Source organism: Amycolatopsis pretoriensis, from assembly GCF_900107925.1.
Classification (GTDB): Bacteria; Actinomycetota; Actinomycetes; order Mycobacteriales; family Pseudonocardiaceae; genus Amycolatopsis; species Amycolatopsis pretoriensis.
In genome coordinates this window covers 680,697-796,039 of sequence record NZ_FNUJ01000002.1, presented here as the reverse complement: position 1 = coordinate 796,039, position 115,343 = coordinate 680,697, and the positions used below count along the sequence as shown (strand labels likewise).

Below are 115,343 nucleotides of genomic sequence, written 5' to 3'. Positions count from 1 at the left end.
GGGACGAGGGCAACGGCCGCAAGTCGGCGCCGGCCTGGCTGCTGTCGGCGCACTTGTCCTGACCGCGCGGCGGCTGTCCACCCGGATCGCGCGACCGCGGCCGTCTTCAGCCGCGGGCGAGCCGGCGGCGCTCGGCGAGGTAGCCGAGCAGCACCAGTCCGAGGCTGGGCAGGGTGTACTTGAGCTGCGGCCAGTTGTCCTGCCCCGGCGGGTCGACGCTGGCGGTTCCCGGGTAGAGGCCCGCCGACAGCTGGGTCAGCCCGTACAGGCCGGCGATGATCGCGGCGCTGTCCAGGGAGGCGCGCGATCGGCCCGGTTTCCACAGGTGGTACAGGCCGGCCAAGCCGAGCCCGGCGCCCATGCTCATGGTCTGGGCGTTGTGGAACTTGGCGTGGGGCGGCCAGGCCGGGTTGTGGATGTGGGTTTCGTTCCAGTCGGCGGCGAACGCGCCGATCAGAGTTCCCGCCGCGGACAAGGAGATGAGCACCCTGCCGAGTGGCAATCGCCTGCGGACAGTCATGTGTCTTCCGATCGGTGAGAGGGGTTCAGGACCGGGTGGCCGGGTAGATGTCGGCGTCGAAGAAGCGGGCGAAGGGCAGGGTGGCCAGCGTTGCCGCGGCTTGCTCCTCGTCGGCGGCGAAGACCTCGACGAACGTGGCCCGCCGGGCCGTGGAGACGTAGTGGGCGCCGATCCGTCCGGCTGTGCGCAGCGCCTCCAGCTGGTGGTGCTCGTCTTCGCGCAGTGTGGCGAATTCCGCGGGATCGGTGTCGTCGCGCAGTGTCGCGAACACCATGAACAGGGAATCGGGTGACATGGTTCAGCCCTTCGAAGACGGGGTCGTGATGACGAGCTTGCCGCCCTTGGGAGTGCGGTCGAGCTCCAGCGTGGTGAGGGCCGGGATCGCCTTCGCGAGCGGCACGGCGCGCGCGATCGGCAACCGCAGGGTTCCTTCTCCGGCGGCCCGCGCGACCGCTTCGAGGTCCGCGGGGACCGGCCTGCCCACCAGCACCCGGAAGGGGCCTGGCAGCGCGGTGCGCAAGAACTTCGCCGGGGTGGGGTTGATGTCGATGATGCGGCCGCCGGGCTTGAGCAAGGACTTCGCCGTGCTGCCCGGCAGGGTGCCGGCGGTGTCGAAGACCAGGTCGAAGCGCCCGGCGAGGGGCGCCGGGTCGAAGTCGAAGCCGGCGATCGGGGTGATCCCGAGCTCGCGTGCCTCCGGCGCGGCGGTGTCGCGGCAGCTGCCGCTCACCGAGGCGCCGCGTGCCGAGGCGAGCTGGACCGCGCACCGGCCGACGCCGCCGAGGCAGCCGTGGACGAACACGGCCTGCCCGGCCCGCAGCTTGCCCACGCGGATCACGGCCTGGAAGGCGGTGAGGCCGACGACGGGCAGGGCGGCGGCTTCTTCCCACGACAGGTTCGCCGGTTTCGCCGTGATCGACTTCTCCTCGGCGACGGCCATCTCGGCGAACGCTCCCGCTGCTTTGAGGCTCGTTCCGCCGAGGACTTCGTCGCCGACGCCGAACCGGGTGACGCCGTCGCCGACCGCCGCGACTACACCGGCGAAGTCGTGCCCCAGGCCGCGCGGGAACCTGCGGCCGGTCAGGATTTTCATTTCACCGCCGCGGATTTTCCAGTCCATCGGGTTCGCGGCCGCCGCTCGCACGTGGACCAGGACTTCCCCGGGGCCGGGAGCCGGCGGCGAGCAGTCCTCGAGCCGCAGTACGTCGGGACCGCCGTACTGGTGGTACTGGATGCGCTTCATCGTCCTGAGCCCCTGTCTCGTGATGTCAGCTGATGACATCACCGTAGCACGCGATGTCATCAGCTGACATCACTGTTCGCTCGCGACGGCACTAAACTGCCGCCATGGGACGTTGGGAGCCGGGGGCCGGTGGGCGGCTGCGCGAGGCGGCGCTGAGTTTGTTCGTCGAGCGGGGCTTCGAGCAGACCATGGTGAACGACATCGCCGAGCGGGCGGGCGTGACCGCCCGGACCTTCTTCCGCTACTTCGCGGACAAGCGCGAGGTTCTGTTCGACGCCTCGGCCGAGGTGGAGGAGAAGGCACTGGCCGCGCTGGAGGCGGCGCCCGCGACGGCGTCGGCGCTGGAGCTCGTCGCGGCCGCCCTCGACGCCGCGGCGGACGTCATCGGGCAGGACCGTGGGCTCGCCCGGAAGCGGCACACGGTGATCATGGCCAACGCCGATCTCCGCGAACGTGAGCTGAGCAAGCTCGCCAAGATCTCGGCCGAACTCGCCGACGCGCTCCGGCGGCGGGGTGTCGGTGACGCGGAGGCCGCGATCGCCGCCGAAGCGGGCGCCGCGGTGTACCGGGTCGCGTTCCAGCGCTGGGTCGACGCGGAGGGCGGCGACCTCGATCTGAGGGGAGCCCTTCAGGCGGGGTTCGCGCAGCTGCGAACCCTGGCCGCCCCCCGCGCCGGGTGACTACCGTGTGCGGGATGGCGCGTTCGGCCGCGTTCGAGCGGTTCCTGGCCGGGGTCACCGCACCCGTCACGCGGGACTCCCTCGACGAGATCCCGGACATCGGCGCGCTCTTCGACCTCGTCGGCCAAGAGCGGCTCGAGGCCGAGGACATCCTGGTCGCGAAGCTCGCCACCGGCGACGGCCGCGCTGCCGCGGCGCTCGCCGACGCCGGCTGCTTCCGTGCCGTTCCGGCCCTCGTCGAAGCGACCTTGGAAGCCGTGCCGGCGGCGACGCGGGTGGCCGCCGCGCGGGCCCTGCTCGAGCTCGGCGATCTCTCCGGCGAGCCCGCCCTCGTCCGGTTGCTGCGCACGCACGCGGGCAGCGGCTACGACCGCGGGGCCGCCGTCCGGCTGCTGGCCGAGTTCCCCGACCCGGACCGGGAAGTCCTGTACGAGGTGCTGTCGGCCGATCCGGATCCCACCGCGCGGTCCGAGGCGGTGGACGTGCTGCTCACCCTCGTCGGGCTGGGCGACGACGAAGTGCTCTGGGGTGACGTGCTCAAGAGCGTCGGCGGACGGCTGCTGTCCCCGCTGACGACCGTGCAGACCGAGGCGCTCGCCGAGCTGCGCGCGATCGTCGCCCGGTGGGAAGCGGGGGAGCCGATCGAGGACCTGACCTGGCGCTGCGACAGCGAAGCCGTGCACCGGCTCGTCGACGAACTGGACAGTGCCGAGCCCAACCTCGGCACACGCGGGCTGGCGACGCTGACCGGCCGTGACCGCACCCTCGCCGAGAACCTCGTGCTGCTGCGCCTGCACGCCGACCGCCGCGCGGTCCGGGCCGCCGGCGCGCTCGGGGTGCGCCGGGCGGTCGAGCCGCTGCGGGAGCTGCTCGGCACGGCCGAAGGTCCCGCGCGGGCGGAGATCGAGTCCGTCCTGGCCACCCTGGCGGGGTGAACGCCGTGGTGACGCCGCGGTGACGTCCGCGCCGCGCGCCCTCTGCCATCCTCGGGCCCGATGCCCGTCCCCGTGAAGGTCCGCGGTCCGCGGCCGCCCGCCGTGTCGACGGCCGTGACGTCCGTCGCGTCGCCGCGCCGGCCGGAGACCCGCGGCGCCCGGCACCCCGGGCCCGCGGACGTCGTCCGGGCGCAGTCGGTGATGGGCAACGCGGCCGTGTCGGCGGTGCTGGGCGGGCGGCCGCCGGGCAGCGACCCGAAACCGGGCTCGTGGGCCAGGCCGCTCGGGCAGCAGCTGGTCGGGAACCAGGCCGTCGCGAGCCAAGCGCCCCCCGTCGTGAAGCCGCCGGCCCCCGTCGCGCAGCAGGCGAAGCCCGCCGCCGCGGACCGGAAGCCGGAGCCGGAACAGTCCACAGTGGAGCGCCCGGAGAAGCAGCCGCCGAAGGAGAAGGCGGCCGGTCCCCGCACCCCCGGCGCGGACCCGAAGTTCCAGGCGCTGAAGAAGGACGTCGCCGCCAAGAAGAAGACCGTCGGCGCGAGCCACCCGCCGGCGGCGGCGGAAGCGGGCTCGGCGCAGGCGGCCGCCGCCGCGCCGGCCGACGACCAGGAAGCCCGCGGCAAGGCGGCGCACGCCGAGGACATGGACGCCGCGCAGCCCAAGGAGTTCGACAAGAAGGCGTTCGTCGACGCCGTGAAGAAGGCGGTCGCCGACAAAGCGCCCAAGAACCTCGACGAGGCCGACAAGTTCGGCAAGTCCGGCAAAGCCGGCGAGATCAAGAACGAAGTGCAGGACAAGGTCGGCGAAGGCAAGGACGCGTCGGCCAAGGAGATCGCCGACACCACCGCCGCCCCGCCGGAACCCGCGCCGGACGCCAAGCGGGTCGTCCCGATGACGCCGGACAAGGTGCCCGCCAAGCCCGGCACGCCGGACCCGGCCCAGGCCGCTCCCGACACCCTGCCGCCGTCCGCGACCGACCTGTCCGCCGGTCCCGAGCGGGTCGACAAGCAGCTGGCCGACGCGAACGTCACCGAACAGCAGCTGAAGTTCCCGAACTCGCACGAGCCGGGCTTCGACAAGGCGGTCCAGGACAAGAAGGCCATGGACGCGCACTCGGAGGCGGCGCCGAAGAAGCTGCGGGCCGGCGAGCACCGCGAGATCGGCGAGGTGAAGGCCGGCGCGGCCGCCCGCGGTTCCGCCGCCATGGCCGGCATCCACGCGACCCGCGTGACCACCGGCAAGCGGGTCGGCACCGGGAAGGCCGGCACCAAGAAGACCGACGAGGACAAGCGGAAGGAGGTCACCGACCTCCTGCAGAAGGTCTTCGACCGGACGAAGGGTGACGTCGAGCAGATCCTCACGGACCTGGACAAGAAGGTCGACGACGAGTTCACCACGAAGGAGCAGCGCGCCCGGGACCGGTTCACGCAGGAGCACGAAGACGGGATGCGCCGCTACAAGGACGAGCGGTACGGCGGCTGGGACGGCTGGATCAAGTGGGGCCGCGACCTGTTCGCGGGCCTGCCGGAGGAAGCCGATCGCATCTATGAAAGCGCGAAGGACCACTACCTGACGGCGATGGGCCTCCTCATCTCCGACATCGCCGACCTGGTCGAACGGGAGCTGCGCCGCGCCAAGGACCGCATCGCGACCGGCCGCGGGGAACTCCAGGCCGCCGTGGAAAAACTGCCGGCCGACCTCAAGGCGATCGGCCGGGAGGCCGCCGCCGACTTCGACGGCCAGTTCGACCAGCTCAAGGAAACCGTCGACGACAAGGGGACCGAGCTCGTCGACACGCTCGCCACGAAGTACACCGACGCGGTCAAGGCCGTCGACGCCGAGATCGCCGCCGAGAAGGAGAAGAACAAGGGGCTGGTCGCGAAGGCCGCGGACGCGATCGGCGGCGCGATCAAGGCGATCGTCGAGCTCGGCCGGATGCTGCTGGGCGTGCTGGCCAAGGCGGTCAGCGCGATCGGCGCGATCCTGAAGGACCCGATCGGGTTCCTCGGCAACCTGGTCACCGGCGTCGGCGGCGGGCTGAAGCTGTTCATCCGCAACGCGGGCAAGCACCTGCAGCAGGGCGTGCTGGCGTGGCTGCTGGGCACCGCCGCCACGGCCGGGCTCCAGCTGCCGACGACGTTCGACATCGCCGGCATCCTGGTGCTGATCGCGACGCTGCTCGGCATCTCGTGGCCGAACATCCGGTCGCGGCTGGTCCGCAAGGTGCCGGAGAAGGCCGTCGTCGCCGCCGAGGTCTCCGTGCCGGTGCTCATCCAGGTCAAGCGGCGGGGCATCCTCGGCATGGTCGACGACGTCAAGTCCCGCGTCGGCGACCTGAAGAAGACCCTGATCGACGACCTCGTGTCCTACCTGCTGCCGACGATCATCATCGCGGGCATCACGTGGATCCTGTCGCTGTTCAACCCGGCGTCGGCGTTCATCCGCGCCTGCAAGATGATCATCGACATCATCCGGTTCGTCGTGCTGAACGCCCGGCAGATCATCGACTTCGTCAACGCCGTGCTCGACGCGGTCCTCGCGATCGCCCGCGGCGGCACCGGCGGCGTGCCCGCCCTGGTCGAACGCGCCCTCGCCCGCGCCGTCCCGGTCCTGATCGGCGCCCTCGCCGCGCTGCTCGGCATCGGGGGCATCGCGGGCAAGGTCCGCCAGATCTTCCAGAAGCTGTCGCGGCCGGTGAACCGCGCGATCGACTGGGTCATCGACAAGATCGCCGGGCTGGTGAAGAAGCTCTGGGCCAAGCTCAAGCCGAAGCTGCCGAAGCCGCGCCATCCCGTCGGCCGGCCGGACGCCCGGGTGCCGGCCCGGCCGCGCCGCCCTCGTCCCGCCGATCGCCGCAAACCACCCCGCCGGCTGCCGCGGGAGGACCCGGCGCTGCGCCGGAGGCTGATGGCCGCGCTGCACGAGGCGGGCCGGCTGGCCGATCGCGTGTCCGGCGACCCGGACGCCGTGCGACGCGGGCTGCCCGCGATCAAGTCCCGGTACCGGCTCACCGTGCTGACCGCGACCACCCGGCCGGGCGCCGGCGAAGCGGTGCTGTTCGTCTTCGACGGCGCGATCAACCCGCGCGCGAAGTTCGAGCACCTGGCGAACGACCGCTACCTGTCCGAAGCGCGACGCGCCTACAAGAGACCGGATCCCAAGGACAGCCTCGACTTCGCCATCGACGACCGGCTGGACCGGACGGGCGCCATCGTGCCCGGGCTGACGAAGGTCCTCGGACTCGGCGCGACGCAAGCGCGCAAGTACGCCGAGAAATGGGTCCGCGCGGGCAAGCTCAGCAAGACGACCATGGACGGTCGCGCCGTCTACAGCTTCGTCCACCTGACCGAAGACGACCTCAAGGACCCCGCCAAACACCCGGAGCGCGCCCGGTGGATGGCAGGCGCGGCGAAGATCCACCTCTCGTCCGCGACGGCCGCCCACCTCTGGGACCTGGTCATCACGGGCCTGCGCGACCGCCGGCCGGGCAACTTCGAGATCGTCGCGGACGAGCTGATGCGCGGCATGCGGATCGCCCCGGGCAAGGGGGCGCTCTGGTCGAAGGGCGAAGACATCAGCGAGTACGCGGCCGGCCTCGGGTTCGCCGCGCTGGAGACGCAGGAGTTCTACGAAGTCACGAAGGGCCTGACCCTGCTCGACAACTGGCCCCTCGTCCGCCCGCTGTGGATGACGTTCTCCCGGCGGTACGCGGGCATCCTGCGCAAGGAGATCCACATCTTCGTGCGGCAGTTCCTGGCCTCGTCGGTGCTCCTCGAGACCGAGCTGCCCACGGTGCGCCGGATCATGCGCTCGACCGGCATCACCATCGCCCTGAAGTTCCACGGCATGGAGTGGGGCGACGACCCCACGAAGATCCTCGAGAACCCGGTACCGAGGTACTGGCGGGAACTGCTGGCCGACGGCACTCCGCTGCCGGAAGGGCGGCAGCACGAGCTCGACGAGCCGGGCGCGCGGACCGCGACCGCCCGGGCACGGCTGCGGTTCACCACCAGCCAGGCGAACAAGCGGGCGGCGGGGACCCGGACGCCGACCGGGGACGTCGACCCGGACGCGCTGGAACGGCTGATGTCGGCGCTGCCGGTGGTGCCGACCGCGCCCAGCTCGTTGCGGCGGTTCGCCCGCGCCGCCGTCCGGGCCGCCGGCGAGGTGGAACTGGTGCCGGTCGGCGGCGGGTACTCGGGCGCGCCGGTGCAGCGGATCCTCGACGCGGGCGGCACACTGCTCGGCGTGCTGAAGATCTTCCCCAGCCGCGAGCAGTTCGCGATGGAGCTGTCGGCGCTCGCGCGGCTGGGCCGGGTGCGGATCGTCGACGGTCGCGCGGTCGCCGCGCTGGGTGTCGCCCGGGCGTCGCGGCGGCCGACCACGGCGGGCCTGGTCGTGACGAGCCCGGCGCGCGGCGGCGACGTCGAAGGGATGATGAAGGAGACCGGCGATACGCCGAGCGGACCGGAGCGCGCGAAGTCGTTCGCGAAGCTGAGCACGGCCGTCGCGGGGATCGGGCGCACGCTCGCCCGGCTGCACACCACGCCGAAGGGGTCGGGCGGCGCGGTCTCCGACACGTTCCTGCGGCGGCACATCGACGACGTGCTGGACCGCCGCGGCAAGCTGCCCGGCTTCCGCGCCCAGCTGATCCACGCCGGGATCGACTTCGGCGCGCTGCAGTCGCGGATCGACGCGCTGGTCGCCGGGTTCCGCGCGCACCCCGGCGGTTCGGCGCTGGTGCACGGCGACGCGCATCCCGGCAACTACTTCTTCGACGCGGCGGACGGCGTCACCATCATCGACGTCACGACCCTGCACCTGTCCATCGACGCCCGCGGCAACCCGATCGGCGCGCCGTCCCGCGACGTCGGCGTCTTCGCGCAGCAGCTGGCGCACTACAGCGTCACCCTGAAGCTGAACCGCGGCGAGGTGGCTACCCTGCAAGGCGTGTTCCGCAGCGCGTACACGGGTGCCGGCGGCACCAGCACGACCCCGCAGGCGGACGCGTTCTTCCGGGCCCGGGCGTCGCTCGGCTGGCTGATGCGGGTGCTGACCGACCTGCGGGACGGAACCGTGCGTGGCGTGGTCCCGTCCATCGACCGGGTGCAGCAGCAGCACATCGACCTCGCCGTCGAAGCGTTCGGGCTCTGATGACGCCGTCGCCGTTTTCGTTGTCGGGCACCGGGCAGGTGCGGTGGCGCGTCCCGTTGCCGGGCCGGCACGTCGTCGCGGTCTCGGCGGCGGCGGACGGAATGTGCTTCGTGACGACGGAGGCCGGCGTGGCCGCCCTGGACGGCCCCGAGGTCCGCTGGAGCGCCGACGGGGGCTGCGTGCCGCTCGGCGGCGGTCGGCTCGTCACGTTCGGCGCCGACGGGTACGAAGTGCGTGACCAGCGGACCGGCGCCGTCACCAGCGCGGTCCGGATGACGCTGAAGTCCGCGCCGATGCCGCTGGCGGACGGATCGCTGGTGTTCCCGGCGGCCGGGTCGTTGCTCCGCGCGGTCACGCTGACCGGCGAGCCGCGGTGGGAGGCCGAGGTCCCCGCGCCGGCGTGGCCGTTCGTCTGGCACGACACCGTGTTCGTCGCCGAGCGCGCCGCGGTCCGGGCGTTCGACCGGGACGGCGCCGCGCTGTGGCGCGCCGAGCCCGCGGGGGACATCGCCGGGAACCTCGCCGGCCTGCCGGACGGCGGCGTCCTCGTGCCCGTGCACGGCGAGGAGCACACCGGCTACGTCGTGCTCGGCCCGGGCGGCGAACTCCGTCCGGTGCCCGCGCACCTGCCGCCCGGCGACCTGGTGGTGCCGCTGCCCACCGGCCGGCTCGTGCTGCCCGGCTGGCCGGAGCGGGACGACGTGGGGGAGTGGCGCCCGACGGTGTCCATAGTGGACGGTGACAGCGGAGCCGTGGTCCAGCACCACCGCGTGCCCGCCGACGTACGCGGCATCGCCGCCGGCGCCGACGGGCTGATCGCCGTCGCGTGCAGCCCGACGTGGGACCGCTGGACGAAGTACCACGGCTGGCCCGGCTTCGACCTGACCGAAGACTGTTGCGTGCTGTTCCTCGGCGAGGACGGCCCGCGGGGCACGTGGACGGCCGGCCGGCCGATCACCGGCCCGCTCGCCATCGCCGCGAACGGGGACCTGCTGATCCCGGTCTCGGGGGAGCTCATCAGCCTCGGCTGACGATGGCGGCGGACGCGGTCTCGGCGAGAAATGCTTCGACCAGCGACAGCCACTGTTCCGGCGCTTCGAGGACGACGGCGTGCCCGCTGTCCAGCTCGGTCCATCGCGCACCCGGGATTCCGTCGGCGTAGGTCCGCATCGAGGCCGGTGCGATGAGCTGGTCGTGCTTCGTGCCGATCACGAGGGTCGGTGCCGTGATGTTCGGCAGGTCGCCTTCGACGTCGATGCGCCGGACCAGGTCGATCTGCTCGGTGGTGCCCTCGGGTGTGGTGAACACGATCAGGTCCAGGAGGATCTCCAAACGCTGGTCGGTCAGCGTGCCGAGGAAGCTCTCGCTGAACATCACCGAGATGATGAAGCGGCCCATGGCGGTGGGGTCGCGGTCGGCCAGGCGCTGCCACTCGTCCATCCGGGCGCGCGTGTCGGCGTCGATCCGCGGGGTGCCGGCGGTCAGGATGAGGGCGGTCACCCGATGGGGGTGCCGGATCGCGGCGCGGACCGCGACGGCACATCCCATCGAGTAACCGAGGATCGCGAAGGTCTCCGCGTCACCGGCGGCGGCCACGAGCTGGTCGGCGAGGTCGTCCAGCCGCAACGGACCGCTCGCGCGCGGTGTCCCGCCCGATCCGGGGAAGTCCGGACCGAAGGCCGGCACCGTGCGGGAAAGGGCCGGGATCAACGGCCCGAAGTTCGCGCGCACGGTGCCCGCCGCTCCGTGGGCGAGCAGGAGCGCGGCCGGTGCCGGCCGGGCTGCGGGCACCGTGGCGCCGTGGGTGGTCATCGACTGCGGAACCTCACCGTGTCGGTAATCGGTACGTGCTTGTACCCGCGTTGCTCAGTGCGCCGCGTCCAGCAACGCGCGCTGGTCCGCGGTCAGTTCCAGGTCCACCGCTTCCAGGCTCTCGTTCAGCTGCGCCACCGAGGACGCGCCGACGAGCGGGATGACCGGCAGGTCGCCGCCGATCATCCAGGACAGCACGACCTGGTTGGCGGTGGCGCCGGTTTCCCGCACCACCTCGTGCAACGCCTTGAGGCGGGCCTGCGTGCCCGCGTGGTCGTGCAGCTCGTCCAGCGGCCGGTCCTCGCGCACGTAACCGCCGGACAGCAGCGGCGTGTACGCCACCAGCGTCAGCTCGGGCCGGTCCTTCAGGTAGGTCATCAGCTCCGCGCCGAACAACCCCTCGTTGCCCTCCTTCCAGCGTCGGCTCGGCACGTCGGTGCGCGCCCGCAGGTAGGTGTGGTGGTACTGGACGACCTCGTAGCCGGGCAGGCCGGCGGAGTCGGCGAGCGAGCGCCACTTCTCCAGGCGCCACGACCAGTGGTTGCTGGCCCCGATCATGGCGACCGACCCGTCCCGCACGAGGGACGCGAAGGTCTCGACGATGTCCTTCTGCGGCGTGTCCATGAAGTCCGCGTGCGCGTAGAGCAGGTCCAGCCGGTCCACGCCCAGGTCCTCGCGGCTGCGGGCCGCCGACGCGCGGATCACGTCCGGCGCCAGGCCTTCGGGGTTGAACGCGAAGCCCGGCGTCTTCGGCCGGCCGCCGAGCTTGGTGGCGATGACCACCTCGTCGGTGATGCCCCGGCTGCGCCGCCACCGGCCGAGCAGCCGCTCGCTCTCGCCGCCCTGGGTGCCGTTGACCCAGAACGCGTAGTTGTTGGCCGTGTCGAGGAACGTGCCGCCGGCCTCGACGAACCGGTCGAGGATGGCGAACGCCCGCTCCTCCTCGACGGTCGTGCCGAAAATCATCGCGCCCAGTGCGAGCGCGCTCACCTCACGACGGCTGGTGCCGATCTTGCGGTACTTCATCCGAGTGTCGTCTCCCCTGTGGTGGATGCGGGCACCCCATGGTGCACGGTCGCCTCGGTCACGACCGCGCCGCCTGGTCGATGAGCTTGTTCAGGCCCGCCGGAGTCGGCGTGATGAGGAAGTCCCGCAGCTTCACCGACACCCCGAGCTCGTCGCGGATCAGCCGCAGCAGCCGCACCGCGCCCATGGAGTTGCCGCCGACGGTGAAGAAGTCGGTGTCCGCCGTCAGCTCGACCTCCTTTTCCAGGACGCGGGCGATCAGGTCGGGTGCCGTGCCGAGCTGGTCCGGTTCGGCCGCCGCGACCTGCTGCCCGGCCGGTGCCGCCACGGCTTCGAGCGCTCGACGGTCCACCTTCCCGTTGCCGGTCACCGGCATCCGGTCCACGACGGCCCACAGGCTCGGCACCATGTAGACCGGCAGCTTTTCGGCCACCAGATCGCGCAGGTCGGCGGTGCCGACCGCCGCCGCCGGGACGATCGCCGCGAGCAGCCGCTTGTCCGAGCTGTCCCCGTCGGTGACCACGACGGCCGCGTCGCGCACCCGCGGGTCGGCGGCCAGCACGTCGGCGATGGCGGAGAGTTCGATGCGGAACCCGCGCAGCTTCACCTGGTCGTCGCGGCGGCCGAGGAAGCGCAGCCGCCCGGCCCGGTCCACGCGGACCAGGTCACCGGTGCGGTAGAGCCGCTCGGGGACATCGGGGGAGAAGGTGCCGAACGCCCTGGCCGTCTCGCCCTCGTCGGCCACGTAGCCGTGCGCCAGGCCTTCGCCCGCCGCGTACAGCTCGCCGACCGCGCCCGGCGGCACGATCCGGTGCCGCCGGTCCAGGACGTGCACGCGAGTACCCGGCAACGGGGTGCCGATCGGCAGCGGCCCGGACGCCTCGGCGGGAGAGGTGACCGAGTGGGTCGTCGTGAAGGTGGTGTTCTCGGTGGGCCCGTAGCCGTTGGTGACGATGATCCCGGGGTGGCGCTCCAGGACGCGCGCCACCTGGGCGTGCGGCACGACGTCGCCGCCGGTGATCAGCTGCCGCAGGCCGCCGAGCCCGGCCGGCGCGAACTCCTCGACCAGGCGGAACAGTCCCGCGGTCAGCCAGGCGACGGTGACCTCGCGGTCGAGCAGGAACCTGCCGAGCTCACTGGGCGAAGGCAGGCCCGCGGGGTACACCTCCAGCGCCGCGCCGCTCGCGAGCGGGCTCCACAGCTCCAAGGTGGACGCGTCGAACGCCAGTGGCGACAGGCGCAGCATCCGGTCTTCCGGCCCGAGGTGGACGAGGTCGGGCTCGTGCACGAGTCGCACGATCGCCCGGTGCGGTACCGCGACGCCCTTGGGCAGACCCGTCGAGCCGGAGGTGAAAGCGATGTAGGCCAGGTCGTCGGGGCCGGTGGCCGCGGGTTCGGCGGCCGAAGGCTCCGAAGACTCCCAAGCCGGTTCCCACGTCGCACAGGCGGGCACGCCGAGGTGGGCGACGGCCTCCGGGGAGGCGGCCAGCGCGGCCTTCGGCGCGGCCTTGGCCAGGATGTGCCGGACCTGGGTTTCGGGCTGGCTCAGGTCCACCCCCACGTAGGCGGCACCCGCCCACGCGATGCCCAGCACCGCGACGGCTTCGGCGATGGACCGGTCCAGCGCCACCAGGACCCGGTCACCGCGGCCGACGCCGAGTTCGCGGAGCCGGCGCGCCTGCTCGGCCGCCGCGCCCGCGAGCTGCGCGTAGGTCAGCTCCAGGTCGTCCTCGCGCACCGCGACCGCGTCCGGCGTGCGCCGCGCCGCCTGGCGGAACAGCTCGTCGGCGGTGACCGCGGGGAAGTCGCGGCGCGTGCGGTTGACGGCGTCGAGCACCTCCCGGCGCTCGTCGGACAGGCAGCGCAGGTCCTCCACCTTGCCCTCGGCCGTGGCCAGTTCCCGCGCCGCGGTGGTGAAGTCGTCGAGGAACGCCCGTGCGTCGGCCTCGTCCCAGAGCGCCGTCGCGAACTCGAGCTGTGCTTCCAGCGTCGGGCGGGACCGGCCGAACAGCAGCGACAGGTCGAACTGGGCGCCGCCGCCGTGGCCCTCCTCGACGCGCAGCCGCACGTCGCCGGCCTCGATGCGTTGCGGCACAAGCTGATCGTGCATGCCGAAGGAGACCTGCACCAGCGGGTGCGCGCTCAGCCCGCGCTCGATGCCGAGCCGGGTGACCAGTTCGTCGAACGGCAGCGCGCCCGCCTCGATGCCGCGGGCGAGCGAGTCCTGCACCGCGCGCAGGTAGTCCACGACCCGGGCGTCGTCGTCGACCTCCACCAGGATCGGCGCCAGGTTGCCGCCGACGGCGATCAGCTCGGCCAGTTCGGCGGTGTCCCGGCCGTAGAGGGCGACGCCGACCAGCAGCCGGTCGACGCCGGTCCAGCGGCTGAGCGCCAGGCCGTAGGAGCCGAGCAGCAGCGCGAACGGGGTGATGCCCAGCTCCCGCGCGCGGTCCTCGACCAGGGTGCTCAGGTCGGTCCCGAGGTCGAGGGGGATGCGCCGGCCCGCCGGGTCCTGGACCGCCGGGCGGGGCTCGTCGGTGGGCAGTTCGAGCACGGTGGGCACGCCGTCGAGGTACTTCAGCCAGAACTCGGCCAGGCGGTCCCACTCGCCGCTGGTGCGGTCCCGCTCGTGGCGGCGCAGCAGGGCTTCCGTGGTGGGCGCGGGTTCGGTGCGCGGCAGCGGAAGGCCGGCCGCGAGGGCCTGGTAGGAGCCGAACAGCTCGTCGAGCAGCAGGCCGACGGCCCACCCGTCGAGGAGCACGTGGTGCGCGATCAGCACGACCGCCTGCCGCCCCGGGCCGGCGACGAACAGGTAGCGCAGCGGGGGAGCGGTGGTGAGGTCGAAGGGGACGCGGCTGTGCTCGGCGGCCGCGGCGCGGACGGACTCCTCGAAGTCCTGGCCGTCGGAGGTGATGTCCACGATCTCGGGGACGACCTCGTCCAGCACCAGGGGGACGATCTCGTCGTCCTCTTCGCGGAGCACGGTCCGCAGCGAGGCGTGCCGGGCGGTCGTGGCGGCGGCCGCGTGCCCGAAGACCTCCCGGTCGAGCGTTCCACTGTCCACATAGGACGTGAAGACCAGGTTGTACGTGGATCCGCCGAGGGTGCTCTCGAGCAGCCACATGCCCCGCTGCATCGGGGTCAGCGCGGGCGCCGACGGCTCGGGTGCCGCGGTGGTCGCGGACGCCGTGCCGACGGCGTTCGAGAGCACCGTGCCCAGCGGGGTCGACGAGAGCAGCTCCGCCACCGACAGCTTCAACCCGAGCTGCTCCTGGGCCATGGCGGTCAGCCGCATCGCCCGCAGCGAGTCACCGCCGAGGGAGATGAAGCTGTGGCCGGCGAACCCGGCCTTGTCCGTCGCCGGTCCGAGGACCGACAGCGCGAATTCGTCCAATGACATGCCGACCTCCGGGTCAGTGAAGGGGAGTGGTGCTGACCAGGACGTCAGCGGAGCTTCGCGGTGATCGGCACGTGCTTGTAGCCGGACACGAAGTTGGAAATCAGCCGTTCGGGGGTACCGGCGGCCTCGAAGTCCTTGTAGCGCGCCAAAAGCTCCTCGAACAGGGTGCGCAGGGTGATCCGCGCCACGCTGTGCCCGATGCAGTAGTGCGGGCCGATGCCGAACGCGAGGTGCTTGTTCGGCTTGCGCCGGATGTCGAAGGTCCAGGCGTCCGGGAACTCGGTCTCGTCCCGGTTGGCCGCGCCGATCCACGTGACCACGGCGTCGCCCGCCGCGATCCGGGTGTCCCGCACGACCACGTCCTCGGTGGCGTAGCGCAGCATGTGGTTCACCGGGGACGCCCAGCGCAGCGCCTCTTCGACCGCGGTGGTGCCGACCTCCGGCTCGGCGGCCCACTGCGGCAGCACGTCGGAGCCGATGAACTCGGCCATCACGAAGTTCGGCGCGTGCGGGGTGGTCACGTTCGCGCCGAGCAGCAGGCTGTAGCAGTTGGACACGATCTCGCCGGGCGACATGTGCCTGCCCTCGAACCGGGTCTTGATCAGCGAGCTGATCAGGTCGTCGCCGACCTGGTCGCGGCGGAAGCGCACCAGGTCCTGGAAGTAGGCGAACAGCTCGCGGTGCGCCATCTCCAGCGTCTTGTCCCGGGTGCCCTCGTCCTGGTACTCGGGGTCGTCGGCGGCGATGCAGATGGTGGTCAGCCGGCTCAGCCACGGCCAGTCCGCCGGCGGCAGCCCCATCATCGTCCCGGTGACCGACATCGGCATCACCAGCATGGCCTGGCCCCAGTCGAACACCCCGCCGTCGCCGATCGGCGCGATCAGCTCGGTGATCAGCTCACGGATCATCTCGCGCTGCCGGTCCACCGCCTTGACGGCCAGCGCCTTCTTCAGCCGCGCCTGCATGATCGTGTGCCGCGGCGGGTCGGTGACCGCGAGCTGCTGCCCGCCCGCGGGGTCGTCCATGCCGAGCAGTTCCAGCATGGTGCCGCGCTCGGAGGTGAACAGGTGGGTGTTGCGGAGCACGTAGTCGGTTTCCTTGAAATGCACCACCGACCAGAACCCGCGGTGCTCGTCGACCTGGCGCCAGCTCAGCCCGTCCTGCGCCTGCAGGTCCCGCCACAGCTCGTACGCCTTGCCGCTGCTGTAGAAGCGGGGGTCTACCAGGTCGGTGTCGACTGCGTGCACCGGGCAGCCGGAAAGGGTTGCGTTGTGGACGGGCATGACCGGTGTCCTCATCGGTTCGGGGAGCGAGCCATCCGGCAAACTCCTGGTCGGCGGGCGGGTGCGGATTAATCCGGTTCACGGATTAATCCGCAGGGCTACCGGACGAGTTGCGCGTATGGGCAGGTCATTCCGTTTGCGCTCACCAGTCGGTCGCCATTCGGGCATCACATTCCGGCGGAAGTCAACCGACGACCGTATGGCGGAATGCGCGGCGTCGTTGCCGCGAGCGAAAAACAAATGGGCGGTATTACCGCTGAGCAGGACGAACAACCGTCCCCCGATCGGCCGCATTGCTGCGTTCGGCCCAGCCGTGGTTGGTCCACGTGGGGCGTCGCGGCCCTCAAGGGCAGGTGTCGGTCATGATCGAATCCCCAGAAAATCCCCTGTCTGATCCCCAGTAGTGCTGTTCCCAGCCCGGTGCACGGCCAGCACGCGACCAGTTAAACACCAGGTTCGCGAAAGCGTCAACCAGGGGCCGGCCGGCCGGGATCAATTGTCCAAGATGGACATTCATATTCGCAAGTGGACGCCGCTTGACGGACCTCGGCCGGCTGCTATAGTGCGATTTGACGACGGTGGAAAGAACCGGGCGTCATGAACTGGGGTTCTCACGGGGTAACACTGGGGTTTGCTCCCGTGCAAGTCAGGATCTTCTGGGGGTTTTGTCATGCGATCGCTGTCGAATGCGCACGCCCTGGCGTCGCCCCCTCGTCGGGTTGGCGAGGTCCGAGCGCGTCGATGACTAGTTTCCCTACCGCACAAGGCATCTGGTACCCGGCGACACCGACCCAGCAGGGTCTCTGGATCCTCGACCGCATCGAGCGGCTGCGTCCCAGCTACCTGTTGCCGAGCGTCCTGGAACTGACCGGACCTCTCGACCATCAATTGCTGACTTCGGCCGTGGAACGCGCGCTGGGACGGCACCCCGCCCTGCGCTCGCGGTTCCGGCTGGACCCCGCGGCGCTGCGGGTCGAGTACCGCACCGACGCGTCCCCGCCCGAGGTCGGCTTCACCGACGCGGTCGCCGACGGCTGGGCCGCCGACGAGATCGAGCGCCTCGTCGAAGCGCTGTGCTACACGCCCTTCGAGCTGAGCGAGGAGGCGCCGGCGCGGGCCGAGGTGATCCGCCTCGCACCCGACCGGACGCTGCTCGTGCTGACCGTGCACCACATCGTCTTCGACGGCGTGTCCCGGCAGCTCCTGGTGGCGGAGATCGGAACGACCTACCGGGCGCTCGCCCGGGGCATGGAGCCGGAGCTGTCCACCCCGCCGCACCCGGCCGAAGTGCAGGGTGGCCTCGAGGACGACGGGCACGCCGAGCGGGTCGCCGACGTGGTGGAACGGCTGCGGGGCGCACCGACCACGGTCGCACTGCCCTACGACGGCGACCCGGACGACCCCGAGCTGTCGCTGATCGGTGCCAGCGCGGACCTCGTGCTGGACGCCGACGTCTCGGAGGCCGTGCTGGCCGTCGCCGGGCAGGAGGGCTGCACCCTCTTCATGACCGGCGTGGCCCTGCTGGCCGGCACCTTCGCGCGGACCACCGGGCAGACCGACTTCCTGTTCGCGGTCGTCTGGCCCGGCCGGGACGACCCGGCGGCCGCGGACGTGATCGGCATGTTCATGACCACGCTCGTGCTGCGTGTCCGGCTCGACGCCGGCACGTCGTGGCGGGAGCTGCTGCGGACCGCGCGCGTCGGGGGCATGGAGACGTTCATCGACTCGGACGTGCCGCTGGACGCGATCGCCGCCGCGCTCGACCCCGGCCGCGACATGGCCCGGCCCCCGATGACCCCGGTGCTGGTCAACCTGGCCGAGACGGCGGATCCGCTGGTGCTCGCCCCCGACGTCGTGGGCCGCTACCAGCCGCTGCACCCGGAGTACAGCAAGTGGGACCTGGCGCTGTTCGTCGGCCTGGACCAGACCACCGGGCGGGACCGGCTCGAGTTCCTCCTGAACCACCCGGCGGAGCTGTTCACCGGGGCCACGACCACCGAGTTCCTGGAGGCGCTGCGCCGCAGCGCCGCCGCCATCGCAGACGATCCGGAGGAAAACGTGCTGAACCAGGCTCCCGTCAACCAGGCCGAGCTGGACGACCCCGCCGTGCGGCTGGGCCTGGTCCGGTCCATCTGGCAAGAGGTGCTCAAGACCGACGACGTCGGCGACGACGTCAGCTTCTTCGACGCGGGTGGCGATTCGCTGCGGCTGGTGGTGCTCGTGGAGCGGCTGAGCCAGGCGTCCGGCCGGATGCTGCGCACCGTCGACCTCTTCCGCGCCGGGACCGTGCGCGGGCAGGCGGACCTGCTGGCCGCCCCCGCCGAGACCGCGACCGCGGGCCGTGGCAGCAGCCGCGACCGGATGCTCGGCGCGGTGCGCGAACGCCGCGCCGGCGACCAGCGCAACTGACCGACTCAGCGGCACACCTTGAACGAGGAAGGAACGCGGTGACCACCACGGAGAACGCGGTCGCTGTCGTCGGGATGGCGTGCCGCTTGCCCGGCGCCGGGAACGTCGAGGAGTTCTGGGAACTGCTTCGCGACGGTGTCGAGGGCATCACCCGGTTCGACGTCGAAGACCTGGTGCGGAACAAGGGTGCCGACCCGGACGACGTGCGGCAGCCGAACTTCGTGCCCGCCAAGGGCGTCATGACGGACTCGGCGAACTTCGACTGGTCGTTCTTCGGCTACAGCCGGGCCGAGGCCGCGCGAATCGATCCCCAGCAACGGGTCTTCCTGGAGGCGGCGATGTCCGCTTTGGACGACGCCGGTCTGGACCCCACCCGGTTCGACGGCTGGATCAGCGTGTACGCGGGCGCCGACCGCACCCAGACCGGTGCCGGGATGGACCTGAACCCGCTGGACCACATGCTCGGCATGGAAAAGGACCACGTCGCCACCCGCGTCGCCTACAAGCTGGGCTTGCGCGGCCCGGCGTTGACCGTGCAGACGTCGTGCTCCACCTCGCTGGTCGCGATCCACATGGCGGTGCAGAGCCTGCTGAACCGGGAGTGCGACGCGGCGCTGGCGGGCGGCGTCGCCGTCGCGCCGAAGGGCGAGTGGGGCTACTGGCACGAGCCGGGTGGCCCGCTGTCCGCGGACGGGCACTGCCGTCCGTTCGACGCCTCCGCCACCGGAACCGTGCCCAGCGAGGGTGTCGGCGTGGTGGTCCTCAAGCGGCTCGAGGACGCGCTGGCCGACGGCGACCGGATCGCGGCGGTGGTGCTCGGCTCGGCGCTGAACAACGACGGTGCCGAGAAGATGGGCTACACCACGCCGTCCATCCCGGGCCAGCGGGACGTCATCCGCTACGCGCAGAAGCTCGCGGGCGTCGACGCGGCCGACATCGACTACGTCGAGGCGCACGGCACGGCCACGCCGATCGGCGACCCCGTCGAGGTGCAGGCGCTGACCGAAGCGTTCCGGATGTCCACCCCCGACGTCGGCTACTGCCTGCTGGGCGGGGTGAAGGGCAACCTCGGTCACACCAGCGCGTCGGCGGGCGTGGCCTCGTTCATCAAGACCGTGCTGATGCTCGAACACGGCGAAGTCGTCCCCAGCCTGCACTTCGACCAGCCGAACCCCCTGCTGGACCTCGAGGACACGCCGTTCCGGGTGTCCACCGAGCACCGGCCCTGGCCCGACCGCGGCACCCGGCTGGCGGCCGTGAGCTCGTTCGGCGTCGGCGGCACCAACGCACACGTCGTCCTGCGGGAACCGCCGGCGCGTGCGGCCGCCGCACCGCGACCGGGCGGGACACTGCTCCCGCTTTCCGCGGCCACGCCCGAGGCGCTGGCGAAGCTGCGGGAAGAACTTTCCGTTGCGGTGCAACAGGAAACAGACATGCACGCGGTGGCACGCACCTTCGCCGAGCGTCGCGTCCACAAGCACAAGCAAGCGCTCGCCGTGTCCGGTCCGGAGCACGCCGCGCAGGTGCTGGCCGGCGCGGGCGACCCCGTGTCGCCACGCCCGCTGGGCAAGGTGGCGTTCCTGTTCCCGGGCCACGGCACCCTGCGGTACAACGCGGGCGCCCCCGCCTACCGGCTGCTTCCCGGTTTCCGCCGGCTGTTCGACGAGGTCCGCGTCGTCGTGCTCGAGACGTGCGGCGTCGACCTGACGCCGGTGGTGGCCGAGGGCGGCAGCCGGCCCGAATGGTTCGACAACGGCATCCACCAGCAGCTCGGCCTGTGGGCGCTGGGCTACGCGCTGGGCCGCCAGCTCATGGACTGGGGCATCACCCCGGTCGGCATGTTCGGCAACAGCATCGGCGAAATCGCACCGGCCACCCTCGCCGGGGTGTGGTCGCTCGCCGACGCGGCCGCCGTGGTGCACGAGCGGGCGCGCGTCGCGTGGGCCGAGGCGCCCCCCGGGCGCATGCTCGCGGTGAACGGCACCTCCGGCGAGATCCTGCGCAGGATCGGCGCGGACCACCCGGTCAAGGTGTCGGTGATCAGCCGCGGCGGGGTGGTGCTGTCCGGTCTCGAGTCCGATGTGGACGACCTGCTGGCCGGGGACGCGCTGGCCGGACTGGACGTGCGGGCCCTCGCCGTGGACCGGCCCGGGCACTGCGAGTTGCTGGTTCCGGCGGCGGAGTTCCTGCGGAAGGTCATCGCGGAGACGGAAATCTCGGCGCCGGTGCTGCCGCTGGTGTCCGACAGCACGGGCACGTGGGCCGACCCGGCCGCGGTCGCCGAAGCGGACTACTGGACCGCGCAGTTCACCCGTCCGGTGCTGCTGGACGCGGGTATGCAGACGTTGCTGGACGCGGGCGTCGACACGTTCCTGGAGCTGGGCCCCGGCGGTTCGATGCTGGGCACGGTGCGCTGGAACGAAGGCTGGGACGACACCAAGACCGGGCTGCCGCTGCTGGGCCGGGCCGAGGACGGCGACCTCGGCCTGCTGCGGGCACTGGGCGCGCTGTGGGAACGCGGTGTGGACGTGCTGGGCGAAACCGTGCTCGCGGGCACCGGATCGCTGGTCCGCCGATCCCTGCCGCCGCACCCCTTCCTCGGCACGGACCCGGCCGGCGACCAGCCGGTGCGGGCCGCCGCCCGGACGAAGGCGCGGCCGGTGCGGCTCGGCGACTCGGTGCGGCCGGCCCTGGAGCGGGTGTGGGCCACGGCGCTGGGACAGCCGCCCGCCTCGGACGCGGACCACTTCTACGGCCTCGGCGGCGAGTCGCTGATGGCGTTGCACATGATGAGCAGGCTGCGGGAGCAGGCCGGGCTCGTGGTGTCGCTGGCCGAGTTCTCCCAGGAGCCCACGTTCGGGCGGCTGGTCGAGCTGGCGGAGCGGGACCGGCCGAAGGTGCCGGCCGAGCGCGCGCCGGTGAACGCCGTGCTGCTGCGGGAAGGCTCGGGCCGCCCGCTGTTCCTGGCCGCCGACGCCGCGGGCACCGCGCTCAGCTACCAGCCGCTGGCCGACCGGCTCGACGCGGGCCGCCCGGTGTACGGGCTGGAGCCCGACCCGGCGGACGGGGAGCACAAGTCCGTGCCGCAGGTGGCGGCGCACCACGTGGACGCGGTGCGCCGCATCCAGCCCGAGGGTCCGTACACGCTGGGCGGCTGGTCGTTCGGCGCGGTGCTGGCGCACGAGATGGCCCGCCTGCTCGTCGAGCGCGGCGAGGTCGTCGACGTGCTGCTGTGCCTCGACGCGTTCGTACCGGGCCGGCGCGGCGTCCCGATCGGGCTCGACGCGGAGTTCCTGTACAGCCACGCCTACTTCCAGGTGGCCGGCGTGCTGGGCCTCGGCGAGGTCGGCCGGCAGATGCGGCGCAACCCCGCGCTGCACAAGCTGTTCCTGCACAAGGCGCGCGCGATGGCGCCCTACCGGCCGCGCGCGGTGGACTGCCCGGCCGTGGTGTTCAAGGTCGGCCTGGACGCGCGCGGGGCGGAGAAGCTCACCACCCGGCTGGCCCCGCTGTACGGCGGCGGCGTCCGCGTGGTCCCCGTACCGGGGAACCACTGGTCGGTGCTGACCGAGCCCCACGTGCACCAGCTCGCCGAAGACCTGCTCACCACGTTGCCCGGCGACGCGCCGGAAAGGAATTGAGGTCCTGGATGTCCACTGAACCGCGTGAGCGCGGCACGAGCACACAAGAGCTCGACGCGGACCCGTCCGAGGCCGTGCCCGAACCGGGTGCGGAGGCGACAGCGGCACCGGAGACCCCGGAAAAGCCGTTGATCAAGAACTGGGACTTCCAGGCGCTCTGGACCAGTGAGGCGTTCGCCGCGATCGCCAAGGAAACCGCGGAGATCGCCTACCCGCTGCTGATCCTGGCCACCACGGGGTCGACGGTGTACGCGGGCGCCGTCGGCTCGATGCAGCTGATCACGGCGAGCCTGATGTCCATCCCCGGCGGCACGCTCGCCGACCGGCTGGACCGCAAGCTGCTGCTGATGGGCTGCAACCTGATCCGGGTCGCGCTGCTGGGGTTGTTCAGCGTGCTGATCTTCACCGGCGGCGCGAGCATGCCGGTGATCTTCGGGATCGCGCTGTGCTCGTCCATCTGCTTCGGCATCGGGCAACCCGCCGGGGTGGCCGCGATCAAGGCGCTGGTACCGCCGTCCCAGCTGACCGACGCCACCGCGCAGAACCAGGTCCGGTACTTCGGCGCCACCCTGGTCGGACCGCCGATCGGCGGTGCGCTCTTCGGTGTGGCGCGGGCGTTCCCGTACCTCGCGGCGGCGGTGTCGTTCCTCATCTCGTCGGTGCTCCTGCTGTTCGTGCGCAAGCCGATGCAGAACGAGGAAAGCCGTGCGGCCAAGGAGAAGGGCGGCACGGCCGAGGGCTTCAAGTTCCTGTTCAAGCAGCCGATCCTGCGTCCGCTGATCATCTGGATCATGGGCTCGAACATGGCGTTCACCCACTCCGGGGTGTTCCTCGCGCTGATCGCCACCGCGCAGGGGCGGGGCGCCTCGTCCTCGTTCATCGGCGTCACCCTCGCCGTCGCAGGGGTCGGCGGGCTGGTCGGTTCGATGGCCGCCGGGTGGGTCTTCAAGAAGTTCAAGCCGTCGACGATCGTGCTGTGCGGCGCGTGGATCGGCCCGGTGGTGGCGATCCTGCTCGCGGTCACGCCGGGCGTGATCCCGCTGGGCATCATCGTGACGCTGGTGTTCATCCGCGGCCCGATCATCAGCACCGTGTTCCTGTCGTACCTCGCCGCCGTCGCCCCGGACAAGGTGCAGGGCCGCGTGCTCGGCGCGGTGTTCTTCATGTCCATGAGCGCGGCGCCGATCGGTGTCTTCCTGGTCGGCCTGGTCTTCGACCTGGCCGGCTCGACGTGGGTGTTCATCACGATGTGCGTGATCTCGGGGGTGGCGGCGCTGCCGACCCTGACCAAGCGCATCCGGAACCTGCCGGCCCCGGAGGCCGTCGCCGTATGACCGTCATCGTCAGGAGAAGGAAAAGGAATGAGCACTGAAGCGCAGCCGGCCGTCGGGCACGAACAGCTCCCCCCGGAGTACTTCACCGAGCCGGCGTACCCCAACAAGCACGCCGACAACGCCGAGCTCCGCTCGAAGTGTCCCGTGCACCAGGTCAACCACCCGATCGGTGCCGAGGCGTACGTCGTCATGGACTACGAGACGGTCAGCGGCCTGTTCAACGACCCCCGGATCTCCAAGAGCGTGGACAACGCGCCGGCGTGGTGGCAGGACCTGCTGAAGGATTCCAGCCCGACGCTGATCCGCAACATGCTCACCGCGGACGCGCCGCGGCACACCCGGCTGCGCAAGCTCGTGGCGCAGGCCTTCACCCCGCGCAAGATGCAGCGGCTGCGGCCGAACATCCAGGCGACCACCGACGACCTGATCGACGGCTTCGGACCCGAGGTCGACCTGTTCGAAGAGTTCGCGATGACCCTGCCGCTCAAGGTGATCTGCGAGTTCCTCGGGGTTCCGTTCGAGGACCGCGAGAAGCTGCACGAGTGGGGCCTGCTGCTCAGCGGCGCGCCGTACGCGACCGAGGAGGAGAACGCCCGGCTCAAGTGGGCGAGCGACAGCATCGAGCAGTACCTGAAGGAGCTGCTGGAAGCGCGTCGCGCCGACCTCGGCGAGGACCTCGTCAGCACCCTGATCCGTGCCGCCGACGAGGACGGCCGGATCACGAACGACGAAATCGTGTCCACGATGATCCTGCTGATCAACGCCGGGCACAAGACGACGGCGTTCACGATCAGCAACGGCATGGAAGCGCTGTTCGCCAACCCGGACCAGCTGGAGCTGCTGCGCAACGACCCGAGCCTCGCGCCCAGCGCGATCGAGGAGTTCCTGCGCTACCAGCCGCCGGTCTACCGCGGCACGCTGCGCCTGGCGGCCGAGGACATGGAACTGGGCGGGGTGCACATCGGCAAGGAGTCGTTCGTGCACCTGATGATCAGCTCCGCGAACCGCGATCCGAAGGTGTTCGAGGACCCGGACCGCCTGGACATCACCCGCACCGGCAACCGGCACTTCTCCTTCGGCCACGGCGCACACTTCTGCCCGGGGTCCCCGCTTTCCCGCATCGAGGCCGAGATCGCGTTCAACACGCTGTTGCGCCGGCTCCCGGACATCGAGCTCGCGGTGCCGCTCAAGGATCTCACGTGGCTCTACGACAACTCGGTCGGCCGCGGTGTCTCGCACCTGCCGATCACCTACAAGACGAAGCTGCCCCGCTAGCTCTCGACGCACAAACCCCTTGGAGCACTACATGACCGACACTCCCGTAACGCTGATCACCGGCGGTGGCAGCGGTATCGGCGCCGCCGTCGCACGGCAGCTGCTCGACCAGGGGCAGCGGGTGAGCATCGTCGGACGCGGTCAGGAGCGGCTGGACCGGTTCGCCAAGGAGCTCGGCGAGCCGGACGAGCTGCTGACGATCCAGGGTGACGCGGGGGACTGGGACGTGGTCCGGTCCGCGGTGGACACCACGCTGGAGCGCTTCGGGCGGCTGGACGCGGCGGTCGCGAACGCCGGCTACGCCACGCACGACGACCTCGCCGAGGGCGACCCGGCGGGCTGGAAGGACATGGTCCTCGCCAACGTGCTGGGACCGGCCCTGCTGGTGCGGGCCACGCTGGCCGAGCTGAAGAAGACCAAGGGACGCCTCGTGTTCGTCGGCAGTGTCGCCGGGCACGCGTACGGCGCGGGCAACATCTACGGCATCACCAAGTGGGCGGTCACCGGGCTGGCGGAGAACACCCGCCGCCTGGTCACCACCGACGACGTCGGCGTGACGCTGGTGTCGCCGGGCCGCACCGACACGCCGTTCTGGGACGAGTGGGGCGGCGACAAGGGCGAGCTCGGCAAGCTGCTCACGGCCGACCAGATCGCCAACACGATCGTCTTCGCCCTGAGCCAGCCGTCCCCCGTGGACGTCAACACCATCATCGTCCGGCCGTTCGGCCAGCCTGCCTGAGGGGACGCGAAGTGAAGATCGCACTGGTATGCCTGCCGTTCGCCGGAGCGGGGGCCTCGTTCTTCCGCCCGTGGCAGGAACACGCGGGTGAGCGGCTGGACGTCGTGCCGTTGCAGCTGCCCGGCCGGGAGCGGCTGATCGACGCCGAGCCCTACCGGGACGCCGTGGTCGCGGCCGACGAACTGCTGCCGGACCTGGTGCGGCAGCTCGACGGCCGGACCGAGGTGGTCCTCTTCGGACACAGCCTGGGCGCGGTGCTGGCGTACGAGCTGGCGCACCGCGTGGCCGCGCACCCGGAGCTGGTGCTGCGGCACCTGTTCGTCAGCGGATCGCCGGAGCCGCACACCCAGCGGCCCCAGCGCGCGACCGGGCTGAGCGACGACGAGTTCCTGGCCCGGGTCTCGCAGTTCGCCGGGTTCACCCACGAAGCGCTCGAAGACCCGGAGATGCGCGAGCTGATCCTGCCGGCGCTGCGCGCCGACGTGGAGATGCACGAGAACTACCGGCCGAGCACCGAAGACCGGCTGCCCGCGCCCATCACGTCGCTGCGCGGGACGGACGACGCGCTGGTGACCGCGGCCGAGGGTGCCCGCTGGTCCGAGGTGGCCGGAGCCGGGTTCGAGTACTTGGAGCTGCCCGGCGGCCACATGTACCTGACGGAGTCGGCACCCGAGCTGCTCAAGCTCATCGACACGGCGGTTTGAGGGGATTCGCGTGCGGTTGAGGGGAAAGGTCGTCGTCATCACCGGGGCGGCCCGCGGGATCGGCCGCGCCACGGCGGTCGCCTGCGCCGCCGAAGGCGCGGACCTCCTGCTGCTGGACGTCTGCGCGGACCTGGCGGGGGTGCCGTACCCGCTGGGCTCGGCGGGTCAGCTGGAGCACACCGCGGCGTTGTGCCGGGACCGGGGGGTGTCCGTGCTCACCGCGAAGGCGGACGTGCGCGACGCGGTGTCGGTCCGGGACGCCGTGGAGCTGGCGATCGAGCGCTACGGCCGGATCGACAGCGTGGTCAACAACGCGGGCATCGCCGCGCCTTCGGGCAAGCGCGTGCACGAGATCACCGAAGACGAGTGGTCGCTGATGATCGACGTCGACCTGACCGGCGCGTGGCGGCTGATCCGCGAGGTCGGCAAGACCATGAGCGACGCGCGCTCGGGCAGCATCGTGAACATCGCGTCCACGGCCGGGCTGGTCGGCTACCGGCACTTCGCCGGGTACGTGGCCGCCAAGCACGGGCTGATCGGGCTGACCAAGGCCGCGGCGCTGGACTACGCGCCGATGCAGGTGCGGGTGAACGCGGTGTGCCCGGGCAACGTCCGGGACACCACCGAGGGTGAAGGCCTGATGCTGCGGGAGATCGCCCGCGCGCTGGACGTCCCCGCGGACGAGCACGTGGCCGCGTTCACCCAGTCGCAGCCGATGAACCGGCTGGTCGAGCCGGACGACGTGGCCGGGGCCGTGGTGTTCCTCGCGTCGGACGACTCGGCGCAGGTGACCGGCTCGGTGCTGACCGTCGACGGCGGCTTCTCCGCGCACTGACCGGCGCGCCCTGACTAGGAGGACACGTGTTATCAGCTGCCCGATGCCACGCGCTGCGGGTCCGGCTCGCCGAGGCGGTCCGGCCGGAGGTGCTGACCGCCCCCGGCTGGTCCCGGCTGTGGGTGGAGGACGTACCCGCGGGGTCCGCCGAGCCGGTCGCACACCGGTTGCGCGAAGCCGAGATGAACCGTGCCACGAACCGCCTGCGGTGCACCCTGCTGCGGTACCGGGACGGGCTCGCCGACCTGGTCCTGGTGGCGGACCGGGGATTCCTGGACGCCGCCGGGCTGCGAGCCGTCGCGGCGGCGCTGACCGGCTCGGCTCCGGTCGAACCCGCCGGCACCGACGTGGTGCCGGTCGCGGCGGCCGCGGTGCCCGACTGGGCTCGCGCCGCCGACGCCGTGGACGCGGGGGTGGCCGAGCTGGTCCTGCCGCTGTCCGAGGCCGGGACGGCGGAGAGCTGGCGCACCGCGCTCGCGGTCACCCTGATGCGCTACGACCCGGAAGGCTCGCCCGGCTGGGCGGTCATCGGCACCGGCTCGGGCGCGGTCCGGGTGAGCCCGGGAGCGGCCGCCGAACCGACCGGCGATCCCGCCGTGGCCGGGCTTCTGGTGTCCGATGTGGACTTCCGGACCGACGAGTACCGGCCCTGCCTCGCGCCGCCGCTGCCGCTGACGTTCTCGTTGTGGCGCAAGGGTGGCACGGTCCGGTTGCGCTGCGACCACCAGGCGGGCCGGATCTCGCGCGCGCAGGTCGGGCAGTTCACCCGGCACCTCGCGCACGTGCACCGCCAGGTGCTGGCGAACCCGGACGTGGCGCCCGAAGCGGTCGAGCTGCTCGACGCGGCCGAACGCGAGCGGGTGGCCGCACTGGGCCGGTCGGACCGGGAGCTGACGACCACGCCGGCCCGGATCGACGCGGCGTTCCGCGCGGTCGCGGCCCGCACCCCCGAGCGGGTGGCGCTGACCGACGGCGAAGTCTCGCTGACCTACCGCGAGCTCGACGATCGTTCGGACGCGGTGGCCGCCGGGCTGCGCGCGCTGGGCGTGTCGGACGGCGATCGCGTCGGAGTGTGCCTGGAGCGCACCGCCGAACTCGTCGTCACCCTGCTGGGCGTGCTGAAGGCGGGCGCCGTCTACGTGCCGGCCGACCCCGCCTACCCGGCCGAACGGCTGGCCTACACCGCCCAGGACGCGGGCCTCCGCCTGGTGCTCACGCGGCTGCCCGAACTCCCCGGGGTCACCGCGGTGACCCCCGACGACGTGATCGCGGCCGGGACGGACCCGGTCACCAGCGCGGTGTCGGCGGACGACCCCGCGTACGTGATCTACACGTCCGGCTCGACGGGCCGGCCCAAGGGCGTCGTGGTGCCGCACCGCAACGTGATCGCGTTGGTGGACGCGACCCGCGAGGAGTACGGGCTCGGCTCGTCCGACGTGTGGACGCTGTTCCACTCCAGCGCGTTCGACTTCTCGGTGTGGGAGATCTGGGGCTGCCTGCTGACCGGCGGCCGGCTGGTCGTGGTGCCCTACTTCGTCTCCCGCGAACCGGAGAAGTTCCGCGACCTGCTGGCGGCGGAGCGGGTCACCGTGCTCAGCCAGACCCCGTCGGCGTTCGCGCAGCTGCTGGAAGTGCCGCACGACGATCTGGTGGTGCGGCTCGTGGTGTTCGGCGGTGAGCCGCTGGACCAGCGGGCGCTGCTGCCGTGGTTCGACGCGCACCCCGAATCGAGGTGCCGCGTGGTGAACATGTTCGGCATCACCGAAACCACCGTGCACGTCACGCACCAGACGGTCACCCGGCGGCACGCGCTGGCCGGGTCGCGGTCGGTGGGCCCGGCCCTGCCCGGGTGGACCCTGTACGTGGTGGACCCGTCCGGGCGGCTGCTGCCGCCGGGCGTGCCGGGCGAGATCTGGGTCGGCGGTGCCGGCGTGAGCGCGGGCTACCTCGGCCGGGACGACCTGACCGCGCAGCGCTTCACCGAGGACCCGGTGCGGCCCGGCGGCCGTGTCTACCACTCGGGCGACCTGGGCCGGCTGCGGCCGGACGGCACGCTGGAACACCTGGGGCGCATCGACAGCCAGGTGAAGGTGCGCGGGTTCCGCATCGAGCTCGACGAGATCCGCGCGGTGCTGCTGGAGGACCCGGACGTGCGCACGGCGGCCGTCGTGGTGCGCCGGGACGACCCGGCCGACGCGGCCACCGCCCGGATCGACGCGTACGTGGTGCTGGCACCCGGTGTTCCGGGGGCCACGTCCGGCGTGCGCAAGCGGGCCGCCGAGATCCTGCCCGACTACATGGTGCCGACCTCGGTGACCGCGCTGGATTCCCTGCCGCTCACCACGAACGGCAAGCTGGACGCCGCGAAGCTGCCGGCGCCGGAGACCCCGGCGATCCCGGTCGAAGCACCCGCGGACGGCGACGACCTCGCGTCCCGGATGCGCGAGGTGTGGGGCTCGGTGCTGGGGGTCCCGGTCGGGCTGGACGACGACTTCTTCGAGCTGGGCGGCAACTCCCTGTTCGCGGTCCGGATCGGGGCGCGGATGCGGGAAGGCGGCCTGCCGCCGTTGCAGCTTCGTGAGCTTTACCGCCACCCGACGATCCGGTCGGTGGTATCGGCTCTCTCGCCGACGAGCTGAACGATCCACAATGGACAGCTACCCGAAGGCGGGTGCGCCCGACTTACTCGAAAGGAAGCCGGCGATGACGAAGTCGATCTACGAAGTGGGCGAGATCCCGCCCCTGGGCAGCGTGCCCGAGGAGATGTACGCCTCGGTGATCCGCCCCGAGCGCTACGGACCGCCGAGCGGCGCCTTCGAGATCGAACGCCTGCCGGTGCCCGAGCTGGGCCGCGGCCAGGTCCTGGTGCTCGTGATGGCCGCCGGGATCAACTACAACAACGTCTGGGCGGCGCTCGGCTACCCGTTCGACGTGATCGCCGCCCGCACGAAGGCCGGTGACGAGACCGGGTTCCACATCGGCGGCTCGGAGGGCTCCGGCGTGGTGTGGGCGGTCGGCGAGGGCGTCCGCGACGTCAAGGTCGGCTCCGAGGTCTGCCTTTCCGGGCTCCAGTGGGACGAGTCGGCCAACGACATCAGGCTGGGCGCCGACCCGATCCTGTCGACCTCGCAGCACGTCTGGGGTTACGAGAACAACTTCGGCTCGTTCGCGCAGTTCACCGTGGTCGACGAGTACCAGTGCCACCCCAAGCCGGCGAACCTCACCTGGGAGGAGGCGGCCTGCTTCATGCTGACCGGCGTCACCGCGTACCGGCAGCTGCGCGGCTGGGACCCGCACGTGGTGCGACCGGGCGACCCGGTGCTGATCTGGGGCGGTGCGGGCGGGCTCGGCTCGATGGCCATCCAGATCGTCCGGCTGTTCGGCGGCGTCCCGATCGCGGTCATCTCCGACGACGCCCGCGCGGAGTACTGCCTGCGGCTCGGCGCCGAAGGCGTCATCAACCGCAAGGAGTTCGACCACTGGGGCCGGATGCCCGACGTCACCGACGACGAGGCGATGGCCCGGTGGACGCACGGTGCGCGCACCTTCGGCCGCCGCATCTGGGACATCCTCGGCGAGCGCCGGTCGCCGCGGATCGTGCTGGAGCACGTCGGCCAGGACACCATCCCCACCTCGCTCTACGTGGCCGACGCGGGTGGCATGGTCGTGATCTGCGGCGGCACCAGCGGCTACAACGCCGACACCGACCTGCGGCACTTCTGGATGCGCCAGAAGCGGCTCCAGGGCTCGCACTACGCCAACTCGCGCGAGTGCCGCGAGGTGACCGAACTGGTCGGCGCGGGCAAGCTGGACCCGTGCCTGTCGTGGTGCGGTGACCTGGGCGAAGTGGGCAAGGCGCACCAGATGATGCGCGACAACGCCCACCCGCCGGGCAACATGGCCGTCCTCGTCAACGCGCCCCGCACCGGGCTGCGCGACCTGGAGTCCACTGTCGACGCGCTCGCCGCGGTCTGAGGGGATCCGATGATCGACAAGGTGGGTGTCGTCGGCTGCGGCGTCATGGGCGCGGGGCTGGCCGAGTTGTGCGCGCGGTCCGGTTTGGACGTCAAGGTGGCCGTGTCCCGTCCGTCGTCGGCGGACGCGGGCCTGGGCCGGATCAGCCGCTCGCTCGAGCGGGCGGTCGGCCGCGGGAAGCTCTCGGAGTCCGAGCGTGACGCCGCGCTGGGCCGGATCTCCTTCACCGCCGACCTCCTCGAGTTCGAAGACCGCCGGCTGGTGGTCGAGACCGTGCCCGAGGACGAGGTGACGAAGCTCGACATCTTCTCGCGGCTCGACAAGGTGGTGCGGGATCCCGACGCGATCCTCGCCTCGAACACGTCCTCCATCCCGATCGCCCGGCTGGCCGCCGTGACCTCGGCGCCGGAGCGGGTGATCGGCCTGCACTTCTTCAACCCGGTCCAGGTCCTGGCCCTGGTCGAGGTGATCAGTTCGCTGGTGACCGCGCCCGGCGTGCGGGAACGGGCCGAGGAGTTCGTCACCGGCGTGCTCGGCAAGCAGGTGGTCAGCTCGCCGGACCGGGCCGGCTTCGTCGTCAACGGGTTGCTGGTCCCGTACCTGCTGGGTGCGGTGCGGGTGGTCGAGTCCGGCTTCTCCACCGCGTCCGAAGTGGACCGTGGCATGACGCTGGGCTGCGCGCACCCGATGGGACCGCTGGCCCTGATCGACCTGATCGGCGCCGATGTCGTCGTACACGTGGCGCGTGCCCTGTACGCCGAATACGGCGAGCCGTTGTACGCGCCCCCGCCACTGCTGGTCCGGATGGTCGAATCCGGGTTGCTCGGCAAGAAGTCCGGTCACGGTTTCTATTCCTACGGATAGCCGGGCGGACCGACGAGAGGATCGGAACATGACCAAGCGGACCATCGGGCTGCTCGGCACGGGTTCGTACGTGCCGGACCGCGTGGTGACCAACGAGGAAATCGTCGAGATGGTACCGAACATCACGACGGAATGGATTCTGCGCAAAACGGGGATCGCGACCCGGCGCTACGCGGCCGCCGGCGAGGCGACGTCGGATCTGGCGGCCAAGGCCGCGCTCCGGGCCCTGGAAAGCGCGAACCTCACGCCCAACCGGATCGACTACCTGATCGTTTCGACCTCCACGGGTGACTTCCCGCAGCCGCCGACGGCTTGCCTGGTGCAGAACCTCATCGGCTCGCACGACGCGGCGTGCTTCGACATCAACGTGGTGTGCGCCGGTTTCCCCTACGGGCTCGAGATCGCCCGCAACCTGGTGGCGGACCAGCCCGACGCGCACGCGATGGTGATCGGCGCCGACCTGTATTCGCGGTTCCTGAACTACGACGACCGCAGCACGTCGGTCCTGCTCGGCGACGGTGCGGGAGCGGCCGTCGTCGGCGCGGTTCCCGAGGGACGCGGATTCCTCAACGTCCACCTGAGCAGCCACGGCGACGCCCAGGACCTGATCAAGGTGCCCGCGGGCGGCAGCCGGACGCCGACCTCGGCGGACACCCTGGCGGCCGGCGGTCACCTGTTCACCATGCAGGGCCGGGCCGTCCGGGACTTCGTGCTCGACAACGTCCCGCAGATCCTCGAAAAACTGGTCACGGACGCCGGTTCCAGCCTGGCCGACGTCCGGTGTTTCGTGCCGCACCAGGCGAACGGGGTGCTGCTGGACCACTTGGTGGAGGCGTGCGGCCTGACCGACACGCACACCCACCGCGTGGTCCAGCGGTACGGCAACCTCGGCAGCGCGTCCGTCCCGGTGACCCTCGACGACGCGGTCCGTTCGGGCGAGATCGACGATGGCGATCTGGTCTTGCTGGCGGCCTTCGGTGGTGGAATGTCCGTGGGAGCCACTTTGCTGAGGTGGTCCGCCTCCGCATAATCCGTTCGGCGTCCTCGGTGGGAATTCGCCGGATTCTCACCGAGGACAGTATGCTCGGCCCATGCGATTTGGACTTTTCATACCGCAGGGTTGGAAATTGGACCTGGTCGGGATCGAGCCGAGCGAGCACTGGCGGACGATGCTGGATCTGGCCCGGTACGCCGAGGACGGGCCGTTCGAGTCGATCTGGGTCTACGACCACTTCCACACCGTGCCGGCGCCCACCGAGGAGGCGACGCACGAGGCGTGGTCGCTGATGGCCGGCTTCGCCGCGGCGACCAGCCGGGTGCGGCTGGGCCAGATGTGCACGTCCATGGGTTACCGCAACCCGGCGTACCTCGCCAAGGTCGCGTCCACGGTCGACATCATCTCCGGTGGCCGGGTGGAGATGGGGATCGGGGCCGGCTGGTACGAGCACGAGTTCCGGGCCTACGGCTACGGCTTCCCGCGGGCCGGCGAGCGGCTCGGCATGCTGGACGAGGGCGTGCAGATCATGCGCCAGTTGTGGACCACCGGCACCGCGACCCTGGAAGGCGAGCACTACCAGGTCGACGGCGCGATCAACCGGCCGCTGCCCCTGCAGGAGGGTGGGATCCCGCTCTGGATCGCCGGCGGAGGTGAGAGGAAGACGCTGCGGATCGCGGCGAAGTACGCCGGCTACACCAACTTCGACGGCGCCCCGGAGGTGTTCCAGCACAAGTCGGAGGTGCTGGCCGGGCACTGCCGTGAGGTGGGGACCGATTTCGACGCGATCGTCCGGTCGGCCAACTACAACATCATGATCGGCGAGACGGAGAAGGACGTCCAGGACCGGCTCGCCTGGGCTCGCGCACAGTACGAGCCGCTGGTCCCCGCCGACAAAACGGCCGCTTTCGACAAGCTGTACGGCTCCGGGCTGCTGGTCGGCACACCGGAGCAGCTGGCGGAACGGCTGACCCGTATGAAGGGTCTCGGGTTGGAGTACACGATCCTGCACTTCCTCGAGGCGGCCCACGACCGGTCCGGTATCGACTTGTTCGTCAAGTCGGTGCTGCCGGAATTGGCCGGCTGAGTCCCTCGCCGGCGGTCGGTTCACCACCCCGAAAAGAGGCCGTCACAGCGACGGCCTCTTTTCGGGGTCGAACCGATTTGGTGATTCACTGGGCTAAGCCGGCACGGGGGTGCGCATCGGGGACTTGGCGAATTCCGCCATGCCTTCCTCGAACCCGGTCGAGGGCAGCCAGCCCAGCTCCGCCTTGATCCGCTTCGGTGAGGCCACGATGTGGCGCACGTCGCCGATGCGGTACTCGCCCGTGATCACCGGCGGGGGCGTTCCGGCCGCCGCGGCCAGGGTGGCCGCCACCTCCACGATGCTGCGGGGGTCGCCCGTCGCCACGTTGAACGCCCGGAATCCCGGGTTCGCCGCCGTCAGGGCCGCCACGTTCGCCGTCGCGATGTCGCGGACGTGGATGAAGTCGCGGCACGGCTTGCCGTCCTCGAAGACCCGGGCCGCCGTGGCGCGCTCCACCGCCGTGCGGAAGACCGCCGTCACGCCGGAATACGGGCTTCCGGGCGGCATCTCGGGCCCGTAGACGTTGTGGTAGCGCAAGGCGATCGCCTGGCCGCCGGTCTCGCGGGCCCACGCGCCGGCCAGGTGTTCCTGGGCCAGCTTCGTGACCGCGTAGACGTTGCGGGGCGGATCGAGCGGATCGTCCTCTTCGACCGGACTGTCCACGACGGTCGTGCCGCAGTCCGGGCAGGTCACCTCGAACCGGCCCGCGTCGAGGGCTTCCTTCGGGCGGCGGCCGGGCCGGACCCGGCCGTGCACCGGGCAGTCGTACCGGCTGTCGCCGTAGATCACCACCGAGCTCCCGAGCACCAGCTTGCCGAGGCCCAGCTCGGTCATGGCGGTGACGAGCCGCGCGGTGGCGAGGTCGTTGCACGTCACGTACCGCGCCGCGTCGCGGATCTCCTTGCCCCGGCCGACCATCGCGGCCTGGTGGCACACCGCGTCGACCCCGCGCAGCGCCGAGACCACTGTGGACTCGTCGCGCAGGTCGCCGTGCCGGAACTCGACGCCGTCGGGGAACTCCGGCGGCGATCCGGCCGGGTGCACGTGGGGGAGCAGGGCGTCCAGGACCCGGACCTCGTGCCCGCCGGCCACCAGTGCTTCGACGACGTTGCGGCCGATGAACCCGGCGCCGCCCGTGACCAGTACTCGCATTCCGCCTCCTGCGTCTCGTGGGTTCCCACGGTCTTCGGCGGTGCTCGGCCCGGACTCGAATGCGGCTGGACCCGCGCGCCCTACGGTCGTGGCCGTCCGGTCGCGGAGGCGGACGCGGATGCGGGAGAGGCTGTGGTGCTCATGTCTGGTCGGGTGATCGCGGACGGCGCTACCGACACGGCGGTGGTGATCGGGAGCGCGGGGTTCATCGGACGCCGGCTTTCGGCGACGCTCGACCTCGCGCGGGTGCGGACGGCGTGCTTCACCCGGCAGTCCAGGTTCCTGTGCGACGGCGAGCTGGCCGCCCCGATCGCCGGCGCCGGGACCGTGTTCTACCTCGCGTCCAGCATCAACCCGGCGCTCGGGGAAAGCCACCCGGAGCTGGCCAGGGCCGACCACGCGCTGTTCAGCACCCTGCTCGACCGGCTGCGCCGCCGGGACAACCCGCCGACGGTGGTGCTGACGAGCTCCGGTGGCACCGTGTACGACCCCGCGTTCGCCCCGCCGTACGCGGAAACCTCGCCGCTGAAACCCTCGGGTGCCTACGGCCGGGCGAAGATCGCCCTCGAAGAGGAACTGCTGAGCCACGCCGGTGAGCTGCCGGCGGTGATCCTCCGGATGTCCAATGTGTACGGTCCGGGCCAGCCGACCGGCCGCGGCCAGGGTGTGCTCGCCCACTGGCTGGCCGCCGCGCTGGACTCCCGGCCGCTGCGGCTGATCGGCGACGTCACCGCGACCCGCGACTACGTCTACGTCGACGACGTCGTCGACGTGATGCGGCGGCTGCGGGGCGCCGGGCCCGCGGAACCCCTGATCCTCAACGTCGGATCCGGCGTGCGCACCTCGCTGTCGGATCTGCTGGACGTGGTGCGCTCGGTCGTGGCGCTCGACCTGCGGGTGGAGTTCCAGCCGAGCCGGCTGTTCGACCGGCAGGACGTCTGGCTCGACGTCGGCGAGGCCGAGCGGGTGCTGGGCTGGCGGCCCGGGACGTCGCTGGCGGAAGGCGTGGCGGCGACCTGGCGGTCGTGGCTCGCCGGCGCGGCCGTCACCGCCGGGGTCAACGAGCTCCAAACGATTTTCGAGGCGATCTGACCAGGCTGTTCCGGAGTAACCCGACTGCAGAGCGAGGGATCGAATGTTGGCTGAAATGCTCGCCCGTTCCGGCAAGGTACTGCTCGACAACGTGCCGCCGGACGGCCGGAAGTACTGGGCGGCGCGGTTCTGGGACCGGGCGGCGGCGGAGCAGCACCCGCTGCTGCGCGAGCACTTCCTCAGCCAGAAGGACACCATCGGCAAGTACCTCGAGAAGTACGGCGCCGACACCGGGCGGGTGCTCGAATTCGCCTGCGGCACCGGTGAGTTCACCGGTCTCGCGGCGACCCGCACCTCGGCGAAGAGCATCACCGCGCTCGACATCTCCCAGCAGGGCCTCGACATCGTGCGCGGCCGCGTGCACCACGACGACCTCAAGCTCGTGCTCGGGGACTTCTGGGCCGACCACGACCTCGGCACCGCGGACCTGGTGATGTGCGTCGACGCGATCCACCACCTCGGCGACGTCCGCGAAGTGCTGGAGCGGCTCAAGACGTTCCTGGCGCCGGGCGGGATCTTCGTCGGGAACCTCTGGACGGGCGACAACTTCCACGACTTCGAGCGCAAGCGCTACGGCACGCTCAACCACCTGCGCCGCACGGCGGCGTTCTTCAGCACGGCGGTGGTCATCCGCGCCTCGGGCGGCCGGATGAAGACCGGCGCGTACCGGACGCAGCTGCTGACCAGCACGGAAGGCACCGCCATCCTGAACGACGTGTTCGGCGAGGTGCTGGAACTGGACGTGCACCCGCACTTCATGTCGTTCGTGGCCACCGCCTGACGCCGGCGTCGTGGGTGGCGGGCGTCCGCGCGCCACCCACGACAGCGGTTCACGAAGCCCGCGCGACGACCTCTTCGAGCAGCCGGGCCTGGGTGAGCAGCGTTTCGTACTCGAGGGCCCGTCCGGCCGGGTCGCCGACCAGGCCCGCGAAGTGCCGCAGGACGTTGCGGAACTGGTCGTCCGCCGGCAGAGTGCGCTCTTCCCGCACGTCCTGGGACTCCAGGCGCAGCACCGGGCGCGTCGTGGCCGGCGGGGTGAACGCCCAGTCCAACGTCAGCCGGCCCTCGCTGCCCCACACCGACATCGTGTTGCGGTAGGCGTGCACGAAACCGAACGAGCACTGGGCCGCCACGGTCCCGTCGCTCAGCAGCGCGCTGCCGGACACGTCCACCTCGCCGGAGCGCACGAGCACCGCGCCGGCCACCTCGGGGTTGCCGAGGTAGGGCCAGGCCGCCCGGATCGGGTAGCACCCGGTCTCGCGCAGCGAGCCGCCGCCGAGGGCGGCGGAGTACTTGATCCCGGACCGCGCGGTCGGCGGGATGCCGAAGTCCGCGGTGATCAGGCGGGGCTCGCCGACCACACCCTTGGTCACCAGCTCCGCCACCTCGGCGTGCTGGGAGTGGTGGGGGAACGCGAAGTTCTCCATCACCACCAGCCCGCGCGCGGTCGCGAGCTCGACCAGTCGCGCGGCCGCGGCCGTCCCGATCGCCGCCGTTTTCTCCACCAGCACGTGCTTGCCGGCTTCGAGGGCCGCCTCCGCCCATTCCTGGTGCAGCGCGATCGGCAGCGGGATGTACACCGCGTCGACGTCCGGCCGCTCCAGCAGCGCCGCGTAGCCGGTCACGGCCTCGCCGCCGGAGCGGGCGGTGAAGGCCGCCGCCTTCGCCGCCGACCGGCTCGCCACCGCGGTGATCCGCAGGCCCGCGGCGGCCAGCGCGGGAACCGTCTTGCGGGCCGCGATGTCGGCGCAGCCCAGGATGCCGAACCGCGGCCCGGTCACCACTGGATCGGCAGCTCGGCCGGCCGGGGGAACGCGGTCGCGAGGTGCCACCGCAGCTCGTCCACCGGGGTGCCCAGCGCGAGCGGGACCCGGCGCGCCACCAGGGTCTCCAGCAGCACCCGCAGCTCCAGCCGGGCGAGCGCGGCCCCGAGGCAGAAGTGGATGCCCGCGCCGAAGGCCAGGTGCGGGTTGTCGGTGCGGTCCAGCCGCACCTCGTCCGCCTCGGCGAACACGGACTCGTCGCGGTTCGCGGAGTTGATCAACGGGATCACCGGCTCGCCGGCCCGGATCGTCACCCCGCCGAGCTCGACGTCCTCGAGCGCGATCCGCAGCGAGCCGAACCCGCCGGCGACCTGGCTGTAGCGCAAGGCCTCTTCGACGGCCGTGCCGATGAGCTCCGGATCGTCCACGAGGGACTGGTAGCGCGCCGGGTCCTCCAGCAGGTGCACGAGAAGGTGCGACGCCGCGCTGACCGTCGTGTGGTAGCCGGCGATCAGGATCGTCATCGCGAGGGTGCGCAGCTCCTCGGCGTCGAGCGAGTCGCCGTCCTCCTGGGCCTGCAGCAGCCGGGTCAGCAGGTCCTCGCCCGGCCGGGCGCGCTTGCGCTCGATCAGCCCGGTGAGGTAGCCCATGAGCGCGCCGGCGGCTTCACGGGCCGCGTCGGCGTCCGCGCCCGGCCCGCCGACGGTGAGCACCTTGTCGCCCCACTGCCGGAACTGCGCCTGCTCGGCGGGCTCGACACCGAGCAGTTCGCAGATCACCGTGATCGGCAGCGGCAGGGCCAGCGCGGTCACCGCGTCCGCGGTGGTCCCGGCGGCGAGCATCGAGTCGACCAGGCCGGCGGTGATCTCTTCGACCCGCGGCCGCAGCGTCTCGACCCGCCGCTGCGTGAACTCGCGCGAGGCCAGCTTGCGCAACCGGGTGTGGTCCGGCGGGTCCAGGTTCACCAGCGACCGCGAGCCGCGGTGCACCGGGATCAGCCTCGGCGCGTCCGGCCGGGTCATCGCTTCCTTGCTGAACCGCAGGTCGGTGAGCACGGTCCGGACCTCGGCGTGGCGCAGGACGAGCCAGCCTTCATGGCCGCCCGGCAACCGCACCCGGGTCACCGCGGCCTCGGCGCGCAGCTTCGAGTACTCGTCGAGCGCTTCCCCGGGGGTGCGCACGCGAAAGGGGAACGCGGGCAGTGCCGTCACGGCTTCGGTCATCGGGATCCTCACCAATCGATCGGTTCGCGGGAACGGAAGAAGGTGCCCGTCGGCCCGTCCTCGGGCAGCGTGGCGGCCCAGGCGATGTCGGCCGCCGCGGTGGCGGCGTCCCCGTCGGCCGTGGGCATCATGCGGGTGCGCACGCGGCCGGGGTTGACCGCGTTGACCAGCACGCCACGGCCTCGGGTGCTGTTCGCGAGCAGCACGGTCACGGCGTTCAGCGCGGTCTTGGACAGCGAATACGCCGGGGCGCCGGCGAACAGGCCGTGGCTGAACGCGCCGGTGCCGCTCGACACCATGACGATCCGGCCCCAGCTCCGGTCGAGCATCCCCGGCAGCACGGCCTGGGAGACCCGCAGCGAGCCGAGTGCGTTGACCGCGAGGGTTTCGGCGACGAGTTCGGGCGGGACGGACTCGGGCGGCGCGCCGGCGTCGAGGAGCACCCCGGCGTTGTTCACCAGGATGTCGACCGGTCCGGCCTGCTCGAGCGCGGCGGCCACCGAGCCGGCGTCGGTGACGTCGAGCTGCACCGCCCGGCCGGTCCCCGCGGCTTCGGCGTCGGCGAGGCGCCGTGCGGACGCGACGACCTCGAACCCGGCGGCGGTGAGGTGCCGGCAGACGGCGAGCCCGATGCCGCGTCCCGCGCCCGTGACCAGCGCCCTCAAGACGCCCCCAGCAGTCCCGCCCCGGACAGGGCGTCGGTGAGCCGGTCGAGCTGGCGGAGATCGGCCGAACACGGGAAGAGCACGAGCTCCTGGCACCCGGCGCCGGCGTACTCCGCGGCGGTGCGGGCGAGGGCGCCCCGGGTGAGCAGCGTTTCGCCGACGACCCGCTCGGCGTAGCGGCCCATCCCGCGGTAGCAGCCGCCGAGGTAGTCGCGGGCCAGCGCGCTCCCGTCCGGGCCGAGGGCGAAGTACGCCAGGGCGACCAGCCGGGGCTCGTCCGTGCGGCCGGCCTCGGCCCAGGCCTTGCGCAGCCGGGTGAGCCGGTCGGCGTACGGCTCGGCCGAGCCGCTGCCGGAGATCCACCCGTCCGCGAGGCCGGCCGCCCGCCGCATCGCCGCTTCGGAGTGCCCGCCGATCAGCACCGGCGGGGGCGCCGCGGGGGTGGGGCCGATCTCGCCGGCACCCCAGGTCCGGCGCAGGGTCGTGACCAGCTCGTCCAGGTTCCGGCCGCGCCGGGTGAACGCCGTGCCGGTGACGTCGAAGTCGTCGCGCCGTCCGCCCGCGGCGAGCCCGAGCTCCAGCCGCCCGCCGGACAGCTCGTGCAGCGTCGCCGCCTGCTTGGCCAGCACGGCGGGGGAGCGGGTCGCGCCGAGCAGCACCGTCGTGGTCAGGCGGATCCGGCGGGTGGCGCCGGCCGCGACCGCGAGCGTGGTGAGCGGCTCGTGGTTCGGGTAGACGATCCGGTCGAGCACCCCGAGCGTCGAGAAGTTCCTCGCCTCGGCGGTCCTGGCCCAGTCGAGGACGTCCGCGCCGCTGGCGCCCGGCACCATCGCGGGCAGGCCGACACCGATCCGCATGCGGGGGTCTCCAGACTTCCGGCGGCAGTTTCGCGTCGCATGCTCGGCGCGTCGACTCGAACCTCGTTGGGACGCGGCTGGGACGCCCGGCCCCGGTGTCGAGCCGGACTGCAGCGCGTTTCGACCGGCGATGACGAGCCTGGGGCCGCGCGCGTGTCCCGCTCGTATCCGTTTTAGAGGAAGAAGCCCGTTATGGTGAGCTTGTCCCTGCGGCGGGGTGTGGTGGCGACGGCCATCGTCACCACCACCGTCCTGGCCGGCGGTACCACCGCATTCGCTTGTGAATCCCAGCCACTGCCGATCGCCGGCGCCACGGCGGTGCGTGCCGCCGACGGCAGCTACCAGCTGAGCTGGGTGGCCGCGAACGGGGTCCGCTCGGCGTCGGTGTACGCCGCCACGCACCCGATCGACAAGGCACAGGACGGGAAGCTGGTCGCGAAGGACGCCACGGGAGCGGTGACGGTGACCGGCCTGGCGCCCACGTCCCGCTGGTACTTCACGATCGTGCCCGGCCCGTCGAAGCTCGGCGAGGGGGTGGCCGCGAAGCTGGTCAACCTCGAAGGCGTCAACAACGCCCGCGATCTGGGCGGCTATCCGGCCGCCGACGGCCTGCGCATCCGCTGGGGCACGATCTTCCGGTCCGCGCGGCTGACGCCCGCCACCACGACCGGCCGCGAAGAGATCGCCGGCCTGGGCGTCAAGGAGGACGTCGACTTCCGCTCGACCGCGGAAGCGACCGGCGAGGGGGCGGACCCGATCCCGGCCGGCGTCACCCACGTCGCGGAACCGGTCGGCGACCCCGACCAGGCGGTGCCGCCGGACCCGAAGACCCCGCCGTCCACCGGGGACCTGATCATGGACAACTACCGGCTGCTGGTGTCGAACCCGAACCTGGGCCACCAGTTCTTCGACGCGCTGACCCACATCGCCGACGCCCGCCAGCGGCCGGTGCTCTACCACTGCACCGGCGGCAACCACCGCACCGGCTGGATGACGGTGATCCTGCTCAAGGTGCTCGGGGTGCCCGACGACGTGATCCGCCAGGACTACCTGCTGTCCTCCGGTACCACGGCCGCCTACCTCGACGCGGCCTACGACCAGGTCACCCTCGACTACGGGTCGTTCCCGAACTACCTCGTCGCGCTCGGGGTCACCGACCAGCTGACCCGGCAGCTGCGGCACGCGTTGCTGGAGGCCCCGCGGTGAAGCCGACCACTGTGGACGTCCTGGTGGCCGGCGGCGGGCTGACCGGGCTCGCCGCCGCCACCTTCCTCTCCTGGCTCGGCGTGCGCACCGCCGTGGTGGAGCGGCATTCCGGGACGCTGATCCACCCGCGGGCCCGCAGCATCAACCCCCGGACCGCGGAGCTGCTCCGCCAGGTCGGTCTCGCGTCCGCGGTCACCGACAGCGGCGGCTACGTGAGCGAACTGCCCTCGGTGTACCTCCTGCGCGCGGTGACCCTGGCCGGCGAGGAGCTCAGCCGCACCGAACAGCGACCGCCCGCCGACGCGGGTGGCGGTGCCGAGGTCAGCCCGTCCGGCTGGGGGATGATCGACCAGGACCGGCTCGAGCGCGTGCTGCGGGAACGGGCCGAAGAGCTCGGCGCGGACGTGCGGTTCGGGCAGCGGCTCGTCGCCCTGGACCAGGACGGCACCGGGGTCACCGCGACCGTGTCCACTGTGGACGGCGAACGTCGGATCCGCGCCGCGTACGTGATCGGCGCCGACGGCAACGGCAGCACGGTCCGGTCGCTGCTCGGCATCGGCCGGCACGGGCCGGGCCGGCTCAGCCACGTCGCGAGCATGGTCTTCGACGCGGACCTGTCCGGGCCGATGCGCGGCCGCCACGACCCGGCGAACGGGCGGTTCGTCGCGTCCTGCCACCTGACCACGCCCGCGGAAGGCACGGTGCTGTTCCCGCACGGCGGCGACCGGCGCTGGGTGTTCAACACCCCGTACTTCCCCGAGCGCGGCGAACGCGTCGAGGACTTCGACGACGAACGCTGCGTGGCCGCGATCCGGGCCGCGACCGGCGTGCCGGACCTGCCGGTCGCCCTCGTCCCGCAGCTGGAGAACGGCGTGCGGGTGCTCGGCTACGAAGTCGGCGCGCTCGTCGCGGACACCTACCGCGCCGGGCGGGTGTTCCTCGTCGGCGACGCCGCGCACGTCATGCCGCCGACCGGCGCGTTCGGCGCCGGCACCGGTATCCAGGACGCGCACAACCTGGCCTGGAAGCTCGCGCACGTGCTGAGCGGCCGGGCGGGGGAGGCGCTGCTGGACACCTACGACGCCGAGCGGCGTCCGGTCGCGGAGTTCACCCTGGGGCAGGCGCTGCTGCTGATGAACGCGCGGGGCGGGGCGAAGGTGGCCGCGCCCGCCGGGCACTCGCTGGTGCCCTACGACGCCGCGGTGTTCGGGTACCGCTACCCGGGTCCGTTCGCTTCCGGCGACGGACCCGTGGCGCTGGAACCCGCGGAGCTGACGGGACAGCCGGGCACGCGGGCGCCGCACCTGCCGCTCGGCAGCGGGTCCACTCTGGACCGCTACGGCCGCGAGTACGTCCTGCTGACCGGTACCGAAGTGGCCACCGGGCTCAAGTCCTATGTGCTCGAAGACACCCAGCCGGCCCGGCACGGCATCACCGCCACCGGCGCGTTGCTGGTGCGTCCGGACGGGTTCGTGGCCTGGCGCAAGGAAACCGGCTTCGCGCCTGAGGACCTGGCCGACGTGCTCGCGGCGCTGGACTGCCGGGAGCCGGTGACTGTCTGAAATAGACTGAAGCGCCTTCGCCGGGGGTGATCCCGGCGAAGGCGCTTCAGTCGTATCGGGGGAACGGTCAGATCAGGGATTCCAGCAGCGCGTGCAAGGTCGCCTTCGGGTCCTGCCCGGCCTCCGTCGTGCGCCACGCGACGAACCCGTCCGGCCGCACCAGCACCGCACCGTCCGCCGCGACGCCGTAGGCCTTCGCCCAGTCGGCGCCCTCGTCCTCCACCAGCTCACGGCCGATCCGGAACGAGCGCAACGGCACCGCGGTCTCGGTGGCGACCACCGTGGCCGCGTCGTGCCACTTCTCGCCCTCGGGGCCGGCCAGCAGCACGTACGAGCCGAAGAACAGCTCGACCGTCGAAACGCGCTCGCCGTCCCGGCGGAGCCACACGTGCGGGGCCCGGGTGCCGGGCTGGCCGGTCAGCTCCAGGTGCGGCGTGAGCACCGGGCCGTCGTCCGGGTCGGCGATCGCGGACGACGCGTACCGGTAGCCGAGGGTGACGATGATGTCGTCGACCATCCGCGCCCGGTCGGCTTCCGAGGCGTGGCCGTGCCGGATCCGGTTGCGCAGCAACGCCTGGTCCGCCATGGCCGTCCCGAGTGGACGCCGCTCGGCGTCGTAGCTGTCGAGCAGCCGCTCCCCGCCCCAGCCACGCAGGACGGCCGCGAGCTTCCACGCCAGGTTGTGCGCGTCGTGGATGCCCGTGTTGGCGCCGAACCCGCCCGCGGGCGGGTGCACGTGCGCGGCGTCCCCGGCGAGCAGCACCCGCCCGGACCGGAACGTGGTGGCCACCCGCTGGGCGCCCTCCCACGGCACGGTGCCGACGATCTCGACCTCGAGGTCGGGCACCCCGGCGGCGTCCCGCACCACCTGGACGCAGCGTTCCTCGGTGAAGTCGGCCGGGGACTCCTCGGCCGGGTCGTACAGCGCGGCGCCGGCCCACGGGTCGCACCCGTGCAGCCGGGACAACGTCATCACCGTCGGGCCCTTGGTGGCGTAGCACAGGATGAACTTGCGGTCGTGCATGACGCTTTCCAGGCGCGGGGCCCGGAAGTAGATGCTCAGGGCGTGGAAGACCGTGCCCCGCCCCTCCTGGGGGATCCCGAGCGTGCGCCGGACGAAGCTGCTCGCGCCGTCGGCGGCGACGACGTAGTCGGCCTCGATCGTCCGCCGCGTGCCGTCGGCGACGGACTCCAGTTCGGCGGTCACGCCGTTCTCGCCGGCGGTGAAGGAGACGAGCTTGGTGCCGAACTCGAGCGTCGCGCCGCCCGCGCGGGCCTTTTCGGCCAGCACGCGCTCGTAGCGGTCCTGGCCGCAGCCCATCACCCGCTGCGGGCTGATCTCCTCGCCGTCGAGGGACGGCGACTCGACGACCTCGGCGGTGCCGATCTCGGCCAGGGTCGGGGTGCGAAGGATGCCGCCCTCGAAGTACGGGTGGGAGTCACCCATCTCTAGCGCGCGGATCTCCTGCTCGAGGCCCGCCGCGGCGAAGATCTCGAGGGTCCGGGCCTGGATGCCCGGTGCGCGGGGCAGCCACGACGTGGAGTCGCGGCGCTCCACCAGGGTCGGCGCGATGCCGTGCCGGGTCAGGAACAGCGCGGTGGACAGGCCGACCGGGCCGCCGCCGACGACGAGGACGGGCACCCGGGTGGTGCTCATGCGGGCTTCCGGGCGATGACGAGGGTGTCGTGGTCGCCGAGGCGCACGGTGTCCACATCGGACAGCCCGGCCGCGGCCAGGTACTCCTCGCACTCGGCGAGGGTGTACTCGGACCCGCCGGGCGAGAGCAGCTGCATGTTGAGGCTGATCAGCGTGTTCCACGGGTCGGACGACGCCGGTTCCAGCAGCATGTCGTAGATCAGCAGCGCCCCGCCCGGGTTCACGGCCCGCGCCATCCGTTTCACCAGTTCGATCCGCTCGGCGGGGCCCCAGTCGTGCAGGACGTGCCCGGTGACGACGACGTCGGCCGCGGGCAGTTCGGTGGTGAACGCGTCGCCGCCGGCGAACCGCGCCCGGTCGGTCAGCCCGAAGCCCGCGATGTGCTCGTCGAACATGGGGCCGATCGGGGGCAGGTCGAACACCGTCCCGGTCAGGTGCGGGTGGGCCTTGAGCACCTGCGCGAGCAGGTTGCCGCGCGCGCCGCCGACGTCGAGCACCGTGCGGTGGGCGGTCCAGTCGAACTTCGTGGCCAGTTCCGGCGCCAGCGGCCCGGAAACGGCGTCCATCATCCGCAGGAAGTTCCGCAGGTGGTCGGGGTTGCCCATCATCTTCTCGAAGGCAACGGCCTGGTCTTCGCGGCCGGCCAGCTGCGGTTCGCCGGTGCGCAGCAGCCCCGAGAGGTTCTCCCACGCCGGGTACATCATCCGGTTCGCGCGCTCGAGGAACGCGCCGCCGTAGGTCGGCTTGGTCTTGTCGAGGTAGGTGTCGGCGGCCGGGCTGCCGGTGTACTTCCCGTCCTCGTGGTGCACGAGACCGGTGCAGGTCAGCACGGTCAGGAAGTCGCGGGCGGCGCGGGGGTGCAGCCCGAGCTCGGCGCACAGCTCGTCCTGGGTCGCGGGACCGGCGGCCAGCCGGGTGAAGAGGCCGAGCTCGACGGCGGCCAGCACGACCTTCGCTTCGGCGAACGCGATACCCAGCCGGTTGATGTCGTTCAAAGTGGACGGACCGCTCACATCGGTCTCCTTTCGAGGCGTCGCCGGGAAGGACACCACCGGGCGCTCGAAAAAGACTCGGGTCCGCGTGCCGGACGAGTCCTGCCGCCGGCCTCGCGCGCGTGGCCGGCCGCGCGCACGGCGCGCACGGCGCGGACGTCATGAACGACCCTTTCAGCGCGTCCGGCGCGAGGAAAGACCCGTTCATGACGTCCGGCCTGGGGCCCGCGCCGGGCCGGCCGTGAGCCTCGCGCGCGTGGCCGGCCGCGCGCGCGAGGCCGCGAGTCCTTCTCCAGCCGCGCTCGAAGCGGCCGCCGCATGCTCTCCGCCATGGTCCTAGGTCGCCCACGCTGGTTCGTCACGTTGTTCCTCACGGATATGTGGGAGCGCTTCAGCTTCTTCGGCATGATCGCGATCCTCGCGCTCTACGCCGCCGCGTCTCCCGCGAGCGGCGGGCTCGGCCTGCCGATGGGTACCGCGGCCGCGCTCTTCGGCGCGTACGTCGGTCTCGTCTTCATGGCCGCCATGCCCGGCGGCTGGCTCGGCGACCGCGTGCTCGGCGAGCGCCGGGCGGTCGTGATCGGCGGCTCGGGCATCGCGCTCGGGCACTTCACCATGCTCGTCCCGGCCGCCGCCGCGACTTGGGTCGGCCTCGGGCTGATCGCCGCGGGCACCGGGCTCCTCAAACCGAACATGCTCGCGCTGCTCGGCCGGTTCCACGGCCCCGGCCAGAGCGCGCAGCGCGAGTCCACGCTCTCGCTGTTCTACGTCAGCATCCAGCTGTCCGCGCTCGTCGCGCCGCTGGTGACCGGGTTCCTGGGGGAGACGATCAACTGGCACCTCGGGTTCGCGGCCGCCGGGGTCGGCATGACCTTCGGGGTGGTGCAGTTCCTGCTGGGCAGCCGGTCGTTCGGCGACCTGGGACGCGAGCCCGGACATCCCGCGTCGGCCGCCGAACGCCGCAAGGCCGCGCTGATCGCCGGGGTGTCCACGATCGTCGTCGCGGCGCTGGCGGCCGCCGACGTGCTGGCCGGCTCCTTCACCCTGATGCACGTGGTGATCGCCATGGGCCTGCTTTCCCTGCTCGCCCCGGTGGCCTACTTCCTGATCCTGCGGCGCAGCCCCGCGCTGAGCGTCCCGCAGCGGCGCCGGGTGTCGGCGTTCGGCTGGGTGCTCGCCTCGACCGCGTTGTTCTGGATGTTCGTCATCCAGGGCAACTCCCTGCTCAGCCTGTTCGCCGCGCACTCGACCGACCGGCGGCTCGGCGGGTTCACGATCCCGGCCGGCTGGTTCGCCTCCGCGACCCCGTTGTTCATGCTCCTGCTGGCGCCGGCGCTCGCGGCGCTGTGGACCCGCGTCGGTGAGCGCATCTCGCTCCCGGTCAAGATCGCGGCCGGGCTGGCCGCCGCGGCGGGGTCGATGCTGCTGATGAGCGCCGCGTCGGGGTTCGCCGTCGACGGCCTGGTCTCACCCTGGTGGCTGATCCTGGTCTACCTGCTGCTCGCCCTCGGCGAGGTGGTGCTCGCGCCGGTCGGCCTCAGCGCGTCGGTGGACGTCGCGCCGTCGACCTTCGCCGGGCGCACGATGGGGCTGTACTGGATGTGCTCGGCCTTCGGGGCCGGCATCGGCAGCCAGATCGTGCACCTCGCGGACGTGCTCCCGCGGCCGGTGTACTACCTCGTGCTGGCGGGCGCCGGCCTCGGTTCCGGGCTCGCGCTCGTGCTCGCCCGGCGGTCGCTGACCACCCGGCTCGCCGTGCCCGCCCCGGAAACCCCGGTGCCGCCCGTCGTGGCCGTCGCGGCCCGCTGAACTCTCACTCGAGAAGCGCCGATTCCCGCCGGGAATCGGCGCTTCTCTCATTGCCGCACTTCCCGTGATCTGAAAACATGGACGGAGAAATAGTGCGGAACGAAATACGTCGGAAAGGTTGTGCCATGAGCCGTCCCCGGGATTTCGCCGCATTGACCGTGCTGTGTTTTCTCAACGAGGGTGACCGGCACCCGTACGAGATGCTGCGGCTGGTCCGCCAGCGGCACAAGGACAACATCATCCCGGGGCTGCCGCGCAGCATCTACCGCGCCATCGAGCGGCTGCAGGCCGACGGGCTGATCGAGCCGGTCGAGACGACCCGCGAGGGACGTCGTCCGGAGCGGACGGTGTACCGCATCACCCCCGACGGCTCCGAGGAGATGGTCACCCAGCTCTCGCGCCTGGTCACCACGCCGGAGGAGATCCCGGCCTTCGGAGCGGCGTTGTCGCTGCTCGGGAACCTCGACGCCGACCTGCAGGTCGAGGCGCTGCGGGAGCGGCGGATCCGGCTCGAGGGCCGGCTGGCCGAGTACGCCGCCCAGCTGGCCGCGGCCGGGCCGCACCTGGAGTACAAGCGGGTCATGGAGCTGGACTACCTGTGCGCGGTCGGGCACGCCGAGCTGGAGTGGCTGCGCCGCGTGCTCGCCACGATGCGGGGCGAACCGGTCACCGCGCATTAGGAGCGGCCACCCGAAAGAAAGTGCGACCGGTATTCGAACCGTTCTCGAATGCGGTCGCCGAACATCGTCCTGCCCGCGAAAAACATCGGGATCTCGCTTCAGGGAAGGGCGGCACGGGTGGAACGCACACTCATCGTGGCACGCATGAATCCGGATTCGGCGGAATCGGTGGCCGGGATATTCGGCGAGTCCGACGCCGGTGAACTCCCCGCGACGGTGGGTGTGACGGCGCGGTCGTTGTTCTCCTACCAGGGCTTGTACTTCCACCTCATCGAAGCCGAACGGCCGCTGGCCGAGGGGCTCGCCGAGGCGCGCAAGAGTCCTTTGTGGACCGACATCAACACGAAGCTCGACGAGTTCATCACGCCGTACGACCCGCGGACCTGGCGCGGTCCGGCCGACGCGATGGCGCACCGCTTCTACAGCTGGCGGGCCGTCTGATGGGGGAGCTGAAGATCGCCTCCTACGCCGACGCCGAGCCCAACCGCCGCCGCGGCGGCGAGCTGCGGGTCGTCCTCGGGCCCAAGACCGCCGGAGCCACGACGGGCTTCCTCGGGGTGCTGACCCTGCAGCCGGGTGAGTTCGTGTCGGAGCACTACCACCCCTACTCCGAGGAGTTCCTCTACGTCACGCGCGGCGAGCTGACCGCCCGCGTCGACGGCGCGTCCTACGTCCTGTACGAGGGTGAAGGACTCGTCGTGCCGAAGAACGCCCGGCACCGGGTGGAGAACCACACCGGCGACCCCGCCGAGGCGGTGTTCCACCTGTGCCCGCTGGCCCCGCGCCCGGAGCTCGGCCACGTCGACACCGAGGAGCTGCCGGCGCCCGCCGAGGCCCAGCCGGCCGTGGGGGCACCGTGACGAGGACCGCGGTCATCACCGGCATCGGCGTCGTCGCCCCGGGCGGTATCGGCACCAAGGCCTTCTGGGCGTTGCTCACCGAAGGCCGCACCGCGACCCGGCCGATCTCGACCTTCGACGCGTCCGGGTTCCGCTCGCGCATCGCGGCCGAGTGCGACTTCGAAGGCGAGCTCAACGGCCTGACCGCCGAGGAGTCCGGGCGCCTCGACCGCGCGGCGCAGTTCGCGCTCGTCTGCGCGGACGAAGCCGTGGTCGACAGCGGCCTGGACCCCGGTGAGCTCGATCCGTACCGGCTCGGCGTCACGATCGGCAGCGCCGTCGGCGCCACCATCGGGCTGGAGAACGAGTACCTCACCGTCTCGGCGGGGGCCCGCGACTGGGTGGTCGACCCCGCCAAGGCCGCCCCGCAGCTGTACGAGTACCTCGTCCCGAGCAGTTTCGCGGCCGAAGTCGCTTGGCGCTGCGGTGCGCAGGGCCCGGTCGCCACGATCTCCACCGGCTGCACCTCCGGTCTCGACGCGATCGGCCACGCCGCCGGGCTCATCGAGTCCGGCGAGGCCGACGTCATGCTCGCCGGCGCCACCGACGCGCCGATCTCGCCGATCACCGTCGCCTGCTTCGACGCGATCAAGGCCACGTCCCCCGACAACGACGACGCCGCGCGCGCGTCCCGGCCGTTCGACCGCACGCGCAACGGGTTCGTGCTCGGCGAAGGTGCCGCGGTCTTCGTCGTCGAGGAGGCCGAGAGCGCCCGGCGGCGCGGCGCGCACGTCTACTGCGCGGTCTCCGGCTTCGCGACCAGGGCGAACGCCTACCACATGACGGGGCTGAAACCCGACGGCCGCGAGCTGGCCGAGGCCATCGACGTCGCTCTTCGCCGGGCCGGCCTGCCCGGCGACCGCGTCGGCTACGTCAACGCCCACGGTTCGGGCACCAAGCAGAACGACCGGCACGAGACCGCCGCGGTCAAACGCAGCCTTGGCGCGCACGCCTACCGCGTGCCGGTCAGCTCGATCAAGTCGATGGTCGGGCACTCGCTCGGCGCGATCGGCTCGCTGGAGGTCGCGGCCTGCGCACTGGCGCTGGAGCACCAGGTCGTGCCGCCGACGGCGAACCTGCACGAGCGCGACCCGGAGTGCGATCTCGACTACGTGCCGAACGTCGCCCGGGAGACCGGGCTGGACACCGTGCTCTCCGTCGGCAGCGGCTTCGGCGGGTTCCAGACGGCCGTCGTCCTGACCCGGGAGCCGGTGTGACCACGGCGGTGGCCGCCCCGGTGATCACCGGGATCGGGGTGGTCGCGCCCAACGGCGTCGGCGTCGAGGACTTCTGGGCGAACGTGCTGGCCGGGCGGAGCGGGCTCGCGCCGGTGACCCGGTTCGACGCCACGGGCTACCCCGTCTCGCACGTCGGCGCGGTGCCCGGCGAGGCGGACTCCCTGCCGAACCGGATCACCGTGCAGACCGACCGCTGGACCCGGCTCGCCATGACCGCGACCGAGGAAGCACTGCGGGACGCGGGCATCGGCCCCGGCGGCGAGCGGGACTTCGACGACTACGACCTCGCCGTGATCACCGCCAGTTCGTCTGGGGGCAACGAGTTCGGCCAGCGGGAGATCGAGCGGCTGTGGAGCGCCGGACCGGAATACGTGTCGGTGTACCAGTCGATCGCCTGGTTCTACGCGGCGACCACCGGCCAGCTGTCCATCCGGCACGGCATGCGCGGTCCCAACGGGGTCGTCGTCGCCGAGCAGGCGGGCGGCCTGGACGCGCTCGCGCAGAGCCGGCGGGTGCTGCGCACCGGCACCAAGGCCGTGGTCACCGGCGGCACCGAGGCGGCGCTGTCGCCGTACGCGCTGGTGTGCCAGAGCGCCGGCGGGCAGTTCACCCGCGGCGAGTACCTGCCGTTCGACGCGCGGGCCTCCGGCCACGTGCCGGGCGAGGGCGGCGCGATCCTCGTGCTGGAGGACGAGAGCTCCGCCCGCGCCCGCGGAGTGTCCGAAGTGTACGGACGAGTCGCGGGGTACGCGGCGACGTTCGATCCCCGGCCGGGCTCCGGCCGCCCCGGCGGGCTGCTCCGCGCGATCACCGGCGCGCTGGCGGACGCGGGCCTGCGACCGTCCGATGTGGACGTCGTGTTCGCCGACGGCGCGGGGACGCGCGAGCGCGACGCCGAGGAAGCCGCGGCACTGGCCGGGGTGTTCGGCGCCCGCGGGGTGCCGGTCACGGTGCCGAAGACGATGACCGGGCGGCTGGCCGCGGGCGGCGCGCCCCTGGACGTCGCCTGCGTGCTGCTGGCCATGCGCGACGGCGTCCTGCCGCCGACGGTCGGCGTCACCGAACCCGCCTACGAGCTCGACCTGGTCCTCGAACCCCGGCCCGCGGACGTGCGAACCGCGCTGGTGCTGGCGAGGGGCTTCGGCGGCTTCAACTCGGCGCTCGTGCTCACCCGCTGATCCCTGACCACGAAGGAGGAGAACGTGCTCACAGTCGAAGATCTCAAACAGGTCCTGCGCACGTGCGGAACCGACGAGTCCGTCGACCTCGACGGCGACATCCTGGACGTCGACATGGCCGAACTCGGCTACGACTCGCTGGCGGTGCTCGAGATCGCAGCGCGGCTGCAGCAGCGTTCCGGGCGCGGTATCCCGGAGGAGGTCACCGCCGAGTCGATGACGCTGCGGCAGCTGCTGGGCTACATCAACAACCCGGTCGGGATCGCCTGAGATGGCCGCGCACACGGACAACAGCGTGTTCATCGAGGCGCCGATGGAGCTGGTCTGGCAGCGGACCAACGACGTCGAGTCGTGGACCGAGCTGTTCGACGAGTACGGCGAGGCCACGGTGCTCGACCGGCGGGACGACCGGATCACCTTCCGGCTCGCGCTGCACCCGGACGAGAACGGCAAGGTGTGGGCGTGGGTGTCCGAACGGCGCCTCGACGAGGCGGCCCGCACCACGCTGTCGCACCGCGTCGAGACCGGCCCGTTCAAGTACATGACGCTGTTCTGGGAGTACACCGAGGTCGCCGGCGGGGTGCGGCTGCGCTGGGTGCAGGACTTCGAGATGAAGCCCGGCGCCCCGCTCGACGACCACGCGATGGCCGCCCGGATCAACGGGAACAGCGTCCGGCAGCAGGCGCGGATCAAGCAGCTCCTCGAGCGGGCCGCGCGCGAAGCCGAAGTGCCGGCGTGAGCTCATGACCTACCAGATCGCCGCGCTGCTGGCGCTGGTCTGCGGCGGGATCGCCGCGGGCGACATGTTCTGCACCACCGTCGGGCTCGCGCCGATGATGCAGGTGCTGTCCTACCGGCGTTACGTCGAGATGGTGCAGTACCTGCAGCCGCGGTACGACCCGGCGATGCCGATCATCAACACGGTCGCGTTGCTGGCCAACGTGGTCGCCGCGATCACCGCGCCGTCGGGCGCCTGGTTCGTGGTCGCCGCGGTGCTCGTCGCGTCGGTGATCGCGGTGTCGGTCGCCCGGGCCGTGCCGATCAACCGGTTCGTGCTGAAGCTCGACCCGGCCGACGAACCCCCGGACTGGCCCAGCCGGGACCCGCGGGCGCGCTGGAAGGCCTGGAACACCGCCCGCACGGTCCTGATGGCGGCCGCGCTGGTCGTCGACGGCATCGCCGTCCTGTACTGACACTTCGAAGGAGAGACATGAGCATCAGGCTCGACGGCAAACGGGTGCTGGTCACCGGCGGAACCGGGGGGATCGGCCGCGGCCTGTCCCACGCGTTCGCCGGGGCGGGCGCCGGCCTCGTCACCTGCGGGCGGTCGAACGAAGAGGCCGCCGAAACGATGTCCCGCGAGCTCAAGGAGATCGGCGGGGAACACCACGTCGTGCTCGCCGACGTCACCCGGCCCGAGCAGGTCGACGCGCTCCTGGAGGAGTGCCGGACGCGGCTGGGCGGGCTGGACGTCCTGGTCAGCAACGCCGGGGCGATCAGCCACGTCCCGTTCGGCGAGCTGCCGCTCGAGGAGTGGAAGCGCGTCCTCGACACCAACCTGACCGCGGCCTACCTGCTGATCTCGAAGGCGCTGCCGCTGCTGTCCGACGGCGCGTCCATCGTGCTGATCGGCTCCCGGGTGGCGACCGTCGGGATCCCGCTGCGGGCGCACTACACGGCGTCGAAGTCGGCGCTGATCGGGCTCGCGCGCTCGCTGGCCAAGGAGCTGGGCGGGCGCCGGATCCGCGTCAACGTGGTGGCGCCCGGCGTGATCGAGACGCCGGAACGGCCGCTACCCGAAGAAATCCGGCAGCGCTACCACCAGCTCACCGCGATCGGCAGGCTGGGCAGCCCGGCGGAGATCGCCAACGCGGTGCTGTTCCTGGCCAGCGACCTGTCGTCCTACATCACCGGCGAGACCGTCCACGTCGACGGCGGAATCTGAAAGGGAACACGATGGCCGACAGCGAGGTCTTCCGCGTCATGCTGCGGATGGAGGTCCTGCCCGGCAAGGGCGAGGAGTTCGAGAAGGTCTGGTACGAGAGCGCCGGCACGATCACCGGCCAGCGCGCCAACCTCGGCCAGTGGCTCTCCCGCGGCGACGAGGAGGAGGGCGTCTACTACATCATCAGCGACTGGGTCAACGAGGAGCTGTTCCGCGAGTACGAGCGCAGCGAGGAGCACGTCGTGCACCGCGGCAAGCTGCACCCGTACCGCAGCAAGGGTTCCATGCAGACGATGCGGGTGGTGCACAACCTGGTCGGCGCCGGGGCGCCCGCGTGAGCCGCGTCCGCGTGCTGATCTACGCGGCGGCGCCGGAGGACGACACCGACGGTGTCACCGAGGCCTACCACCGCATCAGCGCCGAGCTGTCCGGCACGCCGGGCCTGCTCGGCAACGAGCTGATGCAGTCGCTGGGCGAGTCCCGCTCGTTCGTCGTGATGAGCGAGTGGGCCGACCTGGACGCCTTCCGGAAGTGGGAGACCGGGCCGGACCACCGCGGCACGACCTCGCCGCTGCGGCCCTACCAGGACGCTTCGCGGGGCAGCCCGTTCGGTCTCTACCAGGTCGTGGCCAACTACTAGGAGTCCATTGTGGTCGCCGTACTCGACGTGCTCGTGCTGGCGGGCAGCGGGATCGCGGCCGGTGTGCTGTTCTGCGTGGCGCTCAGCGTGGTGCCCGCGTTCCTCGGGATGGAGCCCGCGCAGTACGTGGCGGCACACCGGCTGATCGGGAAGAACTACGACCCGGTGATGCCGCTGACTGTGCTGGGGACCGTGGTGGCCGACGCCGTGCTGGCGATCGTCGAGGTGTCCGTCCTCTTCGGACTCGCGGCGGTGCTGCTGCTCGGCGTGTCCGCGGTTTCGCACCTGGCCAACGTGCCGATCAACCGGTCGGTCAAGACGCTCGACACCGTTCCGTCCACTTGGGACGACCCGCGCCCGCGGTGGCGCAACTGGAACCTGCTGCGGACCGGTCTCGCGATCGCCGCGCTGCTGGTCAACGCGATCGCCGTGGTCGCGACCGGATAGGAGGCAATTCGTGGAGCTGGGATTCAAGGGCAAGCGGGCGCTCGTCACCGGGGGCACCCGCGGGATCGGCCGGGCCGTGACGCTCGGGCTGGCGTCGGCCGGCGCGACCGTGGTGGCGGTGAACCGGGAGGACAACGACGACGCGGAATCGCTGCGCAAGGAGCTGGCCGACCTCGGCGGCACCGTGGTGCACGCGGACGTGACCGTCGCGGCCGACGTCGCGCGCCTCGCCGAGACCTGCCGGACGGAGCTGGGCGGGCTCGACGTGCTGGTGAACAACGCGGGGGTGCACGGGCACACCCCGCTGGCCGAACTGGACCTGGCCGAGTGGACCCGGTTGATCGACACGGACCTGACGTCGATGTTCCTGGTCACGCAGGCGTGTGTGCCGCTGCTGGCCGAAGGCGCGAGCGTGGTCAACGTGGGCGCCTCGGCGGCGTTCCGCGGGATGGCGGGCACGGCGCACTACACCGCGGCGAAGGCGGGCGTGGTCGGCCTGACCCGGTCGCTGTGCAAGGAGTTCGGCGGGATCAGGGTCAACACGATCGCGCCCGGCGTGATCAACACCGGTGACGAGCTCCCGCCGCCGGTCGCCGAGCGGGTCAAGCGGATGACCGCGCTGGGCCGGCTGGGCACCCCGGAAGAGGTTGCCGGCGCGGTGCTGTTCCTCGCGAGCGACTTGTCGACCTACGTCACCGGCGCCCTGCTCGCCGTCGACGGCGGAATGTGAACCCAGGAGGCTTTGCCATGCCCTACGCAGCCATCACCTACGACATCAAACCCGGCTTCGAAGACGAGATCGCCGAGATCTTCGCGAACTTCAAGCGGGCGGACTCGCCGATCATGCGGGACGAGAGCGGCGCCGAAGTCGGCCGGCTCCTCGGCACCGCCGTGTTCATCCGCGACGCGCAGCTGGTCCGGTTCATCCACTTCGAAGGCGACTTCTCCCAGATCGGCAAGCACATGGCCCGCCAGGAAGGAGTGCACCTCGTCGAGGAGGCGCTGAAGCCGTACCTCGCTTCGGAGCGCAACACCGAGACGCCCGAAGGCTTCCGGCAGCACTTCGCCAAGAGCGTCATGCGGTGCATCTCGCAGATCTCCGTGCCGCCCGCCGCGTTCGCCGCGAGCTGAGGCCGGTGGACACCAAGACGATCGCCGTGGTCGGCCTCGGCGTGATGGGCTCGGGCATGGCGACGAGCCTGCTCGGCCACGGGTACCGGGTGCTGGTGCACAACCGCACCGCCGCGAAGGCGGCGCCGCTGCTCGACCGGGGCGCCGAACTCGCCGCTTCGGCCGAGGCCGCGGTGGCCGGCGCCGACCGCGTGCTGCTGAGCCTCGCCGACGAGCCGGCGGTGGACGCGGTGCTGGCCGCGGCCGGGCCCGCGCTCCGGCCCGGGCTGGTCATCGTGGACACGTCGACGGTTTCGGCGGAGTACTCCCGGGCGCTGACCGCCCGGCTCGCGAGTGCGGGCATCACCCGGATCGAGGCGTGCGTGCTGGGCAACCCGGCGCAGGCGGCGGCCGGGCAGCTGCGGGTGCTCACCGCCGGCGCCCGGCCGGCGGTCGAGTCGGCCGGCGACGTGCTGGCGGCGATCGGCCGCGAGGTGTCCTACCTCGGCCCGGTCGGCAACGCGGCCACCACGAAGCTGGTGTTCAACCTCCTGCTGGGCGGTCAGGTCGCGGCGCTGGCCGAGGCCGTGAATTACGGCGTGGCGGCCGGGCTGGACCGCGACCGGCTGCTGACGGCGATCGGCGCCAGCGGCTTCAGCTCGAAGGTGCTGTCGTTCCGGGCGGACCTCATGCGGTCGCGGAGGTACGAGCCGGCCGCGTTCCGGTCGGAGTTGATGGCGAAGGATTTGAAGCTGGGCACCGGCGCGGCGGCCGAAGCGGGGATCGCGACACCGGTGCTGACGGCGGCCGCGCTGGCGTACGAAGCCGTGGTCGCGGCCGGAGCGGGCGACGCCGATGCGGCGGTCCTCATCGACATCGCGGACGGGGTCGGTGCCGGTGTGGGTGATGTGGCCGCCGGCGACCAGGTGCACGTCGCGGGCGGGGTGGCTGATCCGGGCCGCGGGGTGGCCGATCCAAGCCGCCTGGCGGCCGCGGTCCGCGCCGATGTGGATGCCGCGATCCTCAGCGACACCCCGGGAGGTCCCGCGTGACGCTCACCCAGCCGGCGCTCGTCCGGTCGCTGGACGAGCCCGGCCTCGAGGTGGCCGAAGCCGGGCGGAAGGCCGCCCGCCTGGCCGAGCTGCGGCAGGCCGGGTTCCCGGTGCCGCCGGGGCTGGTGCTCACCGTCGCCGCGTTCGAAGCGGGCGAGTTCTCGGCCGGCGTGCTCGCCGCGCTACGGTCCATTGTGGACCACTTCGGCGAAGTGCCGCTGGCGGTGCGGTCCTCGGGTGTCGCCGAGGACGGGGACGAGCAGTCCCACGCCGGGCAGTACGAAACGGTGCTCGGGGTGTCCGGGTTCGACGAGCTCGTCGCGGCCGTGCGCACCTGCTGGGAGTCGGCCGACGCGGCCCGGCTGCGCGAGTACCGCGGCCGCGCGGACCGGCCGGGGCTGGCCGTGCTGGTCCAGCCGCTGGTCCCGGCCGTCGCCGCCGGGGTGGCGTTCACCGCCGACCCGGTCACCGGCGCGCGGGGCACGGTCCGCGTCGACGCCGTGCCGGGGCTCGGCGACCAGCTGGTCTCCGGCCGCGTCGCGCCGGACGAATGGGCGGTCACCGACACGCCCGTCCTGATCCGCGGCCCGCACGAGGTGCTGGACGCGGAGCAGGTCGCCCGCGTCGCCGAGCTGGCGCGGCGGGTCGAGGCGGAAGCCGGCTCGCCGCAGGACATCGAATGGGCGTGGACCGAGGACGTCGTCCTGCTGCAGGCGCGCCCGATCACGGCGCTGCCCGACGCGGGCCCGGCGCAGATCCCGGTGGAGTTCGAGGTGCCGCCCGGATTCTGGCTGCGCGGCGGGTACACGCTCAAGCCGCTGTCACCCATGAACACCTCGACCTTGATCCGGGCGGTCAACCGGACCAGCTCGAACCTGTTCACCTACGCGTTCGGCGAGCGGGTCGAGGTGCGGAACCTCGGCGGCTGGTCCTACGTGCGGATCGTGCCGCTGGCCTCGGTGGACGCGGTGCGCGAGCGGGCGGACGAGGTGGTCGCGGCCGGCCGGGCCGACAAGCACGGCGAGATCGTCGACCGGTGGTACGGCGAGTGGCTGCCGGGACTGCGCGCCGCCCTGACCGGAATCCGGTCGGTGGTCCTCGGCGAGCTGCCGGGGCCGGGACTGGCCGCGGAACTGGACCGGCGGGTCGAGCTGGCCTACGAGGCACAGCGGCTGCACTTCCTCGTGGGCGGCGTGTCCAGCATGGTCTGGGGCGAACTCGGCGTCGTCTGCCGGGACCTGCTCGGCTGGGGCGCCGGGGAGATCCTCCCGATGCTGACCGGACTCCCCGGCCGAGCCGCCGAGCCCGCCAGAGAGCTGACCGGACTGGCCCGCCTCGCCGCGCGCGATCCCGGCGTGCTCCGGGAGCCGGCCGGCGAATTCGCCGAAGCGTTCGACGCCTATCTCGTCGAGTACGGCCAGCGCTGCCTCGGCGCGGACCTCGCCGAGCCGTCGCTGGCGGAACAGCCGCGGCTGGTGCTGAGCCTGATCCGGGACCGGCTCGACGCGGGCACCGACCCCGAGGCCGCCGCGGCGGCGGCGGTCGCCGAGCGCGAGGAGACCGTCGCGGCGGCCCGCGCCCGGCTGTCCGGAGCGGATCTCGCCCGGTTCGACCGCGCGCTGGCCCGCGCGCAACGCGCGTTCCCGCTGCGCGACGACACCGGGTTCGAGGCGCACGTCGCCTGGGCGCAGGTCCGGTACGCGCTGCGCGAGATGGCGGCCCGGCTGGTCTCGGACGGACGGCTGGCCGACGTCGACGACATCTTCCTGCTCACCTTGGACGAAGCCCGCGCCGCCTTCGCATCCGGTGCGGCGCAACACGATCTGGTGTCGCTGCGCGCCGGACAGCAGGCGTGGTCGCGGGCCCACCTCGGCCCGCAGACCTACGGCGAGTACCAGAGCGGGCCCGATCGGGAGGCCGTGCTGGCCGAGCTGGCGCCGGCCGATCGCGCGGTGCTGGAGCCGATGCTGTGGATCGACTCGGTGTCCGAGCTGGGCGCCGGGCACCGGGCTGCGGCGGGCGACCGGCTGCTGCGCGGGACGGCGGCGTCGGCGGGCCGGTACACCGGCGTCGTGCGGGTGGTGATCAGCGAGCGCGAGTTCGCGAAGCTGCGCCCCGGCGACGTGCTGGTCTGCCCGGAGACGACCCCGCAGTGGTCGGTGCTGTTCGGCGGCATCGGCGCACTGATCACCGACACCGGCGGGCTGCTCTCGCACCCGTCGATCCTCGCGCGCGAGCACGGCATCCCGGCCGTGGTGGCGACCGGCAACGCGACCGAGGTCCTGCGCGACGGCCAGCTGGTCACCGTGGACGGGACGACCGGCGCGGTCGAGGTCCTCGACGCGTCGTGACCGACCGCGTCCTTCTTCCTCCGGAGTGTCCCATGCGAATCCTGGTGACCAGCTACCCCGCCGTCTCCCACCTCTACCCGATGGTGCCGCTCGCCTGGGGGCTGCGGGCCGCCGGGCACGAGGTGCGGGTGGCGGCGGCGCCGTCGTTCGCGGCCGCGGCGCGGCGCACCGGGCTTCCGGTGCTGCCCCTGGGCGAGGACGTCGACGGGACGGTGGCCTGGCAGGGGTTCGACCCCCGCGCGGGCGACCGCACCGAGCGGACGATGCGGATGTTCCGTTCGACCGCCGAGGGCTGGGCCGGCGCGCTCGTGGCGCTCGCCCGTGACTGGGCGGACGTCGTCCTGTTCGACCCGCGCGAGTACGCGGGCCCGGTCGCGGCCGCGGTGGCGGGCATCCCGTCGGCGCGGGTGCTCTACGGGGTCGACCACACCTACGCCCAGCGCGCGGGGGAGTGGCCCCTGCTGGCCCCGCTGTGGGACGAGTGGGGCCTCGGCGAGCCGGACCCGGCGGGCACGGTGACGATCGACCCCTGCCCGGCGGCCCTGCAGCTCGAGACGCCGGTGGCGTCGTGGCCGTTGCGAACCATCCCCTACAACGGCTCGGCCGTGATCCCCCGAACGGCCGCCCCGGCGGGCCGTCCCCGCGTCTGCCTGACCTGGGGCGCCTCGTTCGGGGGCACCACGGGCAACCTGGATCCGGTCCGGGTGGCGCTGGCGGGTCTCCTGCGCCGTGACGTCGAGGTGGTCGTCGCGGTCGCGCGCGGCCAGCGGGAGCTGCTGGGCGAGCTGCCCGCCGGCGTCCGGGTGCTGGAATCGGTGCCACTGCACACGATCCTGCCCGGCTGCGCCCTGGTCGTGCACCAGGGCGGCGCGGGCACGGCGCTCACGGCCGCGGCCTGCGGGGTGCCGCAGCTGGTGGTCCCGTTCAAGGGCGACCAGGTCACGCACGCCGGACGGGTGGCGGCCGCGGGTGCGGGCGTCCTGCTCCCGGCGGCGGAGCTCACCCCGGAGGCGGTCGCAGCAGCCGCTGCCGGGGTGTTCGCGGACGCGGAGTACGCCCGGCGGGCGGCGGAGATCGCGACGGAGAACCGTTCGCGTCCGGCGCCGGCGGCGGTGGTGGCGCAGCTGGAGTTCCTGGTGCGGTGACGCGGCTCGGGACGCCGGCGCCGGGAGTACCCGTGCCGGCCGTTCCGATCACCGTTCGCCACCGGATCCGGCGGGGTGGTCCACAACGGAACCACTCCGCCGGTCCCGGTCACCGGGGTCAGCCCGGGACGGCGATCCCCGTCTCCGCTTCGCGCGGGATGGTGGCGACCACCTGGAGCAGGTGCGACGGCCGCTCGATCCCGTCGCAGAAGTCCTTGAACAGGGGCGGCAGGGAGTAGTGGAACTCCGGGCCGTCGGCCTGGACCCGGACCCGCAGCATGTTCGCCGCCACCAGCCGGTCGAGGGCGTCCTCCGCTTCGCGTTCGCTCCCTTCCCCGACCGCGACCGCGTTCTTCGCCGTGAAGCAGTCCAATCCGGACTCGCACAGCCGCGTCAGCAGCTGCCGGTCGCGGGGCTCGAGCGCGGCGAGGTCCTCCCGGAAGGGTCCGTGCAGGTCGACACCCGCGGCCTGCAGCTCCGGGCGCAACCCGTCGTCGTCGCCGATGACGCGGGCCGCCAGCTTGGTCACCGGCCAGTGCCGGTTGACCGACAGGCGCTCGCCCAGCGCGCGCAGCGCCACCGGGAGACCGCCGCAGCGGTGGACCACCGCGGCCACCGTGCCGCGCTCGTGCAGGATGTTCCGCGAAGTGACCACTTTGGACATGAGCGTGACACCGTCGTCGGTGGACATCGGCTCCAGCAGCACCGGCACCAGCCCCGGCAGGGAGCCGGTGAGCCGCCGGGCGGTGGCCAGCACCACCCAGCGGCCGCCGGGCAGGAGCGGGCGGATCTGCGCGGCCGAGGAGACGTTGTCGAGCAGGATCAGCCCGCAGCCGCCGGCGGTCCTGGTGCGGAACAGCTTGGCGCGCTCGGCCTCGCCCGCGGGCACGTCCGCCGCGGGGACGCCGAGATCGGTCAGGAACCCGCCGAGGACGTCGGCCGGCTCGGTGTCCGGGTCGAACTCGGCGAACAGCTGGCCGTCCGGGAACCGTGACCGGGCCTCGTGCGCGGCCCGCACCGCGAGCACCGTCTTGCCCACGCCGGTCATCCCGGTCACCGCGAACGTCCGGCCGGCCGCCCCCTCGGGGGTGAGGAGCCGGTCCAGCTCGGCCAGCTCGGCGGTCCGGCCGGTGAAGTCCGACAGGTCCGCGGGCAGCTGCGCCTGGACGGTGTTCCGCGGCGCCGGCGCGCTCCCCGCCCGCACCGCCGGCGTCACCTGGCGCAGCGAGGGGGAGTCCGAGAGGACGTTCTGGTGCAGCCGTTGCAGGGTCGGCGACGGATCGATACCCAGTTCGTCGTCGAGGCAGCGCCGGACCTCGTGGTAGACCTGCAGCGCCTGCGATCGCCGGTCGCACCGGTACAGCGCGAGCATCAGCTTCGCGTACAGGTCCTCGTGCAGCGGGTACTTCGCGATCAGCCCGCGCAGCTCGCCGACCAGCTCGCGGTGCCGGCCGATCTGCAGGTCGGCCTCGACCCGCATCCCCAGCGCCTGCAACCAGGCCTCGTTGAGCTTCGCGGCGTGCGCGTCGAGCAGCGGTCCACGCTGGACGTCGCACAACGCGTCGCCCCGCCACAGCGCGGTCGCCCGGTGGAGCAGCTGCGAGGCGCGCAGCGGGTCACCCGCCTCCAGCGCGTCCTTGGCGGTGCCGGCCAGCTGCTCGAACTCGTCGGCGTCGACACTTCCCGGCGCGATCCGGGCCAGGTAGCCCAGCGGTTTCGTCACCAGCACGCCGTCGTGGCTGTTGCCCGCGGCGCAGAACAGCTTGCGCAGTTGGTAGATGTAGGTCTGCAAGGTGGTCAGTGCGCTCGCCGGCGGGTTCTCCGGCCAGATCTCTTCGATGAGCGACGTGACCGGCACCAGGCCGCCGTGGCAGAGAACCAGCAGCGCCAGGACGCTGCGCTGCTTCGGAGCGGTCGGTGTGAGCAGCCGGTCTTCGTGGGTCACCTCGAAGGTGCCCAGGGTATTGAATCTCATGACTTCCCCCAGCGGTAGGCATAAGAACATGTAACCGGAGGACGTGCTTCGACTATCCGACGGAACGGCGAAATGGCCGACCTCATCCCCAGTTCGGTGCAAAAGGGCTGCCCTCACCCCAGATTAGCTCTTTCGCACCGCGTGGCTGACAGTAAGCCTCGGTGGTGGCGGTGTCAAGATTTCCCGGAGACGGCCAAACGTTGGTTGGAAGACCTTCAGGGCGACCTGCCGGGGGCCGGTGAAGTCCTCGTGAGCAGCGACGACTCCGTGTCTCGAAGATTCGCACACGTTCGTCCGCATTTCCCGTTAGATCCGATTTATCCGGGTATTCGGTGCGTCACGAGTGGTGAATGCAAATGCACTACCGGTGTTCGCGACGGCGGAGATTGCCGTGAATATCAATTCTATCTTAAGTCGTCACAATATGAAAAAGAAAAGCGCCTCTCGGAACGGGGGGAGTTCCGAGAGGCGCCGGGGGAGGCTCGTTCAGTGGGTGGCGACGAACTCCTTGAGCGTGCCGATGACGAACTCGATCATTTCCGGGGTGATGCCCGGGTACACGCCGATCCAGAACGTCCGCTCGGTGACGATGTCGCTGTTGGCCAGCGAGCCGGAGATGCGGTGCGGCCGGTCGAGGTAGGCCGGGTGCCGGGTGAGGTTGCCGGCGAACAGCCGCCGGGTCCGGATCGCGTTGGCCTCCAGGTGGGCGATCACCTCGCCGGCGGTGAAGCCCGCTTCCGGGCGCACCGTGATCACGAACCCGAACCAGCTCGGGTCGCTGCCCGGGGTCGGCTCGGGCAGCAGCAGGCCCGGCAAGCCGTCGAGGCCTTCGCGCAGCTGCTGCCAGTTCTGCTTCCGCGCTTCGACGAAGCCGGACAGCTTCGCCAGCTGGCTCAGCCCCAGGGCGGCCTGCAGGTCCGTGCTCTTGAGGTTGTACCCGAGATGCGAGAACACGTACTTGTGGTCGTAGCCCGGCGGCAGCGTGCCCAGCGAGAAATCGAACCGCCGCAGGCAGCGATCGTCCTCGCCGGGCTCGCACCAGCAGTCGCGGCCCCAGTCGCGCAGCGACCTCGCCAGCCGCTCCAGCTTCAGGTCCGAAGTCAGCAGGCAGCCGCCCTCGCCCATAGTCAGGTGGTGGGCCGGGTAGAAGGACACGGTGGCGAACTTGCCGAACGTCCCGGTCAGCCGGCCCTGGTAGGTCGACCCGACGGCGTCGCAGTTGTCCTCGATCAGGTAGCACCCGTGCCGCTCGGCGAGCTCGGCGATCTCCGCGACCGGGAAGGGGTTGCCGAGGGTGTGCGCGATCATGATCGCGCGGGTGCGCGGCGAGAACGCGGCCTCGACCCGTTCGGCCGTCGTGTTGTAGGTGCCGAGCTCGATGTCGACGAACACCGGGACGAGGCCGTGCTGCAGGATCGGGTTGACCGTGGTCGGGAACCCGGCCGCGACGGTGATCACCTCGTCCCCGGGCCGCAGCCGGGCGTCGCCGAGCTGGGGCGCGCACAGCGCGCTGATCGCCAGCAGGTTCGCCGACGAGCCCGAGTTGGTGAGCAGCGCCTTGCGCCGCTTGAGGGTCCGGGCGAACGACGACTCGAACTTGGCCGCGATCCCGCCGGAGGCGATCCGGAGGTCGAGCGCGGCCCCCACCAGCGCCACGCGGTCGTCCGCGTCGAGCACCGCGCCCGAGGACAGGATCGGCGTCTCGCCGGGGACGAACTTCTCCGGCCCGGGGGCCTGTGCGTCGTGGTAGCCGCGGACCTGCTCCAGCAGGAGCGATCTCGCTGAATCGGCCATGTCGTATCCCCTGCTCTCGGGTGACGGAAAGCTGCCGAAGTGTCGCGATGGCGGCTATAGACCCGCTCGACCCCGGCTCGCGAGCGGGCGGCTGGACGGCGAATCCAGTGCGGCCCGACGGCGACTTGATCACATGTGGCCGTGAGGGATGGCTCGCCCGCGCGCAGCGTGCCGCGGACGTGACGTGCTGGAGGAAGTGTGAGCACTGGCGGCCGGCGGCCGAGGGCGATGCGCGTGCTGTTCGTCATGTGGGGCTGGCGCACCCACCTGCATCCGGTCGCCCCGCTCGCGTGGGCGCTGCGCGGAGCCGGGCACGAGGTCAGAGTGCTCGGTCAGCCCGCGCTCGGCCCGGCGATCGCCGAGCTCGGGCTGACCGCGGTCGCCGCCGGCCCGGACCTCGACGTGCTGCCGGAGTTCCGGAAGTTCGTCCTGCCGGTCGAGGGGCAGGCTCCGCCGCAGCCACCGGCCGACGGGGTGCCCCGGGCACTGAAGCTGTTCGCGCGGCTGGCCGGCGAGATGGCGGACGACGCCGTGCGGTTCGCCCAGGCCTGGCGGCCCGACCTCGTGGTCGCCGAACCGACCGCGTTCGCCGGGCCGCTGGTGGCGGCCGCGCTCGGGATCCCGTCGGTCCGCCACCTCTACGGGCCCGACCTGGTGGCGCGGGCCGCCCGGTTCCTGCCGGACCTGCTGGAACCGATCGGGGGACGCCTGGGCGTCGGGCCGGTCGACCCGCTCGCCGGCACCACGATCGACCCGACCCCGTCGTGCCTGCACGGTCCGGGCGACCTCCCGCGGCGGCTGGTCCGCTACCTGCCGTGCTCGGGTCCGGAGCGGGCCGAGGTGGTGCTCGGCCCGGTGGCGCGGCCGCGGGTGTGCGTCACCTGGGGCCACACGATGGAGCTGCTCGGCCCGCAGTACTTCCTCGCGGGGGAGACCGCCCGCGCGGTGGCCGAACTGGACGTGAACGTCGTGCTGGCGGTTTCGGCGCGGCAGCGCGCGCTGCTCGGCGACCTGCCGCCCACCGTGTCGGTGTTCGTCGACCCGCCGCTGGACCGGCTCCTCGCCCACTGCGACGTGCTGGTGTCCCAGGGCGGGGCGGGCAGCGTCCTGACCGGGCTCGCCGCCGGGCTGCCCCAGGTCGCCGTCGGGCAGCTGCCGGACCACCTGGCGATCGCGCGGCGGCTCGAGGCCGCGGGCGCGGGCCGCGCGCTGGCGGCCGCGGAGTTCAGCGCGGCGGCGGTCGCCGGCGCGGTGTTCGACGTGCTGCAGCGGGACGGCTTCGCGGCGGCCGCGCGCCGGGCGCGGCTGGAGAACGAGAGCCGGCCCGCCCCCGCCGAGCTCGTCGCGGACCTGCGGTCGCTCGCCGGGAGGTGAGCGATCCTCCAGCCGTGCCCCAGGCCCGGCTGCGAAGTTGCCACCATTCGGCGTCTCAGAAAGGAAGTACGCGAATGCGCGTGCTGTTCTCCGCGTGGGCGTGGCCCCCGCACTACTACCCGATGGTTCCGCTGGCCTGGGCGCTGCGCAACGCGGGGCACGAGATCCGGGTCGCCGGTCCGCCCGCGCTCGCCGAGGCGATCACCATGTCCGGCCAGCCCGCCGTCGAAGTCGGCGAGGACTGCGACTTCAGCCAGCTGACGCGCGACACGATGCACATCGACCGGGACGCGCCGGCGACGGTGGAGCTGTGGAAGCAGCTGCGCAAGCCCAAGGGCGAACGGGCGCTGCAGATGTTCGTCGACATCGCCGAGACCATGGTCGACGGCCTGGTCGAGTTCGCCCGCGCCTGGCGGCCGGACCTGGTCGTGCACGGCCCGACCACCTACGCCGGCCCGATCGCCGCCGCCGCCGTCGGGGTGCCGAACGTGCGGGTGCTGATGGCGCCGGACATCGCCTACCGCGGCCGGGACATCGAGCCGGTCCTCCTGCGCCCGCTCGCCGAGCGCTTCGGCGTCACCGAGTTCAGTCCACAGGGGACGCTCACGGTCGACCCGTGCCCGCCGAGCATCCAGCTCCCGACGGACTACCCCAAGCAGCTCATGCGCTACATCGCCTACAACGGGCCGGCCGAAGTGCCGGAGTGGCTGCTGGAGCCGCCGTCCCGGCGCCGGGTCTGCATCACCTGGGGCACCACCCTGGCGAAGGTGAACCCGAACCTGGTGCTGGCCGGGCAGATGCTGGAGGCGGTCGCCGGGATCGACGCCGAGGTCGTCGTCACCGTCGCGCCTTCGCACCGCGAGCACCTCGGCCCGATCCCCGACGGCATCCGGGTGGTCGACGCGCTGCCGCTGCACCTGCTGCTGCCGACCTGCGACCTGATGATCCACCAGGGCGGCAACGGCACCACGATGACCGGGGTCGTCAACGGCGTCCCGCAGCTCATCGTGCCGCAGTTCCCCGACCAGGCGTTCGTGGCGAACCAGCTGGCGCCGACCGGGGCGGCGGCGGTCCTGCTGCCCGAGGACGCCGGGCCCGACACCGTCCGCGGGCTGGTCACCGACCTGCTCGAGAACCCCCAGTGGCGCGCCGGCGCCGGGCGGCTGGCCGACGAGGCCAACGCCCAGCCCGCGCCGACCGAGATCGTGCCGGTGCTGGAGCGTCTGGCCGCACGCGAGCACGCCACCGTCTGAGAGGTGAACCATGCTGGCACGCAAGGATCTTCCCGCCGAGTTCGAGGCCTGGAACGAGAAGTGGGGCGCGCCCTACGGACACCGGTCCGCGCGGCTGCTCGCCGAAGGCAAGCGGCCGCAGCAGCGGCCACTGGAGGCGCTGGCCGACCCGGCGAACCCGGACTACGGCCCGTTCGCCTTCCAGTACGCGAGCGGCACGCGGGTGCACGAGTACCCGTGGGCGTTCGCGGTCGCGGAGTTCACCCCGGGCATGCGGGTGCTCGACGTCGGCAGCGGGCTGAGCGGCCTGCAGTTCGTCGCCGCGCTCGAAGGCTGCTCGGTGGTCAACGTCGACCCGTCGGCCCGTGAGGACTACAACGTCTGGACCGACCCGGGCTACCTCCCGCTGTCGCCGCGCGAGCACGGGCTGCTCAACACGACCTTCGGGACCGATGTCGAGCTGGTCGCGGCCCGGCTGCAAGACGCGGACCTCGAGCCGGAGTCGTTCGACCGGGTGCTGTGCCTGTCCGTCCTGGAGCACGTGGACCTCGCCGAAGGCGCCGACATCGTGCGGGCGAGCACGCGGCTGCTGAAGCCGGGCGGCAAGCTGGTCCTGACGGTGGACGCCTTCCTCGACCTCAAGCCGTTCGGCGTGCTGGAGAAGAACATGTGGGGCATCAACCAGGACGTCGGCGCGCTGATCGAGGCGAGCGGGCTGGAGCTGGAGACCGGCGACCCGCGGGAGCTGCTCGGCACGCCGGAGTTCGACTTCGAGCACGTGGTGAAGTCGCTGCCGGAGGTGCTGATCTCCGGCATGTACCCGGTGATGAGCCAGTCGCTCGTGCTGCGCAAGCCCGTGTGATGGCGGGACTGCGCACCCCCGCCCGGCCCGTCGTGGCCGGGCGGACGGCCTCCGTCGTGACGGCGACGGGGCTGCGGAAGGTCTACCCGGCGAAACGCGGCCCGGTCGAGGCGGTCGCCGGGATCGACCTCGACGTCCGCGCGGGGGAGTTCTTCGGTCTGCTCGGCCCGAACGGCGCCGGGAAGTCGACCACGATCGGCATGCTGACGACGTTGGTGCGGCCCACCGCGGGCAGCGTGCGCATCGCCGGCTTCGACGCCGCGCGCGAGCCGGTCCAGGTGCGCCGGCGGATCAGCCTGGTGAGCCAGACCAACTCCGTCGACCGGGAGCTGACCGTCGAGGAGAACCTGCGGTACCGGACCCGGTACTGGGGCGGCACCCGCGCGGCGGCGCGGCGGCGCGCGGACGAGCTGCTGGAGCAGTTCGGCCTCGGCGACCGCCGGGGCGCGATGTTCTACCAGCTCTCCGGCGGGCAGCTGCGCCGGATGATGATCGCGCGGGCGCTGGTGCAGCGTCCGGAGATCCTCTTCCTCGACGAACCCACCGCCGGCATCGATCCGCACAGCCGGGTCAACGTCTGGGACGTGCTCGGCGAGCTGCACGCGTCGGGCCAGACGATCGTGCTCACCACGCACAACATCGAGGAGGCCGAGCGGTTCTGCCGCCGCGCGGCGATCATCGACGGCGGGCGCGTGCTCGTGTGCGACGAGGTGTCGTCGCTGATCGCTTCCGCGGGCGGCGTTTCGGTGGTGACGGCGACGTACGACGGACCGGTGTCCGAAATGGACTTCGGCGCGCTGCCGGTGGTGCGGGACGGCGCTTCGATCCGGGTGTCCACCGCGGCGACCGACGGGCTGATCGCGGAGCTGGTTTCCCTGGGCACCACGGCGGGCCGCCGGCTGCTGGACGTGAGCACGGCCCGGCCCAGCCTGGAAAGCGCGTTCCTCACCCTGACCGGAAGGGCGTACCGGGCATGACGACGTTCAGGACGCCGGCGGTGTCCCCGGCCCGGGTGTTCCTCGCCTTCCTCGCGCGGGACGTCTACGTCGTGTTCCGCAAGCAGCTCGGCGGGCTGCTGGGCCGGGTGCTGGTCCAGCCGTTGCTGACGGTGTTCGTGTTCTCCTACGTGCTGCCCTCGATTTCGGGCGGGATCGGCGGCACGTCGGGCACGGTGCTGGCCCCCGGGATCCTCGCCAATTCGATGCTGTTCGCCGGCCTGCTCGGCGTGACCGTGCCGCTGATCACGGAGCTGTCCTACCCGAAGTCCATCCAGGACCGGTTGCTGACCCCGGTCCCGGTGTGGGCGGTGGGGGTGGAGCGGGTCGTCAGCGGCGCGGTCCAGTCGCTGTTCGCGGCGGTCCTGGTGCTGCCGATCGTGACGTTCCTGCACGCACCGGGCCAGGCCCCCGATCTGTCCTATTCGGACTGGCCACTGCTGGTGCTGATGCTGCTGCTCGGTTCGGTGTTCTCCGCCGCACTCGGCCTGCTGCTCGGCTCGGTGGTGGAACCCGCGCAGGTGAACGTGCTGTTCAGCATCATCATGATCCCGCTGATGATGCTCGGCTGCGTGTACTACCCGTGGGCGGCGCTGGGTTCGGTGCGCTGGCTGCAGATAGCCGTCTTGGCGAACCCGGTGGTGTACTTGAGCGAGGCGCTGCGGGCGGCGTTGACACCGGACGTACCACACTTGTCGGCGTGGGTGGTGCTGGTGGTGCTCTTGGGCGGAACGGCCGGCGTGGGCTGGTTCGGGCTGCGGGCGTTCCAGCGGGCAGTGCTGGGCTGAGCGGACTCGATTGCCGGCAGGGCAAGCCGACCACGAGGTCACCAGACCGCGGCGCGGGCTTCCGCAGCCGGGGTTCGGATCGACATCCGTGGAGAGGTGAACCGGCAGCCGGCAAGGCAAGCCGACCACGAGATCACCAGACCTCCCCCGCCCCTCATCCCAGCTGTCAGTTCAGTCGGCGGTCGGGTTAGTCAAGGCACGCTTTCCCGCCTTGACTAACCCGACCGCCGACTGAAAATCCCACCGGAGGGGCGGGGGAGGTCGGACCCGCCAAGCCGCGGCAGGGATGGGCTGCGCGGGATGGGCTGCGCGGGATGGGCTGCGCGGGATGGGCTGCGCGGGATGGGCTGCGCGGGATGGGCCGCGCGGGAAGGGCCGCGGCAGAGACCGGCCCCGGCCAAACCCACCGCGGCAGAGGACACCCCGGCAGAACCGCCGCACCAGAAACCGCGACCCCCGGCTCAGCCAGCCAAGGCGACCAACCCATCAACAACCTCAGCGGGACTGGGCTGCTCCCGGCTCTCCCGCGCCAACCCAGCCGCAGCTTCACGATAAGCACCATCGCCGAGAATCCCAGCCGCCGAAGCCCGGATCGTCTCGGTATCCGCCTCACCGAGCTCCAGCTTGACCCCAGCCCCCGCCGCCGACACCAGCGCCGAGATGAGCCGCTGGTCCGGCAACTGCGGGATCATCAACTGCGGCGTCCCACAGGACACCGCCGTCAACGCAGTGCTCGGCCCCGCCTGCGAAATCAGCAAGTCACAGCTGGGCAGCAACGTATGCAACGGGATCCGTTCCACGATCCGGACATTGTCCGGCACCCGCCCGAGCGCGGCCAAATCGTCCCCGGCCACCGTCGCCACCACTTCGACCGGTAACCCCGCCGCCGCGTGGACGAGCCGGTCGATGACGCATTCGTAGAACGCCAGCTGGGAACTGGTCGTTCCATACGTCACACAGATCCGCGGCCGGGTCCGGGGCTCGGCGGCCCACGCCGGCAGCACCGTCGCGCCGTTGAACGGGACGTAGCGCATGTGCCGGCGGGTGAAGTCGCCGGGCACCTGCAGGGCGGGCGGGCAGTGGTCCACCGTCAGCGCGCCCGCCACGTCCACTGTAGACAGTCCGAGGGCGGACGCCGTCGCCGAGAGCGCCGCGGGTTCGAACGACCGGACGTAGGAGAGGATGTCCACGCCCCACAGGTGGCGCACGGCCGGGATGTCCAGCGCGGCCGCGACCAGCGCCGCGGCATAGGTGCTCTCCTCGAACACCACCAGGTCCGGCCGCCACGACCGCATCAGCGCCAGCAGCGGGCCGGCCATCTTCTCCGCTATCCCGGCGTAGGCGGACACCGTGCGGGACTCCTTGCCCGAGCCGCGCACCCGGGGGTCCTCCGCCAGCAGCCGGGCCACCGTCGGCTCGATCTCCTCGTCCCGCCCGACGGCCACCGCGGGCAGCCCGGACGCCTGGACGACCGGCACGAGGGAGGGCTGGCTCGCGACCCGGACGTCGTGGCCCGCGGCCCGGAAGGCCCAGCCCAGGGTCACCATGGGCTGGTAGTGCGTCGGCCACGCCCACGTGCAGAACAGAATTCGCATGCCCGCACGGTCTCTTCCCCGGCTCGGGAACGGCTCGAACCTGCTTCGCCGCCGCCCACCGGCCCGGGGGACGCGACACCGGCGAGCCTCCGGCCCACCCATCCTGGACCCGGACTCCAACCGGTCTCGCGACGGTGGCCCGACTACTGGGCGGAGGTGAACCGACGTGCGCGTGCTGCTGGTCTCGTGGGCCTGGCCGTCCCACGTGCGGCCCCTGGTCCCGATCGGGTGGGCCTTCCGCGCGGCGGGACACGACGTCAGGTTCGCCACGCAGCCCCGGCTGGCCGGCGCGGTGACCGGCGCGGGGCTGCCCGCGGTGTCCGTCGGCGGCGACGGTGACCACACCGCCCTGCTGGCCCGCGCCATGCGCCCGATCCGGCCGGGCCCCGGCCCGGAGCCGGGCCGCGGCACCGGGAAGCGGCTCGGCCTGTCGGTCGCGCTCGCCGAGGACATGGCCGGCGACCTCGAGGCGTTCTGCCGCGGCTGGGAACCCGACCTGGTGCTCTACGAACCGACGACCTACGCCGCGCCCCTGGTGGCCACCAAGCTCGGCCTGCCCCACGTGCGGGTGCTGTGGGGGATCGACTTCCACTCACCGGCCCGGGCCTTCGAAAACCTGGCTTTCGCCGAGCTGTGCGGGAAACTGGGGATCGGCGGCTTCGACTCGGCCGGCACCCTCACCGTGGACCCGTGCCCGCCGTCGTTGCAGGTTGACGTGCCCGGCCGGGTCCTGCGCACGAGGTACGTGCCCTACAACGGAACCGGGACCGTGCCGGGCTGGCTGTGTGCCGAGCCGCGCCACCCCCGGGTGGTCCTCACCTGGGGCGTCTCACCGCAGTTCAAGGGACCGGACGAATGGGCCGCCGCGGCGCGGCGGATGCGGGCGCTCGTGGCGGCGATCGCCCGGCCGGACCGCGACCTCGTGGTCGCGGTGCCGAGCACCGACCTGCTCGACGGGGACCTGCCCGCCGGTGTCCGCCTGGTCGAGAACCTGCCGCTGCACCTGGTGCTCCCGAGCTGCGCGGCGGTGATCTCCCGTGGGGGCGCCGGAACCATGATGACCGCGGTGGCCGCCGGCGTCCCGCAGGTCGTGGTGCCCGAGTACTTCACCGACCTCGTGCCGGCCCAGCGGCTGGCCGCGACCGGCGCCGGTGTCCTGGTCGAAGACGACGACCCGGAGCCGGTGCGGGCCGCACTGGACGCGCTCCTCGCCGACGAGGCGGCCGCCGGCGCCGCCCGGCGGCTGCGGTCCGAGGTGGCCGCGCAGGCCACGCTCGACGAGACGGTCGGCGAACTGCTGACGCTGGCCGGCAGCCGGTGACCCCGTGAATCACCCGACGGCCGTCGCCGGCCGAGGAGGCCGTATGCGCTTGCTGTTCGTGTCGTGGGCCTGGCCCTCGCACCTGTTCCCGATGGTCCCGACGGCGTGGGGACTGCGGCTCGCCGGGCACGAGGTCGTGCTCGCCTGCCCGCCGTCGCTGGTGCCGGTGGCGGCCCGGACCGGGCTGCCGGTGGCCCGGATCGGCACCGACGTCGACCTCGCGCCGCGGATGAAGTCCTTCATGGACGGTGCGAAACCGCGCCGGGAGCGGCGGACCCCGCTCGACATGTTCGTCCCGGTCGCCGACGCGATGGCCGATGACCTGCTCCGGTTCGCCCGCGACTGGCGCGCGGACGTCATCGTGCACGACCCGACGACCTACGCCGCCCCCGCCGTCGCCGCCGCGCTCGGGGTGCCTTCCGTGCGGCACCTGTGGGGCGTCGACTTCACCTACCCGCTGCGGATGTTCGAGGAAACCGCCTTCGCCGGCCTGTACGAACGTTTCGGCGCCGGCGCGTGCGTGGTCAGCGGGGACACCCCGACGCTCGACCCGTGCCCGCCGGGCCTGCAGCTGCCGGTGGACTACACCCCGGTGCGGACGGCGTACCGGCCCTACAACGGCACCGGGGTCTACGAGCGCGGCCTCCGCGGCCGCGGCGACGTCCCCCGGCTGTGCGTGACCTGGGGGACGACCAGCGGGAAGTTCGGCGCGGCCGGCTCGCTGCCCGCGCTCGTCTTCGCCGCCGCCGCGGACCTCGGGCTCGACGTCGTGTTCGCGACCTCGGGCGCCGAGGCGTTCGGCCCGGAGTACCCGAAGACCTGGCAGACCGTCGTGATGCAGCCGCTCAACTTGGTGCTGCCGGGCTGCGACCTGGTGGTCCACCCGGGGGGCTCGGGCAGTGCCCTCACCACCGTGCTCGCCGGGCTGCCGCAGGTGTGCCTGCCGCTCATCCCGGACCAGGAGACGAACGCGGCCCAGCTGGCCGGCGCGGGCGCGGGCGCGCGGGTCGGCGCCGACGGCGCGACCACCGGGCAGATCCGGGACGCGCTCACCGAACTCCTGGACGACCCGTCGTTCACCGCGGCCGCGGCCGCGCTGGGCGAGGAGTCCCGCGCGCTGCCCGACCCGGGCGCCGGGCTACTCGCCGCGGTGGGAGGCTGACGTGCGCGTCCTGCTGACTTCGTGGGCCTGGCCCACGCACTACTTCTGGCTCACGCCGATCGCGTGGTCCCTGCGGGCCGCCGGGCACGAGGTGCTCGTCGCGGTGCCGCCCGGCGCGGTGCCCGGGGTGACCCGCGGCGGTCTGCCGGCCGCCGCCGTCGGAGCCGACTTCGACGTGCTGCCGATCATCGAGAAGTACTACTGGGCCTCGCCGCTGGCCGACGAGGCCGCGGCGGGCGAGCTGACCGACTGGGAGGCCGCCCGCGCGGCGGGTGAACAGCCCCTGTCCGTCTACGCGCTCATCGCGAAGGTCATGCAGGACGACCTGGTCGCGCTCGTCCGCCGGTGGAAACCGGACCTCATGGTGTTCGACGCGGTCACCTACGCCGGGCCGCTCGCCGCGGCCGCGTGCGGGGTGCCCGCGGTGCGCCAGATCTGGGGCGCGGACTACAGCTCGTACCTCACCGGGTTCGCGCCGCGGGCGCTCGCCGCCCACCGGGCCGCGCTCGGCCTCGACGACGTCGACGTGCTGGGGGTGGCGACGCTGGACCCGTGCCCGCCGAGCCTGCAGCGCCACGACGACGTGCACCGGTTCTTCGCCCGCCACCTGCCCTACAACGGTTCCGGCGTCGCGCCGCGCTGGTTGCTCGAACCGAAGCGCCGCAAGCGGATCTGCGTCACCTGGGGCACCATCGCGCACGTGCTCGGCGAACGCGCGTTCGGGGTGGACAAGGTGCTGGACGCCTTCACCGGGGTCGACGCCGAGGTCGTCTGCGCGGTGTCACCCCGGGACCGCGAACGGCTCGGGGTGCTCCCGGCGAACGTCCGGGTGGCCGAGAACCTGCCGCTGCACCTGCTGCTGCCCAGCTGCGACCTGATCGTCTCCCAAGGGGGCGCCGGCGCGGTCGCGTCGGCGATCACGGCGGGTGTGCCGCAGGTCTGCGTGCCGCACTTCGGCGAACACGTGCTCAACGCCCGCGCGGTCGCGGACGGCGGCGCGGGGGAGCTGATCCCGCTCGACGCCGCGAGCGCGGAGTCCGTCCGGGACGCCGTCGAGCGGGTGCTCGGTTCGGCGTCGTACGAGAAGGCCGCGGCGGGCCTGGCCGAGGAGGCCGCCGCCCAGCCGGCACTGTCCGAAGTGGTCACCAGGCTGCCGGAACTGGCCGGGGCGAAGGGGAGTGGCACGTGCGGGTGATGTTCACCTTGTGGAACTGGACGACCCACCTCTACCCGATGGTGCCGCTGGCGTGGTCGTTGCGCGCGGCGGGGCACGAGGTGGTCGTGGCGACCCAGCCGGGACTGGTGCCGACGGTGCGGGGCACCGGCCTGCCCGCGGTCGCGGTCGGCGCCGACGTCGACACCGCCGCGATGATGGGGAAGTACGTCCAGCGGGCGCGCCGGCACGACGCCCAGCTCGTGGAGTGGGCCGACATGCGCCGGTTCGGGCCGCGCAACTGCTGGCTCGGGGTCGCGGCCGCCGAGGCGATGACCGGCGGGCTCCACGACTTCGCCCGCGCGTGGCAGCCGGACCTGGTGGTGTTCGAGGCGACGACGTACGCCGGGCCGATCGTGGCGCGGCTGCTCGGCGTGCCCGCGGTCCGGCACACCTGGGGGATCGACTACGCCTGCCTCACCCGGGAGTTCGAAGACGAAGCACTGGCGGACCTGTGCGCCCGGTGGGGCCTGCCGGGGGTGGAGCCGCTCGGGGAGGTCACCGTCGACCCGTGCCCGCCGAGCGTGCAGGTGGTGGCGGGCGGGCCGGTCCCCGGCGTGCCGGAGGTGACCCGGCTGCCCATGCGGTACGTGCCCTACAACGGCCCGGGGAAGCTGCCCGGCTGGCTGACCGAACCGCGGCGCGGCAAGCGGGTCTGCGTCACCTGGGGCATGTCGAACGGCCGGTTCGACAAGGAGCTCGTGGTCACCGGCCGGGTCGTCGAAGCCCTCGCCGGGCTCGGCGTCGAGGTGCTGGCCGCGGTGCCGGCGGCCGAAGGGGACGTGATCGAGGCGGTCGCGCCGAACGTGCGGGTCGTGCGGGGACTGCCGTTCCACGCGCTGCTGCCGACCTGCGACGCGGTCGTCTCCCAAGGCGGCCTCGGCACGCTCCTGACGGCGGTCGCCGCCGGGGTGCCCCAGGTCGTCGTGCCCCAGCGCGCGGACCTGATCCTCAACGCCCGTCAGCTCGCCGCGGCCGGCGCGGCCGACTTCGTCTTCCCCGGCGACGGTTTCGAGGAGCTCCTGACCGAAAAGGTGGCCGCCGTCCTGGCCGGTTCCCTCGACGACGGCGCCCGGAAGCTTTCGGCCGAGCTGCACGAGCTGCCCACCCCGAACCAGATCGCCGCCCGGCTGCCGCCGCGCGAAGCGCCGTCGACCGCCGCTTGAGGCCGGGCGCCGAGGATGGCCGCCAAGCCGCCAAGGAGGAACAGATGACCACAGAGACGCTGTCCGTGCTGCACGGTCCCCGGGAGGAGTATTCCGGCGGCGCGCGCATCGAAGAGCTGGTCGCGCGCACCGCCGAGCGCTGCGGTGACGCGGTGGCGCTGCGGTGGCGGGAAACCGAAGTGACCTACGCCGAGCTCGTGGCGGAGGCCGCGGTGGCGGCCTCGGCGCTGGCGGCGGCCGGGGTCGGCCCGGGTGACATCGTGGCGGTCCGGGCGCCGCGCACCCCGCGCCTGGTCGCGGTGCTGCTCGGCGTGCTGCGCACCGGCGCCGCCTACGCCTGCGCGCCCCCGGACTGGCCGCTGGACCGGGTGCGGCAGCTGATCGAGCGGACCGGGGCGAAGCTGCTGCTGAGCCCCGAGCCGTTCGCCGGAGTGTCCACACTGGACATCGACGCGCTGCCGGGCGGGGCACCGGTGCCCGCGCACGGACTCGACGGCACGGCGCCGTTCTGCGTGTTCCTGACCTCCGGCAGCACCGGCGTGCCGAAGGCCGCGCTCGCGCCGCACAGCGGCGTCGCCCGCACCGCCCTCGACCGGCGGCACGGGCACGACGGCCGGATCGTCTCGCTCCAGCAGGCGAACCCGGCGTGGGACGTGTTCGCGTTCGAGCTCTGGGTGCCGTTGATCAAGGGCGGCACCGCCGTGCTCCACGACGGCGGGCACCTGAGCGGCCCGCAGGTGCGCGCGCGGATCGGCGAGGGCGTGACGCTCATCGCGATGGCGTCGACACTGTTCAACGCGCTGGTGGACGACGACGTCGAGTGCTTCGCCGGCGCGCGGGTGCTGTTCGTCGGCGGCGAGCGGGCTTCGGCCGCGCACGTCAAGCGGTGCCTGCGCGCGCACCCCGGCCTGCGGGTGGTCAACGCCTACGGACCCGTGGAGAACACGGTGAGCACCACCGCGTGGGCCACCACGGACCCGGACTTCGGCGACGAGGTCCCGATCGGCACCCCGTCGGTGAACACTTCGGTGTACCTGCTCGACGAGGCCCGCCGGATCGTCCCGGCCGGGCGGACCGGCGAGATCGTGACGGTCGGCGACGGCGTGTGCTTCGGGTACGTCGGCGACGAAGCCGAGACGGCGAAACGGTTCGCCACGCTGGACCTGGACGGGGTGCCCCGCAGGGCGTACTTCACCGGCGACCTGGCGCGGCTCGACGAAGCGGGCCGGCTGGTGTTCGTCGGCCGCCGCGACCGGCAGCTCAAGGTCCGCGGGGTCCGGATCGAAGCCGAGGAGGTCGAGCGGATCGTCGAGGCGGTGCCCGGGGTCGGCGCGGGCGTGGTGGTGCCGCTGCCGTTCGACGGAGCGGTGAAGACCAGCCTGGCCGCGTTCTACGTCGGCGAGGGCGTGCCGCCCGAGCTGGTGCGCAAGGCCGTCGCGGCGGTCCTGCCCGCCGGCTTCGTCCCCGACGTCGTCGTCGCCGTGGCGGAGTTCCCCAAGCTGCCCAACGGGAAGCTCGACCAGCGAGCCCTCGCCGAAGCGGCGGGCGCGGGCACCTCGGCGTCCGCCGACGACGGCGTGGGCCTCGAAGCCACCCTGCGGGAGGTCGCCTCCGAGGTGCTCGGCTACCGGGTGGCCGTCGACGACGACATCTTCGACCGGGGCGCCACGTCGCTCACCGCGATCCGCATCTCCACGCGGATCGGTGCGCTGTTCGGCCGGCTGGTCGTGGTGCCCGACATCCTCGCCGCGCGCACTCCGCGGGCCATCGCCGCGGCCGTGGCCGCGGCGCCGGCCCTCGAGCCCGGCGTCGCCGGCCACGACGACCCCGGCCCGGAGACCGCGTACGAGCCGGACCACATCCCGTTCACCGTCGCCGAGTTCTGGCACGCCCAGAAGCAGGCGGGCCACCTCGAAGAAGCCGTCGTGCCGGTGATCTACCGGATCAGCGGTGCCGTCGACGAGACCGCGCTCGCCCGGGCGCTCGACCACGTCGTCGCCCGGCACGAGGTGCTTCGGGCCCGGTTCGCCGAGGGCGGCCGGACGCCGAAGGTGCGGATCCACCCGGCCGCCGAACTGGCCGGGCTGCTGACCGACCGCCCGGCGGCCACGATGGCGGACGCGGTCCGCGACGCGTGCACCTGGGTCATGCGCCCGTTCGACCTGAGCGCCGACTTCCCCATCCGGGCCGCGTACTACCCGGTGTCGGCGACCGAATCGGTGCTCGCCGTGGGCATCCACCACATCTCGTTCGACGGGTGGTCCGGCCAGGTCTTCGCCGCGGACCTGGTCCGCGCCTACGACGCCTTCCGCGCCGGGCGGCCCGGCCTGGCCGAGTGGCCGGCCAGCTACTACCGGGTTTCGGCCGAGCAGTGGGAGCAGTACCGCGACCGGTACCCGCTCGCGGTCTACACCAAGCAGACGACCATGGCCGACGCGCCGGAGCTGCGCTTCCCGCTGCCCGGCCCCCGGCCGTGGGGCGGGCCGGCGGCCGAGGTCGGCCTCGACATCGACGAGGTGCTGCTGCCGGCGGTCGGCCGGGCCGCCGCCGCGGTCGGCGGCACCGTGATGGCCATCTTCTACGCGGCCTACGTGCTGCTCCTGCGGGAGCTGACCGGCGAGCCGTCACCGGCGGTCGCGCTGCCGACCACCGGGCGGTTCACCGAGGAGGCCGGCGACGTCATCGGGTGCCTCGCGAGCATGGTCCCGATGCGCCCGCCCGCCGACATCGACGACCCGGCCGAGCTCGCCGCGGCGGCCGCGCGGCAGCTGCAGGAGGTGATGCGGCCCCCGCTGGTGCCGCTCGCCGCGGTGATGCCGGCGATCCCCGAGGGCCACCAGCGGCATCCGCTGCTGCAGGCCTACCTGCTGCAGGAGGAGATGCCCCCGGCGGCGGTGCGGTTCGGCGACGCGCGGGCCGAACTGGTCCGCGTGCCGCCGCGCAACTCCCTGCCGGAGATCACCTTGGAACTGTGGCCGCACCCGGCCGTCGGCGGGGTGCTGCGGTACCGGACCGACGCGATCGGCGAGGAGCGGGCCCGCGGGCTCGCCGTCCGGCTCATCGACCACGTGACGCAGGTCGTCCGTGCACTGGAGGGACAACTGTGACCCCTGACATCGAATCCCTGATCCGGGCCGCGAGCGGCCGTCCGGACGAGATCCGCGCGGCGCTGGACAAGCTCGGTCTCGCCCGGGTCGCCGAGCTCGCGGTGGCCGAGTGGACGCTGCGGCTCGACCCGCCTTCGAACCCGCTGGAAATCCACATCGGACTGTCCGTTTCGGACGGCCGGGAGACCGCGGATCACACGTGGGTACTGCGGGCCGGCGAGCCGGTGCGCGTGCTGCCGGGCCTGCACCCCGGCTGCGAAGTCCGGCTGCGGTACGACGCCGAGGAGCTGATCACCGAACTGTGGGGGCCCTCGCGCGGGCGCTCGTCGCCCTCCCGCGCCTACGAACTGGCGACCGCGATGGACACCCACTTCCCGCCCCGCGAACGCCAGCCCTCCATCGCCGCGGCGTCGGCCACCCTCACCGCGGCGCTGTCGGCGCGGGCGCCGGACCTGGGTGCGCTGGCCGTCCGGTACGGCTCGGACAAGTGGGGCCAGACGCACTGGTTCACCCAGCACTACGAGCGGCACTTCGCGCCGCTGCGCGAGGAACCGGTGCGGTTGCTGGAAATCGGCGTCGGCGGCTACGAGAACGAGGAGTCCGGGGGCGGTTCGCTGAAGATGTGGCGCCGCTACTTCCCGCGGGCCTCGGTGTTCGGGCTCGACTACTTCGACAAGTCCCGGTTCTCCGGACCGCGGCTGACCGTGGTGCGCGGTGACCAGAACGACCCGGCCCAGCTCGACGCGCTGGCCAAGGAGCACGGCCCGTTCGACATCGTGATCGACGACGGCAGCCACATCAACGAACACGTGCTCACGTCGTTCCGGGCGCTGTTCCCGTACGTGCGCTCCGGCGGCTTCTACGTGATCGAGGACCTGTGGACCTCGTACCTGCCCGGCTACGGCGGTGACGACCGCGACTTCGGCGTGCCCACGACGATGCTCGGGTTGCTGAAGACGTTGCTGGACGATCTGCACCACCAGGAGCGGGACAGCGACGGCGAGCCGTCACGCGATACTGCTGGCGAGCCGTCGGCGACCGAAGCCGGTCTGGTCGGCATGCACGTCTACCACAACATCGCGTTCCTGGAGAAGGGCCGCAACGCCGAAGGCGGCATCCCGCGGTGGATGCCCCGCGCTCCGCACTGGTGACCTCCGGTGTTCCCCTCGCCGCGCGGCGAGGGGAACACCGGTGTCAGGTCAGGACCGGCGCCGTCAGGTAGCGGTCGAGGACGCGCTGGTAGTACGTCGGGCCGAGGCCGAACCGGGTCACCACGTCGGGGATCAGGCGGGTCAGCTTCGCGAGCGAGACCGGCGCCGCCGAGGTCGTGCGCGGCGGCTGCGGGCAGTACTCGCGTTCGACGCGCCGGCCGAGCCGGTTTTCGATGTGCCCGATGATGTCGTCGATCGGCACCGCCACCCCGGACCCGAGGTTGACCACCTGCCCGGTCACCCCGCGCGCCAGCAGGATGTCGATCATCGAGATCGCGTGCTCGACGTCGAGCAGGTCCCGGTGCGCGCGCTCGTAGACGCGCACCCGGCCCGACCGCACCTGGGCGACCAGCGCCGGCAGCAGCTGGTGGGCGCGCTGGTTGTGGCCGACCAGGTTGGTCATCCGCAGGATCAGGTGCTCCACCCCGGAGCCGGCGACCACGGCCTCCATGGCCAGCTTGTGCCGGCCGTAGGCGAGCGGCGGGAAGACCACGTCGTCCTCGCGGGTCGGGCAGTCGGCCGCGCCGTACATCGCGCCCGACGCCGTCGACAGGTACACCAGCCGCTCGCCGGTGCGGCGGCAGCGGCGGAGGGTGTCGTACAACCCCGCCGCGTCCTTGCCGTAGTCGTCAGGTGAGGTCACGGTCGTGGTCGCGACACCGGTGGCCAGGATGACCGTGCGCGGATGGTCGATGCCGTGTTCGCGCAGGTTCCTGGCCATGAAACCGCGTCCGATGATCTCCACCGGTGCTCCTCTCGGTCCGGGTCGGCCCAGCCCGGATCGTCGGGCGGCGGACTCGAAGGCCCGTCCAATGCGGCTCACGCGGTTTGTCCTTCGAACGGAGGACACCGCGGATCGATCGTTCGCACCTCGCCGGGTGCGAACCGGGGCGGCTAGCCTGGCCGCCATGTTGAAGGACACCGTGATCAGGACGCGCGGCCTGCGGAAGAAGTACCGGGACACCGTGGCGCTCGACGTCGTGGATCTCGATGTCGAACAGGGTGAGATCTTCGCGCTGCTCGGCCCGAACGGCGCGGGCAAGACGACGCTGACCGAGATCCTCGAGGGCTTCCGCGACCGGGACGCCGGGGAGATCGACGTGCTCGGCGAGGATCCCGGCAAGGCGAGTCTCGCCTGGCGGACCCGGGTCGGCGTCGTCCTCCAGGACTCGCAGGACTACGCGCAGCTGACGGTGCTCGAGGTGCTCACGCACTTCGCCTCCTTCTACCCGGACGCGCGGCGCCCGGCGGAGCTGGTCGAGGCGGTCGGGCTGAGCGGCCACGAGGGCAAGCGGGCCGTGCAGCTCTCCGGCGGCCAGCGGCGGCGGCTCGACGTGGCGCTCGGCCTGGTCGGCCGGCCGGAGCTGCTCTTCCTCGACGAGCCGACCACCGGCTTCGACCCCGAGGTGCGGCGGCAGTTCTGGGACCTGGTGGCGCGCCTGCGCGAAGAGGGCACCACGATCCTGCTGACCACGCACTACCTGGACGAGGCGGAACACCTGGCCGACCGGGTCGGCGTGCTGAGCAAGGGCGGTCTCGTCGACGTCGACACGCCGGCGCGCCTCGGCGGGCGGCACCTGCTCAAGGCGATCGTCTCCTGGACCGACGACGAAGGTCCGCACCAGGTGGAGAGCCCGAACCCGACGCGGACCGTGCTGGAGCTGGCCGCGCGGTTCGGCGACGACATCCCCGGCCTCGCCGTCCGGCGGCCGACCCTCGAAGACGTCTACCTGAGTATGATCGGAGCGACCGGTGACTGAGACGAAAGCCGTGGACCGGGCGGTCCGGCTCCCCGTGCCCGCCTGGCGGATCGGGCTGGCGCGCGGTTCGCTGGAGATCAAGCAGTTCTTCCGCGAGAAGGGCCAGGTGATCTTCACCTTCGCCCTGCCGGTGATCATGCTGGTGCTGCTGGCGAGCATCTTCCGGGGCCGGATCGGGGACACCGGCGTGGACGCCCAGCAGATCTACGTCACCGGGATGCTCGGGGTCGGCATCCTGTCGACCTCGTTCCAGAGCATGGTGCTCCAGGTGGCGGGCGAGCGAGCGAACGGCACGCTGAAGCGGCTGCGCGGCACGCCGATGCCGCGCAGCGCCTACTTCGTCGGCAAGATCGCGGTCGTGCTGGTCTCCAGCCTCGGCCAGGCGGTGGTGCTGCTCGGGGTCGGCACCCTCTTCTTCGGCCTGCACCTGCCGTCGGACGCGGGGCACTGGCTGACGTTCCTGTGGGTCTACGTGCTCGGCATCGTCGCGTGCACGCTGCTCGGCCTCGCCTATTCGAGCGTGGTGCCGGCCGCGAGCGCGGGCGCGATGGTGTTCCTGCCGGTGATCACCCTGCAGTTCATCTCCGGGGTGTTCATCCCGTTCAACCAGCTGCCCGACGTGCTGCAGAAGATCGCCGCGGTGTTCCCGCTCAAGTGGCTCTGCCAGGGCATGCGCTCGGTGTTCCTGCCGGACGTCTTCCAGCAGTACGAACCGGGGATGTCCTGGGCGCACGGGCGGGTCGCGCTGGTGCTCGCCGGGTACGGCGTGCTTGGGTTGGTCCTGTGCCTGACGACGTTCCGCTGGAAGGGTCGCGACGACGGGTGACCTCCGCGGAGAAGGACGCCAGCGGGCAGGGCTGGCTGCTGCGGATCCTGCTGGGGTGGCACGCGTCCTTCGCGCTGATGGGGGTCGTGCTCGTCGTGCTCGCCGCGTTCGAGCGGGACCCCTGGTACGTCTACGCCGTGGTCGCGCTCATCGGCGTCGCCTACGCCGTGGTGGGCGCCCCCGCGCTGGGCGGCACGGCACCGGCCGGGTACGGCTGGCTCTTCCTCGCGCTGGCCTTCGCCGGGACGCTGGGGATGGTGGCCGTCGACGGGCTGATGTCGATCGCCCTGTACGTGCTCCTGCCCGCGGCGTTCGCCTTGCTGCAGCCCATCCGGATCGCGGTGTGGGCCTGCCTCGCCGTCACCCTGGCGAGTGACGTCCTGATCCTCGGCCGGCGCGGCTGGACGCCGGGCGCGGTGTCCGACGTCGCCGTGCAGACCGCGACCGTGTGGCTGTTCGCGCTGCTCGTGGGCTTCTTCGTGACCCAGCTGCTCACCGAGAACCGGCGGCGGGGGGAGCTGATCGCCGAGCTGGAGAACGTCCGCGGCGAACTGACCGAGTCCTACCACGAGGCGGGTGTCCAGTCGGAACGCTACCGGCTCGCGCAGGAGATCCACGACACGGTCGGGCAGGGCCTGACCAGCCTGCTGATGCTGATCCGCGCGGCCGACGCGGCCATCCCCACCGACCCGGAGCGGGCGCACGAACGGCTCGCGCTGGCGCAGAAGACGGCGACGGAGAACCTGGCCGAAGTGCGCGCCGTGATCAGCGCGTCCGGGCCCACCGGGCTGACCGCGTCGCCGCTCGACGTGGCGATCGGCAAGGTCGTCGCCCGGCTGGGGCAGGAGCTCGGTATCGAAGCGAGCGCGGAAGTGCTCGGCGAGCCGCAGGTGCCGTCGACCGACGTCCAGGTCGTGCTGCTGCGCGCGGTGCAGGAGGCGCTGGCCAACGTGCGCAAGCACGCCCACGCCAGCCGTGTGCGCGTGCGGGTGCGCTACCACGCCCGGTCGGTGCAGCTGGAGGTCGCCGACAACGGCCGCGGCTTCGTGACCGGCGGCGCCTCGGGCTTCGGCCTGGCGGGGATGCGCGCGCGGGTCGAGCAGGTCTCCGGCATGATGACGGTGTCCAGCACGCCCGGTTCGGGCACGACGATCAAGATCGAGGTGAGCTGGTGAGCATCCGGATCGTGCTCGCCGACGACCACCCGGTGGTGCGCGCGGGCCTGGTCGGGCTGCTCGCGATGGAGGCGGACTTCGAAATCGTCGGCGAGGCGGCCGACGGGGCCGAGGCGGTCTCCGTGGCCGCCGGGCTCCGGCCGGACGTCGTGCTGATGGACCTGCGGATGCCCGAACTCGACGGGGTCGCGGCGACCGCGCGGATCGTGGCCGAGGTGCCGGGCTGCCGCGTGCTGATCCTGACCACCTACGACACGGACCAGAACATCGTGCACGCCGTCGAGGCGGGCGCTTCGGGTTACCTCCTCAAGGACGCGACCCCCGAGGAGCTGGCGGCGGCGATCCGCGCCGCGGCGGGCGGGGAAACCGTGCTGTCCCCGGCGATCGTCGCGAAACTGGTGAACCACCTGCGCAGTCCCGCCCCGGCACCGGCCGAGCCGGAACTGCTGACCCCGCGCGAAACCCAGGTGCTGCGGCTGGTGGCCCGGGGGCTGACGAACGCGGACATCGGCCGGGAGCTGCACATCAGCGAGACGACCGTGAAGACGCACCTGGTGCGGATGTTCGCCAAGCTCGAGGTCGGCGACCGCACGGCGGCGGTCACGGTCGCGATGGAACGGGGCATCTTCCCCGGCTAGCGCCCGCCCGGTCAGTCCGGCTGGGCAACTTGCCGGACGCCGCCTGGGCGCTGGTCCACTCAGGACCGTCGCCACGCCCTGTCTTCGAGGGTGATTCGAGTAGCCCCGGTGAGTCTGAGCACCTGAACTTCTTCCGAAGGTAGGTGCACCCGGTGGTGACTTCTCCCTCCACTCTCGTTCAGCGAGACATGCTGGACCGGTTCCTGGAATCGGCGGCCACGCTGAGCACGCCGACGCTCGGCGGGCATGGTGAAGTCACCGCCTGGCTGGCCGAAACCACCGCGCGCGGCAGCTTCACGACCGAGGCGATCCCGTTCGCCGAGCTGGACGGCTGGTCGTTCGATCCGGACACCGGCGACCTCGGCCACCGGTCCGGCGGCTTCTTCACGATCCGCGGCCTCGACGTGCACGACCCCGCCGGGGTGGTGACGGCGTGGACGCAGCCGATCATCCACCAGCCCGAGGTCGGCGTGCTCGGCATCCTGGTCAAGGAGATCGACGGGGTGCTCTGCCTGCTGATGCAGGCGAAAATGGAGCCGGGCAACGTCAACGTGATCCAGCTTTCCCCGACCGTCCAGGCCACCCGCAGCAACTTCCTGCGCCTCCACGGCGGCGCGGCGACCAAGTACCTCGAGCACTTCACCGAACCCGGCCGCGGCACCGTGCTCGTCGACGTGCTGCATTCGGAGCAGGGCGGCCGGTTCTTCCGCAAGCGCAACCGCAACATCATCGTCGAGACCACCGAGGACGTGCCGCTGCACGAGGGTTTCCGGTGGTTCACCCTCGGCCAGGTCCACGAGCTGCTGCGGCAGGACAACATGGTCAACATGGACAGCCGCACCGTGCTGGCCTGCCTCCCGATGAACGCCACCGCCCGGCCGCCCGAGCGGCGCGCGGGCGAGCTGGGCCCGGCGATCGTCGAGTCCTTCCGGCAGGACCCCGAACCGGCCGGCATCCAGAACTGGCTCAACCAGGCCAAAGGCGCCTGCGAGCTCACCGCGAAGCTCGCGCCCCTGCGGGACGTCGGCCGCTGGACCCGCGGTGAGCGGGTGATCGCCCACGAGGAGGGCCGTTACTTCGAGGTCGTCGCGATGTCGGTCACGGCCACCGGCCGCGAGGTCCGCAGCTGGACCCAGCCGCTCATCGCGCCGTGCGGCACGGGCCTGGTCGGCTTCCTGGCCAGCCGCGCCCGGGGGTACCTGGAAGTGCTGCTGCAGACCAGGGTCGAGGCGGGCACGCCCGACATCGTCGAACTGGGCCCGACCGTGCAGTGCATGCCGGACAACTACCTGCACCTGGCGCCGGAACGGCGTCCGCCTTTCTTGGACCACGTGCGCACGGCGCAGGGGAAGGACGTCAAGTACGACGTCGTCCTGTCCGAGGAAGGCGGCCGGTTCTACCGCGCCGAGAACCGGTACCGGATCGTGGAGGTCGCCGACGACGTCCGGTTCGCCGCGACCCCGCCGGGCTTCCGCTGGGCCAGCCTCGCCCAGCTGTCGGCGCTCATCCCGCACAGCGGCTACCTGAACGTCGAAGCGCGCAGCCTGCTGGCCTGCATGCGCGCCCTCTGCTGACCCGGCCCCGGCACTTTCACGTGAAAGTGCCGGACTCGCCGACCCTGCCGACCAGGAGGTCGAAACCCGTGTTCCCCGAACGGCTCGAACGTGCTGTCTACGGGCTGTACGTCACGCACGCGGTGCAGCTGGCCTGCGCCCACGGTGTGTTCGACGCCCTGTTGCCCGCGCCCGCACCGTCCACTGTGGTGGCCGAAAAGCTGGGGCTCGACCAGGAGACCCTGCACCGGATCCTCGTGGTGCTCGGCGGAGCGGGCCTGCTCGAGTCCGGGGTGGACGGCTGGGCGGTGCCCGCCGACCTCCGGCCCTACCTCGACTCCGGTGCCGAGGAGTACCTGGGCGGGTTCGTCACGCACCTGACCGAGAGCACGGCCGGGCGGATGGCCGAGGTGGCGGGCTTCCTCGAACGGGGCAAGCCGGCCGGCACCCGGCCGTTCGACGTGCTCTACCACGACGAAGCGGCGACCGAGCGGTTCCTGCAGGCCATGTGGGACCTCAGCCACGGCGTCTCGGCGGAGCTGGCCGCTCTGTCCGAACTGGACACCGCGACGCACCTGGTCGACGTCGGCGGGGCGAGCGGGCCGTTCACCGTGGCCGCGCTGCGGGCCGCGCCTTCCCTGACCGCGACGGTGTTCGACCTGCCGGCGGTCGGCCCGGCCGTCGCCCGCACGCGCGAGCGCTTCGGCCTCGGCGAGCGGCTCGCTTTCGCGCCCGGCGACTTCTTCCGCGACCGCCTGCCCGAGGGCGACCGGATCGCGTTCGGCTACATCCTGTCCGACTGGGCCGACGAGACGTGTGCCGAGCTGCTGGCCGCCGCCCGCCGCGCGTGCCGGCCCGGCGGCGTCGTGCTGGTCATGGAGCGGCTGTTCGACGACGACGGGATCGGCCCGCTGGCCACCGCGGCGATGAACCTCTCGATGCACGTCGAAACCGAAGGCCGGCACCGCACCGCCGCGGAGTACGTCGAGCTGCTGACCGCGGCCGGCTTCCACGGCTGCGAGGTCCGGCGCGGCACCCGGGACAAGCACCTCGTGCTGGGGCGGGCGTGATGGCCGCCTTCACCGGGGTCTGCGCGGACATCGTCGCGGCCCAGCGAAGAGCCGGCCGGTTCGCGCTCACCGCCGCCGAACGGGAGCTTTTCGGGCGGCTGCACGAGGAAGCCGCCGCCGAACCCACCGAAGCGAACCTGCCGTTGCGGTTGCTGACCCGGCCGTTCAGCCCGCGGCCGATCCCGGAGTACTACCGCTACACCAGCCTCCACGTGCACGAGTGGTTCCTGGCGGGCACCCCCGACCCGGTGGCGGCCGCGGCCGTGGCGCTGCACCTCACGTTGACCGACTTGCTCGACGTCGAGCGCCGGGCCCTGCCGCGGCTGCCGTACCTGGCCGAGCGGGTCGACCTGCTGACCGGGCTGACCGCGCGGGTCGGCGACCTGCCCGCGACCCCGCGGAGCCGGGTGAGCGAGCTGCCCGTGGACGAGACACGCGCGTTCCTGCTGCTGGACTGTTCGGGCTTCCCGCAGTCCGACAAGCACGAGGAGCACGTGTTCCTGCGGTCCGTGCAGGCCTGCGAGCTGGTCTTCTTCCTGGTCCGGCGGCTCGCCCTGCCGGCCGGGTCGGCGTTCCGGCTGCGTCAGCTCGGCCTGTTCGCCGACGTGCTCAACGGCATCTTCGAGGTGCTGACGACGCTCACGCCGGAGCGGTTCATGTCCTTCCGCGCCGAGACCGGCGACGCCAGCGCCGTGCAGTCGATGAACTACCACCTGATGGAACTGGTGGTGCACGGCCACGATCCGCGCCGCGACGAGATCTTCGCGCGGTTCCCGCACCTGTCGGGCCTGCGCGGCGAACCGCACGTGGCGGTGCAGCCGCTGCGCCGGGTGGTGGCCGGGCTGGGCCGTCCCGAGCTGGACGAGCTGTGCGCGGCGGCCGAACGCGCCCTGCTCGTCTGGCGCGGCCGGCACTACGGCTTCGCCCGCAAGTACCTGCCGGACGTCAAGGGCTCGGGCGGCACCGACGGCTGGGCGTACCTGAAACGGTTCGTCACCAAGAACGCGCCGCCGCTGCCGGACGTCGATCTTGTCGCTTTTGCTTGCCTGTGACCGTTTTCCGGCCGGTGGCGACGCCACCGGCCGGCGGTCGGCGTCAGCGACCGCGCCGCAGCCGGATGCTCGCGGTCACCCAGATGAACAGCACCAGCACGACGATCGCGACCGCGATGCCGATCAGCGCGCCCGAATCGACCGCGCCGGTCAGGTAGAGGACCACCCAGACCAGGGCGAGGGGCATCGCGGAGCCGAGGACGGCGCCCGCGGGGAAGCGCTTGGCGGGTGTGGTGCCCTCGCGCCGGGGATTGCTCATGGTGCACTCCTTCTTCGTGGAATTCACTGGGATCTGCCGGACGTCCGGGTGGGGATCATCCTGCCCCGGCTCCGAACGGGACGGCAACCGCGCGCCACCCGTTCTGGACGCCGGTTCGAGCGGTCCCCCCGACGCTCGGAGCACTGACGGCGGCCGGGAGCGGAGGATGAACGCCTGTGCGCGTGCTGATCACGACGTGGAACTGGAACACCCTCTACTTCCCGCTGGTGCCACTGGCCTGGTCCCTGCGGGCGCAGGGCCACGAGGTCGTCGTCGCCACCCAGCCGGGCCTCGTCGGTACCGTGCGGCGCTCGGGCCTGCCCGCCGCCGCGGTGGGCGAGAGCGTCGACGCCGGCGCGATGATGGGCGGCTTCCTGCGCCGGCTCGCCGGCTCCGAAGGCGTGGACCCGCCGCACTGGCGGGACATGCACCGCTACGGCACCTCGAACTGCCGGCTCGGCGTGGCCGCCTGCTGGGCGATGATGGACGGCCTGCTGGACTTCGCCCGGCGCTGGCGTCCGGACGTCGTGCTCTACGAAGCCTGGACCTACGCCGGCCCGATGGTGGCCGACCTGCTGGGCGTGCCCGCGTTCCGGCACACCTGGGGCATCGACTACGCCGGGCTGTTCCGCGAGTTCGAAGCCGAAGCGCTCGCCGACGTGCGGGCGCACTGGGGGCTCGACGAGGTCCCGTCGCTCGCCGCCGTCAGCGTCGACCCCTGCCCGCCGCAGCTGCAGATCGCGTTGCCGGACTCCCGGCTCCCGATGCAGTACGTGCCGTACAACGGCCCCGGTGTGCTGCCGGACTGGCTGAACGAACCGCGTTCGCGCAAACGGGTCTGCGTCTCGTGGGGGACGTCGTCGGGCCGCTTCGACCGCAAGATGGTGGTGACGGGCCAGGTGGTCCGCGCCGTGGCCGGGCTCGACGTCGAGGTCGTCGCCGCGGTGACCGCCGCGGACGCCGACCTGATCGGCGAGCTGCCCGCCAACGTCCGGGTGGTGTCCGGGATCCCGTTCAACGCCCTGCTGCCGCGGTGCGACCTGGTGATCTCGCACGCCGGGCTCGGCACGGTGATGACCGCGCTGGCGTCCGGGACCCCGCAGCTGCTGGTACCCCAGATGACCGACACCGCGCTCAACGCCGAGATCCTGGCCGGCCACGGCTGCGGTGAGTTCCTGCTGCCGTCGGAGCTGACCGACGAGATCCTGCTCGAGAAGGCGGCCCGGATGCTCGAGGACCCGGCCTTCACGTCGGCGACCGCGAGCGTGCGCGACACGATGCGGCAGCTGCCGACGCCCAACGAGATGGCGGCTCACCTGACCTCCCTGGTCTTTTCCGCGGTCTGAACCACTTCCGGGAAGGTGCCGGCCACGGCTCGCTGGGGGAGGGAAGCGCGTGACCGGCACCGGGATCACGGGTGGGTCAGCCGAAACTGATCGAGACGCCGGCGCCCTCGGTGCCGGTGTCGCTGGTGTCGGCGGACGCGATCACGCAGTGCGCGGTCGCGCAGTCCACGGTGGCCCCGGCCGCGCCGGTGCTGAGATCGACCGCCTGGAACGTCTTGTGGACGGCCAGCTTCGCCGCCAGCGTGCCGTCGGCACCGGCGACGGTTCCCACGAGTGCCGCCTTGTCGCACGCCCGGCCGGCCGGCTGGGCGGCGTCGCACTCCAGCAGGACGATCGTCGAGCCGGCGGCGTAGCCGGTTCCGGACACGTCCACGACCTGCCCGTCGGTGAGGCCGCTGCTCGGGCTCGCGGTCAGTGCCGGGGCGGCGGCCGAGGCCGCGGTGGCTCCGGAAAAGGCGAGGGCCAGGGCGAAGCCGGCGGCCACGACCGCCTTCGTGCCGGTCGTGAAGGTGCGAGTGGACATGAGGTGGTTCCCCTCCAAAAGCTCGGCGTTGCGGACGAGTTCGATTCTGTCCGGGTGCGCACGGATCTTGCGAGGTGCTAACGATCGACTTCCCGGGTCCATCGACCGGACGACCCCCGCCGTCGACTCACCCGCGGTCGACCAGGACTCGAACGTTCCCGCTTAACGTGCTCGCGACGTACACCGCCACTGGTTGACAGGGGGAGATCCGTGGGGCAGGACCACACGAAGCAGCCGACACTCTCGTCCGTGCTCGAGGTGGCGTCGTCGTTGCTCGGCGAACCGGTCGCCCCCGGGGACAACCTGTTCGACCTCGGCGCGACCTCGCTCGTCGCGATCAAGCTGGCCAACCGGCTCGCGGTGCGCCACGCCGTCGACCTCCCGCCGGCCCGGGTGCTGCGCGCGCAGACGCCGGCGGCGATCGCGGCGGTCGTCGACGCCCTGCCCGTGCGGGAACCGGCCGGGACCGCCGAAGGCCGGTGGGAGTACGGGCTGCCCCTGAGCCAGTTCATGGCCTACCGGGTCGCGTCGGACGACCCGCGCGACGACGCCCACCTGCTGCGCCGGCTGTACTGGCTGGAGGGCGAGCTCGACACCGGTGCGCTGGCCGGCGCCCTCGACGTCGTCACGTCCTGGCACGACGCGCTGCGCACGCGCATCCTCGCCGGCCCGCGGCCGGTGGTGGACCCGCCCGGCTCGGTGGACCCGGTGTGCACCGTCGAGCGCGGCACGGCCGCGGACGCCCGCCGGTTCCTGCGCCGCGATTTCGACCTGGCGACCGAGATCCCGATCCGGGCCCGGCTCACCGAGCTCGGCGACCGCCGCTTCCTGCTCGCGATCTCGGTGCACCACACCGCCTACGACGGCTGGTCGGAGCAGATCCTGCTGCGGGACCTCGCCACCGCCTACACCGCGCTGGCCGCCGGGGAGCCGCCCGCCGAGCGACAGCCGACCTCCTACCACCGCGCCATCGCCGTCCAGGAAAGCCGGCAGGCCGCCGGGCTCCGCGCGGCCCGGCACTACTGGCGCGATCAGCTGGCCGGCGCCACGGCCCTGCCGTTGGGCGCCGCCCGCGGCGGGGTCGGTCCCGGGTGCACCGTCCCGGCGACCCTGCCCGGCGGCCGGAGCGCCACCGCCGCGGAACTGCTGGCCGCGTACGCCGGCGCGCTGCACGACGTCACCGGCGCTCGGGACGTCCTGGTCAACGTGCCGGTGGCCGGGCGCTCGGTGCCCGAGGTCGAGAACGTCATCGGCTGTTTCCCGTGGGCGGCGGCCGTGCGGTTCCCGGACGCCGGCGCGCCGGCCGGCGAGCTGGTCGAGACCGCGGCGGAGCGGCTGCGGGCCGTCCTCGCGTCCCCGCCGATGCCGATCGGCGCCTTCTACCGGCCGCCGGCCGACGTGCCGCGGTCTCCGTTGCTGCAGGCCACTTTCGAGTTCCACGTCTACGCGGTGGCGACGCTCGACCTCCCCGGCGTGCGCTGCACGGGTCGGGAACGGCTGAGCTCGGCGGAAACGTGGCACGACGTCGCGCTGGAGGTCTGGCCGGAGCCCGAGGCCCACGCCGAGCTCCGGTACCGCACGGACGTGCTGAGCGACGGCGAGGCCCGGCGGCTCGCCACGGCGTGGACCAGCCGGCTGCAGCTGCGCGACGTCGGTGTCGGCGCGGCCGCGCACTGAGCCGGCGACGGCGTCCGTCCCGTTCCGGAACCGACAGGGGAGAGGTTCACATGCCCGGTGCGAGCATCGCGCGCTGGACGCGGCCGGCGCAGCCGCGGGCCCGGCTGGTCTGCCTGCCGTGGGCGGGTGGCGGGGCCGGGCCGTTCCGCGAGTGGCGGAACCTCGTGCCCCCGGACACCGAACTGCTGGCCGTGCGCTGGCCCGGCCGCGAAAGCCGGCTCGACGACCCTCCGCACGCCGGACTCGCCGCGGCGGTGTCGGGTCTCGCGGACGACCTGCACCCCCTGCCCGGGCTGCCGACCGTCCTCTTCGGACACTGCTCGGGCGGTCTGCTCGCCTTCGAGCTCGTCCGCGAGCTGCGGCGGCGCGGCGGGGCACTGCCCGGCCGGCTCGTGGTCGCCTCCTGCGAAGCGCCCGGGCGGCTGACCGAACCCCGCCCGATCGGCGACGTTCGTACCGAGCTCGCCGCAAACGGCGTCACCGATCCGCGGATCCTGGGCGATCCGGACCTGCTCGCCGTGCTCGCGCCGCCGGTGCTCGCCGACCTCGCGCTCAGCCGGTCCTACGTGTACGAAAGCGAGCCGCCGCTACCGGTGCCGGTCACCGTCGTGGCCACCGAGGAGGACCTGGCGGCCACGCCGGCGCGGTGGACGGACTGGCAGCGCGAGACGACGCGGCCGCTGCGGCTGGCCGGCGTCCGCGCGCGGCAGCTCTTCCCGAACGGGGCCTGGTCCGAGCTGGTCGGCGTGGTGTCCGAGGAGCTCCCGTGCCCGCGACGGTGATCGAGCAGATCGCGGACCGCGCGAAGGAGGCGCCCGGCGCGCTCGCGCTGGACTGCCGGGGCACCCGGGTGAGCTACGGCGAACTCGTGGCCCGGGTCGACGCGCTCGCCGCGACGCTCGAGGTGGCCCCGGGCGGGCGCGTCGCGGTGTGCGCACCCCGCGGCATCGACGCGCTGATCGGGATCCTGGCCGTGCTGCGGGCCGGCGGCGCCTTCGTCCCGATCGACGTCACCCTGCCCGCGGCCCGGATCGCGCACCAGGTCGAAGACTCCGGCGCCGTCGCCGTGCTGGCGGCCACCGGTCGTGCACCGGTGGCCGGGGTGCCGGTACTGCCGCTCGAGGCCGCGGCCTCCGCCGGGCCGCTGCCCGCTTTTCCCGGTCCGGGCGACCTGGCGTACGTCCTGTACACCTCGGGCTCGACCGGGAAACCCAAAGGTGTCGAGGTCGAGCACGCCGGGCTCACCAACTACGTCGGCTGGGCCGCGCGCACGCTTCCCCGCGCGGCGGCCGGGAGCGTCCTGCATTCGCCGCTGTCGTTCGACTTCTCCTACACCAGCCTGTTCGTCCCGCTCGTCCGAGGTGAGTCGATCACCCTGCTGCCGGAAGGCGCCGGGCCCGACGAGCTGCTGTCCGCGATGGAGCGTCCGCACGGCTTCGTCCGGCTCACGCCGACGCACCTGCGCCTCCTGCTGCCCGAGGCAGCAGGACGGCGGCTGCGCGGTGCCGCCTACGTCATCGGCGGGGAAGCCCTCCCGCCCGATCTCCTGCGGTCCTGGGCCGTGGTCGCGCCGGATGCCCTGCTGTACAACCACTACGGCCCGACCGAGGGTGTGGTCGGCCGCTGCGTGTTCGCGATCGACGCGGCCCGGGCGCGGTGCTGGCCGGACACGCCGGTGCCGATCGGCACACCGATCGACGGCACTGAAATCCGGTTGCTCGACGCGGCCGGCGCATCGGTCCCGGACGGCGCCACCGGCGAGATCTGGCTGGGCGGCACCGGCATCGCCCGCGGTTACCTCGGCCGTCCCGACCTGACCGCCGAGCGCTTCACCGACGGCGGTTACCGCACCGGAGACGCCGGACGCCGGCTGCCGTCGGGCGATTTCGTGTTCGCCGGCCGGCTCGACGACCAGGTCAAGATCCGCGGCTACCGGGTCGAGCCCGCCGAGGTCGAGATCGCACTGGCCGGGCACCCGGCCGTGGCCCAGGCCGTCGTGACGGCCGAGACCGACCCGGCCGGCGACGTCCGTCTCGTCGCGACGGTTGTCCCGGCCGGCCCCCCACCGCCGGCGGCCGAGCTCCGCGCGTACCTCGCCGGCACGCTGCCGCCGTACTGCGTGCCCGCCGTGCTCCGCACCGCCACCGCGCTGCCGGTCAACCGCCGCGGCAAGCTCGACCGCCGGGCGCTCGCCGTGCCGGCGTTCGAAGGGACGCCGGGTGACCGGCTGGCGGGGATCTGGCGGTTCCTGCTGGAGCTGGACGAAGTCACCGAGGACGACAACTTCTTCGACCTCGGCGGCACGTCGTTGCTCGCGGTCCGGGTCGCGGAGCTGGCCGCCGGCGCGGGGATTCCGCTCACGCCCACGGCGGTGCTGCGGCACCAGACGCTCGGCGCGCTGACGGCGCTGGTCAGCCGGCGAGCGAGTGCACCACCGACCGCTCAAGGACGCCTGGACTCGGACGGGGTTTGAGTCATCTTCCACGGGCCGCTGGCACAGTGTGCCCGCCGTGGATCCGTGCACCAGGTTTGGAGAGACCGTGAAAGGCATCATCCTCGCCGGCGGGACCGGCTCGAGACTGCACCCGATCACCCAGGCGACGTCGAAACAGCTGCTTCCCGTGTACGACAAGCCGATGATCTACTACCCGCTCTCGGTGCTGATGCTCGCGGGCATCACCGAAATCCTGCTGATTTCGACGCCCGAGGACCTGCCCAGCTTCCGCCGGCTGCTCGGCGCCGGGGAGCAGTTCGGGCTGAACATCGAATACGCGCTCCAGTACCAGCCGAACGGCCTCGCCGAGGCGTTCGTCATCGGCCGCCGCTTCGTCGGTGATTCCCCGGTCGCGCTGATCCTGGGCGACAACCTGTTCCACGGCCCGGGCTTCTCCGGCGTGCTGGAGCAGGCCAAGTCCGATTTGGACGGTTGCGTCCTGTTCGGCTACCGGGTGAAGGACGCGCACCGCTACGGCGTGGCCGAGGTCGACGCGGCGGGCAACCTGCTTTCCCTGGAGGAGAAGCCGGCCCGGCCCCGGTCGGATCGGGCGGTCACCGGACTGTACTTCTACGACAACGACGTGCTCGACATCGCCGCCTCGTTGAAGCCGTCCGCGCGCGGTGAGCTGGAGATCACCGACGTCAACCGCCGGTACCTGCAGCAGCACCGCGCGCGGATGGTCGACCTCGGCCGGGGTTTCGCCTGGCTGGACACCGGCACCCACGACTCGCTGCTGGAGGCCGGTCAGTTCGTGCGCGTGATCGAGGACCGCACGGGTGTCCGCATCGCCTGCGTCGAGGAGATCGCCTTGCGCATGGGTTACATCGACGCCGCCCACTGCCACGCGCTGGGGGAGAAGCTCGCGAAGTCGAGCTACGGCGAATACGTGATGAGCGTGGCCGAATCGATGGCCACGGCCTGATGACCGTGACTCCTGACGTCGACGTCCTCATCGTGGGCAGTGGCCCGGCGGGCGCGACCTACGCGCGGACGATCGGCGACGCGGTGCCGGGTGCCCGGATCCTGATGGCCGAGGCCGGTCCGCGGCTGCCGGGACGGCGTGGCGAGCACACGCACAACCTGTCGCGCGCCGACCGGCGGGCCGCGGAGCTGCTCACCCAGGGGCCGGACGCCGGGATCGAACGCGCGACGGCGCCCGCCGACCCGTCGGTGGACTTCCGGCAGGTCGTGCTGCCCGGCCTGTTCTTCGTGGACCCCCGGCCCGTGCTCGCCGACGGTGAGGTGGGGCTGCCGGCCGCCAGCATGGCGAGCGGTGTCGGCGGGATGGGAGTCCACTGGGCCGGGGGCTGCCCGCGCCCGCGGCAGTCCGAGCGCGTCCCCTTCCTCGCGGCCGGCGAGCTCGACGCCGCGCTCGACCACGCGGAAGCCCTGCTCGGCGTGACGGTTTTCGGCAGCGACCAGGGCGTCGCCGGTGCGCTGCGCAAGAGGATGGCAGAGGAGTTCGAGGGGCCGGGCCTGCCGCCGGTGGGCTTCATGCCGATCGCCGCCCGGTGGGACGGCGCCGAGCTGCGCTTCTCGGGCACCGGTGCGATCCTCGGCGACCTCGAGGAGACCGCACCCGGCTTCGAGCTGCGCGCCGAGACGCTGGTACGCCGGGTCGTCGTCGAGGACGGTGTCGCGACCGGCGCCGAACTCGAGGACCGGCGCACGGGCGAGGTGTCGGTGGTCCGGGCCAGACGTGTCGTCGTCTGCGCCGACGGTCTGCGCACCCCGCAGGTCCTGTTCGCCTCGGGCGTGCGCCCGCCCGCGCTGGGCCGTTACCTCAACGACCACCTGCAGATGGTGTCCTTCGTCCGCCTCGACGACGCGTTCGTCGGCGACGAGGCGGCCGGCATCGAAGGCCTCGGTTACGTCCTGATGCCGTTCTCCGACGCCCGGCCCATCCAGGGCGGCGTGATGTCGATCGCGAACTCGCCGTACGGGTTCGGCACCCGCGGCCGCATCGACGACCGCCTCGGCGTCGTCACCTGGTATGGCGCCAAGGACCTACAGCGCGGTGACGCCGTCGAGTTCAGCGAAACCGAGACCGATCACTACGGCATGCCGCGCATGTCCATCCGCTACTCGCACACCGCCCGCGACCTCGAAACGATCGAGGCCTTGCGCGGCCTGTCCCACCGGAGCGCGGAGCTGGTCGGCGCCCTCGCCGAAGAGCCCGCCCTGGCGGCCGGCGGCGCGTCGTTGCACTACCAGGGCACCGTCCGCATGGGAGCGACCGACGACGGGCGCTCGGTCTGCGACCCCGACCTGGAGGTCTGGGGAGTGCGAAACCTGTACGTCGGCGGCAATGGCGTCATCCCGACCGCGACCGCGTCGAACCCCACGCTCACCACGGTCGCGCTGGCGTGGCGGGCCGCAACCCGGATAGCGGCCGAACTCGGGCGGCGGTGAGTTCCTCCGCCGGCGGTTGCGAATCCCGTCGCGAATCCCGTGGCGGTACCGCGGTTCGCAAATTACTCACTGGGTTTCTCATCTGCCACGCCTAGCGTTTGTTCGCATAGGAAGGATCGGAAGGTTCTGCGCTATGTCTCGAATGGGTATCGGCCCGGGGTAGGCGTATTGTGGAGCTACGCGCGGTGATCTCTGGGCGTGATCACGGGAGGTCAATGGTGGACCTTAGATTCGAACGGCCGGAACACAAGGCCGAACTCGACAACGTCCTGGGTCCCGGCATCATCGAAGAACTCCTGATCAAGTCTTTCCCCGGGCGGACAGCTCTGCACATCCGTCAGTTGACGCCTGGCCTGTCCGGGGCCGCCGTGCTCCAGGTTCGCCCGGAGAAAGACGACGCCCAGCACCCGTGTGTGGCGAAGGTGGGCCACAGCCGCGACATCCGCGGCGAGTACGAACGCTGGCAGCAGTTCGTCCAACCCTATCTGAGCCACGGCCAGATGCCGGATGTCATGTCACCCCCGGTCGAGGCCGAGAACGGTTACGCGGCCCTGGTCTACAAGTTCTACGCCGCGAACACGCTGACCGAGAAGTTACGTGGTCAAGCGAATGGGAAGAACAGCGGTGCGATAGCCGCGACGCTGGAACAGCTCTTCCGAATACTGCAGATTTGGCACCGAAGCAAACGAGCGACCTATCTGGACCTGATCACGGAGGAGTACCCCCTGTCGCTCGAGGCTCTCGACCAGTTCGAGCTGACGTGCCGGCGGTTCGACCTCGATCCCGGGGGGCACGTCCGAGCCATCTGGACGGAGCCGGCGGAGACCCTGCGTCAGGCGCGAGCCCACCTGGAGGCGACGAGTCACGGCGACCTGCACGCGAACAACGTCCTCGTCGGCCCGGGGGACGAGCTCGGCATCATCGACTTCCTCTACACCGGAAAGCACCACTTCCTCCGCGACTACTCGACCTTCGAGGCCGACCTCGTCCTCCGGGTCCTCTGTCCGGAAGAACTGCCCGGAGACGCGCTGAGCGAGTTGTGGGACTCGCTCGTCCCGTTCTACGCGTCACCGTTCGCCGAACGGGCCGATGACCTGCCCTACACCGAAGGGCCGCACCAGGTCATCCGCAACGCGGTCCGGACCCTGCGGGCCGCGGTCTGGCGCCGGGCGGAGCGCGACGTAGACGAGATCCCCGGGTACTACCTCGGCCTTGTCCGGCGCATGCTCAGGATGAGCAGCCGGGCGGACGGTGATCTCACCGAGGGGCAACGTCGCCTGGGCTGCCGGATCGTCCTGACGCTGGCGACCACGCTCTCCGAGCTGACCGGTGACTCGCAGTCGGAGGGGGAGTCAACCGAGGTGGCCGCCCTGGCGGCCGGCGTGGCGGCAGATCGTCAGGAGCGTTCGATCCTCGATCTGGAGTCGGAGGCCGAAGTCGCGTCCGGTCGGCTGTCCGTGCTGTGGCAGCCACCCGGCCCGAGCTCGGCGGAGATCGGACTGACCGACATCGCCAGCGAGTTGCGTCAACTGCTGCCCCGGCACCGGCGATCCCTGTCCGTCACGTTCGATCGGCTGATCGACGCCTACCCGGATCCGGTCGGCGAGGAGGAACTGTACCGGGTGGCGCTGAAGGACTTGTCCAAACCACTGATCGAGGAGATCAACCAGCGGCTCGTGAAGCTGCACACCAACCGGTTGCCGGAGTTTCGCGTCATCCAGGTGGTGACGCCGGACCAGCGGCCGGCTTGGCGGATCTCCGCGCTCGACATCACGACGCTGCTGTCGCGCACGCCGCACGACATCTCGATCATGGAGCCGGTGTTGCGCGCCGCGTGGAGTCTGTACGACGCGGGTTCGTACACCGAATCCCTCGACCTGTTCCTCCGCGTGGCCGGCGAGATCAGCGACGGGTCGCTGCACCTCACCAGGTCCGAGCTCGCGGTGTTCTTCTACTACTTCTCCAAATGCCTGCTCAAGCTGAACATGTACTCCGCACTGGTCAGCTGTGTCGAAGGGCCGTACCGGGCCTTTTCCGACGCGCTGTGCCCGCAGTTGGAGACCGAACGGCTGCAGATCGCCGGCGTGCTCTACCGTCAGCAGGGCGTGCTGACCGCCGCACAGGCATGCCTTGACTCGGCGGTGGAGAAGTTGCGGCTGGCCGCGGAGTCGGCGTCGTCGCCGCTGGCCTGGCGTTCGCTCGCCGATGCCTGTGTGCTCAGCGCACACCCGCGGCTGGACGCCGCCGTTCAGTCCGGCGGGCACCTGGCGGGTGAGATCATGCTTCGCGATGCGGAGTCGATGCACAAACAGGCCAGAGAGGCGTTCGAACGCTACTGGTCGGAAACCGGGCAGCCGACGCACTACGAAGGTCGGCTGGCCGGTACCGATGCGTATCTCACGGTGGCCAGGTCCGTCGTCGATCACGCCGGGCTGGAGCAAGCGGACTGGCGCCACGCGACGGCGCAGGCACGGCGCGGGTTCGAACCCGAATCGGAGCGCAAACCCGTGGGGATCGTCTCGGGGAAGGCGGCGTTCGCGGCGGTCAAGCTCGCCTGGGCTCGGTGGGAGCTGGCCCGCGACCGGTCGGCGACGTCGGCGGCCCAGGCACACCTGACCGAAGCCGCCGAGGTGTTGCAGACGGTTTTCCAGCAGCCCCACAACAAGGTCGAGCTCGGCCGTCGCTTCGAGTACCGTAAACTGATCGCTCTACGGCGGTCCGTGGAACGGCTTCAGGAGGATCTCGGGGCTGACGTGGATCCGGATGCCTTGACGCCCATCATCTGAGCAGGAGACCTGACGTGGTGAATTCGAGCCCAGGGCTCTACCTGGCCGGCGCGTTCGCGTTTCTGTTCTACAACCGTCGCTTCCTCGTTCTGGAGGAGCGTCCCGAGAAGAAGAAGTACGACCTCGATCTGCCCGGCGGAACCCTGGAACCCAGTGAGGATCCGGTCGCCGGGCTGCGCCGGGAGGTCCGCGAGGAGACGGGCCTGGAGATAGCGGAGGCCTTTCCGCTGTGCTACCTGAAATATGATCAGCATGAGAGCGGGCGTTCGATCCTGGTGGGCTTCTACATCGGCACCGCCAGTTCGAGCGACGTCACCATCTCGAAAGAGCACGTCGGCTACCGATGGATCACGCGCGAGGAGTTCGAAAACTCGCCGATGACCGTTTCGCTGGACAAGAAATATGTCGTGGAACTGCTGGACGCTTATCCAGCCGTGACCACGTGAAGATGAAGCTGGTCGTGCTGGGCGACGTATTCCTCGAACTGTCCACGGTCGTGTCCGCCGCGTTCACCGAATTGTCCGACGATCTGCTCACCCACGGCAACGTCGCCGTGGCTGTCGGCGGCTCGGCCGCGAACCTCGCCATCGCGGCGACCGAGCACTTCGCCGACGTGTGCCTCGCCGGGTGTGTGGGCGACGACGACCTCGGCGACCTGCTCAGCGGACGCCTCGCCTCGTCGCCGGTGCGTGCGCTCCTCCGACGGAAGGCGGGCCTGCCGTCGGGTCTGGCGATCTACCTCCGGGACCGCGCGACGGCGCACGCCAAGGGCACGCGGCTGCTCGTGGTGGCCGATCCTTCCGCTCTGTCCGCGTTCGACTCGGCCGACGCGGCCGCCCTGCGCGAGGAGGTCAAGGAGGCCGACTTCCTGGCGGTGGACGGATACTCGCTCATCGCGGAGCCACGGCGTGGGGCCACCCTGGAGCTCATGGACGCCGCTCGCGAGGACGGTGTCGCCGTCGTCTACGACGTGGTGCCGCACGACGGGTACCGCACGCGCCGGCCGGCCGATCTTCTCGAGGAGACGGCGAGGGCCGATGTGGTTGTCATCGAAGCCCGCACGCTCAACGCCTACGCCGGTCTTCCGTGGACGCACGAGGCCGGCTTCGCCGATGCCGAGACAGCCGTGCTCAATGCACGGAGGCTGCTGCCGCGCCACCACGTCTTCCTCCGGTTCGGTATCGGCAACGCGGATGAGACCTTTCTGCTTGCGCCGGACGGATCGCTGAAGCACTACCACACCGGGTACTCGGAAACGGAGGAACCTCGCGGTTTCGGCGACCGGCTGCTCGCCGCCGAACTGTCCTCATTCACCCAAGCCCAGAAATAATCGAGGGAACATCGAGCGCCTGAAACCGGAAGAACGCTGCCTCGGGGTCCGCGGTCAGCGCGCTGTCGATTCCTTCCAGCATTTGGTTCACGGACCGGTCGATGCAGTCCCCGCACGCCCGGGGGAACTGCTGCACCATGTTCCGCATCCGGCTCGACATCCAGACCTCGTCCAGTCCCCGTTCCTGATCGAGGATGTCGAACACCGTGCGCCCGTCGTCGAGCGAAGACGACAGGTAACCCTCGCCCCGGTACCTGCCGCAAGGCACGAGCGCGGGCGCGGCGGGATCTGCTCCCGTCTCGACGAGCGCGCGGTGCGTACAGGCGCGGCAGGTCGTGAAGTGTTGCGCTGGGACATAACCTGTGTCGGTCAGCGGCCGCGTCGGGAAGAACACCTGGAAGTTCTCGTCGACGAGCTCGTCGAGCACCCGATGCCGCTGTTCGGCGTAAGAGTCGTTCTGGCGTTCGGAGAAGGACACCGAATGGCCGGCCCCGAGCACCACGCGGAACGACAGGTGGTCGGCGCCCGCCGAACGTGCGCGTTCGGCCGTCCGGAAGACCTCGCCGACGCTCAGTGGATGGATCATCGAAGTGGCGCCGATCATCATCGCCGGCCGCGGCAGATCGCGGTAGCGGACGCGGCGTTGCCGGTCAGCGTAAGCGATCTGGTTCAGGATCCGCGAAAGACCGAAGCGTCCGGCGTTCGTGCCGTGCAGCAGCGACCGCGTCTCATCGGTGCCCGCGTTGAGGCTCACCCGCAGGTATGTTCCCGACTCGACGAGCACGTCGACGATCTCCGGTGAGAGCAGGTCTCCGGCGGTCAGGACCGCGGTACGAAGCGAGTGGGCCGCGCAGGTCTCGACCGCACGAGGAAAATACGGGTGGGTCAACGGATCGCCGCCGCCGTCGAACCTGACCAGTTTCACGCCCATCCGCGTCGCGGACGAGATGACCCGGTCGATCGCGCTCGGGCGCATCTGCCGGGTCGAACGTGTTGCCGTGCGGTACGAGGCGGAGAAGCAGAACGTGCACGCGGACGTGCAGGCCATGCTGATGTCGAGATCCAGCTGAACCGGTCGTCGTATCCCGTGGACCGCGAGGGCGCGGCTGGCGTCGACGAGGTCGGCCAGGCGGCCGGGCACGATCTCGCCGCCGTGCCCCCGGATGATCCGGTGTTCGCCGACGCGGGGCAGCCACGCGACCAGCCGGTTCCACCGCCCGAACGCGTCGTTGTCGTCGCCGCCGACGAATCGACCGGGACCGACCACCGCGCAGCCGACGAGCGAGCCGGGATTGTCAGCGTCTACGGAGACCACGATGCCGACGTCATCGACGCTGACGGGGAAGTGGCGGGCGTTCCAGACCTGCGGCGGGGCGAAGGTCGAGCCGCCGGGCGCGAGAGACCGGGCGATGTCGGCCGACAGCGCGGCGCGGACGTGCGGATCCTGCGTTCCTTCACCGAGTCCGCGGGCATCATCGACCGCGGCGGCGATGTCCTCCGGCCGCGGAAGCCGGGGCGTCACTCCCTGACCACCGCCGACTCGCATGACATTCAATCTACCCCGGCAGAACGACGGCGACAGCGTACGAGTTCATGATGTCCACTTTCAGGGCGAAGTTGACATCCGGAATTTCGGTGTCGCTGATGAGAACGTGCCCCGCCGGCCTTTTCAACCGTGTTGCGGTGTCAGCGGGCAGCCGAGTTGTTTCGTTCGGTGTAATCGCGACGACGTCCTTACGCCGGCCGTGGATCGGCGATGCGCCGCGTTCGCCGTCGCCGCGTTCTACGTCGTGGTCAACCTCGTCACGGCCGTCTTCCTAACTTACTTCGCCACGGACCTGGCACTCGGGCGCTCGCCGACGGGGGCACTCCGTCAGAGCACGGGCGGTACCGGGTCACCCGGTGAACGCCCGGCCGTTTGCGGTCGGTCGAGCCGGGAACCCCGGGAGTTCTCTCTCGGAGATCGAGGAAGGGTTCGGCATGACCGCCGAGTGTGCGCCGGAGGCCCTGGTGGTGGGCCTGCTGACCGATGACGGGTTGCCCGGGCAGCTCGCCGGCAGAATCGCGGACGGCCTGCCAGCCCGCCTGGTCCGCGACCTCGGTGCGGAGACGGCCTGGCGGGTCGAACACGAGACGCAGTCCCTTCCGCTGGACGCGGAGGGTGACATCCCCATGCTGGCTTTGGCGGCGGAACGCCGGTCCGAACACAGCTGGGACCTGCTGGTGCTGATCACCGACCTCCCGCGGCGGGCAGGCACGGTCCCGATCGTGTCCGACTACAACGCCGGCCACGGCGTCGCGATGGTGTCGTTGCCCGCGCTCGGGGCCCTGCGGCTGCGCGCCCGGGTGACCCGGCTGATCGTCCACCTGTTCCGGCACCTGGTGGCGCGGCGCGCGGCGAAGGAGGCTGATCCGCCGCGGGGATCCTCGACCGGCTGCGGGAGCTGGCGGCGCCGACACGGCACATCCGCGGCCGCGGCGTGGCCGACGAGCACCTGGCTCTGGTGGGTGTGCGCGGCCGCCTGCGGCTGCTCGCCGGGATGATCCGGGACAACCGCCCGTGGCGGCTGGTGCCCAACCTCGCCGGGGCCAGGCGGCTGGCCGGGATCACGGTGCTGGCCATCGTGGTCATGGCGGGCTGGCTGATGGTGCACAACCACCTGTGGGACTCGCCTTCGGGGCACCTCGACCGGCGGAAAGCCCTGCTGTACAACGTCTCGACCGCGCTGACGCTGTCGATCGGTGTGGCCTGCATGTACGCCATCCTGTTCGCGCTGGCGTCGATCGTCCTGGTCGAAGGCACGTACTTCGGGCAGGTCCTCGGTCATCCGGCCGGGCCGGCTTCGTACCTCAAGCTGGTGTGGCTCGCGACCTCGGTGGGCATCGTCGCCGGGGCGATGGGCTCGAGCCTCGAAGACGAGGAACGCGTCCGCCGGGCGACCTACAGCCGGCGTGAGCGTGAGCGGCAGCAGCGCAACCTCGATCACCGAGTGTGCCCGCCGGTGCCCGGTCCGCGATCGCCCCGGGAAGCCTCGGGCAAGGATCGGTGATCGGAAAGGCAGGCCGGTCGAGGGCCCGGTGCCGCGGCCGCGGGCGTTGGTAGCCTGAATTGATCCAGCCCCCGGTCCGGGCCGGCCGGAGAGCGGTTTTCTGCGACGAGGATGGTTCCCACCACATGAGCAACCCGCTGGTCGCGCCGACCCAGGACTCCACGAAGGCGTACTCGGGGATCTCCCTGCTGGAGACGGCCAACGACCTCAAGTCCGCGATCGAAAGCGGCGACTGGGCGTCGGTGGCGATGGGCGCGGTCGGCACCGCGCTGGACGCCCTGTCGATGGCGATGGACCCCTTCGGCGCGATCCTCGCCGCCGGCGTGGGCTGGCTGATCGAGCACGTCGGTCCGTTGAAGGAAGCGCTGAACGGCCTCACCGGCAACGCCGACGAGATCGCCGCCCAGTCCGAAACCTGGAAGAACGTCGCGGGCGAGCTGCAGAGCGTCGGCACCGACCTCGGTGACCTGGTCAAAGCCGACCTCCAGGCGTGGACCGGACCGGCGGCCGACGCCTACCGGCAGCGCACGCAGGACACCGTCACGCTCCTCGAGACGGCGCAGAAGGGCTGCGAAGGGGCTTCCAACGGCGTGAAGACGGCCGGTGAGGTCGTCGCCGCGGTGCGCGCGCTGGTGCGCGACATCATCGCGGAACTGGTCGGGCACCTGATCAGCTGGGCGTTGCAGGTGGTCTTCACCCTCGGCATCGGCCTGACCTGGGTGGTCCCGCAGGTCGTCGCGGCGGTGGCCAAGACGGCGTCCAAGATCGCCGACATCACCACCCGCCTCGTCAAAGCCCTCAAGGCGCTCATGCCGCTGCTGAAGCGGGCCGGCGACCTGTTCGGCGACGCGGCGAAGGCGCTGAAGAACATCAAGCCCGGCAAGGTCTCCGCGCCGCCGAAGGGCCCGAAGATCGACGGCACGCCGAAGGCGCCCGAGCCCAAGCCCAAGGGCGGCGGGGACGGCACCACCACGTCCGGCGCGCACGGGAACCCGCCTGGGAACGGCGGTCCGCCACCCAAGGGCGACGGCACCACGCCCGCCGGGACGGGCCCGCACGGCGACCCCCCGCCCGCCGGCTCCGGGGGCGCTCCCGGCGGCGGCAGCCGCGGCGGTCCCGACGGCTCGTCCGGGGGCGGCGGTCCGCGGCCGTCGTCCGCCAAACCGGAGAACCCGCGCGACACCGCGCCCACGCCCGACAACCGCGTCTGCAAGGACGACCCCGTCGACATCGCCAGCGGCGAAGTGATCCTGGAGCAGCGCGACCTCGCCCTCGGCTCGCTCGTGCTGACGCGCACCCACGTGTCGACCTACCGGGCGGGCCACTGGTTCGGCCCGTCCTGGTCGTCCACTGTGGACCAGCGGCTCGAGGTCGACGACGAGCACGTCTGCTACTTCTCGCCCGTCGGCTCGATCCTCGTCTACCCCCGCGGCGACGGCGAACAGCTGCCGCTGGAGGGCGCCCGCTGGCCGCTCACCCGCGACGGCGACACCTTCACCCTCGTCACCGACGACGAGGTGCTGGAGTTCTCCGGCTCCGGGCCGGTGGTGCCGCTGCGCGCCTTCGAGGGCGAGCAGCGCGTCGAGGTCTTCTACGACGACTTCGGCGCGCCGGCCCTGCTGCGCCGCGAGGACGGCGTCCGGGTCGCGCTGCGGACGAGCCGCGGCCGGGTGACCGAGCTCGTCGTCCTGGGCGAGGGCCTGCCGGACGTCACGGTGCTGAAGTACGACCACGACGCCCGCGGTCACCTGAGCGCGGTGACCAACTCCTCCGGGCAGGCGCAGCGGTTCGGGTACGACGAGGCCGGGCGCCTCGAGGCGTGGGAGGACCGCAACGGCGTCCACTACGGGTACACCTACGACGACCGGGGCCGGTGCGTCCGCACCACCGGCGACGGCGGGTTCCTCGACGGTGCGTTCGCCTACGGTGACCACGTCACGCGCCACACCGACTCGCTGGGGCACGTCACCGAGTTCCACCTCAACGACGCGCGCCAGGTCGTCCGGGAAGTCGACCCGGCCGGCGGCGTGACCCTCTCCGAGTGGGACCGCTACGACCGCCTCCTCTCCCGCACCGACCCGCTCGGCCGCACCACCCGCTACGGCTACGACGAAGGCGGTGCCCTGAGCGAGGTGCACCGCGCGGACGGTTCCGTGGTGCGGCTCGAAGACGGGCCCGCCGCGATCGCCGTCCAGGACGGGGACACCACGTGGCGTCGCCGGTACGAAGACGACGCGCCGGACCCGCGCACCGCGCCGGTGGGGGTCGCCACGCCGATTTCGTTCGGCGGCGAGGAGCCGCCGGCACCCGAAGGCGTGGAGCCCGACCAGTTCGGCCGGCCGCGGGTGCTGCCGCGGGCGGACGGCGCGGTCGCGCTCGGCTGGACCGTCGAAGGCCGCCGGGCCGTCCGGGTCGGGCCCCGGCAGGAGCGTGCGACCTGGCGCTACGACGGGGAAGGCAACGAGATCGAGCACGTCGACGAGCTCGGCCGCGTCACCCGCCGCGAGTACGGGCCGTTCGACGTGCTCACGGCGATCGTCGAGCCGTCCGGCGCGCGCACGGTGTACGGCTACGACACCGAACTGCGGCTGACCTCGGTGACCAACCCCCAGGGCCGCACCTGGACCTACCGCTACGACGAGCTGGGCCGCCTGCGGGCGCAGACCGACTTCGCCGGGCGCACCCGCTCCTACGCCTACGACGCGGCCGGGCAGCTCGTCCGCGCCACGGACCCGGCGGGGCAGGTGACCACCTACCACCACGACGTCCTCGGCAACCTCGTCGAGGTGCGCGCACCGGAACGCACCACCACCTACGCCTACGACCCGGTGGGGCACCTGGTGCGCGCCGCGAACGGCGAGTCCACCGTGGAGTTCGAGCGGGACGCCTTCGGCCGCGTCGTGCGCGAGACCGTCGACGGGCGCAGCGTCACCTTCGAGTACGACGAATCGGGCTACCTCCACCGCCGCACGCCGGGCGGCGCCGAGAGCACCTGGTTCTTCGACGACCTCGACCGGCCGGTCGGGCTGCTCGCCGGTGCGCACGCGCTCGCGTACCGCCACGACACCGCGTCCCGCGTGATCGGCCGCCAAGCCGGACCCGCCCGGCTCGAGCAGACCTTCGGGGGGAACGGCGAGCTGGTCACCCAGACCGTCACCGCCGGGGACGTCCCGGTGCAGCGGCGGACGTTCGGTCATCGGGCCGACGGCGCGCTCGCCTCGCTGCGCGACGACGTCACCGGCGCCACCTCGCTGACCCGGGACGCCGCCGGGCGGGTCGTCGGGGTCACCTCGGCGACCGGCCGGGAGGAGTACCGCTACGACCTCGCGGGCACCTTGGTCCCCCCGGTGGGTTTCCCGGTCACCGAGGACGAGCACGGACGGCGGACCACCCACGGCGCGGTGCGCTTCACGTGGTCCGGTGACCGCCTCACGACGGCGGCCACCGCGGACGGCACGGTGTGGCGCTACCACTACGACCCGCTCGGCCGCCGCATCGGCAAGAGCCGCCACGGCGCCGACGGCACCACCGCGACCACGATCTACACCTGGGACGGCACCACGCTCATCGAGGAGGCGGCACCCGGCCGGATCGTGACGTGGGACCACCTGCCCGGCACCGTCACCCCGGTCGTCCAGCGCGAGCGGGACGACCGGGGCACGCGGACGCGCACGTTCGTCACCGACGCCGTCGGCACGCCGACCGACCTGCTCGACGAACGGGGTGCCCTGGTGTGGACCAGCCGCCGCACCGCGCACGGCGGCGAGCGGACGGCCGCGCCGACGCCGCTGCGCTTCCCCGGTCAGTACGCCGACGCGGAAACGGGCCTGCACTACAACGTCTTCCGCTACTACGACCCGGTGACGGCGCGCTACCTGAGCCAGGACCCGCTGGGTCTCGAACCGGGACCGGACCCGTACGCCTACGTGCCCGATCCGTACGCGGAGTTCGACGCGCTGGGCCTGATGAACTGCTCGACCACCTCCCAGTCCACGGGCGGGGGCGGCGCCCCGCAGACCCCGAAGGGCGGGCACGACGCCGGCAACACGGGTGGCAGCGCGGACAAGCCCACGCCGCCGCCGGTGCCGCCGCGGAGCTCGAAGCCGAAGCTCGGGCCGAACGGCAAGCCGATCGTGCCGCCCAAACCGGGCGCGAAGCCGGGCAACACGGCGCCGGCGAGCAGCAAGCCGGCCCCGCCGCCGGTGCCGCCGAGGGACACGAAACCGAAGATCGACACCCCCGCGCAGCCGAAGCCGGACGCGCCCGGCCCGTCGCAGCCGAAACCGGAGCCGGGCGGCGCGCCGGGCACCGCGGGCAACCCGGGGCCGAAGCCGCCGGCGGGCAAGACGGACTTCCACCAGCCGGGCCCGGGAGCGCCGAGCAAGCTGCAGGGGGAGTACACGTTCAAGCCGGAGCCGCAGAAGATCAGCGGCAGCCAGTACGGCGACGTGACCCCGATGCAGGAGCACGTGTTCCAGGGCGTGATCGACAGCAAGATCGCGAAGTGGAAGCAGGACGGCCTGATGGACACGCCGGTGGACATCAAGGTCTACTACCCGCCGGGCTCCAACCAGCTCAAGCTCGCCGGCGACGGCCACCACTCCTTCGCCGCGGCGATGGAGAGCGGGCGCCCGATCAACCTCCAGCTGTGGAAGCAGCCCGGTGGCGGCCTGGCCAACCCGCAGACCAGCTGGACGAACACCACGGCGCTGCCGGGGGTGCCCAAACCGGGGCAGTGGCAGAAGTAGCGACCTCGGCTGCTCCTGCCGCCTGCCGGGGTGGACTCTTGACCTTCAGGCTTCGCGTCTGAAGGTCAAGAGCGCGATGTCGTCGCTGGCGTCGCGGCCGAACCGGTCGAGCAGGTCGTCGCACAGCGCTTCCAGCTCGGCGTCGTGCGACACCGATCCGGCGAGCGCCGCCATGGCCGCGTCGATGTCGGTTCCGGAGCGCTCGATCAGCCCGTCGGTGATCAGGAGCACCAGCGTCCCGGCGGGGAGGTCGATCTTCGTCGCCTCGGGGCGGCGGAGTCCCACACCCAGCAGCGGTCCGTGGACGTCGAGGTAGCGGGCTCCGGACGCGTCGGCCAGCAACGGCGGGAGGTGGCCGGCGCAGGCGACTTCCGCGGTGCCGGCCGCCGGGTCCACGAGCATCAGGCACGCGGTGGTGAGGCCCTGCGGGTGGAACCGGCTCACCACGACGTCGAGGCGGTCCAGGATCGCCACCAGCCCGTGGCCTTCGACCGCGTACGCGCGCAGCGCGTGCCGTACTTCGCCCATCACCAACGCGGCTTCCAGCGAGTGGCCGGAGACGTCGCCCACCGCGATGAGCAAGCGTCCGTCCAATTCGGTCACTTCGTAGAAGTCGCCGCCGATCTCGGCGTGCCGGGAGGCCGGGAGGTAGCGGGCCGCCATGGGCAGCTGCCGGTTCACCGGCAGCCGGCGCGGCAGGAAACTGCGCTGCAGGGAGACCGCCAGCTCGTGCTCGCGGGTCAGATTGCGCAGGGCGTCCGCGGCCAGCGCGCTGACCTGCCCGAGCTGGATCAGCACGCCGTGGTCGTGCTCGGTGGCCGCCACGGCGTCGTCGACCGCGATGCCCACGACGACCGCGCCGGACCCGGCCCGGGCCAGGACCACGGTCGAGGAACGGCCGGGGCGCCAGCTCAGGTCCCGGCCGCGGATGACGGCGGTGCGGTGGCCCGGCGGGAGCACCGACGCGGCCAGCTCGTCGAACGCGGCCGCCGGCTCGTGGCCGGCCGTCCGGTCCGCGTCCGTCTCGGAACCCGCGATCTGGATGCGGCCCTGCGGGGTCGTGACGACGGCGGTCGCGGGGGCGTCGAAGATGGCGGCCGCGCCGGTCGCCACGGCGGCGACGAAGCCGTGGAGGGTCGTCGCGGAGTTGACGGTCAGCGTGGCTTCGGTGAGCTTGGTGAGCCGGCGCGCCAGCAGCTCGGCGACGGCCCGGGCCCGGGAGTAGCGCAGGGCCGATTCGACCACCGCCACCAGTTCGTCCTGGTCGACCGGTTCGACGAGGTAGCCGTCGGCGCCGCGGTTGAGCCCGTGGGTCCGGTCGTCGGGTTCGACAGCGGTGGCGGACATGTGGATCACCGGCACGACCGCGGTCAGCGGGTCGGCCTTGATCCGCTCGCAGACCTCCATCCCGCTGATGTCGGGGAGGTTGACGTCGAGCAGGACGAGGTCCGGCCGGTCACTCGCGACCGTGGCGAGCGCCGACTCACCGGTCGCGGCCTCGAGAACGCGGTAACCGTTGCGGCGCAACCAGCTTCCCGCCAGGTAACGGCTGGCCTCGGTGTCGTCGACGACCAGGATGGTCGCCGCCGGGACGACGCCGCTCGCCGGGTTCGACATTCACGCCCTCCGCACTACGGCGATCGCTTCTCCGACCGCGAGCTTGACGGTTTCGGCGGAGAGCTGCGACTTGAGCAGCAATCCCGCGCGCAACCCGGAAGCGGTCAGGTCCAAGCCGTCGGGGACGGCCGAGGTGACCACGACGACGGGCAGGCCGGCCAGCTCGGGCTTCGCGCGCAGGACGGCGAGAACCTCGCGGCCGTTCATGTCACCCATGGCCAGGTCGAGGAACACGAGGTCCGGCCGGGCCCCGGACAGCGCCTGCAGCGCGTCCCGGCCGTCGGACGCCGTGCGGACGTCGGGGACGAGGTCGGCGATCAGGCGGGTGAACTCGGCGCGGAAGGCCGGGTCGTCGTCGACCACCAGCGCGCTGCCGAGCGCGGTGAGGTCGCCGCCGTGGGGCCGCGCAGGCAGCCGCAGCTCGACGGTGGTGCCGCGGCCCTCTTCACTGGTCAGCGTGAGGTCACCGCCGAGGATTTCCGCCAGCTTCCGGGCGTAGGACAGCCCGAGGCCGGTGCCGGACGTCCGCGCCTGCAGCTTGTTGCGGACCTGGTGGAACTCCTCGAAGACCCGGTCGAGCTGGTCGGCGGGGATGCCGATTCCGGTGTCGGTGACGGTGAAGCGGACGAACTCGCCCTCGACGCCGACCGCCAGCCCGACCCGCCCCCGTTCGGTGAACTTGAGGCTGTTGGACAGCAGGTTGCGCAGGATGCGCACCAGCATCGTCTCGTCGGTGACCAGGCTGTCGACCTCGGCTTCGCCCATGTCGAGCTCGACGCCGGCCGGAACCGTGGACCGCAGCACCCCGCGCAGGTGGAGCAGGACCGCGCGGACGTCCAGCGGGGCCGGGTGCGGCACCAGCCGGCCCGATTCGGCCTTCGCCGTGTCGAGCAGCTCGTTGATCAGGGCGAGCAGGGTGCCGGCGGAGTCGTTGACCAGCCGGACCTGGCGGCGCTGCTCGTCGGAGAGGGGGTCGGCGCCGTCCGCGCCCAGCATCCGGGCGAGCCCGACGATCGAGTTCACCGGGGTGCGCAGCTCGTGGCTGATGTTCGACCAGAAGCGGGTCTTGGCTTCGTTGACGGCGGCCAGCTGCGTCGTCTTCTCGTTGATTTCGGCGTACAGCGCCACGACACCGCGGTTGGTCTCTTCGAGTTCTTCGGAGAGTTCCTTGTAGAGCGCGAGGACGCCCTGGTTGGTCTCTTCGAGCTCCTCGTTGAGCCGGATGAGTTCCTGCTCCTTGCGTTCGCTGTCGCCGAGGGCGGCGAGCAGCTCCTGGTTCTGCGCGCGCAGCTCGTCGAGGGGGCTGCTCGCGTGGCCGGGAGCGAGCCGGGAACGCAGGGTTTCGACGGACACCGTCATCGGTGGCGAGCCCGGCGGCATCACTTTGGTCATGGTGATCGAGGTGCGCCCGGCTTCGTGGGTGGTGCCGACCTCGTCCATCAAACGGGTCGTGGTGTCGCGGCTGACGTCGAGCACCTCGGCGGCGGGCGCTCCCCGCCAGGTGAACTCGATCGACAGGCCGGCGGTCGCCGTCGGGGTCAGCGCAAAGGTGACCGACGCGCCCGTCGCGGCCCGGACGAGGTCCCGGCCGACGTCGCTGAGCGCGGTGGCCACGCGGACCTGGTCCTGGGGATTCAGTCCGATGGCCTTCGCGGCTTCGCGGCCGTACTGCCGCATGGCGAACACGGCGGGCTCGTCGGACAGCGTCATCCGCAGCAGCGGGTCGACGCCGGGCCGGGGGGTCATGGCCGCGGTTTGCCGACGAGGACGCCGGCGTCGTCGTTGCGGACCCCGGCGTCGCGCAGCACCGCGGCGGCGATGACGAGCGGGCTGCTGCCGAACAGGGCGTTCCACTGGTCGGGCTGCCACTTCTCGGTCAGTCCGTCGCTGTGCAGCACCACCGCCGCGCCGGCCGGGAGCGCGTGGTCGAACGCCCGGATGGTCCGGGCCTGGAACCCGGCGATCCCGGGCACGGAGATCATGCCCTTCTTCTGCCCGCCGGCCACGACCGCGGCGGCGATGTTGCCCAGGCCGGCGAAGCGGACGCGGCCTTCGCCCGGGGAGAGGTCCGCGACGGCGACGGCGCCACCCCGGCTGCCGCGCAGCGCCGCGTGGATCGCGGTGACGACCCGTTCGGGCGGCTCGTCGGCGGGGCGTTCGCAGAAGACGCGCACCGCTTCGCGGGAGGCACTGGCGGCCAGCGGGCCGTGTCCGGAGCCGTCGCACATCATCAGCCGCATGCGGCCGTTCGCCCGCATGACGGCGTAGGCGTCACCGCAGACCTCTTCGCTGGTGATCGGCCTGGTGAGCCCGGCCGCGTCGTCGTCGGCGAGTTCGGCCGCAGCGGTCTTGGTGGCGTGGAACCGGGCGGTGACGATCGTGCCGCGGCCGGGTTCGGAAAACGCGGTCATCGCGTTCGAGAGCCGGCGCACCGCGCCGAGCCCGACCCCGAGCGTGCCGGCGGTCGAGCGGCCGTCCTCGAACGCCGAGGCGACGTCGGCGATACCGGGACCGCGGTCGACGGCGACGACTTCGACGGCCGCCTGGGTGGTCCCGCGGACCGACCGGATGACCAGCGTGCCCTGCTCGGCGTGGCGGTCGAGGTTCGTGGCGAGCTCGGTGACCACGATGCCGACTTCGGCGATCCGGTTCTCCGGGAAACCCAGCCGGTCGGCGAGGCCGGTGGCGACGCGGCGCGCCCGGCCGGCGGCGGTGGGGTCGTCGACGCCGACCCAGGTGACGTCCTCGATGACCGGCAGGCAGTGCGTCGCGGTCATCTCGACCACTTGACCACGGTGACGTCGGTGCCCCGGCCCACCTCGGTGGCCAGCTCGAACTCGTCCACCAGCCGGCGTGCCCCGCTGAGGCCGAGACCCAGTCCCTTGCCGCTGCTCCAGCCGTCGGCCAGGGCGAGGTCGGTGTCGGGAATGCCGGGGCCGTCGTCGTGGAACACCGCTTTGACGCCCGTGCGGCGGCCGTCTTCGACCAGTTCGAGGCGGGCGAGGCCGCCCAGGCCGTAGACCAGCGTGTTGCGGGCGAGTTCGCTGGTCGCCGTCACCAGCTTGGTCTGGTCGACGAGGGAGAGCTTGACCCGCAGGGCGAGGGACCGGACGGCCTGGCGGACACGGACGACGTCGGAGTCCGTGACGATGGGGATCTCTTCCACCACGCCGGCCGAGGTCATCTGCGCGCCAGACCGGGGACACCGTTCGCGCCCGGCGTGCCCCTCCTGGTGGCCGTGAGCCCCTCGAGGATCTCCATGCCGCGCTCCAGGTTCAGCGCCGTGCGCACGTCGCCGAGCGTCAGGCCCAGCTCGACCAGCGTGATCGCGACCGCGGGCCGCATGCCGACCACGACGGTGTCCGCGTCGAACAGCCGCGACAGCGAGGCGATCGTCGCGAACATCCGGCCGATGAAGGAGTCGACGATCTCGACGGCCGAAATGTCGATCACCACGCCGGACGCGCCGGTCGCGCTGATCTTCTCCGCGAGGTCCTCCTGCAGCGCGAGGACGCTGTGGTCCTCCAGGTCGACCTGGATGGACACCAGCAGGACGTCACCGATCTTGAGGATCGGGATCCGCTCCATCAGACGGGCCTCTTTTCGCCCTGCACCAGCTCGACGCCCTCGTACCGGAGGGCGTGCCGCAGGGCGTCGGCCAGCGTGGCCTTGGTCGTGATGTCGCCGAACTCGATGCCGAGGGCGACGATCGTCTGCGCGATCTGCGGGCGGATGCCCGAGATGGTGCACTCCGCGCCCATCAGCCGCGCCGCGACCACGGTCTTGAGCAGGTGCTGCGCCACCTGGGTGTCGACGGCGAGGACGCCGGTGATGTCGATGATCGCGTGCTGGGAGCTGGTCTCGACCAGCGCTTCCAGCAGCTTCTCCATCACGACCTGGGTCCGGGCCGAGTCGAGCGTGCCGACCAGGGGGACGGCGAGCACGCCTTCCCAGATCTTGACCACCGGGGTCGTCAGCTCGAGCAGCTGCTCGGACTGCTCCTTGATGATCTCCTCGCGAGCGGCCGCGTAGGTCTCGAACGTCCACAGCCCCAAGGCGTCCAGCAGCCCGGAGAAGGTCAGCAGCTCCCGGAAGAGGGCGGCGTCGTCGTTGCCTTCGGTGAGCTCGGTGACCGCCTGCTTCAGCGCGAACACGCTCGAGGCCGTCTCGGCGGGGCTGAAGCCCTGTCGCGCCCGGTTCCGGGACAGGTCGGCCAGCAGGGCCTTGATCTCGCCGTGCCCGCCGGTGTCGAGGCCGGCGGCGGAGCCGGCCGCGATCGGCAGCAACGTGCTGAACAGCTCACCCAGGTCGCGCTGCAGCTCCGGCGTCGTCATGCGGCCGCGCAGACCGGCGCCCGCCAGCTCGACCCAGCGGTCGATCAGGCTGTCGGCGTGTGTGCGCAGCAGCTCCGACAGTCCGTGCGCCCCCTCGTGACCGGCAGTCATCCAGAGCCTCCTCGCCTTCCCGGTACGTCCGCGAACCTTAGCCTGGCCGCGGGGGTCGTCCGGTCGCGCGGTCCTCGATCGACCGCGTTCGCCGCGCCCCGTAATCTGGGGCCGACCGGCGAGCGTCCGGGTGACCGGTGAGAGGACGAGCTGCCCATGGACGACGCGACCCGAGCCGGTTCGCCGCTTCTGCGCATCTCGCACCGGTGCGTGG

General features: G+C 72.1%; 97 protein-coding genes (2 of these 97 cut by a window edge). 70 read left to right on the top strand and 27 right to left on the bottom strand.

Features of this window, described 5'->3' with window-relative positions:
- On the top strand, window positions 1-62 hold the final stretch of the coding sequence (locus BLV96_RS10420) for a class I SAM-dependent methyltransferase (protein WP_086670634.1). It extends 625 nt beyond the left edge of the window; only the last 62 of its 687 coding nucleotides appear in the window; the start codon falls outside the window, past its left edge; it ends in the stop codon at window positions 60-62.
- 44 nt (window positions 63-106) lie between these two features.
- Here BLV96_RS10420 and BLV96_RS10415 read toward each other — a convergent pair whose 3' ends face one another.
- From BLV96_RS10415 to BLV96_RS10405, 3 genes are read right to left on the bottom strand one after another with little or no spacing between them, the layout of a single operon-like run.
- Window positions 107-520 carry a DUF6640 family protein gene (locus tag BLV96_RS10415; RefSeq protein ID WP_086670632.1) on the bottom strand — a complete coding sequence of 138 codons (414 nt, stop codon included), beginning with the start codon at window positions 518-520 and terminating at the stop codon, window positions 107-109.
- Window positions 521-545: 25 nt separating this feature from the next.
- The gene (locus BLV96_RS10410) at window positions 546-815 is read right to left on the bottom strand and encodes a muconolactone Delta-isomerase family protein (RefSeq protein WP_086670631.1); all 270 of its coding nucleotides are present in this window, start codon (window positions 813-815) and stop codon (window positions 546-548) included.
- 3 nt (window positions 816-818) lie between these two features.
- A complete protein-coding gene (locus BLV96_RS10405; RefSeq protein WP_086670629.1) occupies window positions 819-1,763 on the bottom strand; it encodes an NADP-dependent oxidoreductase in 945 nt (314 codons plus the stop codon).
- Between the two features lie 104 nt (window positions 1,764-1,867).
- Here BLV96_RS10405 and BLV96_RS10400 point away from each other — a divergent pair, with 104 nt between their 5' ends.
- The 4 genes from BLV96_RS10400 to BLV96_RS10385 are packed head-to-tail and all read left to right on the top strand — an operon-like array spanning window position 1,868 to window position 9,560.
- Window positions 1,868-2,443: a TetR/AcrR family transcriptional regulator gene (locus tag BLV96_RS10400; RefSeq protein ID WP_086670627.1), complete on the top strand. Its 576-nt coding sequence runs from the start codon at window positions 1,868-1,870 to the stop codon at window positions 2,441-2,443.
- Between the two features lie 14 nt (window positions 2,444-2,457).
- On the top strand, window positions 2,458-3,378 hold the full coding sequence (locus BLV96_RS10395) for a HEAT repeat domain-containing protein (protein ID WP_086670625.1): 921 nt from the start codon (window positions 2,458-2,460) through the stop codon (window positions 3,376-3,378).
- Window positions 3,379-3,438: 60 nt separating this feature from the next.
- Complete coding sequence (locus tag BLV96_RS10390; protein ID WP_143050936.1) at window positions 3,439-8,529, top strand: phosphotransferase; 5,091 nt, start codon at window positions 3,439-3,441, stop codon at window positions 8,527-8,529.
- Window positions 8,529-9,560: an outer membrane protein assembly factor BamB family protein gene (locus tag BLV96_RS10385; RefSeq protein WP_086670621.1), complete on the top strand. Its 1,032-nt coding sequence runs from the start codon at window positions 8,529-8,531 to the stop codon at window positions 9,558-9,560. Before BLV96_RS10390 ends, BLV96_RS10385 begins: the two co-directional genes overlap by 1 nt.
- Here the strand turns inward: BLV96_RS10385 and BLV96_RS10380 are convergent.
- The 4 genes from BLV96_RS10380 to BLV96_RS10365 are packed head-to-tail and all read right to left on the bottom strand — an operon-like array spanning window position 9,547 to window position 16,050.
- On the bottom strand, window positions 9,547-10,341 hold the full coding sequence (locus tag BLV96_RS10380; protein ID WP_086670620.1) for an alpha/beta fold hydrolase: 795 nt from the start codon (window positions 10,339-10,341) through the stop codon (window positions 9,547-9,549). The two genes, BLV96_RS10385 and BLV96_RS10380, sit on opposite strands and share 14 nt — an antisense overlap.
- Window positions 10,342-10,395: 54 nt before the next feature.
- On the bottom strand, window positions 10,396-11,367 hold the full coding sequence (locus BLV96_RS10375; RefSeq protein ID WP_086670618.1) for an aldo/keto reductase: 972 nt from the start codon (window positions 11,365-11,367) through the stop codon (window positions 10,396-10,398).
- Window positions 11,368-11,425: 58 nt separating this feature from the next.
- Entirely contained in the window at window positions 11,426-14,767 is a 3,342-nt protein-coding gene (locus BLV96_RS10370; RefSeq protein ID WP_086670616.1) for a non-ribosomal peptide synthetase, read from the bottom strand.
- Window positions 14,768-14,811: 44 nt separating this feature from the next.
- Window positions 14,812-16,050, bottom strand: a complete 1,239-nt coding sequence (locus BLV96_RS10365; RefSeq protein ID WP_086670614.1) for a cytochrome P450 — start codon at window positions 16,048-16,050, stop codon at window positions 14,812-14,814.
- Window positions 16,051-16,791: 741 nt separating this feature from the next.
- Between BLV96_RS10365 and BLV96_RS10360 the strand changes: the two genes are divergently transcribed.
- From BLV96_RS10360 to BLV96_RS10305, 12 genes are all read left to right on the top strand, one after another.
- Window positions 16,792-18,459, top strand: a complete 1,668-nt coding sequence (locus tag BLV96_RS10360; RefSeq protein ID WP_086670612.1) for a condensation domain-containing protein — start codon at window positions 16,792-16,794, stop codon at window positions 18,457-18,459.
- Between the two features lie 38 nt (window positions 18,460-18,497).
- Window positions 18,498-22,100 carry a type I polyketide synthase gene (locus BLV96_RS10355; protein WP_244180142.1) on the top strand — a complete coding sequence of 1,201 codons (3,603 nt, stop codon included), beginning with the start codon at window positions 18,498-18,500 and terminating at the stop codon, window positions 22,098-22,100.
- A gap of 8 nt (window positions 22,101-22,108) precedes the next feature.
- Window positions 22,109-23,434, top strand: a complete 1,326-nt coding sequence (locus tag BLV96_RS10350; protein WP_086670610.1) for an MFS transporter — start codon at window positions 22,109-22,111, stop codon at window positions 23,432-23,434.
- A gap of 27 nt (window positions 23,435-23,461) precedes the next feature.
- The gene (locus BLV96_RS10345; RefSeq protein ID WP_086670608.1) at window positions 23,462-24,709 is read left to right on the top strand and encodes a cytochrome P450 family protein; all 1,248 of its coding nucleotides are present in this window, start codon (window positions 23,462-23,464) and stop codon (window positions 24,707-24,709) included.
- 31 nt (window positions 24,710-24,740) lie between these two features.
- Window positions 24,741-25,448: an SDR family oxidoreductase gene (locus BLV96_RS10340; protein ID WP_086670653.1), complete on the top strand. Its 708-nt coding sequence runs from the start codon at window positions 24,741-24,743 to the stop codon at window positions 25,446-25,448.
- 11 nt (window positions 25,449-25,459) lie between these two features.
- On the top strand, window positions 25,460-26,152 hold the full coding sequence (locus BLV96_RS10335; protein WP_086670606.1) for a thioesterase II family protein: 693 nt from the start codon (window positions 25,460-25,462) through the stop codon (window positions 26,150-26,152).
- Window positions 26,153-26,162: 10 nt separating this feature from the next.
- Entirely contained in the window at window positions 26,163-26,987 is an 825-nt protein-coding gene (locus tag BLV96_RS10330) for an SDR family oxidoreductase (protein WP_086670604.1), read from the top strand.
- 26 nt (window positions 26,988-27,013) lie between these two features.
- Entirely contained in the window at window positions 27,014-29,626 is a 2,613-nt protein-coding gene (locus BLV96_RS10325; protein ID WP_208608187.1) for a non-ribosomal peptide synthetase, read from the top strand.
- A 64-nt stretch (window positions 29,627-29,690) separates the two neighbouring features.
- Window positions 29,691-30,962 (top strand): crotonyl-CoA carboxylase/reductase, encoded by a 1,272-nt coding sequence (ccrA, locus tag BLV96_RS10320; protein WP_086670648.1) that lies wholly within the window; start codon window positions 29,691-29,693, stop codon window positions 30,960-30,962.
- Between the two features lie 9 nt (window positions 30,963-30,971).
- Window positions 30,972-31,826: a 3-hydroxybutyryl-CoA dehydrogenase gene (locus tag BLV96_RS10315; protein WP_086670602.1), complete on the top strand. Its 855-nt coding sequence runs from the start codon at window positions 30,972-30,974 to the stop codon at window positions 31,824-31,826.
- A 28-nt stretch (window positions 31,827-31,854) separates the two neighbouring features.
- The gene (locus BLV96_RS10310; RefSeq protein WP_086670600.1) at window positions 31,855-32,856 is read left to right on the top strand and encodes a 3-oxoacyl-ACP synthase III family protein; all 1,002 of its coding nucleotides are present in this window, start codon (window positions 31,855-31,857) and stop codon (window positions 32,854-32,856) included.
- Between the two features lie 61 nt (window positions 32,857-32,917).
- Entirely contained in the window at window positions 32,918-33,907 is a 990-nt protein-coding gene (locus BLV96_RS10305; RefSeq protein WP_086670598.1) for an LLM class F420-dependent oxidoreductase, read from the top strand.
- 93 nt (window positions 33,908-34,000) lie between these two features.
- Here the strand turns inward: BLV96_RS10305 and BLV96_RS10300 are convergent, their stop codons facing one another.
- Window positions 34,001-35,059: an NAD-dependent epimerase/dehydratase family protein gene (locus tag BLV96_RS10300; protein ID WP_086670596.1), complete on the bottom strand. Its 1,059-nt coding sequence runs from the start codon at window positions 35,057-35,059 to the stop codon at window positions 34,001-34,003.
- A 141-nt stretch (window positions 35,060-35,200) separates the two neighbouring features.
- Between BLV96_RS10300 and BLV96_RS10295 the strand changes: the two genes are divergently transcribed.
- Complete coding sequence (locus tag BLV96_RS10295) at window positions 35,201-36,151, top strand: NAD-dependent epimerase/dehydratase family protein (protein WP_244180141.1); 951 nt, start codon at window positions 35,201-35,203, stop codon at window positions 36,149-36,151.
- Window positions 36,152-36,206: 55 nt separating this feature from the next.
- Entirely contained in the window at window positions 36,207-36,932 is a 726-nt protein-coding gene (locus BLV96_RS10290; RefSeq protein WP_086670592.1) for a class I SAM-dependent methyltransferase, read from the top strand.
- 49 nt (window positions 36,933-36,981) lie between these two features.
- Here BLV96_RS10290 and BLV96_RS10285 read toward each other — a convergent pair whose 3' ends face one another.
- From BLV96_RS10285 to BLV96_RS10270, 4 genes are read right to left on the bottom strand one after another with little or no spacing between them, the layout of a single operon-like run.
- Window positions 36,982-37,932, bottom strand: coding sequence for a Gfo/Idh/MocA family protein (locus tag BLV96_RS10285; RefSeq protein WP_244180140.1), 951 nt, complete (start codon window positions 37,930-37,932; stop codon window positions 36,982-36,984).
- A complete protein-coding gene (locus BLV96_RS10280) occupies window positions 37,929-39,137 on the bottom strand; it encodes a cytochrome P450 (RefSeq protein WP_086670589.1) in 1,209 nt (402 codons plus the stop codon). Before BLV96_RS10280 ends, BLV96_RS10285 begins: the two co-directional genes overlap by 4 nt.
- Before the next feature lie 8 nt (window positions 39,138-39,145).
- Window positions 39,146-39,802, bottom strand: coding sequence for an SDR family NAD(P)-dependent oxidoreductase (locus BLV96_RS10275; RefSeq protein WP_086670587.1), 657 nt, complete (start codon window positions 39,800-39,802; stop codon window positions 39,146-39,148).
- On the bottom strand, window positions 39,799-40,659 hold the full coding sequence (locus BLV96_RS10270) for an LLM class flavin-dependent oxidoreductase (RefSeq protein ID WP_086670585.1): 861 nt from the start codon (window positions 40,657-40,659) through the stop codon (window positions 39,799-39,801). Before BLV96_RS10270 ends, BLV96_RS10275 begins: the two co-directional genes overlap by 4 nt.
- A 192-nt stretch (window positions 40,660-40,851) precedes the next feature.
- Between BLV96_RS10270 and BLV96_RS10265 the strand changes: the two genes are divergently transcribed.
- Both BLV96_RS10265 and BLV96_RS10260 read left to right on the top strand, forming a co-directional pair.
- Entirely contained in the window at window positions 40,852-41,865 is a 1,014-nt protein-coding gene (locus BLV96_RS10265; RefSeq protein WP_244180139.1) for a tyrosine-protein phosphatase, read from the top strand.
- The gene (locus BLV96_RS10260) at window positions 41,862-43,427 is read left to right on the top strand and encodes an FAD-dependent oxidoreductase (protein ID WP_086670583.1); all 1,566 of its coding nucleotides are present in this window, start codon (window positions 41,862-41,864) and stop codon (window positions 43,425-43,427) included. Before BLV96_RS10265 ends, BLV96_RS10260 begins: the two co-directional genes overlap by 4 nt.
- 67 nt (window positions 43,428-43,494) lie before the next feature.
- Here the strand turns inward: BLV96_RS10260 and BLV96_RS10255 are convergent, their stop codons facing one another.
- Entirely contained in the window at window positions 43,495-45,084 is a 1,590-nt protein-coding gene (locus tag BLV96_RS10255) for an FAD-dependent monooxygenase (protein ID WP_086670581.1), read from the bottom strand.
- Complete coding sequence (locus tag BLV96_RS10250) at window positions 45,081-46,097, bottom strand: methyltransferase (RefSeq protein ID WP_086670579.1); 1,017 nt, start codon at window positions 46,095-46,097, stop codon at window positions 45,081-45,083. Before BLV96_RS10250 ends, BLV96_RS10255 begins: the two co-directional genes overlap by 4 nt.
- Window positions 46,098-46,406: 309 nt before the next feature.
- Here BLV96_RS10250 and BLV96_RS10245 point away from each other — a divergent pair, with 309 nt between their 5' ends.
- The 18 genes from BLV96_RS10245 (at window position 46,407) to BLV96_RS10160 (ending at window position 60,570) form a co-directional block, all read left to right on the top strand.
- Entirely contained in the window at window positions 46,407-47,885 is a 1,479-nt protein-coding gene (locus BLV96_RS10245) for a peptide MFS transporter (RefSeq protein ID WP_086670645.1), read from the top strand.
- Between the two features lie 125 nt (window positions 47,886-48,010).
- Window positions 48,011-48,565 (top strand): PadR family transcriptional regulator, encoded by a 555-nt coding sequence (locus BLV96_RS10240; RefSeq protein ID WP_086670577.1) that lies wholly within the window; start codon window positions 48,011-48,013, stop codon window positions 48,563-48,565.
- Between the two features lie 144 nt (window positions 48,566-48,709).
- On the top strand, window positions 48,710-49,006 hold the full coding sequence (locus tag BLV96_RS10235; protein ID WP_244180138.1) for a TcmI family type II polyketide cyclase: 297 nt from the start codon (window positions 48,710-48,712) through the stop codon (window positions 49,004-49,006).
- Window positions 49,006-49,425: a cupin domain-containing protein gene (locus BLV96_RS10230; RefSeq protein WP_086670575.1), complete on the top strand. Its 420-nt coding sequence runs from the start codon at window positions 49,006-49,008 to the stop codon at window positions 49,423-49,425. Before BLV96_RS10235 ends, BLV96_RS10230 begins: the two co-directional genes overlap by 1 nt.
- Window positions 49,422-50,681, top strand: a complete 1,260-nt coding sequence (locus tag BLV96_RS10225) for a beta-ketoacyl-[acyl-carrier-protein] synthase family protein (protein WP_086670573.1) — start codon at window positions 49,422-49,424, stop codon at window positions 50,679-50,681. Before BLV96_RS10230 ends, BLV96_RS10225 begins: the two co-directional genes overlap by 4 nt.
- Complete coding sequence (locus tag BLV96_RS10220) at window positions 50,678-51,880, top strand: ketosynthase chain-length factor (RefSeq protein ID WP_086670571.1); 1,203 nt, start codon at window positions 50,678-50,680, stop codon at window positions 51,878-51,880. The genes BLV96_RS10225 and BLV96_RS10220 overlap by 4 nt, the downstream gene beginning before the upstream one ends.
- A 24-nt stretch (window positions 51,881-51,904) precedes the next feature.
- Window positions 51,905-52,150, top strand: a complete 246-nt coding sequence (locus BLV96_RS10215) for an acyl carrier protein (RefSeq protein ID WP_086670569.1) — start codon at window positions 51,905-51,907, stop codon at window positions 52,148-52,150.
- A gap of 1 nt (window position 52,151) precedes the next feature.
- On the top strand, window positions 52,152-52,619 hold the full coding sequence (locus tag BLV96_RS10210; RefSeq protein WP_086670567.1) for an SRPBCC family protein: 468 nt from the start codon (window positions 52,152-52,154) through the stop codon (window positions 52,617-52,619).
- A gap of 4 nt (window positions 52,620-52,623) precedes the next feature.
- The gene (locus BLV96_RS10205; protein WP_086670565.1) at window positions 52,624-53,073 is read left to right on the top strand and encodes an anthrone oxygenase family protein; all 450 of its coding nucleotides are present in this window, start codon (window positions 52,624-52,626) and stop codon (window positions 53,071-53,073) included.
- A gap of 17 nt (window positions 53,074-53,090) precedes the next feature.
- Window positions 53,091-53,825, top strand: a complete 735-nt coding sequence (locus BLV96_RS10200; protein WP_086670563.1) for an SDR family NAD(P)-dependent oxidoreductase — start codon at window positions 53,091-53,093, stop codon at window positions 53,823-53,825.
- Between the two features lie 11 nt (window positions 53,826-53,836).
- On the top strand, window positions 53,837-54,163 hold the full coding sequence (locus BLV96_RS10195; protein ID WP_086670561.1) for an antibiotic biosynthesis monooxygenase family protein: 327 nt from the start codon (window positions 53,837-53,839) through the stop codon (window positions 54,161-54,163).
- Complete coding sequence (locus tag BLV96_RS10190; RefSeq protein ID WP_086670560.1) at window positions 54,160-54,465, top strand: antibiotic biosynthesis monooxygenase family protein; 306 nt, start codon at window positions 54,160-54,162, stop codon at window positions 54,463-54,465. The genes BLV96_RS10195 and BLV96_RS10190 overlap by 4 nt, the downstream gene beginning before the upstream one ends.
- Before the next feature lie 9 nt (window positions 54,466-54,474).
- Entirely contained in the window at window positions 54,475-54,912 is a 438-nt protein-coding gene (locus tag BLV96_RS10185; RefSeq protein WP_086670558.1) for an anthrone oxygenase family protein, read from the top strand.
- A 10-nt stretch (window positions 54,913-54,922) separates the two neighbouring features.
- Window positions 54,923-55,642 carry an SDR family NAD(P)-dependent oxidoreductase gene (locus BLV96_RS10180; RefSeq protein WP_086670556.1) on the top strand — a complete coding sequence of 240 codons (720 nt, stop codon included), beginning with the start codon at window positions 54,923-54,925 and terminating at the stop codon, window positions 55,640-55,642.
- A 17-nt stretch (window positions 55,643-55,659) separates the two neighbouring features.
- Window positions 55,660-56,043 (top strand): SchA/CurD-like domain-containing protein, encoded by a 384-nt coding sequence (locus BLV96_RS10175; protein WP_086670554.1) that lies wholly within the window; start codon window positions 55,660-55,662, stop codon window positions 56,041-56,043.
- Window positions 56,044-56,048: 5 nt separating this feature from the next.
- Window positions 56,049-57,074, top strand: coding sequence for an NAD(P)-dependent oxidoreductase (locus BLV96_RS10170; protein ID WP_244180137.1), 1,026 nt, complete (start codon window positions 56,049-56,051; stop codon window positions 57,072-57,074).
- Entirely contained in the window at window positions 57,071-59,425 is a 2,355-nt protein-coding gene (locus tag BLV96_RS10165; protein ID WP_086670553.1) for a PEP/pyruvate-binding domain-containing protein, read from the top strand. Before BLV96_RS10170 ends, BLV96_RS10165 begins: the two co-directional genes overlap by 4 nt.
- Before the next feature lie 32 nt (window positions 59,426-59,457).
- The gene (locus BLV96_RS10160; protein WP_086670551.1) at window positions 59,458-60,570 is read left to right on the top strand and encodes a nucleotide disphospho-sugar-binding domain-containing protein; all 1,113 of its coding nucleotides are present in this window, start codon (window positions 59,458-59,460) and stop codon (window positions 60,568-60,570) included.
- A 118-nt stretch (window positions 60,571-60,688) separates the two neighbouring features.
- Here the strand turns inward: BLV96_RS10160 and BLV96_RS10155 are convergent, their stop codons facing one another.
- Entirely contained in the window at window positions 60,689-62,545 is a 1,857-nt protein-coding gene (locus BLV96_RS10155) for an AfsR/SARP family transcriptional regulator (protein ID WP_086670549.1), read from the bottom strand.
- A gap of 486 nt (window positions 62,546-63,031) precedes the next feature.
- Window positions 63,032-64,339 carry a lipopolysaccharide biosynthesis protein RfbH gene (rfbH, locus tag BLV96_RS10150; protein WP_086670547.1) on the bottom strand — a complete coding sequence of 436 codons (1,308 nt, stop codon included), beginning with the start codon at window positions 64,337-64,339 and terminating at the stop codon, window positions 63,032-63,034.
- A gap of 198 nt (window positions 64,340-64,537) precedes the next feature.
- Between rfbH and BLV96_RS10145 the strand changes: the two genes are divergently transcribed.
- The 5 genes from BLV96_RS10145 to BLV96_RS10125 all read left to right on the top strand — a co-directional run bounded on the left by BLV96_RS10145 (window position 64,538) and on the right by BLV96_RS10125 (window position 69,590).
- Entirely contained in the window at window positions 64,538-65,713 is a 1,176-nt protein-coding gene (locus BLV96_RS10145) for a nucleotide disphospho-sugar-binding domain-containing protein (protein WP_244180136.1), read from the top strand.
- A 74-nt stretch (window positions 65,714-65,787) separates the two neighbouring features.
- Entirely contained in the window at window positions 65,788-66,966 is a 1,179-nt protein-coding gene (locus BLV96_RS10140) for a nucleotide disphospho-sugar-binding domain-containing protein (RefSeq protein WP_086670543.1), read from the top strand.
- 10 nt (window positions 66,967-66,976) lie between these two features.
- Window positions 66,977-67,807 carry a class I SAM-dependent methyltransferase gene (locus BLV96_RS10135; RefSeq protein ID WP_086670541.1) on the top strand — a complete coding sequence of 277 codons (831 nt, stop codon included), beginning with the start codon at window positions 66,977-66,979 and terminating at the stop codon, window positions 67,805-67,807.
- On the top strand, window positions 67,807-68,784 hold the full coding sequence (locus tag BLV96_RS10130; protein ID WP_244180135.1) for an ABC transporter ATP-binding protein: 978 nt from the start codon (window positions 67,807-67,809) through the stop codon (window positions 68,782-68,784). Before BLV96_RS10135 ends, BLV96_RS10130 begins: the two co-directional genes overlap by 1 nt.
- Window positions 68,781-69,590 (top strand): ABC transporter permease, encoded by an 810-nt coding sequence (locus BLV96_RS10125; RefSeq protein ID WP_086670537.1) that lies wholly within the window; start codon window positions 68,781-68,783, stop codon window positions 69,588-69,590. Before BLV96_RS10130 ends, BLV96_RS10125 begins: the two co-directional genes overlap by 4 nt.
- A gap of 461 nt (window positions 69,591-70,051) precedes the next feature.
- On the opposite strand, the gene BLV96_RS10120 is transcribed toward BLV96_RS10125, so the two are convergent.
- A complete protein-coding gene (locus BLV96_RS10120; protein ID WP_086680651.1) occupies window positions 70,052-71,185 on the bottom strand; it encodes a glycosyltransferase in 1,134 nt (377 codons plus the stop codon).
- Between the two features lie 166 nt (window positions 71,186-71,351).
- Here BLV96_RS10120 and BLV96_RS10115 point away from each other — a divergent pair, with 166 nt between their 5' ends.
- From BLV96_RS10115 to BLV96_RS10090, 6 genes are read left to right on the top strand one after another with little or no spacing between them, the layout of a single operon-like run.
- Window positions 71,352-72,506: a nucleotide disphospho-sugar-binding domain-containing protein gene (locus BLV96_RS10115; protein WP_086680649.1), complete on the top strand. Its 1,155-nt coding sequence runs from the start codon at window positions 71,352-71,354 to the stop codon at window positions 72,504-72,506.
- A 43-nt stretch (window positions 72,507-72,549) separates the two neighbouring features.
- Complete coding sequence (locus tag BLV96_RS10110; RefSeq protein ID WP_086680647.1) at window positions 72,550-73,668, top strand: glycosyltransferase; 1,119 nt, start codon at window positions 72,550-72,552, stop codon at window positions 73,666-73,668.
- Window position 73,669: 1 nt separating this feature from the next.
- Complete coding sequence (locus BLV96_RS10105; RefSeq protein ID WP_091389012.1) at window positions 73,670-74,863, top strand: nucleotide disphospho-sugar-binding domain-containing protein; 1,194 nt, start codon at window positions 73,670-73,672, stop codon at window positions 74,861-74,863.
- Window positions 74,863-76,047, top strand: a complete 1,185-nt coding sequence (locus tag BLV96_RS10100; RefSeq protein WP_244180190.1) for a nucleotide disphospho-sugar-binding domain-containing protein — start codon at window positions 74,863-74,865, stop codon at window positions 76,045-76,047. Before BLV96_RS10105 ends, BLV96_RS10100 begins: the two co-directional genes overlap by 1 nt.
- 44 nt (window positions 76,048-76,091) lie before the next feature.
- Window positions 76,092-79,154: an AMP-binding protein gene (locus BLV96_RS10095; RefSeq protein WP_086674795.1), complete on the top strand. Its 3,063-nt coding sequence runs from the start codon at window positions 76,092-76,094 to the stop codon at window positions 79,152-79,154.
- Window positions 79,151-80,305 (top strand): class I SAM-dependent methyltransferase, encoded by a 1,155-nt coding sequence (locus tag BLV96_RS10090; protein ID WP_086674796.1) that lies wholly within the window; start codon window positions 79,151-79,153, stop codon window positions 80,303-80,305. The genes BLV96_RS10095 and BLV96_RS10090 overlap by 4 nt, the downstream gene beginning before the upstream one ends.
- Window positions 80,306-80,348: 43 nt before the next feature.
- On the opposite strand, the gene BLV96_RS10085 is transcribed toward BLV96_RS10090, so the two are convergent.
- Window positions 80,349-81,110, bottom strand: coding sequence for an NAD-dependent epimerase/dehydratase family protein (locus BLV96_RS10085; protein ID WP_086674797.1), 762 nt, complete (start codon window positions 81,108-81,110; stop codon window positions 80,349-80,351).
- Between the two features lie 163 nt (window positions 81,111-81,273).
- Here BLV96_RS10085 and BLV96_RS10080 point away from each other — a divergent pair, with 163 nt between their 5' ends.
- The 7 genes from BLV96_RS10080 (at window position 81,274) to BLV96_RS10050 (ending at window position 88,439) form a co-directional block, all read left to right on the top strand.
- Complete coding sequence (locus BLV96_RS10080) at window positions 81,274-82,125, top strand: ABC transporter ATP-binding protein (RefSeq protein ID WP_086674798.1); 852 nt, start codon at window positions 81,274-81,276, stop codon at window positions 82,123-82,125.
- Window positions 82,118-82,951, top strand: a complete 834-nt coding sequence (locus BLV96_RS10075; protein WP_086674799.1) for an ABC transporter permease — start codon at window positions 82,118-82,120, stop codon at window positions 82,949-82,951. Before BLV96_RS10080 ends, BLV96_RS10075 begins: the two co-directional genes overlap by 8 nt.
- Window positions 82,948-84,126 (top strand): sensor histidine kinase, encoded by a 1,179-nt coding sequence (locus BLV96_RS10070; protein ID WP_086674800.1) that lies wholly within the window; start codon window positions 82,948-82,950, stop codon window positions 84,124-84,126. Before BLV96_RS10075 ends, BLV96_RS10070 begins: the two co-directional genes overlap by 4 nt.
- Window positions 84,123-84,764 carry a response regulator gene (locus tag BLV96_RS10065; protein ID WP_086674801.1) on the top strand — a complete coding sequence of 214 codons (642 nt, stop codon included), beginning with the start codon at window positions 84,123-84,125 and terminating at the stop codon, window positions 84,762-84,764. The genes BLV96_RS10070 and BLV96_RS10065 overlap by 4 nt, the downstream gene beginning before the upstream one ends.
- A 152-nt stretch (window positions 84,765-84,916) precedes the next feature.
- On the top strand, window positions 84,917-86,338 hold the full coding sequence (locus BLV96_RS10060) for an NDP-hexose 2,3-dehydratase family protein (RefSeq protein WP_086674802.1): 1,422 nt from the start codon (window positions 84,917-84,919) through the stop codon (window positions 86,336-86,338).
- Window positions 86,339-86,406: 68 nt separating this feature from the next.
- The gene (locus BLV96_RS10055) at window positions 86,407-87,387 is read left to right on the top strand and encodes a methyltransferase (RefSeq protein ID WP_086674803.1); all 981 of its coding nucleotides are present in this window, start codon (window positions 86,407-86,409) and stop codon (window positions 87,385-87,387) included.
- Window positions 87,387-88,439 (top strand): tryptophan 2,3-dioxygenase, encoded by a 1,053-nt coding sequence (locus BLV96_RS10050; protein ID WP_244180134.1) that lies wholly within the window; start codon window positions 87,387-87,389, stop codon window positions 88,437-88,439. Before BLV96_RS10055 ends, BLV96_RS10050 begins: the two co-directional genes overlap by 1 nt.
- A gap of 43 nt (window positions 88,440-88,482) precedes the next feature.
- Here BLV96_RS10050 and BLV96_RS10045 read toward each other — a convergent pair whose 3' ends face one another.
- Complete coding sequence (locus tag BLV96_RS10045) at window positions 88,483-88,698, bottom strand: hypothetical protein (protein WP_086674805.1); 216 nt, start codon at window positions 88,696-88,698, stop codon at window positions 88,483-88,485.
- 176 nt (window positions 88,699-88,874) lie between these two features.
- Between BLV96_RS10045 and BLV96_RS10040 the strand changes: the two genes are divergently transcribed.
- A complete protein-coding gene (locus BLV96_RS10040; protein WP_086674806.1) occupies window positions 88,875-90,044 on the top strand; it encodes a nucleotide disphospho-sugar-binding domain-containing protein in 1,170 nt (389 codons plus the stop codon).
- 76 nt (window positions 90,045-90,120) lie between these two features.
- Here the strand turns inward: BLV96_RS10040 and BLV96_RS10035 are convergent, their stop codons facing one another.
- Complete coding sequence (locus BLV96_RS10035; RefSeq protein ID WP_086674807.1) at window positions 90,121-90,567, bottom strand: enediyne antibiotic chromoprotein; 447 nt, start codon at window positions 90,565-90,567, stop codon at window positions 90,121-90,123.
- Between the two features lie 210 nt (window positions 90,568-90,777).
- Here BLV96_RS10035 and BLV96_RS10030 point away from each other — a divergent pair, with 210 nt between their 5' ends.
- From BLV96_RS10030 to BLV96_RS09995, 8 genes are all read left to right on the top strand, one after another.
- Window positions 90,778-92,244: a condensation domain-containing protein gene (locus BLV96_RS10030; protein WP_086674808.1), complete on the top strand. Its 1,467-nt coding sequence runs from the start codon at window positions 90,778-90,780 to the stop codon at window positions 92,242-92,244.
- 50 nt (window positions 92,245-92,294) lie between these two features.
- The gene (locus tag BLV96_RS10025; protein ID WP_086674809.1) at window positions 92,295-93,026 is read left to right on the top strand and encodes a thioesterase II family protein; all 732 of its coding nucleotides are present in this window, start codon (window positions 92,295-92,297) and stop codon (window positions 93,024-93,026) included.
- Window positions 93,011-94,717 carry a non-ribosomal peptide synthetase gene (locus tag BLV96_RS10020; RefSeq protein ID WP_086674810.1) on the top strand — a complete coding sequence of 569 codons (1,707 nt, stop codon included), beginning with the start codon at window positions 93,011-93,013 and terminating at the stop codon, window positions 94,715-94,717. The genes BLV96_RS10025 and BLV96_RS10020 overlap by 16 nt, the downstream gene beginning before the upstream one ends.
- A 67-nt stretch (window positions 94,718-94,784) precedes the next feature.
- Complete coding sequence (rfbA, locus tag BLV96_RS10015; RefSeq protein WP_086674811.1) at window positions 94,785-95,663, top strand: glucose-1-phosphate thymidylyltransferase RfbA; 879 nt, start codon at window positions 94,785-94,787, stop codon at window positions 95,661-95,663.
- Window positions 95,663-97,153 (top strand): GMC oxidoreductase, encoded by a 1,491-nt coding sequence (locus tag BLV96_RS10010; RefSeq protein ID WP_086674812.1) that lies wholly within the window; start codon window positions 95,663-95,665, stop codon window positions 97,151-97,153. The genes rfbA and BLV96_RS10010 overlap by 1 nt, the downstream gene beginning before the upstream one ends.
- A 218-nt stretch (window positions 97,154-97,371) precedes the next feature.
- A complete protein-coding gene (locus BLV96_RS10005) occupies window positions 97,372-99,939 on the top strand; it encodes a phosphotransferase (protein WP_158104108.1) in 2,568 nt (855 codons plus the stop codon).
- 14 nt (window positions 99,940-99,953) lie between these two features.
- Window positions 99,954-100,385, top strand: coding sequence for an NUDIX domain-containing protein (locus BLV96_RS10000; protein WP_086674826.1), 432 nt, complete (start codon window positions 99,954-99,956; stop codon window positions 100,383-100,385).
- 2 nt (window positions 100,386-100,387) lie between these two features.
- Window positions 100,388-101,269, top strand: a complete 882-nt coding sequence (locus BLV96_RS09995) for a carbohydrate kinase family protein (RefSeq protein ID WP_244180189.1) — start codon at window positions 100,388-100,390, stop codon at window positions 101,267-101,269.
- Here BLV96_RS09995 and BLV96_RS09990 read toward each other — a convergent pair.
- Window positions 101,250-102,815 (bottom strand): radical SAM protein, encoded by a 1,566-nt coding sequence (locus BLV96_RS09990; RefSeq protein WP_086674815.1) that lies wholly within the window; start codon window positions 102,813-102,815, stop codon window positions 101,250-101,252. The two genes, BLV96_RS09995 and BLV96_RS09990, sit on opposite strands and share 20 nt — an antisense overlap.
- Before the next feature lie 434 nt (window positions 102,816-103,249).
- Between BLV96_RS09990 and BLV96_RS50545 the strand changes: the two genes are divergently transcribed.
- The 3 genes from BLV96_RS50545 to BLV96_RS09980 all read left to right on the top strand — a co-directional run bounded on the left by BLV96_RS50545 (window position 103,250) and on the right by BLV96_RS09980 (window position 109,067).
- Entirely contained in the window at window positions 103,250-103,813 is a 564-nt protein-coding gene (locus tag BLV96_RS50545) for a hypothetical protein (RefSeq protein WP_244180133.1), read from the top strand.
- Window positions 103,774-104,319 carry a hypothetical protein gene (locus BLV96_RS50540; RefSeq protein WP_244180132.1) on the top strand — a complete coding sequence of 182 codons (546 nt, stop codon included), beginning with the start codon at window positions 103,774-103,776 and terminating at the stop codon, window positions 104,317-104,319. Before BLV96_RS50545 ends, BLV96_RS50540 begins: the two co-directional genes overlap by 40 nt.
- Window positions 104,320-104,444: 125 nt before the next feature.
- On the top strand, window positions 104,445-109,067 hold the full coding sequence (locus tag BLV96_RS09980; protein WP_086674816.1) for an RHS repeat-associated core domain-containing protein: 4,623 nt from the start codon (window positions 104,445-104,447) through the stop codon (window positions 109,065-109,067).
- Between the two features lie 45 nt (window positions 109,068-109,112).
- Here the strand turns inward: BLV96_RS09980 and BLV96_RS09975 are convergent, their stop codons facing one another.
- From BLV96_RS09975 to BLV96_RS09950, 6 genes are read right to left on the bottom strand one after another with little or no spacing between them, the layout of a single operon-like run.
- Window positions 109,113-110,684, bottom strand: a complete 1,572-nt coding sequence (locus tag BLV96_RS09975; RefSeq protein WP_086674817.1) for a fused response regulator/phosphatase — start codon at window positions 110,682-110,684, stop codon at window positions 109,113-109,115.
- A complete protein-coding gene (locus tag BLV96_RS09970; protein ID WP_086674818.1) occupies window positions 110,685-112,430 on the bottom strand; it encodes an ATP-binding response regulator in 1,746 nt (581 codons plus the stop codon). It lies immediately after the preceding gene.
- Window positions 112,427-113,461 carry an ATP-binding SpoIIE family protein phosphatase gene (locus BLV96_RS09965; RefSeq protein WP_086674827.1) on the bottom strand — a complete coding sequence of 345 codons (1,035 nt, stop codon included), beginning with the start codon at window positions 113,459-113,461 and terminating at the stop codon, window positions 112,427-112,429. Before BLV96_RS09965 ends, BLV96_RS09970 begins: the two co-directional genes overlap by 4 nt.
- Entirely contained in the window at window positions 113,458-113,868 is a 411-nt protein-coding gene (locus BLV96_RS09960) for an ATP-binding protein (protein ID WP_086674819.1), read from the bottom strand. Before BLV96_RS09960 ends, BLV96_RS09965 begins: the two co-directional genes overlap by 4 nt.
- Window positions 113,865-114,272, bottom strand: coding sequence for an STAS domain-containing protein (locus BLV96_RS09955; protein ID WP_086674820.1), 408 nt, complete (start codon window positions 114,270-114,272; stop codon window positions 113,865-113,867). Before BLV96_RS09955 ends, BLV96_RS09960 begins: the two co-directional genes overlap by 4 nt.
- Window positions 114,272-115,129 (bottom strand): STAS domain-containing protein, encoded by an 858-nt coding sequence (locus BLV96_RS09950; RefSeq protein ID WP_086674821.1) that lies wholly within the window; start codon window positions 115,127-115,129, stop codon window positions 114,272-114,274. Before BLV96_RS09950 ends, BLV96_RS09955 begins: the two co-directional genes overlap by 1 nt.
- Before the next feature lie 156 nt (window positions 115,130-115,285).
- Here BLV96_RS09950 and BLV96_RS09945 point away from each other — a divergent pair, with 156 nt between their 5' ends.
- Window positions 115,286-115,343, top strand: the beginning of a protein-coding gene (locus BLV96_RS09945; RefSeq protein ID WP_086674822.1) for an STAS domain-containing protein. The gene runs 311 nt beyond the window's last position; 58 of the gene's 369 nt are visible here — the first part of the coding sequence; it begins with the start codon at window positions 115,286-115,288; the stop codon falls past the right edge of the window.

Bases quoted from the DNA above. Each gene is read 5' to 3' on its own strand.
- BLV96_RS10045 (WP_086674805.1), bottom strand. From the start codon at position 88,698: ATGAGCAATCCCCGGCGCGAGGGCACCACACCCGCCAAGCGCTTCCCC.
- BLV96_RS10280 (WP_086670589.1), bottom strand. From the start codon at position 39,137: ATGACCGAAGCCGTGACGGCACTGCCCGCGTTCCCCTTTCGCGTGCGC.
- BLV96_RS10395 (WP_086670625.1), top strand. From the start codon at position 2,458: ATGGCGCGTTCGGCCGCGTTCGAGCGGTTCCTGGCCGGGGTCACCGCA.
- BLV96_RS50545 (WP_244180133.1), top strand. From the start codon at position 103,250: ATGACCGCCGAGTGTGCGCCGGAGGCCCTGGTGGTGGGCCTGCTGACC.
- rfbH (WP_086670547.1), bottom strand. From the start codon at position 64,339: ATGGCCGATTCAGCGAGATCGCTCCTGCTGGAGCAGGTCCGCGGCTAC.
- BLV96_RS10290 (WP_086670592.1), top strand. From the start codon at position 36,207: ATGCTCGCCCGTTCCGGCAAGGTACTGCTCGACAACGTGCCGCCGGAC.
- BLV96_RS10200 (WP_086670563.1), top strand. From the start codon at position 53,091: ATGAGCATCAGGCTCGACGGCAAACGGGTGCTGGTCACCGGCGGAACC.
- BLV96_RS10405 (WP_086670629.1), bottom strand. From the start codon at position 1,763: ATGAAGCGCATCCAGTACCACCAGTACGGCGGTCCCGACGTACTGCGG.
- BLV96_RS10210 (WP_086670567.1), top strand. From the start codon at position 52,152: ATGGCCGCGCACACGGACAACAGCGTGTTCATCGAGGCGCCGATGGAG.
- BLV96_RS10400 (WP_086670627.1), top strand. From the start codon at position 1,868: ATGGGACGTTGGGAGCCGGGGGCCGGTGGGCGGCTGCGCGAGGCGGCG.
- BLV96_RS10370 (WP_086670616.1), bottom strand. From the start codon at position 14,767: ATGTCATTGGACGAATTCGCGCTGTCGGTCCTCGGACCGGCGACGGAC.
- BLV96_RS10350 (WP_086670610.1), top strand. From the start codon at position 22,109: ATGTCCACTGAACCGCGTGAGCGCGGCACGAGCACACAAGAGCTCGAC.
- BLV96_RS10230 (WP_086670575.1), top strand. From the start codon at position 49,006: ATGGGGGAGCTGAAGATCGCCTCCTACGCCGACGCCGAGCCCAACCGC.
- BLV96_RS09950 (WP_086674821.1), bottom strand. From the start codon at position 115,129: ATGACTGCCGGTCACGAGGGGGCGCACGGACTGTCGGAGCTGCTGCGC.
- BLV96_RS10130 (WP_244180135.1), top strand. From the start codon at position 67,807: ATGGCGGGACTGCGCACCCCCGCCCGGCCCGTCGTGGCCGGGCGGACG.
- BLV96_RS10265 (WP_244180139.1), top strand. From the start codon at position 40,852: ATGGTGAGCTTGTCCCTGCGGCGGGGTGTGGTGGCGACGGCCATCGTC.
- BLV96_RS10270 (WP_086670585.1), bottom strand. From the start codon at position 40,659: ATGCGGATCGGTGTCGGCCTGCCCGCGATGGTGCCGGGCGCCAGCGGC.
- BLV96_RS09960 (WP_086674819.1), bottom strand. From the start codon at position 113,868: ATGACCTCGGCCGGCGTGGTGGAAGAGATCCCCATCGTCACGGACTCC.
- BLV96_RS10340 (WP_086670653.1), top strand. From the start codon at position 24,741: ATGACCGACACTCCCGTAACGCTGATCACCGGCGGTGGCAGCGGTATC.
- BLV96_RS10305 (WP_086670598.1), top strand. From the start codon at position 32,918: ATGCGATTTGGACTTTTCATACCGCAGGGTTGGAAATTGGACCTGGTC.
- BLV96_RS10345 (WP_086670608.1), top strand. From the start codon at position 23,462: ATGAGCACTGAAGCGCAGCCGGCCGTCGGGCACGAACAGCTCCCCCCG.
- BLV96_RS10155 (WP_086670549.1), bottom strand. From the start codon at position 62,545: ATGAGATTCAATACCCTGGGCACCTTCGAGGTGACCCACGAAGACCGG.
- BLV96_RS10175 (WP_086670554.1), top strand. From the start codon at position 55,660: ATGCCCTACGCAGCCATCACCTACGACATCAAACCCGGCTTCGAAGAC.
- BLV96_RS10385 (WP_086670621.1), top strand. From the start codon at position 8,529: ATGACGCCGTCGCCGTTTTCGTTGTCGGGCACCGGGCAGGTGCGGTGG.
- BLV96_RS09975 (WP_086674817.1), bottom strand. From the start codon at position 110,684: ATGTCGAACCCGGCGAGCGGCGTCGTCCCGGCGGCGACCATCCTGGTC.
- BLV96_RS10140 (WP_086670543.1), top strand. From the start codon at position 65,788: ATGCGCGTGCTGTTCTCCGCGTGGGCGTGGCCCCCGCACTACTACCCG.
- BLV96_RS10050 (WP_244180134.1), top strand. From the start codon at position 87,387: ATGGCCGCCTTCACCGGGGTCTGCGCGGACATCGTCGCGGCCCAGCGA.
- BLV96_RS10135 (WP_086670541.1), top strand. From the start codon at position 66,977: ATGCTGGCACGCAAGGATCTTCCCGCCGAGTTCGAGGCCTGGAACGAG.
- BLV96_RS10375 (WP_086670618.1), bottom strand. From the start codon at position 11,367: ATGAAGTACCGCAAGATCGGCACCAGCCGTCGTGAGGTGAGCGCGCTC.
- BLV96_RS10365 (WP_086670614.1), bottom strand. From the start codon at position 16,050: ATGCCCGTCCACAACGCAACCCTTTCCGGCTGCCCGGTGCACGCAGTC.
- BLV96_RS09990 (WP_086674815.1), bottom strand. From the start codon at position 102,815: ATGCGAGTCGGCGGTGGTCAGGGAGTGACGCCCCGGCTTCCGCGGCCG.
- BLV96_RS10010 (WP_086674812.1), top strand. From the start codon at position 95,663: ATGACCGTGACTCCTGACGTCGACGTCCTCATCGTGGGCAGTGGCCCG.
- BLV96_RS10195 (WP_086670561.1), top strand. From the start codon at position 53,837: ATGGCCGACAGCGAGGTCTTCCGCGTCATGCTGCGGATGGAGGTCCTG.
- BLV96_RS10245 (WP_086670645.1), top strand. From the start codon at position 46,407: ATGGTCCTAGGTCGCCCACGCTGGTTCGTCACGTTGTTCCTCACGGAT.
- BLV96_RS10160 (WP_086670551.1), top strand. From the start codon at position 59,458: ATGCGAATCCTGGTGACCAGCTACCCCGCCGTCTCCCACCTCTACCCG.
- BLV96_RS10240 (WP_086670577.1), top strand. From the start codon at position 48,011: ATGAGCCGTCCCCGGGATTTCGCCGCATTGACCGTGCTGTGTTTTCTC.
- BLV96_RS10025 (WP_086674809.1), top strand. From the start codon at position 92,295: ATGCCCGGTGCGAGCATCGCGCGCTGGACGCGGCCGGCGCAGCCGCGG.
- BLV96_RS10110 (WP_086680647.1), top strand. From the start codon at position 72,550: ATGCGCTTGCTGTTCGTGTCGTGGGCCTGGCCCTCGCACCTGTTCCCG.
- BLV96_RS09955 (WP_086674820.1), bottom strand. From the start codon at position 114,272: ATGGAGCGGATCCCGATCCTCAAGATCGGTGACGTCCTGCTGGTGTCC.
- BLV96_RS10390 (WP_143050936.1), top strand. From the start codon at position 3,439: ATGCCCGTCCCCGTGAAGGTCCGCGGTCCGCGGCCGCCCGCCGTGTCG.
- BLV96_RS10235 (WP_244180138.1), top strand. From the start codon at position 48,710: ATGAATCCGGATTCGGCGGAATCGGTGGCCGGGATATTCGGCGAGTCC.
- ccrA (WP_086670648.1), top strand. From the start codon at position 29,691: ATGACGAAGTCGATCTACGAAGTGGGCGAGATCCCGCCCCTGGGCAGC.
- BLV96_RS10080 (WP_086674798.1), top strand. From the start codon at position 81,274: ATGTTGAAGGACACCGTGATCAGGACGCGCGGCCTGCGGAAGAAGTAC.
- BLV96_RS09965 (WP_086674827.1), bottom strand. From the start codon at position 113,461: ATGACCGCGACGCACTGCCTGCCGGTCATCGAGGACGTCACCTGGGTC.
- BLV96_RS10100 (WP_244180190.1), top strand. From the start codon at position 74,863: ATGTTCACCTTGTGGAACTGGACGACCCACCTCTACCCGATGGTGCCG.
- BLV96_RS10255 (WP_086670581.1), bottom strand. From the start codon at position 45,084: ATGAGCACCACCCGGGTGCCCGTCCTCGTCGTCGGCGGCGGCCCGGTC.
- BLV96_RS10360 (WP_086670612.1), top strand. From the start codon at position 16,792: ATGACTAGTTTCCCTACCGCACAAGGCATCTGGTACCCGGCGACACCG.
- BLV96_RS09995 (WP_244180189.1), top strand. From the start codon at position 100,388: ATGAAGCTGGTCGTGCTGGGCGACGTATTCCTCGAACTGTCCACGGTC.
- BLV96_RS09980 (WP_086674816.1), top strand. From the start codon at position 104,445: ATGAGCAACCCGCTGGTCGCGCCGACCCAGGACTCCACGAAGGCGTAC.
- BLV96_RS10095 (WP_086674795.1), top strand. From the start codon at position 76,092: ATGACCACAGAGACGCTGTCCGTGCTGCACGGTCCCCGGGAGGAGTAT.
- BLV96_RS10295 (WP_244180141.1), top strand. From the start codon at position 35,201: ATGTCTGGTCGGGTGATCGCGGACGGCGCTACCGACACGGCGGTGGTG.
- BLV96_RS10310 (WP_086670600.1), top strand. From the start codon at position 31,855: ATGACCAAGCGGACCATCGGGCTGCTCGGCACGGGTTCGTACGTGCCG.
- BLV96_RS09970 (WP_086674818.1), bottom strand. From the start codon at position 112,430: ATGACCCCCCGGCCCGGCGTCGACCCGCTGCTGCGGATGACGCTGTCC.
- BLV96_RS10300 (WP_086670596.1), bottom strand. From the start codon at position 35,059: ATGCGAGTACTGGTCACGGGCGGCGCCGGGTTCATCGGCCGCAACGTC.
- BLV96_RS10125 (WP_086670537.1), top strand. From the start codon at position 68,781: ATGACGACGTTCAGGACGCCGGCGGTGTCCCCGGCCCGGGTGTTCCTC.
- BLV96_RS10120 (WP_086680651.1), bottom strand. From the start codon at position 71,185: ATGCGAATTCTGTTCTGCACGTGGGCGTGGCCGACGCACTACCAGCCC.
- BLV96_RS10415 (WP_086670632.1), bottom strand. From the start codon at position 520: ATGACTGTCCGCAGGCGATTGCCACTCGGCAGGGTGCTCATCTCCTTG.
- BLV96_RS10410 (WP_086670631.1), bottom strand. From the start codon at position 815: ATGTCACCCGATTCCCTGTTCATGGTGTTCGCGACACTGCGCGACGAC.
- BLV96_RS10035 (WP_086674807.1), bottom strand. From the start codon at position 90,567: ATGTCCACTCGCACCTTCACGACCGGCACGAAGGCGGTCGTGGCCGCC.
- BLV96_RS10205 (WP_086670565.1), top strand. From the start codon at position 52,624: ATGACCTACCAGATCGCCGCGCTGCTGGCGCTGGTCTGCGGCGGGATC.
- BLV96_RS10315 (WP_086670602.1), top strand. From the start codon at position 30,972: ATGATCGACAAGGTGGGTGTCGTCGGCTGCGGCGTCATGGGCGCGGGG.
- BLV96_RS10380 (WP_086670620.1), bottom strand. From the start codon at position 10,341: ATGACCACCCACGGCGCCACGGTGCCCGCAGCCCGGCCGGCACCGGCC.